The sequence below is a fragment of the Lacimicrobium sp. SS2-24 genome, from assembly GCF_002201535.1.
Classification (GTDB): Bacteria; Pseudomonadota; Gammaproteobacteria; order Enterobacterales; family Alteromonadaceae; genus Lacimicrobium.
Genome location: NZ_NIWW01000008.1, coordinates 1 through 115,343 on the forward strand (window position 1 = coordinate 1; position 115,343 = coordinate 115,343).

Consider the following 115,343-nt stretch of genomic DNA (forward strand, 5'->3'; position numbering starts at 1 on the left):
ATGATGGCCACCATTCTCCTCGCTCCTTACCCGTCACACCTATCTGATACCCTCTGGCCTGATTGTTGCTACACCCCTGCAGTTGTCAAATTTTCGTTGTCTGAGAATGGAACTAAGCACCTACCTAAACCGATTCGACAAAAACCGGGTCAAACAGCTGACTACCGGGCTTGGCGCACCAACCATACTGCTTGCCATTATGGCGATGGTGATTCTGCCACTGCCTCCCTTTTTACTGGATATTCTGTTCAGTTTTAACATTGCCCTGTCGCTGGTTGTCATTTTGGTGGCGGTATTTACGCAAAAACCAGTGGAATTCGGGGCCTTTCCCCTGGTGCTGCTGATTGCCACTGTTCTGAGGCTGGCTCTGAATGTCGCCAGTACCAGGGTGGTGTTGCTGCACGGCCATGAAGGCGGAGATGCTGCCGGTAAAGTAATTGAAGCCTTCGGTGAAGTGGTTATCGGGGGCAACTATGCGGTCGGTATTGTGGTGTTTGCCATTCTGGTCATCATCAATTTTAAGGTGGTCACCGCGGGTGCCGGACGTATCTCTGAAGTAAGCGCTCGCTTTACATTGGATGCTATGCCAGGCAAGCAAATGGCCATTGATGCCGATTTGAATGCAGGCTATATCGATCAGGATCAGGCCAGAGCCAGACGTCAGGAAATCACCTCTGAGGCCGACTTTTACGGCTCCATGGACGGTGCGTCAAAATTTGTTAAAGGTGACGCTGTTGCCGGTCTGATTATCATGATCATCAATATCGTTGGTGGTTTGTTTATCGGCATCATTCAGTACGATCTGACCTTTGGCGAAGCGGTCCAAATCTACACGCTGCTGACCATTGGTGACGGCCTGGTTGCGCAGATTCCTTCTTTGCTGCTGTCTGTTGCAACCGCCATTATTGTGACACGGGAAAATGAAGATCAGGAAATTGGCGCCGAGCTGACTACTCAGCTGGGTAATCGCCGGGCACTGTTTATTGCTACCGGCGTACTGTTTGTGATGGGGATTGTCCCTGGTATGCCTCACATTGCCTTCCTCGGCCTGGCCGCCATAGTGGGGGGGTATGCCTACTATGGCATGTGGAAGGAGAGTCGCGAGCAAACCCAGACGCAGCTTACGGATGTGAAACAGGAGCATGCCGCTCAGACTACCGAAATCAAAGAGCTTGGCTGGGACGATGTACAACATGTGGACACCATCGGACTGGAAGTGGGGTATCGGCTTATTCCGCTGGTGGATAAAAGTCAGGGGGGAGAGCTGCTGGCGCGTATTAAAGGGGTGCGTAAGAAGCTGTCTCAGGAATTAGGTTTTCTGGTTCCACCAGTGCATATTCGAGACAATTTGGATCTCAGCCCTAATACCTACACCATCGCCATGCTGGGCGTCACCATAGGCGAGGCCGATATTAGTCATGACAGCGAACTGGCGATTAATCCGGGCCAGGTATTTGGCAAACTCGATGGCAAGGCGACCAAGGATCCGGCCTTCGGACTGGACGCTGTATGGATCAAACCGGAACAGCGCGAGCATGCACAGACCCTGGGGTATACGGTCGTTGATGCGGCAACGGTAGTGGCCACCCATTTAAGTCAGCTTTTGACAACCAATGCCTACCAGTTGCTTGGTTATGAGGAAGTGCAGCAACTGCTGGATATGCTGGGTAAAAGCAATCCTAAACTGGTGGAAGGACTGGTGCCTGACATTCTGCCGATGAGCACCGTCGTCAAAGTGTTGCAGACCTTACTCTATGAAGGTGTTCCTATCCGAGACCTGCGCACCATCATCCAGACATTGTGTGAATACGGGCCTAAGAGTCAAGATCCCGACGTACTGGTCTCTGCGGTGAGAATCGCGCTGAAGCGCCTGATTGTGCAGGAAGTCAATGGTGGCGGTCATGAGATCCCGGTTATCACGCTTGCGCCAGAACTGGAACAGATGTTGCATCAGTCCCTTCAGGCAGGCGGCGGTGAGGGTGCCGGTATCGAGCCGGGGCTGGCTGAGAAGTTACAGCAGTCACTCAGTGATGCCTCTCAGCAACAGGAGTTGGCCGGTGAACCATCGGTGTTGCTGACGTCAGGTATGCTAAGGCCGGTGTTATCGCGATTCCTGAAGCATGCCATCAGCGGATTACACGTTCTGTCTTATCAGGAAATTCCTGATGACAAACAAATCAAAATTGTCAGCGCTGTAGGCCAATAGGTCCAGTCACAGGCTAAACCAGTTAGTTTCTATTGCCGCTGGCAAGGGGGTGAGAAGTGAAAATCAGACGTTTTTATGGAAAGGACATGCGTGATGCCCTGAACCAGGTTAAAGAAGAACTGGGTGGCGATGCGGTAATCATGTCGAATAAAAAGGTGGCTGAGGGGATAGAGATTGTCGCGGCCTATGATAAAGAGCCGGTAAAAACGGCGGGTCAACGCCAGTCGGCTCAGACCAAGGCGAGTGTCAATGTGGCGCCGCTGCACAGCCGCTCATCCTCCTCTGCCAGCGGTAAACCGGCTAGAACCCAGGGTACGCCGAGCCTGAGTGAGATCATCGGTGATTCAGGTCCTGACAGCTTACGCGCCTTACTGGAAAAACAGAATAAGCAGGAAGCCTCCGCAGCGGCGCAGCCATCCCGGGCAGCACAGCCGGTTTCCGCAGCCCAGACATCAGTCCCACAGAGCTCCCCATCCAGACAGCAGGATGACAAAGCCATGGATGATATCCGCCATGAACTGCAGTCATTGCGTAATGTGCTGGAATTTCAGGTCTCTGGGTTGTTAAAGCAGGAGCGACAGCAGAGCCGCCCCTTGCACAGCTATCTGATTGATCAACTCCAGCGCCTTGGTATTACGCCATCACTGGCCGAGCAGGTGGTGTCCTATGCGCCACCGAATTGTGAACAGCGGGATGCCTGGAAATTTTTGCTTAAATTGCTGATGAACAGAGTACACACCAGCAATAACGAGATTTTGACACATGGTGGTGTGGTTGCGCTGGTAGGACCCACCGGAACCGGTAAGACCACCACCATTGCTAAGCTGGCGGCGCAATATGCCCGTAAATACGGTCACCAGCAGGTGGCACTGATTACCACAGACAGTTACCGCATTGCCGCCTACGAGCAGCTCGCAACCTACGGTAAAATCATTGGCTGTAATGTAAAAAAGGCCAGTACCGCAGAGGAACTGTCGGACCTGTTGTATCAGTTTCGCAACAAGGGCCTGGTGCTCATCGATACAGCCGGTTTTGGACAAAGAGACGCCCGATTAATCAAACAGTTAGATACCTTGCGCGAATCATCTTGTGCTAATATCAAACATTATCTGGTTTTGGCAGCTAATGCGCAGCATCAGGTAATGGAGCATACATTGAAAACATACCGACAGATTTCTTTGCAGGGCTGTATTTTCACTAAACTGGATGAGTGTTACAGTCTCGGTGAGGCGATTAGCCTGGCCGTTGAGCATAAACTGCCGGTGGGGTATCTGACCGATGGCCAGAAAGTACCCGAAGATATTAAAGTGGCTGATGGAAAATATCTGATTTCATGTGCAGCCAGGCTCTATAAGCAGTATGCTTCATTACCCACGAGAACTCAGCAGGTTGCAAACTCAGCAGTATCATTATGATTGAGGATCAAGCGAGTAGCTTAAGACGAATGAACCAACCCAATTTAATTAAAGTTATCGCTGTAACAGGCGGCAAAGGCGGGGTCGGTAAAACCAATATCACCCTCAACACCGCGATTGCCATGGCGAAGCAGGGCAAGCGAGTCATGGTACTCGATGCTGACCTTGGCCTGGCAAACATTGACGTGATGCTGGGATTACGGGTAGAGAAAAATCTTTCCCATGTGCTGTCGGGCGAATGTCTGCTTGAAGAGGTGCTGGTGGAGGGGCCTGCGGGAATTAAGATCGCCCCGGCCACATCTGGCACTCAGTCCATGACCGAACTCACTCCCACCGAACATGCCGGCCTTATTCGCGCCTTCAGTGAACTACAGAGCAAGATTGACGTACTGATTGTGGATACCGCAGCGGGCATCTCCGATATGGTGCTGAGTTTTTCGCGGGCGGCACAGGATATTATGGTGGTGGTCTGTGATGAACCCACATCTCTTACTGATGCCTATGCGTTGATTAAAATCCTGAACCGCGATCACGGTGTATTTCGATTCAAAGTGGTCGCCAATATGGTGCGTAATTTACGCGAAGGGCAAGAGCTATTCGCCAAGCTTTCCAAAGTGACTAACCGGTTTTTGGATGTGGCACTGGAGCTAGTGGCCACTGTGCCATTTGATGAGAACATCCGCAAAGCCGTACGCAAACAAAAGGCCATTGTGGAAGTCTTTCCCAGTTCACCGGCAGCGATTGCAATAACGAATCTGGCCAAACAGGCACTCAAATGGCCTGTTCCGGCACAACCAGGAGGACATCTGGAGTTCTTCCTGGAGCAATTAGTGGATCAAGGGACTGAGGTGCAGAGAGATAAAGTGTGAATAATAAAGCCGCTGCCTATCAGCAACTGGATGATAAACGAAAGCTGGTGGAGCAACATGCTTCGCTGGTCAAGCGCATTGCGCACCACCTGATGGCAAGACTCCCTGCAAGTGTTTTAGTTGACGATTTGATTCAGGCTGGCATGATTGGCTTGCTGGAAGCGTCAAAAAATTTCGACGGCTCCAAAGGCGCCAGTTTTGAGACTTTCGCCGGTATCCGGATCCGCGGTGCGATGCTCGATGAAATTCGTAAAGGGGACTGGACGCCCAGATCGGTGCATAAAAATAGCCGCGCGATTGCCGAGGCGATTTCGCAGGTGGAGAAAGAAACCGGGCGGGATGCCAGAGACCATGAGGTGGCCGAAAAGCTTCAGGTAGGTATGGATGAATATCATCAGATGCTCAACGAAGTGAACGCCGGGCGCATGGTTGGCATCGAGGATTTGGGTGTCACAGAAGATGTAATTACCACTGAGCAGAGCCGGGGAACCGACGCACCTTTTGACGATTTGTTACAGGGATCGTTTCAAAAAGCGCTTGCCCATGCTATTACTACTTTGCCGGAGCGCGAAGCCATTGTATTGTCATTATATTATGATGAAGAGTTGAACCTCAGGGAAATTGGTGAAGTACTGGAAGTGAGTGAGTCGAGGATCAGTCAGATACACTCACAGGCAATGCTCAGGTTGAAAACCAGGATGCAGTCCTGGCGCGTTACATAATTTTCAATAAGAATAACAGTTAGTTGAATCCTCACTGGAGGCAGTTTTGGATAAAAATATGAAAATTCTCGTTGTCGACGACTTTTCGACAATGAGACGTATAATCAAGAACTTACTTAAGGATCTTGGCTTCACAAATGTGCAGGAGGCCGATGACGGCAATACCGCCCTGCCGATGTTGCAGCAAGGGGATTTCGACTTTGTCATTACCGACTGGAATATGCCGGGAATGCAGGGCATTGATTTGCTCAGGGCTATTCGCTCTGACGACAGCCTCAAACATCTGCCTGTGCTGATGGTGACTGCCGAAGCCAAGAAAGAGCAAATCGTTGCGGCAGCCCAGGCCGGTGTCAACGGCTATGTGGTTAAACCCTTTACGGCGGCAACGCTGAAGGAAAAACTCGACAAGATTTTTGAGCGCCTAGGGTAATCCTGGTGGGTCCTGAACAAAGAGGAAACACCTGAATGACTGATAAAGCGCCTATTTCACTCGAAGACGCCCGTCGACTGGTTGAATTACTTGAGGCCGGTGACAATGCAGCGGCCAGTGAACTGTTCGACAGCGTATCAGAACATGACTCGGTAGAATTGTTTGCCGAGGTCGGCAAGCTGACCCGTCAGTTGCATGACTCACTGAACAACTTTCAACTGGATGCCCGCATTGCCAACCTTGCCAATGAAGACATCCCGGACGCACAGACGCGTCTTAACTATGTAATAGAAACCACCGAAGATGCTGCCAACCGCACCATGGACGCGGTGGAAACCAGCATGCCTATCGCTGAACAACTCAATGCCAAGATTACCGGCATTCTTCCTGAGTGGAAGAAACTCATGACCCGGCAGATTGAACTGGGTGAGTTTAAGGCATTGTGTCATGACCTTGACAAAATACTTGAAGAAGCCAGCGTTGATTCGGCTAAGCTTAACGAGTTACTCACTGAAGTGTTGATGGCTCAGGGGTACCAGGATCTCACCGGGCAGGTTATTCGCAGAGTCATCGAGTTGGTGAAAGAGGTTGAAGACAACCTGGTACACATGCTGACTGTCTTTGGTGAGCCGGAAGTTGATGAAAATGCTAATAAATCTGACAACAAGTCCGATAAGGAAATGGCCGAAGGACCAATAATTGATGCTGACAGTCGAGATGATGTGGTATCGGGTCAGGATGACGTAGATGATCTACTTTCAAGCTTAGGGTTTTAAGGAGCTGACGCATGTCGTTTGACGTTGACGAGGATATCCTACAAGACTTTCTGGTGGAAGCCGGAGAGATCCTGGAGCAACTTCAGGAACAGCTTGTCGATCTGGAGAATAATCCCGAAGACGCCGACCTGCTGAATGCCATTTTCCGTGGATTCCATACTGTGAAAGGTGGTGCAGGGTTCTTATCATTAACCCCTTTGGTTGATGCCTGCCACGGTGCTGAGAATGTTTTTGATACCCTGCGTAACGGTCAGCGTGAAGTTACATCGGAATTGATGGATGTGATCCTGCAGTCGCTGGATTGCATCAACGACATGTTTGCCAGTGTTAAGGCCCGGGAAGAACTTACCCCGGCCACGCCAGAATTACTTGATGCCTTGCATAAACTGAGTAAGCCCCAGTCTGAGGACGAAGCACCAATAGAAGTTCCCGGTGCACCCGCTGCCGAAGCGCCTCCAGCACCCGCTCCAGCACCTGAACCTGAACCGGAAGCGCCAGCCCCCGCAGCCAGCGAATCGTCAGGGGGGGATATCGATGAAATTAGCGAAGACGAATTTGACAAGCTTCTGGATGAATTACACGGTCCGGGTGGCGGTCCTTCAAAGCAGGGCGGAGAAAAACCTGCTGAAACTCCGTCTGCTCAGGCTAAATCTGGCGCCAGTGATGATGAAGATATTACCGATGATGAATTTGAGGCACTTTTAGATCAGCTTCACGGAGAGGGCAAATTCAAAGCCCCTGACGAGGATAATGTCGCCAAAGCAGAAGACAAAAGTGCTCAGGCTGATGATGAAATCACCGATGACGAATTTGAAGCCCTGCTAGACCAGTTACACGGTTCGGGTAAAGGCCCCAGTGCTGCGGAAGAAGCGGCGGCTAAAGCTGCTGCGGAAAAAGCCGCCGCACCTGCACCAGCGCCATCACCCGCTCCGGCACCAACTCCAGCGCCTGCAGCAAAATCGCCGGCACCAGCGTCTAAAGCGCCTGCTGCGAAAAAAGAAGAGAAAAAACCGCCTCCGCCACCGGCTGAAACCACCGTACGTGTGGATACCAAGCGTCTTGATGAAATCATGAACATGGTTGGTGAACTGGTACTGGTGCGCAACAGATTACTGAGCCTGGGCATTAATATTGCTGATGAAAGCATGTCAAAGGCTATCGCCAATCTGGATGTGGTCACAGGGGATCTGCAAGGGGCGGTAATGAAAACCCGCATGCAGCCAATCAAAAAGGTGTTTGGTCGCTTCCCGCGTGTTGTCAGAGATTTGGCCCGTAGTCTTAAAAAAGAAATTAATCTCAATCTGGTCGGTGAAGATACCGACCTGGATAAAAACCTCGTTGAGGCCCTCGCCGATCCTTTGGTTCACCTGGTGCGCAACTCCGTCGACCACGGGATTGAAATGCCCGATGAGCGTGAAGCCTCCGGAAAAGCGCGAACTGGCTCTGTGACCTTGTCTGCATCGCAGGAAGGGGATCATATTCTGCTCACCATCGAAGATGATGGTAAAGGCATGGATCCGAACAAACTCAAAGAAATTGCGATCAATCGTGGTGTGCTGGATGCAGATGCTGCGGCACGAATGTCAGATGTGGAAGCCTTTAACCTGATTTTTGCCCCGGGTTTCTCCACCAAAACCGAGATATCCGACATCTCAGGCCGCGGTGTGGGCATGGATGTGGTGAAAACCAAGATTAATCAGCTAAACGGTACCGTACACATTGATTCGCAGCTGGGCGTTGGCACCAAACTGGAGATTAAGGTTCCGCTGACGCTGGCTATTCTGCCGACCTTAATGGTGGTGGTGGGCGAGCAAACCTTCGCGCTGCCATTAGCCGCGGTAAGCGAGATCATCAATGTGGATTTAGAACGCACCAACACGGTGGATGGTCACCTGACCATGATTGTGCGCAACAAGGCTATCCCACTGTTCTATCTTAAAGAATGGTTGCACCGTGGAGAAGGGCGTCCGCAGGTTGATCGTGGTAAAGGTCATGTGGTGGTTGTGCAAATCGGTACCCAGCAGTTTGGCTTTGTGGTCGACTCACTGATTGGTCAGGAAGAAGTGGTGATTAAACCGCTGGATGCGCTGCTGCAGGGCACGCCGGGCATGGCCGGTGCAACCATCACCAGCGATGGTGGTATCGCCCTGATTCTGGATATCCCGAGTTTGCTCAAACGTTACGCCCGTAAAGGTATTAAAGAACTTAGAAAAGCAGTGAACTGATGCAGTATAAAGTGCTGGTGGTTGATGATTCGACCTTCTTTCGTAAACGGGTAGCGGATTTTCTGGAACAAGACCCCGGGTTAACGGTTGTCGGGCAGGCGCGTAATGGCCAGGAGGCCATAGACATGGCCGCCAGTCTTAACCCTGATGTGATTACCATGGATGTGGAAATGCCGGTAATGGACGGCATTACCGCGGTGAAAAAGATCATGGCGCAAAAGCCCGTGCCAATTCTGATGTTTTCCTCCCTTACCCACGACGGCGCCGAGGCTACCTTAAACGCACTGGATGCCGGCGCACTGGATTTCTTACCCAAGAAATTTGAAGACATTGCCCGCGAACGGGCAGAAGCCATTTCATTGTTGCAGCAACGCGTTAAAGCACTTGCCAGGCGCCGTGGTTTTTCCCGACCTGTGGCCCCAAGACCCGCAGCCAGAAGCAGTGTCAGTACCGCACCAGCACCCAAAGCGCCGACGCCTGCACCGGCAGCACCAGCGCCGCTGAAAAGTGGTTCGGGCAAGCGTTATGCCGTACTGGCAATCGGTGCATCAACAGGGGGGCCGGTGGCCTTACAAACGGTATTGACGGCGTTGCCAGCCAGTTTCCCTTATCCGATTTTTCTGATTCAGCATATGCCGGGCACCTTTACCAGCGCCTTTGCCTCTCGAATGAACAATTTGTGCAAGATTAACGTCAAGGAAGCCGAAAACGGTGAAACAGCAAGACCGGGATGGGCCTATCTGGCACCGGGTGGCAAGCAAATGCTGTTTGAAGGAACTAGTCGCGCGCCGCGTATTCGTATCGTTGAAGATAAAGATCAGAGTAATATCACCTACAAACCCAGTGTGGATTTGAGCTTTGCGTCCCTGGCGCGTATTTATGGTGGGGATGTTCTGGCCGTCATTCTTACCGGCATGGGCGCAGATGGCCGCGAGGGCGCACGTTCGCTGAAGTCCCGTGGGGCGACTATCTGGGCTCAGGATGAAAAAACCTGCGTGGTGTATGGTATGCCTCAGGCCGTTGCCGCCGCCGGGATTTCTTCTCAGTCGATGGCTTTGGGCGATATTGCCGCGAATATTAAAACGGAAATGTCAGTGAGTGGCTGATATCGGGCCAATCATCTCAGTCTGTGAAGCCCGTGCCTTAGGTTTGTGCGAAAAGATCGGCATTACCGGCCGGGGCATAGAGCATTAACACGGCAAAAGAGCATAAAAGGTGAGTCATTGATCGTCTGGACCGTTGCCAATCAGAAAGGTGGAGTTGGTAAGACCACCACCACCGTGACACTTGGGGCACTGTTGGCGCTGCAGGGCAAGCGGGTGGTGTTGGTGGACACGGACCCCCATGCCTCCATGAGCTATTATTTTGGCGTTGATTCAGAGGAACTCTCTACCAGCGTCTATGATGTGTTTATGGCGGGAAAATCGCTGAATCAGGATCTTGTTTTAGATTGTCTTTGTCCAACCAAGCTTGATTCGCTGTTTCTGCTGCCCGCTACCATGGCACTGGCGACACTGGACAGAAGTATGGGGCATCAGGGTGGCATGGGGCTGATTCTGCAAAAGGCCTTGCAAGCCATTGACGGTGAATTCGATTATGCGCTGATTGATTGCCCACCTGTTTTAGGGGTGCTGATGGTCAATGCACTGGCGGCCTGTGAGCGCATATTGGTGCCGGTACAAACAGAATTCCTGGCCTTGAAAGGCCTGGACAGAATGATGCATACGCTGGAGATTATGCGTAAATCCCGAAACAATGATTATCAGTATACCATCGTGCCTACTATGTTTGATAAGCGCACCAATGCCGCCATGGAGTCTTACCAGGCCTTGCGCGGAACCTATGGTGACAGCGTGTGGAGTGGTGTGATCCCGGTTGATACCCGCTTTCGTGATGCCAGTCAGGCACAGAGCCCGCCTCCCGTATTTTGTCCCAAAAGCCGTGGCGTGTATGCCTATGCCAGTTTGCTCAAACACCTGCAGTCCACAAGGGGGCAGGCATGAGTAAGGGTCAATTTGCCAATGAAGGGGTGATGGAAGCCTATCTGGATGCCTTGCTCACGGATGATCCGGTGATCGAGGATGTGCAGAAACAATCTGTGGCGCGATTACTCGAGCAGGCTCAGCATCAGGTGGAAGAAAACCTGAACGTGCCAGAAAAGCCGGTTGTGGTGCCTCCTGTGGCCCCTCCGGAGCCGGTTGTGGTTCCTGAGACACCGTCGCAACAGGACATTGTCGAAAAAGTTCAACAGAAATCCGCAGACTTGCCGACAAAAGAAGAGCAGGCCGAGTATCGTCAGGGCAGTTTTCAGGCGCTGTTTTTTAAAGTGGCGGGTCTGACGCTGGCGGTACCGCTGACTGAACTCGGCGGGATCCACAAGATGGAGAAGACCAGCGCGCTGATTGGTAAACCCGATTGGTTTACCGGCGTCATGTTACACCGAGACGAAAAACTCAATGTTGTGGACACTGCACAATGGGTAATGCCAGAAAAATACGACGAAACACTGGCAGAATCCTTAAATTATCAATATCTTATTATGTTAGGTGACAGTGGTTGGGGATTATCCTGCGAATCACTGGTGAATACGGTCAAGCTGGAACAGGATGACGTTAGATGGCGTGAACATCACGGTAAGCGTCCCTGGCTGGCTGGCTTGGTGAAAGAAAAAATGTGTGCCCTTATCAATGCTTCTCAATTGGTGAACATGCTGGAGCAGGGGCTGAACAGTAATGATGAAGACGATGCCCGGGAGCCAGTCTTATGAGTGACGACAGAACCAGCAGCAATGTTGCAACAGACGCAGACGAAGTCCTGCAGTGGGTGACCTTCAAGCTCGGCGAAGAAACCTACGGTATAAATGTAATGCAGGTTCAGGAAGTACTGCGCTATTCCGAGATCGCCCCGGTGCCAGGTGCCCCGGATTATGTGCTAGGGATTATTAACCTGCGCGGTAATGTGGTGACCGTGATTGATACCCGCTCTCGTTTTGGTCTGGAAACCAACGAAGTCACGGATAACTCGCGTATTGTGATCATTGAGTCTGAGCAGCAGGTGGTCGGTATTCTGGTCGACAGCGTTGCTGAAGTGGTCTATCTGAAATCCTCCGAGATCGACAGCGCACCTAATGTGGGCACAGAAGAGAGCGCCAAGTTCATCCAGGGTGTCTGTAACCGGGAGGGACAGCTGTTGATTCTGGTGGATCTGAACAAGCTACTGACCGATGAAGAATGGGATGAAATCACCAGTTTGTAAGCTGTATGATTCGATGGTGCCCGGGGTACCGGGCATCGCGCTGCTTCTGGCAGATGATTGGCCAGTCGAGTTGACCCTTAGTAACGATCACAAAGCCTCTTTCCTTTTCTCCACTGAGACCTTTTTCGCGGAACCTCTATGACCCTGATTGAAGCCTTGTTGTTTGGTTTTTTGATCGTGTTAGCTGCTGGGGTGGTGCGGTTATTTCGCCAACAACAGACCCAGCAAGGCAATGTCGTTCAGTGCACAGAACAGCTTTCAGAGCTAAACCGACAGCTGACCTTACTTACAGAGTCCATGCATGAACTGCGCAGCGGCAGTATTGGTGTCGGCAAAAAGGTTAAGGGGCTGGAAGCACAACTTCGCCAGCTACAGGAAAAGCAGCAGCAACTGGAAGAGATGGAGCCTGAGAGCAAACTCTACTCCGGGGCAGTGAAACTGCTTCAGCAAGGCGCCAGCGTCGAAGAGGTCATGCAGGAGTGCGAATTACCGCGCGCCGAAGCGGAGTTGTTGTTTAGTCTTCACGGAAAGGGATAGCACGCCGTTATCAGCTTTCAGCGGTCAGTTACCAGAGGTTAGTCTTCCCATTCTCCGCGGTAAATTTACTATCATCAAAGAGCGCTGGATGCCCGACAACCACGTTCGGGCATGACCAAGGTAGGAGTTTTTTTAAATCCAGACACACCGTCATTCCCCCGTAGGCGGGAATCCAGTGCCTTTTGGTAAGGCTTGACTGTCAGCTTAAGGTCACTGGATGCCCGACAACCACGTTCGGGCATGACCAAGGTAGGTGCTTTTTTAAATCCAGACACACCGTCATTCCCGCGCAGGCGGGAATCCAGTGCCTTTTAGCACTAGAGCCCAACAGGCGCTGGATGCCCGATAACCGCATTCGGGCATGACGGTTGATTGCGATTGTTTTCTCTTTTATGTCATTCCCGCGCAGGCGGGAATCCAGTGCCTTTTAGCACTAGAGCCCAACAGGCGATGGATGCCCGATAACTACACTCGGGCGTGATAGAACGTCTTCCTGCCCCTTGGATGCGGCGAAGCAGAATCCGGGGAAAATGTGGGGGTGTAAGATCCTAAACGCGCAATCTGCAGTGCTCTTTGAAGGCTACCTACTCCTCACTACAATCACAAATGCACACATAAACGGGATTGTTAGTCTTGGGCATCTTCCTATAGAATAGCGCGGTTAACATACCAAATGGTATAAAGCCCATTAACCGAAGTTGGACTGACGAGAGAATGAGAGCTATACGGACAGCAAGCCTGATTTTATTTTCCCTGTTACTGATGTCTTTTTTTACCAGTGCACAGACGCTGACTCAGGCACAGATGAATCAACTGAAAAATATGTCAGCGCAGGAGCGGCAGCGACTCGCCCAACAGATGGGGATCGATGTATCCTCCCTGCAGGGTATGGGCCTTGGGCAAAGTCAATCTGGTGTTGGTAACATGAAGCCGGACGCTCAAAGCAGAATCTATCCTCGTGGTACCCAATTTGATGAGTTCGGTAACCCTCTGGACCCGCATGAGAGGGAGCAGCAGGAGATGCTCGAAGACGAGGAAGATGATGAACTCAAACTGTATGGCTCCCAACTGTTTGCCAATGCGCCTTCGACATTCTCGCCTGTAGCCGATACTCCGGTTCCCGCCAATTATATTATTGGACCAAGTGACGAACTGGTGCTGCAGCTCTATGGCAAAGAGAACCAGGAATACCGACTGGCGGTGACCCGCGAAGGCACCATCGTGATTCCGAAACTAGGACCGGTAACTTTAGCCGGTAAAAGCTTCTCGGAAGCCAAGTCTTATCTGGCTGAACTGATTAAACGGCAGATTATCGGCGTTGAAGTCAGCGTGTCCATGGGTGAGCTGCGTACGATGCGGGTATTTGTTATGGGTGAAGCCCACAAACCCGGGGCTTACAATGTCAGTTCACTATCCACCATGACCCATGCGTTGTTTGTCAGTGGTGGCGTGACCGAGATTGCCTCCCTTCGGAATATCCAGTTAAAACGCGGCGGCAAGCTGGTGCAAACCCTGGACCTTTATGACCTGCTCAATGCAGGCGATGCATCAAAAGATGCCTTGTTGCAATCCGGTGATGTGGTCTTTATTCCAGCTGTAGAAAAAACCGTTATTGTTGATGGGCAGGTACGACGCCCGGCTATTTACGAGCTTAAGCATGAAGAGACCCTCAGTGAGGTCATCAAACTTGCCGGAGGTAAGTTGCCGGAGGGCTATGACCGTGGCATTGGCGTTAAGCGATTCACTGACGGTGTGCAGATGCAGCTGACGGTCGATCTTACCCGGGAAGATATTAGAGTACAGAACGGCGATGAGGTGCGTATTGCCAGGGTCGCACCTCAGGTTACGAATGCCGTGACCCTGATTGGTGCCGTTGCACGACCGGGTAATTACCAGTGGCATGAAGATCTGCGTATTTCAGACCTGTTAGGAAACCGTAAAGAAAGTCTGCTGGAAACTGCTGATACCAGTTATGTTCTGATCCTCAGAGATCAGGATCAGTCAGGTGAACTTGATGTGTTGCAAACGGATTTAGCAGAGCTCAGTCTGCCGGAAAGAGACTTGCTATTGGCGCCGAATGATAAGGTGCTGGTGTTTTCGCGTATAGAAAGTGAAAGTATGGGGGATATCAAGCTTGAAGACTTAGCTTTTACCGACACCGAGCTGGATGAAAAAGAGAAAGAAAAATGGCAACAACGCATTGAAGAGAAGTTGTTCTGGCAACAGATTGGTTTGCGCGAAGGCGATGAAGAGCAAGGATCCTTTGATAATGAAATGGATTTACTCTCACAGCAGTCTTTGATCGAACTGACCGAGGCAGAACGGGAAAATATTCTTGAGTATAAGGATGCAACCTATTTTTCCCGTAAACGTATGCTGACTCCCGTAATTGCCAAACTGCGTGAGCAGGCAAGGCTAGGCCAACCCCTAAAATTGGTGGAAATTGTTGGCGAAGTCAAAGTGCCGGGAGTGTATCCCCTTGCTGAAGATGCCAAAGTACTGGATTTGATTAAAGCGGCTGGTGGCCTGACTGAATCCTCATACGGCTATAACTCAGAAATTACCCGAACGGTGATTAACGACAAAGGCGTGGCTGAAATTACCCACGTAAACTTCAGCCCTAAGTCACTGATAGAAGGGGATTCTACCACCAATGTATCACTGGAAAGTAAAGACAGAGTCAACATTTTCACTATCCCTTCCTGGCAGGAAGATCTTCGTGTAACCATTCAGGGCGAAGTGGAGTTTCCCGGCGAATACACTATCCGCCGGGGCGAAAACTTATCAGATTTGTTAAGGCGAGCGGGGGGACTGACCGAATATGGCGATCCCCAGGCGGCTGTGTTTACGCGTGAAGACTTAAAGGAACAAGAACGTAAAAATCTGGTCAGACTAGCGGAAGAGTTGCGTAAACAAATTGCATCCCAGAGCTTGCGTAAACAAAGCGGTGCGGGATCTATTGTCAGCTACAGTGAGGCGAAAGAGCTTCTCAGAGATTTGACCAGAGTACAGCCAGTGGGACGTTTGGTTATCGATCTTGCTGCGATCGCAGAAGGCCGTTCTCAGCGAGATGTTGAGCTGGAAGATGGTGACGTACTGTACATTCCGGGACGCAGCCAGTCTGTCAATGTTATTGGCGAGGTGTATGTGCCTACTTCTCACTTATACACTGCAGATGCGAGCTTCGAGGATTATATTACCCGCAGTGGAGGGTATAAGAGTCTCGCTGATGAGGACCGAGCTTATATCATCCGTGCGGATGGCTCGGTGAGTGTGCCCAATCGTGACGGTGGATTCTGGTTTAGCTCAGATGCTTCGAACGAGGGTATAAGACCCGGTGATACTATAGTGGTGCCGTTTGATTCAGAACATGTCGATAACACAACGCTGTGGACTAATGCCACGCAGATTATCTATCAACTGGCAGTAGCTGTTGCAGCCATTGGTAGCTTGTAAGTCAATGGTCTCTGAAAGGTTTGGCTTTAGCACGATATTAATTGGAACGGAATAAAGCAGAGGTATTTAAATGCAAAAGAGAAGGGTTTCAGGTTTCACGCTCGTTGAACTGTTGATTGTGATTGTCATCATAGGGTTGCTCGGATCTTTAGTTGCTCCCGAAATGTTCTCGAAAGTGGGTTCTTCTAAACAAAGTACGGCAAAAGCACAAATGCAGATGTTTGAAACATCCCTGGATACCTATTATCTGGATGTGGGAACTTACCCACAGTCGCTCAACGAGTTATGGCGCTCAGATAAAGACGGATGGGATGGTCCTTATGTTCGTAAAGAACTGCCAAATGATCCCTGGGGTAACGCATACCAATTAGAGGTGCCAGGGCCCAATGGTATGCAGTATCGTATTCGCTCACTGGGTAGAGATGGACAACCTGGTGGCGAGGGTGAAGATGCAGATATAGAAGTAGGTCGATGAGCATAGAATCGCTATTGAATACCGAATTCAGTGTATCGCAGGTAGATATAGATAAAGCGAAAGCTTACCAAAAGAAGTTTGGTGGTCGCCTCGAGAAGTTGTTAGTAAACATAGGCAGCTTGGCGGAGGAGCAATTAGTTGATGTTTATGCCAGCCTACTGTCTTTGCCTAAGTTATCTCAGGATGAACTGGAACAGGTTGAATTTGATTTTGAAAGTGAGAATATCGACCTTGAGCTGTTAATGAGAGCTAACTGGGTCCCCATTGGCGAAAAAGGAAATACCTGGCACTTTGTTACTGACGATCCTCTAGCCTGGGAACCAAATCAACAGTTGGTTCGCAAAAGCATCAACTTTGAGCTTAGTCTAGCGAGCAAAGCCGATATTGATAGATTGCTGAGTGAGTTCAGGGCCTCTGCTCAAACCCGGGAACAACAAGAGTCAGTACTATCAGAGTTCGAAGAAGACAAGTTACGAGAATTAGCGACAGAAGCACCCACTGTTAATTTATTGAACAGCTTAATAGCAAAGGCTGTCCGTGTTGGAGCTTCTGATATGCATTTAGAGCCCGTAGAAGGCCGTTATCAAGTTCGTTACCGTGTTGATGGTGTGTTAAAAAAAGAAGAACACCTGCCAGTGTCTTTGCAGTTGGCTGTAATATCGCGCATTAAAATTTTATCAAACATGGATATTGCTGAGAAGCGACGCCCCCAGGATGGTAAAATAGAAACCCGAATCTCAAATACAGAGCTCGATATTCGAGTGTCATGCTTGCCTTTAGCTAAAGGCGAAAGTGTAGTCATGCGTTTTTTGCGCAAAGACGCTATTCGATACGACATAGATACCTTAGGTATTGCACCTGATATCAGAAAACACATAGAAAAAGACTTGCGCACAACTGCGGGAGTTATTCTGCTAACGGGGCCAACTGGTAGCGGTAAAACTACGAGTTTGTATACGTTTCTTAATGAACTAAATAATGATGCTGTAAAAATCATCACTCTCGAAGATCCTGTTGAGTATCAATTAGAGGGCGTCAATCAGGTCCAGGTTAAGCCGGAAATTGGCTTTGATTTTGCAGCAGGTCTGCGCAGCATCGTAAGACAAGACCCCGATATTATTATGTTGGGTGAGATTCGTGATAAGGAAACGGCTCAGATAGCTATGCAGTCTGCACTGACTGGGCACCTTGTCTTTAGTACTGTGCATACCAATGACGCACCTAGTGCCTATACTCGATTGATTGATTTGGGGGTGGAGGAGTTTTTGCTTAACGCTGCAATCGTTTCTGTTATAGCTCAACGTCTTGTTCGAAAGTTATGTACTGAATGTTCTGAGCCTGTGGTAGATGCTGAAGCAACTATAAGGCGTTACCAGCTAGATAAACTGGCAAGCACTCTAGAGCAAAAGCCTCAATTAAAAGAAGCCCAAGGATGCAGTGCCTGCGGCCACACTGGCTATAAAGGGCGCTTAGCCATACTCGAATATTTGCGCTGCGATGATGATATTCGGGCTTTGCATAAGAATGAGTATTTTATTCCTGAAGCCAGAAAACTCAACCGAGAGAAAGGTGGGCGTGTATTGCTTGAAGATGGCATGTTAAAAGCTCTCAAGGGAGAAACTACTATTGCGGAAGTGCTGAGGGTTTGTGCTTGATGAGCCAATTTCGCTTTACTGCCTATGATAGCGCTGGTATAAAACTCTCAGATACCATTGAGGCAGAGTCTCTCGATGTTGCCAAAAATACGCTGAAAAAAAAGGGATTATTGGTATCTGATATTAAACCACTGAACAGTGGTTGGAAGGATATTCGTATTATTCAGGAAAAAGTTACCCTGGATGATTTAGAGTTTCTCACCTCAGAACTATCCATACTCCTTGCCAGCGGTGTCAAAATTGATAAAGCACTGACAATTATCTCAAAAAACAAAGCAAGCGGCGCGATGAGCCGGCTTATTAGCGATATCTTAAGCGAGATCAAAAAGGGCCGGCCCTTGGCTGAAGCTTTCGAGGTCGGAAAGTCCATCTTTGACCCACTTTATTTTAACTTGATCAGAATTGGAGAAGCGACCGGTCGTTTACCTCAAGTATTTGAGGGGCTTGCCAATGATCTTAAGTTTAGAAAAGAGCTCAAAGCCAAAATCATTCAGGCGGTAACCTATCCAGCCGTAATTTTATTTGTATGTGTGCTCTGTATCCTTTTTGTATTCAATTACATCGTACCGCAGATGGGTAGCATATTTGCTGGGTCCGATGATATTCCTGTTTACACCGCCTTTTTATTGGGGGCCAGTGATTGGATGATACGGTATCAGTGGTTTCTCTTTGGCGGGCTCGCGTTAGGCATCGGGGTACTTTATAGCTCAAGGAAGAACCCCGATGTCGCCGCTCGTCTTGCTGACTTTGCGGTCAGTGCACCACTGATTTCGTCTGTTGTTATACAAACCGAGAGAATCCGTTTTAATTCTGCGATGTCCCTAATGCTTGAAGCTGGAGTGAATGTTGATAATGCAATTGGGTATGCTGCGAATAGTATCAAGAACCCAAGAATCAGAAAAAGTTTAACAGTAGCTAAGGAACGTATAAAAAAAGGTGCGGGTATTACTTCCTCTTTGTCGGCCACTCCCATTTTCACCTCTTTTTACTTGTCTTTATTAGAAGTCGGAGAGGAGAGTGGTCGAATGCAATCGGTATTCGATGAAATTTCAAGACGCTCAAAAACGGAGTTTGAAAACTGGACGACGCGCATTACCAGCATGTTAGAGCCAGTGTTGATTCTGGTTATGGGAGGAATCGTGGGAAGCGTTGTAGTAACTATGCTCCTTAGCGTTGTATCGGTCAATGATGTCGGTATCTAGAAACGGCTTTACTTTGATTGAGTTGTTGGTGGTAATCACCATTATGATGACAGTAATGGGGCTTGTGGGCGGTTTAACCGTAGATATGTTGGATAAGTACAAGGTTAAATCTGAACAGAAGCAAGTTTTTGCCATTTTAAATGCCTTATCTCAACGAGCTTTTGTGTTGGAGAGAACCTATCGTGTGCAATTTGCTGATTCAATGCTGATTGGCTTGGATGAACAGAGTAATCAGCCGGTTATTGAACAGTCTTTTGAAAGTATTCGTTTCCCGAAGCAAAGCATTAGCCTAAATCGACAGGGGTTACCTTCTCAGGAAAGCCTCTTCATAAGGGTAGAGGGGGAGTCGAAAAGGCTTTCGCTTGACGGGGTTTTACGTGCAACGCCCTAAAGGTTTTACGCTGCTGGAAGTGCTTGTCGCGGGAGTTATCCTTTTTATGGCAATAAGCTCAGCCGCAATAGTTTACTCCAGTGCTCTAAAAAGTAGTGAGAGTGCTACCAGAGCGGTCATCAGCGCAAGCCAGTTATCCATGCTGATGACTCACATTCAGTCTCAACTTCGCCGAGTTGATAGCCTTGTTGACAAAAAAGGTCAGGGATACTTATTAGGTAACTCATATCACTGGGTTGCAAGAGTGCAAGAGAGGGCTAAGCCGACACCTGTGTATTCGGGGCCTGAAGAAGGATTCTCAATACCACCTAAGGACATTATACTTTGGTCGGTGTCATTGAATGTTGAAGCAGAAAGCAACAGCAGAGACTTTCAGTTCTTTGTGACAGGTTGGACATCATGACACGCCACAGAGATTACGGTTTTTCACTAATTGAGTTGTTGGTTGCATTAACGTTGCTCACCCTAATTATTTTTATTGGGAGCTATGGATATCAGACGTTCTCCAGATATTGGGGCGATGAGCTGGGAGATTTTGGTGCTTCATACGGTAAATCCAGAGGGCTGACGATTGTTGTTGAGGCTATAAAGGGAATTAAACCCTATCTTGTCGTAGAGAACCAGCAGCCCTATTTTTATTTTGAAGGTGGGGAGAGTGTTTTTCGAGCTGTACGGGCAAAAGGGGTGACCACTGACGGTCCAGCTATATTCGAAATTAGGGCGTACAGAGAACAAGGAGTTGATAGCCTATCTCTTCAGTATTCAGAGCTGCCGCTCAGTCGAGAAAACTTTCAGCAACCGGATAAATGGCGTCAGTTTAGTTATCAAATTACCATTCTTGATGGGCTGGAAGAGTTTAATCTTCAGTATTTTGGGTGGGCTCACTTCAATGACTTTGCCGAAGAAGATGGTGAAGGCGAAGGATCAGTTCGCTCGCCTGAGTGGTACGGTTTTTACAGCGGGAAAGATACCTGGATTACACCAATGAAAATGAAGATGGCTATTCGCTTTGAGGAACATGTCAACGAATTAGAGGTGCCAATCAAAACAATTCGTGAAGATCTGATTGCTTATCATTTGGTGGGTGACGAATGAAAGTTATGTTAAGGCAAACTGGCGTTGCTCTGATACAGGTTTTATTAATTACAGGGCTGATTTTATTGCTGGTTATTCAGATCAGTAAAGATGCCAGGCATCAAGTGACGACCGCACAACTCTGGCAAGATCGGGTTAAGGCAGAGTTGGCACTGAATAACGCTCAGGAACGGTTATTGTTTGGATTATTGACGCAAGAGCGACTGCAAACGACTGACACTGAGCTTACACGGTTGTGGAATTTCCATGGCGCCCCTTTTGAACCACTCTCTGCAGATAATGCCAAATTGCAAGTTACTGTCCAGGATATGGCTGGGTTAGCATCTCTGACCTATTCAACCGACTTAGTGTCTAAACTGATGCTGGCCGAGGGGTACAGTTTATCTGAGGCCCAGGAAGCCATAGACCTGTTAGAAGACTGGCAGGGTTTGCAAGCAAAGCGAAACTCACGAGGACCAATTCAATTTAGGCAAGAGTTAGACTTTATCAAGGCAGGGCTTTCCGATGTTCTTTCTGAGGAACTAACGACATATCATCCTGTCAGCTACTTTAACCCTGGAACAGCCCCAAATCCTTTGTTGGCACTTATGCTCACCGATGATAGTCTTGACAGCGTTCTGGAGAGGCGTCAGAAGGGCACTATAACAGCGCGGGAACTCATGGTGAATCTTACCCCCTCTATTGATGATGAAGTAAGCGATTATCCAAGTGAAATGCTCCGGCTGACACTTTCCAGTCAGGTCGGAGAGACACAGTTGGAGCGGTCTTTTATGGTCCGCTTACAACCAGAAAAGTCAGATCCGATAATATTTTTGAGCGAGTAATAATGCAACTTAAATGGATTAAAACGTTATTTTCAAATAACTGTTTTTTTTATTGCGAAGAAGTCTACAAGCTCTCTAAAGAGGGATTTGAGCTAACCGAAGAAGGTGCTCTGGATAATAGCCATTTTCCTTGCTTAATCATTGGTCGTGAACATTACACGGAGCAGGTACAGCAGTTCCCGGTTAAAGACAAAAAAGAACTTGAACGGCTAATTTCCCACAGTATGGAAGGCCCATACCTGTATGCAATAGAAGAACGGGGTGATGCCAGTACCAAGGTAGTGATTTGGTCTGTTGACAAAAGTTTTTTTGAACGCTTTGGCAATAAGTTGATGATATGGATCCCGGAGAGCTTTTTCTTTAATGGTGTTATCGAGTCACAGCTAATCAGAGCACAACGTCCTCATCGGGAATTATTTATAGCTACAGGAAGTAGCATGAGGACTGTCCCGTCTGAAGGGTTGTACAAAAATCCGGATTACTTTCTATTGTCTATAGGGATTGCCGAAGAGGGCATTCAGCACGTTAACATGGCCCAGCCAGAATACGCCCAATTTATTAGACGTAAGCTTGGTGATTTCGGTATTGTTGAATGGCTTCAGATTCTATCCAGGCAGGGTTACTCAGAAAAGCTCTGGAGTTTGGCCTCTTGGCGCAGTGTCTTTGCAGGAGCTGTGTTAGCATTTGTTTTACTCAACGGTATCAATTTTTTCTTCCTCAAATATCAAAACACATCAATTGATAATGCGATCGAAGAGTTAGATGTCAGACATGCTATCGAGCTGAGAAATGCAGTATCGAAAAAAAATCAGTTACTTGCCTCATTGAGTCAGGTGGCAAGTTCAGCAGCAAGTGAGGAGACGTTATGGCATATGTTACTGACTTGTATGGATGCTGGTGCAGATGTCCAATTTGTCAGGTCTACGCCTGAAGAACTGGAAGTCAGATTTGAAGCAGATAAAGCCACAGATATATTGTCTTTGTTAAGACAGCATTCTGGTGTTGAAAATGCTGAATTTTCAACACCAGTCCGTGAAAGTGTTGGTCGCGAGCGGTTCACTATTTCAATGACGCTTAGCGCGGTGGGACCGAGTCAGGGAGACGCAACATGAGCAGGCAGATTACTTTAACCGCTGTTGTTGCTGCCTTAGTGATGGTTAAGTTTGTTTATCTTCCTTTTCAGGAGGAGTTAGCATCTCTGCGCAATGAACTGACACAAAAACACGAGCGATTAAGTAAGAAAGAGGCTATTGCTGAGGCGCTCCCTTTATGGCAAGAGCAAGATGAGAAACTAAATCACGAATTAAGCAAGCTGGAAGATGTTTTTCCCAATTATCCTGATGCGGGAATGGCTAAACTGCAGTTTCAACTTACGTTACAAAAACTGGCACGTGAGCAGGATATGCGTCTAGACAGTGTCGAGTGGCTCGCTATTAGTCCAGGGCAGCCAGAGAGTGCCGTGGTTAGTGTGAGTTTTGAAGGTAAGTTTACTGATTTGGCAAGGTTTCACTTAGCATTAGCCGAAGTCGGGCCTTGGTTAGCTGTAGATAATTTAGACTTCAGGGTTAGGGAGCAAAAAATGAAGTGGAAGCGCCCAGGCACAGCTCGGGGAGAGATTTTGCTCAAAATCTATTACATCGTGGGAGGCGGAGTGTGATCAAGCTGGGTTCAGGCTGGAACATCCGCCACCTTTTGTATGGAGTCGCAGTCGTAACAGGGGGGTGGAGTATCGCCCAATTGACCACTTTCAGATCATTCGAGGCTTCGCAAGAGGAACATTCTGTTGAAGTGGTGGAGTTGGAAGTCAGTCAACTTCAGCACAAAAAAGATTTTAATGCTGTATTGTCACGGTTAGAGAGCCTGGATCCTCGTGAAGATAATGAACAAGTGAAACAGAACGAAGAGCAAGGCCAGGCTGCCTCCTCAGATAATGAGGTCGTGACCGTTGATAAAACGCTGAAACCACGTTTTCAGCAAATTGACGATAATTATCAGGTGGGACTGACAGGACTTTTTGATGACAGCAGACCCTTTGCTGTGCTTGAACGCATTAATTTTGTGTCGAAGCAATCAGAATACGTCAGATTGAATATCGGTGAACGCATTGGTAAATATGAATTGCTGAGTATTACTGAGACAAGCGCCACGCTTGTATCTGAAAATGACAGAATTACGCTGCGGCTATTTAAGCGGGAGCAATGAATAAATAATGAAGGACTGTGCAGTGAAACATGTTTGTATCTTTCTCGGTTTGGTATTGGCGTTAAGCGGTTGTGCAACCACAAAGGAATCCTCTCAGCAGGGTAAAGATGAGCGTTTTACATATAAGATCAAACGCTCGTACCTTGAAGGTTCAACTGACAAGACTTTACCCGAAGATATTGAGAACAGCGAAATAGAAGGTCGCCCACCTTATGAGCCTTTGCAGCCTATAGCGCAGAATGCCCAAAAGGAACGTAAAGCAAATACGCTCGCTCGTGAGTTTAGTGACTCCGAAAAGGTTACTATTGCAGCAGATAAAATGCCGCTGACCGAATTTTTGCATTATGCTTTTGGCGAAATCCTGGCAAAGAACTATGTGTTGGCACCTGATCTCAAAGGGAACAAAACCCCGGTGACCCTTAATGTCTCTAACGCCATCAGTAAAAGAGAACTGTTTCGATTAGTCGCTAATGTGTTAGATAATCAGCAGGTTTCAATAGACTATAGTGGTGATGTTTTCTTTTTTCAGGCTGCGGCGTTAGGAAAAGCAAAGGCGACTATAGGGATAGGTCGAACCATAGAAAGTGTTCCATCCGTTGCGGGACAAATCCTGCAAGTCATCCCTCTTAAATATGGCATTCGGATCAGTATGGAGCGCACCATCAGAGAGCTTATCGAGGCTGATATCCGCTCTGATTACGAGCAAAGTACCTTATTTGTAATGGGAGATCGTAACAACATTCTAAGGGCTATTGAACTCGTACAAATGTTGGATGTTCCTGCTAATCGAGGTAAACATATAGGGCTAATCTCTCTGACTTATATACCACTTGAGGAGTTTGTAACTCAGACTCAAACGTTGATGAAGAATGAAGGGCTCGATGTGGGTATTGCGGATGGGCAAAACAAGAATATAGCCTTGGTTACTCTTAACCATATTGGAGCCGCAGCTGTGTTTGCGACCTCAGAGGAATTGTTGAATCGTGTGCGATACTGGGCCTCGGTTCTTGACAAGCCAACTCGTGGAGACAATGAACAGTATTTTGTCTATCACCCGCGTTTCGCACGGGCAACAGACTTGGGTGATAGTGTGGGAAGGTTGATTTCTCTGAGTGGGGGACGCTCTCAAGAGCGTGTTCAGCGAAACAATCAATCCACCGGCGAAAATGCCGACCAGCTGGCAAACGAATCAGTTCGTTCCAATAGAGTGATTTCCGCCAGTAATATTTCTTTTGTTGTGGATGAGCGCAGTAACTCCCTGATTTTTAAAACATCAGGCTCTCAATACCAGGCATTGATGCCACTATTGGAGCGACTGGACGTGTTACCTAAGCAAGTACTGCTGGAGGTGCTCATCGCTGAGGTGACAATGAGTGATGACTTTAAGTTCGGCGTTGAATTTGCACTGAGAAATAGCAGTCGCTTTGCTTTGACTACCAAAGGGGCGTTCAGCGCAGGTGAAACCGGAGGACTGAATTTGAGTTTTCTGGATGGCGGAACTGAGGCAGTTGCGTCTTTCTTTAAAGAAAATAAGTTCATAAATGTGCTGTCTAACCCCTCCATGCTCGTGAGAGATGGTGTGTCCGCAAATATTAGCGTGGGTACAGATATTCCTGTTGTAGGGGGCACTGTGTCTCAGGATGGTGGCAATGTGACGACCAATATTGTTTACCGTAAGACCGGGGTGGATGTGGCGGTAACGCCCACTATTAATGCACAGGGGGTTGTTATCATGAATATAAAGCAGCAGATCAGTAACACCGTTGACACCACTGCTGGAAGTGGAGGCTCGCCTTCAATCTTTGAGCGCTCTTTGGACACTGAAGTGGTCGTGGAAAGTGGCCGTACCGTATTATTAGGTGGACTTATCAGCGAAGATGTCTCAAATGGTGAGATCAAAGTGCCGGGATTTGGGGATCTTCCTTTTATCGGTAACTTATTTAAAGAGCGCAATGACTCTAAGACAAAAACTGAGCTGGTGATGTTGGTTACGCCAAGAGTTATTGAGCGTAACGACGATTGGGAAAAGCTGATGATGGATTTTCAGAACGGACTTGAAAATATACGTATACCCTTAAACTGATAATTATTTGATAGGGATTTTTAGTTTAAACGTATATAATATAAGCAATAGGCAGGCGTAAGTAGGCTTTTTATTTTTCTAAGTGTTGACAGATACTTATGCTTCATTAAGAATTAGCTTTGGTAAGAGGCCCTCCATAGATGGAGAGCTTCTACTTTAAACCTAGCTAGTAAAGGAACTAGGAACGGAATATAACGATATCGTTATATTCCCAATTTCATGAAATTGGAGAATAAGAAATGAAATCTATTCTTAAGAAGACTCTTATCGCCGCTGCAGTGGCGAGTGCGGCTTCTGCGAATGCTGCGAACATTACCGGAACCACGTCTGGCGTAGATACTGATGTTGATTGGCAACTCGTTTCAGCCGAAGGTCTGGCGATCGCAGAAACTATTACCCTGGGTAGTGGAGCAGGTGAGATTGGAGTGAACTTCGAGACTGAGAAGTCTTACAACGAGAACGATGTGTTGCTGCTAACCTTTGCAGGCGCAGAGATCGACTCAGTTGACGAAGCTGCTCTGGAAGCGGTGCTGACTGACGGTATTGGTTCGTTCGATGTGCTGGAAGTGGGTACTAACAGTATCACTTTGCGTCCTGTGGATGACAACGGCGTAACTGCAACTGATTTCGGTATTCTTGAAGGGATTACCCTGAAAGCGTTCGACGGTGCAGTAACACTGGCGTCTGTTGGTCAGACTCTGCAAGGCTTTGATATCGATTCTGGTACAGCTACACCAATCGCTCAGGCAGTTTCTGAGTTTGATGTGAGTGTTGCTACAGCTCTTGATGCCACCATTGACGTTGAAGAAGAGCGTAAGCAGTTCCTGAGCGGAACTACTGATGCGTTCTCAATCACAGTAACACAGGAGGCCGACCTGCTGGGTGTAACGGGTAGTAGTGTCGCTCTGGATGTTACTGCTGCTAGCACCATGGACTTCCTGTTGGATGGTGACGGTGAGCTGAGCAGTGACTACTACACTGTAACGGGTGTAACTGAAACAGCTGACAGTGCGCTCAGTGGTACGACTTTGTCAGTTGAGTCTTCAGACTTCGCTGGTACGTTCGGTATCACGTTCGATTCTCTGGGTTCTGCTGATGAAGATGCAAACCAATTGGTTGCTCAGAGCTTCTCTGGTGATCTGACAGTAAATTATGCGCTGGGCGGTACTACCGGTTCTGTTGATGCGTCTGGTCTGAGCCTCGGTGCCTGGGATCTGAGCGGTGCAACCGTAAATATTCCTTACATGCCTTATGGCTCAGGTATCAGCCAAATCATCTACGTATCTAACGACGGATCCGTAACTGGTGACATCGAGCTGACTGCATTTGATGACGCTGGAAATGAATACGGTCCAGTAATGTTGGATACTGCTGCTGAAGCGAACAAAATCACTGCGTTGAGCAGTTCAATTCGTCTCGCTCTGGAAGCAGAAGGGTACGATGGCAGCTCTAAGAAGATGGATATTACCCTGGTAATTAATTCTCCATCTGGTCAGATTGAAGTATTCAGCGCGTACAATGTACGTGGTGATCGTCTGTACACACCTGTTCAGTAATTTTTACTGACTGAATAGAAAAGCGAGCCTCTGGCTCGCTTTTTTTTTGCACTGCAGTGAGAACATAGAAGTTCTTCATCACTATCAGGTGGTTATATCGTAAAAAGTGCTTGCCTCTGAGGCGGCTTTCGAAATAGCATTTTCCCGTTTTTCTGACATTTACTTATGGAGGTAAGCTTGAACGCTCGTGCTGTTCATTGGTTATTTGTTTTTATGGTGTCAACGCTTTTTGCGTGCGCGTATTATCCGGCTTTAAGCGTGCCTTTTTATCTTGATGACTTTGAGTCAATTGTTAATAACCCCATCATTAATACACTTGATTGGAACTTGCTTCACCGCTACTTTCCCATGCGTGAGCTTGGCTATTTTAGTTTTGCACTCAATCAAGCTATATGGGGAGAATCTATTATTGCTTTTCATGCCGTGAACCTGGTTCTCCACGCGCTTGTAGGCGTCGCCCTGGGGTTCTTGAGCCGCGACTTGATGCTGTGCGCAGGAAAGAGCAGACAAGACGCGCTGCGCGTAGGTTTAATTGCTGCAGGTATTTTTCTGCTATTGCCCCTGAATACTCAGGCTGTAACGTATGTGGTTCAGCGGCTGGCAGTGATGGCTGCATTGTTCTATTTGCTGGGTCTTTGGGCTTATTTAAGAGCCAGGCAAGCCTCAACCCTACAGGGTATAGTTGGTTATGGTTTACTTGTTATAGCGGCTTTTGTTGCGGGAATGCTGACAAAACAGAATATAATTACGTTGCCGGCTGCGGTTCTGTTGCTTGAGGTAGCGTTGCTAAACTCCCGCCTTAAGGTAGTCGTAAAACCACTTTTGGTTCTTGCACTTGTAACGTTGATTTTTTTGGTCATTGTGCCCTCTGAGGGGCGGCTGGAGACGCTGGACAGCGCTCTTAGGTTGGACTCTGAACTACCGAGAGTGGATTATTTCGGCCATCAATTGGTCGTTATGTGGCTTTATATTTATAAGTTTTTTGTACCTCACCCCTTATTGTTGGAATATTCAGTTTCCCCCTATAGCTGGGGAGACTATCAGGTGTGGTTGGCGGCATTGGGTCATATGTCTGTTTTGGCCATTGTTTGGCAAATGCTCAATCGCGCTCCTTTAGTTGCCTGTTTAATATTGCTTTATTACCTGGCACACAGCGTTGAGTCAATGTTGGTTGTCTTACCGGATTTGGCTTTTGAACATCGTAGTTACTTACCCAATGCATTTTTAGTGACGTTGCTATCTGTGGGTTTAATGAAGCTGTTCCAATTGAAGGCGAGAGTGGCAGTCATATTAATTCTGCTTATTTTTACCTCGGCGAGCTATTTTACTTATGCTCGCAACGTACTGTGGACAAAGCCAGTAGCGTTCTATCGTCATGAGTTAACCTACACAGCTGATAATTCGAGAACTTACGGAGCGCTTGGCGCATTATATGCGCGCCGGGACAATATGGCGCAAGCTCAAAAATGGCTGCGAATTGCAATAAAAGTGGGAGCTGATACTGGGCATCTGCAGGCAGCGACTATTATTTCATACATGAACGCATTGTATGAAAACGGGAATGCAGAGCGCGCTAAGCACGTGGGTGTGATGGCGCTGAAGGCGGTGACCAGAAATAAGGACAAAGCAGCGATATTGGCCAATATCGCGAGAATCTATATAAATGACGGGCGCTGCGACTTTGCGATGGGAATGTTAGAGCGTGCCCAGCGGTTAGATAAAACTAATGCGCTGACAATATCACTAAAGGAAGGGTGTTCTGATGGCCACATTAATACAGGCTCTGTCAACTCACAGTAAGGCTTGCCGTGTTTAGCGTATTGCACGTAGGGAAATATTTCCCCCCCAGACATGGGGGGATTGAAACCTTTATGGCGCAGTGGTAGGCCTGAGATTTCCAAACACTTTTTATGGTAAAAATGTAACTTAAACCATATGAGGTAAATCATGGGCTCAGGTATCCGTTAATCGAATGAATTTAAACAAGAAGTAGTAAATCAGGTTGTCCACCATGGCTACCGTAATCTGCATTTAGATCTTCTGGAAGCGAATATCCCGTGCGGTCGTAATGGATTTATACGCTCGCAATATTGTTGGCTGGTAGATGAGTGACAGAATGACAGAAGAGCTGGTGATGGATGCTATAACCGCTGCTTATTGGCGCAGAAAACCACCAGATGCGGTTTACCTGCATTCTGACTAAGGCTCTCAATATAGCAGTGGTAGCTTCAGAAAGTTACTTAATACACTGGATGTTCCGCCCAGTAGGAGTCTGCGAGGTAACTGTTGGGATAACGCATTAGCGGAGAGTTTCTTCAGCAATCTCAAGAAGGAGAAAATCAGGCGCATCAAATACAAAACCAGAGATGATGTACGATAAGCAATGTTCCATTACATTGAGATGTTTTACAATCCAAAGCGCCGGCACACAAACAACGGGCGACTGTCACCGACTGAGTATGATCGGCAGTAATTCAAGGATATGGAAAGTGTCTAGAAAACTCAGGCGTTACCAGTTTAAAAATGTTTAGTAAATACATTTCAAATAGCTCTTAAGTTTGCGGTTTATCAACGTTACAATGCGCGCCGAACCATTACATTGCTCATAATTTTGGTAGAGACATCATGGATAAAACGTTTTTAATTACCGGGGGAGCCGGCTTTATTGGTTCAGCTGTGGTCAGGGAACTGATAAATAACACAACTCACCAAGTAATTAACGTAGATAAATTGACCTATGCAGGTAACCTGGAATCATTGGCCTCCATTGAGAGTAATCCAAGGTATACCTTTGAGCAAATTGATATTTGCGATGCCATTGGCATAAAGTCGGTTTTGGATACTCATCAACCGGATGTGATCATGCATCTGGCAGCCGAGAGCCATGTGGACCGCTCTATTGATGGTCCTGCGGCGTTTATCGAAACCAACATACTAGGGACGTACATTTTATTGGAGGAGGCCAGGAAGTATTGGCTGGCGCTGAAAGAGAGCCGGACCGATAAGGCTGAAGAGTTTCGCTTTCATCATATTTCTACCGATGAAGTCTATGGCGATCTGGAAGGTACGGATGACCTGTTTACCGAACATACTGCCTATGCTCCAAGCTCACCCTATTCCGCCAGTAAAGCCAGCTCTGACCATCTGGTGCGGGCGTGGCAACGTACTTATGGTCTGCCGACACTAGTGAGTAATTGCTCCAACAACTATGGGCCCTACCACTTCCCCGAGAAGCTAATCCCACTAATGATCCTAAATGCGTTGGATGGCAAACCTTTACCTATTTATGGGGATGGGGCGCAAATTCGCGATTGGCTGTACGTGGAAGATCACGCCCGGGCTCTTATTAAAGTTGCCTCTCAGGGGCAAGTAGGGCAGACGTATAACATTGGCGGCCATAACGAAAAGCAGAATATTGAAGTGGTTCAGACGCTTTGTGAACTTCTCGAGGAGCTGCTGCCCGAAAAACCGAAAGGTTTGGCGAAGTACAGAGACCTAATCACCTATGTGGCAGACCGGCCTGGCCACGATGTGCGTTATGCCATTGATGCTGGTAAAATTGAGCGGGAGCTCGGTTGGACTCCTGAAGAAACATTTGAGACGGGCATGCGAAAGACCGTGCAATGGTACTTGGAAAACAAAGAATGGTGGAAGTGTGTACGCTCTCGTGAGTATCAGGGGCAACGATTAGGGAAATTGGATTAAATATGGAGCCGCTTAAGATACTTATTACCGGGAGTACCGGACAGGTGGGTTACGAGTTAGTACGGGACCTGGCTGTATTTGGAGAGATTTTGGCACCAACCAGAGCTCAGCTAGATCTAGCTGACGAAAAGGCGGTAGATGCATATTTAGAGGAGCACAAGCCTAGCCTTATTGTTAATCCGGCTGCCTGGACATCGGTTGATAATGCAGAGCAAGAAGTACAAGCAGCTAAAAGGTTGAATGCCGAGTTACCAAAACAATTGGCTCGTTATGCTAGTGAAAACGATGCTTGGCTGATTCATTATTCTACAGATTATGTATACCCAGGTGATGGTGATACTCCTTGGGTTGAAAACGATACTCCTGGACCACTTAGTGTTTATGGTGAAACAAAATTGAAAGGAGATGTCGCAGTGCAACAGCATTGTGATAAGCATCTTATATTCCGAACTAGTTGGGTTTACTCCTACCGGGGGAATAACTTCTTGAAAACAATGTTGAGGTTAGGTCAAGAGCGTAAAGAGCTGAAAATTGTTGATGACCAAGTAGGAGTACCAACACCAGCAATTCTTATCTCGCATGTAACGATGTTGTTCATTTACAGACTCATTAATAGTCTGAATTTTGAGCCTGGCATTTACCACCTTTCACCGCGCGGAGAAACTACTTGGTATAGTTTTGCGAAAGAGATATTTTCGGAAGCAAAATTACAGGGCTTTGAGCTGATGATTCAAGATGTCAGGGGGATATCTACCTCACAATACCCTACAGAAGCAACCAGACCATTGAATTCACGGTTATCTACTAAAAAACTGGAGAGAACCATGGGTTTTATGATTCCTGATTGGCAAACGTTTCTTCCTCTGACCATAAAAAACATAAAGCAATAGGTTCCATTTTGAAGCTTTCTCAATATATAGCTCTAATTGACACACAAGCTCGTCTCAATCTTAAAGCCAACGCAGCCCAGACTTATTTAAGTTACTTATGGTGGCTGCTGGAGCCTCTGATTTATGTAGCGATGTTTTACTTGGTTATTGAAGTTCTTTTACTTAGAGGACAACCAGGATTTTTCTTTTTCTTAATTATGGGACAAATTCCCTTCCTATGGTTTGCCAAGAGCTTAACTGGAGGAGCATGCTGCTTAGCAGGGAAAAGGGGACTGATGGCACAAACTAAAATCCCAATATCAATATTTCCGTTTACTAATATTTTTGAGTCACTATATAAACAGTTGGTGGTTTTTGTAGTATTATTTTTATTCATGTTAGTATTAGGTGGAAGCATTATAGATTGGTCTTGGCTCTGGTTAATACCTTTGATAGCGGTGAACCTGTTTTTTATAATTGCTCTTACTCTTCCTTTTACTTGGATCGTTGCAATGATCCCTGACGTTCAACACACCATACCAATAGTTACTTTGTTTTTTATGTTTTCTTCTGGAATATTTTTCGATGTAAACGACATTGAAAGTCAGTTCTATAAAGACATTTTAATTACATACCAACCCTTAGCCTTCATTATCGATGGATATCGAAAAATAGTGATTCATAATCAGGTTCCAGATATCAAACACTTAATTATTTTAGGTGGAGTATTTTTATCTATTATTGCTTTTTGGATGTGGGTTTTTCATAAAACTCAATATATTATAACATCCAAGGTTATTCACTCATGAAAACAAGTAAAAATATTCTTCTTGAGGTTAAAAATGTATCGCTAACTTATTCATCGTTAGGCTTTTTTAGTAGATTCAAACATCATGCATTAACCGATGTAAGTTTCTCGGTGTATAAAGGTGAAACCTTCGGAATAATGGGTAGAAATGGCTGCGGTAAAAGCACTTTACTTCAAATTCTAGCGGATGTCATTGCACCAACTACAGGATATATTGAAACCTCTCAAAAAATAACTAGAGCATTACTCTCAGTAGGGTTGGGTTTTAATTTGCATTTGTCAGGAAGAGATAATGCTTTGATCAGTGCGATGCTACAAGGAGCAACCAAAAAGCAAGCTAAACAGGTACTAGAGTCCATTAAGGAGTTTTCTGAATTAGGGGATTTTTTTGAACAACCGGTTAAGACATATTCTTCTGGTATGAGATCTAGGCTTGGCTTTGCGACTGCACTTAAGACTGAAGTTGATTTGTTATTGCTAGATGAGACCTTAAGTGTGGGGGATGCCAGCTTTAATAAAAAAGCGGAGCAAGCAATGATTGATAAGTTTGATAGTGAGCAAACAGTGATTTTCGTCAGTCATAATGGAGAACAGGTGAAACGTCTTTGCGATAGAGCTATATGGATTGAAAAAGGCAAAGTAATTCGAGAAGGTGATGTCGAAGACGTTGCTGATGTCTACCAAGTTTTCATGAAGAAGTTGAAGGACAAAAAAGCAGAGGAGAGGCGTTTTGGCTAAGAGAAAAGGTATTATTCTTGCCGGCGGCTCAGGTAAACGCCTCTACCCTCTGACAAAAGGTATTAGCAAACAGTTAATGCCTATTTATGATAAACCTATGATTTATTATCCCTTAACGACTCTTATGTTAGCGGGCATTCGCGATATTCTTATCATCACCACCCCTCATGATCAGGAAGGCTTTGTTCGCTTGTTAGGGGATGGTAGTGATTGGGGCATCAATATTCAGTATGTGGTGCAACCGAGTCCTGATGGTCTGGCACAAGCTTTTATCCTAGGTGAAAAGTTTTTAAATGGTGCGCCAGCCACACTCGTTCTGGGGGACAATATATTTTACGGCCATGGTTTTTTAAAACTGTTACATAGAGCCAACGAGCGCGATGGTGCGACAGTATTCGGTTACCACGTAGATAATCCCAAAGCTTATGGCGTGGCAGAGTTTGATCAAAACGGTAAAGTCATCAGCTTGGAAGAAAAGCCTCAGGACCCCAAGTCGAACTATGCCGTAACAGGACTTTATTTCTATGATAACGATGTGTGTGACTTGGCTAAAGAAGTAAAACCTTCCGCTCGAGGCGAGTTGGAGATCACTGACCTAAACATGCTGTATCTTAAGCACAACAAGCTCAATGTTGAAATTATGGGCCGTGGCTATACCTGGCTGGATACAGGGACTCATGGAAATTTACTGAGTGCAGCCCAATATGTACAAACCATTGAGGAGCGGCAGGGACTCAAAATGAGTTGCCCTGAAGAGGTTGCATACAGGATGGGCTTTATTGGTGATGAAAAGTTTGAAGCGTTAGCTGATTCATTAGAAAAGAGTGGTTATGGCGGTTACTTAAAGAAAGTGCTAAATGATCCTTCTCGCCCATCTGGAGAGCTTCTCAAGAGGTTTAGAAAGTAATATGAAGGTTATCGATACAGAAATCCCTGATGTGAAAATACTCGAGCCAAAAGTGTTCGGTGATGAACGTGGTTTTTTTATGGAGACTTTTCGTGACAACTGGTTTCGTGAACATGTTGCTGATGTAATGTTTGTGCAAGAAAACCACTCATGTTCCAATTACAACACCCTACGAGGATTACACTATCAGAAAAGAAATACTCAAGGTAAATTGGTCAGAGTAGTTAAAGGAGAGGTCTATGATGTTGCGGTTGATGTCAGGCATGGCTCTCCGACCTTTGGCAAATGGGTAGGTGAACTTCTTAGTGACAAGAACATGCGTCAACTTTGGGTGCCTGAGGGCTTTGCTCATGGTTTTTATGTAACATCAGAAAAAGCAGAGTTTACGTATAAATGTACAAATTACTACGACCCAAGTTCGGAAATATCAATTCATTACAACGACGAGGAAATAAAAATTATATGGCCTCTAAAAACTTCAGCTCAGCCTATCCTATCAATGAAAGATAAAAATGCTATACGTCTGTCTGAATTTTGAAATATATCTGTTGTGATAAGCTACATCCTATGTTCGTTTAAAGAATTTATAGTAAAGAGATATCCTTTCTTAAATCAAAATAACAAAGATATGAAGTTTGGCTTCTTTCGATATTTATAATAAATTATCCGGTGATTTTATATGAAGAACATTATACTGATTGTTGGTTGTCACCGTAGCGGAACATCATTCTTATCCAGATCGTTATCTGTAGTCGGTGGTGAGCTGCCAAAATCAACACAGGAAGGAGCTGAAGATAATCCAGATGGGCATTTTGAATCATTGAAAATTGTGAAATTGCATGACGAAATACTTAATAAGTTAGGTCTATCTTGGTCTTCTATACAAAATGTTCCTAATTCATGGTTTAATTCAGATGAATGTCTACTTTACTCTTCTCTGCTAGCTGAAATAATTCAAAGCGATTATCAAAAAAAATCTTTAATAATTGTCAAAGATCCGAGGGCATCTAGATTTATACCTCTTTGGAAGATTTTATCAGAAAGAGAAGGGTATAAGTTGAATATAGTATGGGCGTTGAGGAATCCCCTTGATGTGGCACGGTCATTGGAAAGAAGAAATGGATTGCCTGAGGCTTATGGAATATGGCTCTGGACTAGTTATACGTGTGCTATCATAAAGTCTGATTGTTTGGATAATGCTATGCTTTTTAATTATCCAAGTTGGACTGATGATGTTTTTTCAAAGCTAGAAGAAATGGAAAATATTTTTGAACTTGTATTTCCAAATAAAACGACTGAAAATGTTGATGAAATAAAACAAAATTTCAAAGATGAATATGTTCACAGCAGAGAAACTGGAAAAGATAACGAGCTATATCCATTGGCGTATAGACTTTATGATCTATTAGTGACTGAAGGCTCAAAATCTGAAATTGAACATTGTAAGGATAGCTTTGAAGCTTCCATGGTTCATTATAATCGAGCTTTGATGACATCAGGAATTAGACTCGAACGCTTTACAGGTTACTTTGAAGAAAATAATGCGAAAAAATTTAGTGGGCTAAAAGAAGCTATACAAGAAATTGTTGAGTTAGAAGTAAGTAACAGGCAATTAAGCCGAGATATTAAAAACGAAGTTTTGTTAAGAAATAAGATTGAAATGGAAGGCAGAAAAGAGCTAAAGGATATGAAAAAGCAGATGTCGAACCTAGAGGCCATCTTAAGTAAACGAGAGACTAGATTGCAAGAAAGCGAAGATCTTTTAGAAGATCTAAATTATAAGGTCGCCTCTTTAGAGAGAGAACTAGAGGGCTATAAGGAGAAAGAAGCATCTTTGTTTTTGCACCTAAAGAAAGGAGATTCAGCTTTGTTTATATCAGTATACAGGAGATTATACTCTCTAGGTGGATTAATTCTGAGAAGACTTTTACCTGATGCGTGGGTTGACTCCATAGGAAGAAAGCTTCCATGGCCTCAGCACCCTTTAGAGCGCGTCATATCAAATAACAATTCCTCCCAGTTCCAAAATATCTCATTAGATGGCTTTAAATTAGATTCCTCGAAAAAAGTAATATTTATTTTTGCCATTATTGGGTGGGACTTTAGAACTCAACGTCCTCAGCATTTGGCTAGAGAACTATCTGAGGATGGTTGGAGTGTTTTTTACGTAGAGATGGAGCAAGAGGAAAGCTTTGAATTAATAGAAATTAAAGATAATTTGTACAGAGTTAGGCTTGGAAGGGCGGCGATTGGTCATATCCAGCCATATACAGGTACTGCATCTAATAAAGTAAAACGTCGATGGTTAGGTGAGTTTCTATCTTTCGCAAGTCGACTAGGTGCAGGGCAAAAAGAAGTGGTTGTCCAACATCCGTATTGGTGGCAGTTTGCTGAGCTTCTTTCCCCTGAGTTTAGAATCACTTTCGACTGTATGGATGATATAGCTGGTTTCGATAATACAACTTCTCAATTAATTGAGTGGGAAAATCAACTGTTATTAAAATGTGAAAACTTGGTTGTAAGCTCACAATACCTTTTTGATAAATATAAGGGGCGGAAAACTCCAGTTTTAATTAGAAATGCAGGTCAAATCGAACATTTTGAAAGAGATGGTGTAGGGTATGTAGAGCCCACTCTCTTGAAAGAGAAGAAAAGTAAAGTTTCTGCAAAATTTCATGTTGGATATGTTGGAGCTATTTCAAATTGGTTTGATTGGAAGTTGATTCAAGAGGTGGCAAAAGAAAGATCAGATGTTTTTTTCCATATTGCTGGAGCTGTAACTAACGAAGATGTTTTTAAGTTAAACAACCTAGATAATGTTCATCTGTATGGTGAAATTCCTTACGCTACTGTCCCTGACTTTGTTGCGTCGATGGACGTTGTATGTATTCCTTTTAAGATTATACCGATAATTGAGGCATGCGATCCGGTTAAGTTCTATGAATACTGCGGAGTTGGAAAACCCTGTGTGTCAACGCCCCTGCCTGAGTTAGCACGGGTTAAGGATATAGTCTATTTTGCTTCAAACCCCCAAGAGTTTTCAAAGCAACTGGATACGGCCATACAAGATGGCAAAAACTTTAATAAAGTAGAAAAGCTAAGAGAATTTGCACAGTCGAATACATGGAATTCTAGGGCCCACAGCTTCGCTAATGTGGTTGGCGGGGGGTATCCAAAAGTTTCAGTAGTGGTTCTATCATATGGCGACTCAGAAATAACACTAGCAACGTTAGACTCTTTGATAGGTAAGAAAACATATCCAAACATGGAACTCATAGTTGTAGACAATGGTTCTGGCGAGAGTGTACAAGATGCTATTGATGAATACTTGAAACGTTATGAAGATTCATTTGATTGCCTATTTATTAAAAACACCGAAAACCTCGGTTTTGCTGAAGGCAACAATGTTGGTATCCGCTCAGCTTCAGGTGAATACGTATTGCTTTTAAATAACGATACGTATGTTGCCCCCGGAGCCATTTTTGCAATGGTAATGCACCTGCAGAATGATGTTCAAATTGGTGCAGTAGGCCCGCTTACTAATAATATAGGAAACGAAGCTAAGGTGTTTGTCGAGTATGCATCAATGGACGAAATGTATGACGTTTCTAGAAAGGTAGTGTCAGGATACAGGGGAATAAACACTGAAATAGATACATTGGCATACTTCGCAGTTATGTTCAGAAGGAGAGACCTTTCTGATTTTGGTTATTTAGATACATCATATGGAAGAGGGATGTTTGAAGATGATGACCACTGTATGGTAATTAAGAGTAAAGGATATAGGCTAGCGCTAGCGGAAGATGCATTTGTTCATCATCACTTGTCGGCAACATTTAGTAAATTAGGAGCAGAAAGAGAAGCTCTATTAGAGCGTAATAGAAAGATATATGAAGAAAAATGGGGTAAATGGACACCTCATAAATATAGAAGCAATAGACCGAATTCAAGATTAGGTGACAGCTAATGAGGACTGTAATTTGTCATTATCACATATATAAAAATAGTGGTACTACGTTTGATTCTATTCTAAAGGATAATTTTGGTGATGGTCATATATCTTTTGATGGGCCATTTCCTTACTTTTCTATCAATCAAGAAGAACTTACAAAAATTATTGAAAGGCATCCTTCTGCAAGTGCATTTTCATCTCATCAAACCTATTTACCCTCTCCAAAAGGACTAGATTTCCGCGTTGTTTCAGTTGTTTTTGTTAGGCATCCACTACTGAGAATAAAGTCTATTTATAATTTCAAAAAAAAGCACTTTGACGGGACTAAAGCCAGCTCACTCGCGCGCGAGTTCAATTTTAGAAATTGGATTGAGAATCTCATAGAAGATAGGGTGGAAATTAATCACATAAACAATGCGCAGGCAAGAATACTCAGTAGGGATTCTAGATCTTCAGTTCCAAGACAAACAAAGAAAGGAAAGTGTAAGAGTTTTAATTTAAATCAAGCTCTTAGTAATTTGAATGATGTGGAGCTTTTGGCAAGAACTGAATACTTTTCTTCTGATGTTTCAAAATTTTCTCCAATATTAAAGTCTTTTGGTATAGATTTTAAAGTTTCTGATTTTTCACCGAAAAATGTAACAGAACATAATCTTCTTCCTGTAAGTCAAAGATTAGAGTTGTTAGAAGAACAACTCACCGAAAAATTATATAAACAGCTGATTGAGCTGAATTGGCAGGATTTAGAAATTTATGATTATGTTTCAAAAAGATTATCCCAAGAAAGGTGAGACATGCTTGTACCATATGAAAGACGAAGCGATAAGCCAGGTGGGTATGATAACTTTATAGCGGTAGATTTAGTATCATTCACAAACATAAAAGAAAGTACCGATAAACATGAATTGATTAGATACAACCTTAATTATTATGATCGGGTCTCCTATTTAGGAGAAGATGTAGATGAACGCTCTCAAAGATTTTCATTAGAAGTGACAGCTGAATGCTCTTCCTCTATAGTTAACTTGGAAAATGTAGAAATAGTGCTTCCCTGTGGTTCTCTGTATAGCATTGAAGAAAATTTCTTAGTAGAAGAGACAGTTTTCCAGTCAAAATTGTTTTTTCATCCAAATTTTGCTTGTGACAGAAATACGCGATGGAAGTGGTTGAAAAAAAGAACGGAGTCAATTGATACTACAATAAACTTTAATTTTTCTTGGTGTTTTCATAGGAATTATTTTCAGTATTTTCACTGGTTTATGGATGTTCTACCAAGGGTTGTGGCGTCCGTTGAGTTCTTGCCTAACCTACCTATTTATGTTTGTGAAAAATCAAACTTAAAGGAGTTTATGTCTACCTCCCTGAAATTATTGGGAGTTTCCACTGATGACTTGGTGGAGTTTGGAGATCACCATAGTATATTAGCTACTCAGGTGTCAGTTCCTCTTCATCGTTTTAAAGAAAGTCGAGGAATGCGCCCTTCATTTCAAGATGGAATACATTATAAGGGTGGGTGGGACCCTCTCTACTTAAAATATATTAATAGCGTTTTCGTTCGAGCTGCAAAAGCTAAATATGGTGAAAGTAGTAGGTTTAAAAGGATATATATTAGCAGAGAAGACGCTAAGCATCGCTCTGTTGTCAATGAAAACGAATTATTGCAGATATTGAATCACTATGGGTTCGAGATAGTAGTCCCTGGATATTATTCATTGTTAGAACAAGTTTTTATATTTTCTCAAGCGGAAATTGTTGTGGGAGCACATGGTGCAGGGTTGACTAATATTATCTTTTCAGACTTGTACAACGATCCGTTGGTAATAGAATTTATGGTCGCAGGACTGGGTGATCCCGGATACAGAATGATAACTTCGGCGCTGTCAATTAACTACAAGGCTATCGCTGCTTACCCCATGCATAATAGTGGAAGGGGGCTGGCATTCGATGATCTCAAGGTTGATCTGGAGTTGTTATCTTCTATACTCGAAGAAGAGATAATTTAAATACTCACGCATATTTAAAAGAGAACTTATAAACTAGATGATCCTGAATCAAACTATTTGGATATTTATAGGAATAAAGTTTTAGCAGATGGTTTTTAAAAATGAGGTACTACGTCGCTCCATATTTTCTTGAGAATTTATGGAGAGAGGAAAGTAAGTTTATTTTGTGTAAAAAATGGCCTCAATCTCAGTGCACTACAGTAAGCCTTCTAGTAATCGGCTCTTGATTCGGCCGAGACAGCTGTAGATAAGTTATAGGCATATTTATATGCATTGGGAAGGCGGTCGAAAAAGATTTCTTACTGATAACCGCACATGAGAATTATTCCTTTTTTAAAAAACGATGGAATAGTTTGTGTGGAAGTGGGGATGTTAGAAGACATCTAGATCTTTGTCAGAAAAAACCATAATTTTTTCTGTTTAAAAGAAAGGTATTTTTAATTTTAAGCTTTATTTTTATTTTGGTTTCATATGAAGAATTTGTAGTTAAATGAGTAAATTTCTTATATTAATGGCTACCTATAATGGAGAAAAATACCTGCGTGAGCAGATTGATAGTCTGAGGCAGCAAACACTTACAGATTGGAAACTATTGGTAAGAGATGATAACTCCGATGATAGCACTACTGAAATAGTAAAGGAGTATCAAGAATTAGACCCTAGGATCATTTTGTTAGAGGACTCATATGGAGGAACGGGTTCACCTCATTTGAACTTTGAAAAATTACTTATAGCTTCATTGCGTTACCAAGCAGAGATATATATGTTTGCAGATCAAGATGATGTTTGGATATGTAAAAAACTAGAAAGAATAAGTAAAAGCGTAGGTATTATGTCTAAGGAATGGGCTACTGTGCCAACTATAATTTATTCAGATCTGATGGTGGTAGATGAAAAGTTAAATGAACTTTCTAAATCGTTTATGTCTTTTCAAGGTTTACATCATGAGCTAGTTAATCCAGCAAGTACCCTCTCAGTACAAAACTTTGTTACGGGATGTAGTTCAGCTTTTAATAGATGTTTGATTGAACTAAGTGTGCCGTTTGACACTGCAGTAGTGATGCATGACTGGTGGCTTGCACTATTGGCGTCATTTAATGGTAAAGTTGACTACATTGATGCTCCTTTAGTGAAGTATCGACAACATTCTCATAATCAGGTTGGTGCTAAAGGTAAAGATTTATGGAGAAATCCCTTTAAACCATATTTATATAAGAATGTGATAGCGGCTCCATTGAGTTTAAAGTATACAATTATGCAAGCCATAGCTGCTGCCAAGCGGTCGAATGAGCGTGGATATAGCAACTTTCTTATTGACAGTGTTTCACGGCTAGAAAACGCGGGATTAGTAGATAGGTTCAAGGTTTTTTTTGCTAACAGGCTGACTAAACAGCATTGGACATTAAGTATATATATGTATTTTTTGTTGTTTTTCGTTAACTTTAAAAGCTATAGAGAGTAAAACACTTTTAAATGAATTGCATTTCTGAAGGACCCGGTAGCTATTTGTTTTATTTTTGTGAAAACATAAAGCTTGTTGTGCTCTATATCTAATTTGAAATTTAGGGGATAAACGACTGTTTTCCATATGCATTCCACATTATGGCTCTGAAAGCTTTCTTTTGGAGGCAGTAGCTAGTGTTGTTCAGCAGCATGGCTCTTATAATGAATTAATAATATCCTTGGGTTCTGCAGTATCCGTAAACACAATGTCTAAAATACGAGAACTAGAACCTAAAGTTATCATAACAAAACCGTGCAGAGAAGGTATCGCTCAAAACTGGAATCATTGTATAGACCTAGCAACTCAAGAATATACTATTTTATTACATTCAGATGATCGACTTCTACTAAACTACCTCACCGTGATGCAAAAGTTAGTTCAAAAATATTCCAACTCAGATGCATGGTTTTGTCGAGTTCGGCTGATAAATGAAAAAGGTATAAAGACAAGTACTATTGCTGATAGTATTAAGAGGTTCATTGAGCCGAGCAACAACGAGTATACTATTAAGGGTGATAAAGGATTATCTCAACTACTCAAGGGGTGCTTTATATATTGTCCGACAATGTGTTATCGAACAAAAGTAATTAAAAAACTATCCTTTTCTAAGGAATGGGAGATGGTCTTAGACTTAGAACTATACTCTCGTCTTTTAATGGCAGGTGGAGAAATAGTAGGGAGCAAAGAGGTAGGATTCGAATATCGGCGCCATCATCAAAGCACTACGGCTAAATTAACTTCTGAACTTACTCGATTTAAAGAGGAATGGCGTTTGTATCATTTGATTGGTCTCCAGGCGAAAGAAAAAATGTGGGTAGGTACATATCGTCAAGCCAAGTGGAAGTGGATGTTACGTATCCATAGTACATTTTGCTCCTTTAAGTCATTATTGAGGCTGCGCTTTAGTGATTTTCTGCGCTATTTGAAATTGGTATTTAAAAGGTAGGGTTTATGAGGTTTAGGTATCCTGTAAATACTTAGTCCACAACTCAAGTGAACGGGTGAAGCAGCGTTATTCGTCGCGTTCTTCGATTAGCTAACGATATAGATGATATATTTTCTATAACTAATGCGCTTGATGTCGCATATTACATACGACATGACTTGCTACAAAATCTTCATAACTTTCATGGTTAGCAAATTAAACTTCAACTTGTTCTTCTGGCAAATAGGACGTGCCCTCTTTGCTTGCATTCGTACCCATGATTAACCAACACTTTAATAATTTCATTGGCAGGAGACTCATTGTTCCTCTCTGGACTTACATCAATAGCTAGTTTCTTGGGGCGAAGTTCGCCTAAGCCGGTTATGATTTCTGGCTCGAAGCCTTCGGCTTCCAGTTTTAGGAAGTCTACTCTATCGATACCAATAGACTTAATTAACGCGTCAACTCTTGATATCGCTACTGTCTCTGTATATAAGATATCACCATCATCTGGCTCTAACAGTGAATGTTCAACGGCGGATGTAGAGCAATTGAGCTGAACAACTCCACACTCATTACCCAGCGCAAAGCGCAAAGCCAACGCGTTTTCGTATGGCTTAAGGTTGTTGTCTAAGCAGAAATAGTTAAGTGAAGATGGCTCAATCGCAATGATTAATTTTGCTATATTGGCACAAGCAACGGAAAAGCCACCAACAAATGCCCCGCAATCAATTATAATATCGCCGTCCTCGACCTCTACAAATCCTTGTAAATGATATTTATTGAACAACCAATTTGCATATCCACACGCAATATGCTCAAGCTTTATCCTGGGTAAAGGTAATGGGAAGTGCATAGCATTCCCATATTGTAAAATATTGACATGTTTTTCGTGAATTTCGAAATCAAAGTCTCTAAGCTCCTCAAATAACGAACAAAGCGCAGAGAATTTATCTAATGCCAAGTGATCTGGATCACTATCTATAGAAAACCTGATTTCCCTTAGGAAGCGAAGTATTGTAGCGTCGTGAGTTGGGAATCTCATGTTTTTCAACTCACTGTTATATTAAATTTGATTTGTTGAAGTTGGGCTTCGCTATAACTAAGGAAAGCCTTTTTAGTGACATTTTGCTTGTGATGACTACCACGCTCTATGTTTTGATTTAGCTCTCCTTCTATCCATTTGAAAAGGTCTTCCCTGTCTTTACTTTCAGTAAGATCTACGGCGATAAAGTTGGGGTCTTCTTTAAAAAAGCTACGGACTTCATCATTGTGAGCCATGTACCTTTCAATGAAAGCTTGTTCATTTAGGAAGGGAGATGATTTACCGTAGAGGAAAAAATTGCACACTTTTAAGCGTTTTGTTGGCGCTCTAAGGGCCAGTGTCTTTTGTCTTTTTATCCAAGTTTCCGGGTCTGAAACATAGGTATGAACTACTTTTAAGTCCTGATTGGTACTTTTAATTTCTCGGTATAAAAGGTTGAATGGAAAATCATCAGCGGAGTCAATATTAGATGCTATCTCTAGTAGTCTCCCTATATTCCCATCTATTAATAAGCCAAAGAGCTCTTCAGTGAAGCTCTCATGCTTGCTGCCTAATTTTTTTAACAGGCTACCAACGCTTGTTGTTCCCGTTCGATTCCAACCAGTACATAGATAGTTCATCTAATTTAAATCCATAGTAATTTTTAAATGCATCTAATTATCAATATGTTTTAACGCTTTATTAACGATAGCTCGGCTAGCCTCACTGATCATTCTATTCTCTTTAAGGTAAATTAATCTGTCCCTATAAATCGTGAGGTTATCACGATAAGTTTGCTTTGAGACGTATGACTTCAAAAAATCGTTAAAGCTAGAGCTAGGTTGTGAGTACTTTTCAGTCATCGTGTTTTCATTGTGCAGGCTATGTTTTAGTGAAGAGTTCTTAACTACTTCATTGAATAGATAAAACAACCAAAAATAAGGGACCGTTCCACGGCTCTCCTGTATATTTAGGTACTGGAATCCTGTTCCTTCTCTCGAGACCAGCTCAGGAAAGTTGTCTGCATCGGCTGTAGTGATTGGACCTATTGCTATATTTTGTTCTCTCTCCTTAAAGATATAGGAATAAGCTTCTGACAACAGTTGCTCTACTACAGGGTTTTTAGGCGGAGCAGCTAAAAACCACGAGACTAGCTGTCGGTCAGGGCTACTTGGTGGTTGTGCGAAGGAAAAAAATAAGTTTTTAGACTGCGGAGTGAGCCATTGACTTAGTGGCTTAAGGCAAAACGTGGTGGCGTCTACCCAAACCCCACCCCAATGATAGAGCAGGTATAAACGTAATAAATCTGTCTTACCTGCCATACCCAATTGGGCCGATGCAGGGTTAAAAAAACTTTCTATGTTAAGTCCTATTTGCTGTTCAATATTATCACGAGTCAATAAAATTAAGTGACGGTCTGGATTCATGGTTTTCCAGTTGTCATAGCTGATCTTTATAAGATCGGGAGCATTTTGAAGTCCTTCGTCCCAAAAGAACCATATCGTATTATCACTAAAGTCTACGGTTTGGTCTTTCAGCACATCGGGCAAGATCCATTTTGACACTGCGTTCACTCCTCTTCTGGACACCGACCATATTAATGGGTGGACATACAATTGCTGATCTTTGTTGAGTATGGCTGTCTCTAGCATTTTCTGTATTACAGCACACATATAGTTCAGTTTTAACATTGAATGCGGTCTTTCGAACAAAGATTACCTTAAAGAATATCTGAAGGTTTGAACGCTCTACCATTCTGGCTGTTTAGCCCTTATAATCCCGCTCTGAACTGAGGAGCGTGATCATTTTATTCGTTGTTATCCCCGCAAAAAACGAGGCTTTAACCATTGGCGCAGTGGTGACAAGTGTTAGGCAGAGTGTGCCGTGCACTGTTATTGTGGTGGATGATGGGAGCAGTGACAGTACTGTAGCCAAAGCCGAAGAAGCCGGCGGACTAGTGCTGCCGATGGTGCAATCCATTGGTGCATGGTTGGCCACCCAGGCGGGGTTACGTTACGCAGCCAGATTAGGTGCACAACAGGTTATTACCATGGATGCAGATGGCCAACATCGCGCTGAGGATATACCTGCACTGCTGGAAGCCCAAGAAGAGAATGAAGTGGATGTTATCATTGGTGCTTGCGTTTCTCGTGGCTCTCTCTCTCGTCGGATTGCATGGAGTCTGTTTAAGCGTCTTACAGGCGTTAATATTGCCGATTTAACCTCTGGTTTTCGTTTATACAACAAGAATGCACTTTTAGTTTTGACCAGTCGTCAGGCTTCCTTACTTGAATTTCAGGATATGGGGGTTTTGTTGATGCTGCGCTCTGCAGGTTTGAAAATGCATGAAGTAACGGTCAGCATGTGCAGGCGTACAAATGGTATTTCCCGGGTTTTTTCGTCTTGGGGGAAGGTTACGTATTACATGATGGTCACACTATTTCTATGCTTAGTAAAGGCTTTGCCTGAGCGTTCTACTCGCTATATTCGTCGTTTGAAACAGGGAAGCTAATGAGTACACCTCAAATTATATCCTCCATTATTGCGGCCATAATCAGTATTACCATTATCTGGATGGTGCGGCGAGATCACCTAATCACTCGGGATGGTCTTAAATGGATTCTTATTTCCATTGCTATCTTACTCTACGGATTTTTTCCGCAAATTAACGATATTATCGGTTCAAGTCTGGGTATCAGTTATCCACCTATCATACCGGTCCTTTTGGGAATGGGGTTGATTCTTATTAAGCTACTGATTGCAGATATTGAACGAGCTCGAATGCAAGTGACCATTAACCGTCTGGTTCAGCGAATGGCGATGCTTGAGGCTGACTTGCATGATAAGAGCAAGTAGAGGTTGTAATTAACTTACTGATATTCGATAGTACAACGACTTGTACATGTTGAATGTTACGGAACTAGGAATGAAATCCTGCTTAACAGGGAATATCTATTCACTTCATATTGAGTCATAAAGCTTATGGCTTGGCTCAGGTTTTACTGTTGTTTTACAACCATTCTGCTTGTCTCTGCCTGTGGTGGAGGAAGTTCCGGTAGCTCGCAGCCCACTTCTTATGAAAGTGATGTAGTCGCTGATCCAACGGCTGAGAGCACCAATACCCATCCGTTATTGCGCAATAGCTCGGGCGACTGTTTAAACTCTGTCAGCTGTGCTTCATCCGAGTCTGTTGTCACCAAGTACAGTGAATCTCCCGGTTTTATCGGGCATGTCTTTGGGCTGGGCTCAACAAGGGAATATAGTTTCACTTTAGATCCCCAGGTCGGGACTAGCGTAACGCTATCTCATTACAGCGGACCGGTAGCAACTTATTCAGCCAAGCATTATCCGACAGCTGTGGCCTCTGAGCGATATACCTATTTTGTTTTCACCGGCCCTGTGATAACCGATGATGGTAAGCAGGTTCTGCATTCTTCCGGGGGCGGAGATAGAGTTTCAAGCCCTTTGTTTCAACGGGAAGATGGACGCACGAACGCAGTAGGAACTTTTCTTGCCAGGTACAACCATGCGTCTAAAAAAGTGTCAAAACCTTTACTTTTACATGCCAAGCATACAGACGACCCCCATGATAACGCCGTACTCAACTTTGATAATGATGGCAATCTTTATGTATTGATTGCAGGCAGGGAAGTCCGTAGAAGCAGCCTGATGTTTTTTATTGAATCACCAGATCAGCATTCTCGTTTTGCTGCTGACGAATTGATTATCAGAGATATCAGTCCTGATAACCTCGACTATAGAGGCTATGCTCCTAGTGGATTGATTGCGCCTCCTTTTACACCCGTGAGCTACCCACATTTATTAAACACAACAGAAGGGCTTAGACTGGTATTTACGCTGTATTGTAATGGGAACCACAAGAATCAATGTGCTAAAACAACTCGACAAATCTGGAGTGCCAAAATTGCTTTTGATCCAAATGGAGATGACAAAGCAACGATCATTGACCCGGTGCCATTGGCAGCCTATCAAGGGCATTATTTTATGGCCAGAGTTGGTGAAAATCGGCGCGATATTGGCTTGGTGTTCAACTACCACCCCGAAGGGGAGGTTAGTCAGCGAACTAACTTGTACTATTTGTTTTCAAATGATGCTGGAGAAAGCTGGCAATACTTCCACCCTGACACTGGCGAGCCTCTCTCTGCTCAGGAACTCTTACCCCTAACTTCACCGAGCGAGTTAAAGCTTGTAGCCGCTTTGGAATATGATTTTAAGGATAAGGTTAAACAACGTATATATTTAAAAGATCTGCACCTCACCGGAGAGGGCAGTGCAATGAATCCTGCGGCTCTCTTCACACTAACTAGCGGAGCTGCCCAGCATGAGCCTACCTTAAGCGAAGGCCATCGATTAATGCTGAGTTACCGCTCACAAAGAGAGTGGCAACACCAAACCGTTACTGATCATGTTGACCATAATTACTCAACAGGGTTTTTATTCAGGAGCGATTTGCAAGAGTATCAGGTTTTTTTCCCGGGAACGCGTCCGGGAAATGGCAACGCGATGGCGGGTGGCGTGCCTGCGAGCGTAAAGGTTAGCGCCGGCGCCTCGGAGGTAGAGTATTATGGTGCCGGTCAGAGTGTAGTGGGTGAAAACCACTACCTTACTTCATTATGCGAAATGAATTATGCCAGAAGCATTAAAGAGGCTCCTGCTGACGGAATGATAGGTATCGCTGCAGCAGCCAACCCTTATCAATTCATTCCCGTGTCTTTTAACTCTAACATGCCCTCAGCCCCACTAATGATGGTTGATGGTTCTGGCACCTGGTATAGGCTTCCCCTGACCATAAGAGATGCAGATCAACAGGGTGAGGTGGCCCTTACAAAGATATCACGAGGGGAGAAATTGAACTGTGATGATGATATTTAAACCTTTATCCCTGATCATTGCTGTAGCCTTTTTACTCACCATTCAGGCGTGTGGAGGGGGAGGTGAAGCTAAGCTATCGTTGGCAACTCACTTTACAGAAGCTTCTGGCCCCCAGTCACCTAGCATAAGTCGTGAGGAGCTACTGGATATTGCTGTGGAAAAATACACAAGGGCGGCGGTGAGCGAGCCAGAAGAAGGATTTTTTCGCAGTATAGATAATCAAGGGGTGTGGCAGCCAGACTCTATGAGTTGGACAAGTGGATTTTTTACCGGAAGCTTATGGCAACTCGCGCACCACAGCCAAAATGAAGAATTAATTAACTTGGCACAAAAATGGACAAGCCCGCTGGCAAGAGCCGCGAGCTGGCCCTCTCATGATATTGGCTTTTTAGTTGATTCGAGCTTTGGCAAAGCATTAAGAATGACACAGTCTCTTGAGTATGAGCCTGTATTGCGGCGTGCAGCAGAAAACCTCCAGAGAAGGTACTCTCCAAAAGTAGGCGCCATTCGCTCCTGGGATAGTGGTAATAACTATACCGTAATCATCGACAACATGATGAACCTTGCCTTGTTATTCAAAGCAGCTGAACGTTTTTCTAACGATGCTTTCTACCAAGCGGCCTATGAACATATGTTGACTACTCAACGACACTTTATTCGAGAAGATGGTGGCACCTATCATGTGGTCGAGTTCGATTCAGAAACCGGGGCTGTAATTAAAAAACGTACTCATCAGGGATATAGTGATAATTCAGTGTGGTCTCGGGGGCAGGCATGGGCCATTTATGGTTTTGCGATGGCAGCACGCTACACCGGTAGCCCATCAGCACTAGAAACAGCCAGGGATGCTGCCGACTTTTTCATCTCTCATTTGCCAGCGGATGGCGTACCATGGTGGGATTTTCACACACCAGCGGAGCAGGCATATAAAGATTCTTCAGCTTCAGTGATTGCAGCTGTTGGACTGTGGCTGCTCGCAGAGCAAATTGGAGAGGGTGGCAACTCATACCGGAATCAGTCGTTATCCCTGGTCGACAACTTATTAAACGACGAATATACTTCCGCGGATCCCGCTCAACATAACCTGCTAAGACGGGCCAGTGGTAGTGTTCCCCATGGTTTAGAGATTGAAACGGGGTTGGTGTATGCCGACTACTACCTTATAGAAGCGATTTTGTTACAAACAGAGGCTATCACGGAGCCTCTTTAACCTGAGTTAACACACCTAGAGGCTGATAAAGTTTGTTAAAGCCTAATCTCAGAAGTAATAACGGACAAGTTTATAGATGAATATTGAAGTTAGGGGCATTGGCTTTCCCAATAAGGGCGCTGAGCTCATGCTAATAGCATTGATCCAGGCCTTGAATAGCAGGCTGGGTGGGGTTCGAGTGGTATTACCGCCAAGCACGCCCTATAACGAAAGAGCCAAGTATGGTACCTGGCAACTGGGTTTATGGCATCGCTTTGGCGTCAACTGGCTGTCAATATTGTATTTAATGCCTAAGAAAATCCGACAGCACCTCGGTCTGATTATGCCATCTGAGATTGATATCATTATTGACGCGTCTGGGTTTGCATATGGTGATCAGTGGGGAGCTGAAAAACTACGTAAACGCTTGGCTGATAATATTGCCGATTTTAAAAGACGTCGTAAGAATCGTAAGGTCATTTTACTTCCCCAGGCACTTGGACCTTTTACCCAGCCTGAAATGCAATTGGCGATGGCTAAGGTTATTGATACAGCAGATATTATTTTTGCCAGGGATCAGGAATCTCTAGACCATGTTAAAGCGATTCAAGATGCCAATAACGTGTATCTTGCCCCGGACTTCACTAATTTATTTCAAGCAGCTTATGCGGGAGACTTTGATAAAGATAAACAGCAAATTTGCTTCATACCCAATGCCAAGATGGTTCAAATGAAGGAACATGGTGCCGGTAACCCATATCAGGATTTTATGGCGGCGATGCTGAAAAGCGCCGTAGCCAATGATCTAAAGCCCTTTTTGCTGATCCACGAAGGTGAAAAAGACCGCCAGTTAGGGCATAGAATCATGCAGCAAGCAGGTGTAAGCGTACCTGTTATTCATCCAGATAATGCGGCCGATGTTAAAGCTATTATTGGATTGACAAGGCTGGTGGTCAGCTCCCGCTTCCATGGTTTGGTTAGCGCGTTGTCTCAAGGGGTTCCCGTTTTGGCAACAGGATGGAGTCATAAGTATAAAATGTTATTGTCTGACTATCAGATGCAGCACTACCTCTTTGACGAGACTACTGATACTCAAAAGGCCATCGACGCAATGCTGGCCTTGTCCACTGATTCTGATTTATATAGTCAGGTTTGTCAGATCGTGTCTGAGCATGCTAGTCAGGAAAAGTCACGTACTCAAAAAATGTGGGATCAAGTGCAAGGCATTTTGAGTTCATGAAAGACGTCGTAATCATCATTCCGACTCATAATGATAGTGAGCGTTTACGTAAATGCTTGCGCGCGATTTCTGCTCAAACCTATCCGCTGGAAGCTATTCGCGTGATAGTTGTAGATAATAATTCGAGCGAGAATATTGAGTCGGTTGTGCGGGACTTTGAGTTTTGTGAGTATCAATTTGAATCTAAGCCTGGCTCTTATTCCGCTCGCAACAAAGCTTTACGTGAAATCAGAGATAAATCCTGCTTCGTTGGCTTCACCGATTCTGATTGTATACCTGATGTGAACTGGGTTTCAGCAGCTGTAGCTCTGCTCGAGAAACAACCGTTACTTACGCTAGGTGGTAGGGTTGACGTTTTTCCGTTGCAACCGGAAAGGCCAAATATAGCTGAACTCTATGAGCAGCTTAGAGGATTTCCACAACAAGAGTATGTTGAGAAAAGCCACTTTGCTGTCACGGCAAATGTTTTCACCACCACTGAAGTAATAGAAAAAAATGGTAGGTTTAATGATGAGCTCTTCTCAGGAGGGGATCTGGAGTGGGGAAATCGCTTGAGCCAAAGGGGCTTGAAACTGCTTTATGCTGATGATGTGATTGTCAGACACCCCGCCAGAAGCTCGATAAGTCAGCTCTTAAAGAAAATACGAAGAACTGTTGGTGGAGCCTATCGTCAGAAAAATCGGCTACATCAATGTGAAAAGCTCTTTACGCTTCAAGGGATCCTCCGTGGATGTCTGCCACCGCTTAGAGCCATTCCCGCAATGAAACGTTTTGGATCTCAAGTCAGCGTGTTGATGAAAATCAACCTGTTTCTATTAATGACATTTCTTAAATATTACCAAACAACTTATCGCTTGTTGTACAAGTTAAGGCTGATTACAACGGACGAAAGGTTTTGAAAACCATAATTAATAAGCTGAAAGGTTCAGGAGATGTAAGCAAGGCGTTTTCAAACAGCTCCTGGCTGATGCTGGAAAAAGCCCTGACGATGCCATTGGGGCTGGTGCTCAGTATCTTACTTGCCCGCCACCTCGGCGTTGAACAACTAGGTAAGTACAGTTATCTGTTGTCTCTCGTCGCTTTGATAGGCCCAATTGGTGCAATGGGATTAAGCTCTCTGATAACCCGGGAGCTGATAAATCATCCCGAGAAAGAGCATCGGCTTCTGGGTGCCTCTTTTATTGCTCGCATGTTAGGCGGTGTAATCGGGTTGTTATGCCTGTGCGTTTATGCGCAATGGCAGGACGGTGATGAAGTGGTCTGGCTATCACTATTGGCTGTTTCGCAGCTTTTCAATGCCTTCTCTGTAATCGATTTCTGGTTCCAGTCTCGCGTTGAAGTGAAATATTCGGTTTTTTCTCGTCTTGCGGCCATTGTAACTTTATTTGGCCTCCGTGTAGGTGCAGTTCTGCTGGATGCAAGCCTGGGGCTCTTCATATGGCTTTATGCTATGGAACAGGTGCTTGTAGGGCTTATGTATGTGCTTACTTATTCAATCAAAGGACAAAAGCTACTTGATTGGCAGATTGATTTTAATACAGCAGGTAGTTTGCTGAAACGTTCTTATTGGCTAATCTTTTCTGGCTTCGCTGCCATTATATACTTGCGCATTGACATGGTAATGCTAAATCAGCTGATTGGTGACCAGGCCACGGGCTTATACGCAGTAGCAAGCAGGGTTTCTGAAATTTGGTATTTTATACCTGCCGCATTGGTTTCCTCGTTTTTCCCCCTGCTATTGAAAGTTCGGTTGAGCAGTTACCAGCAATATCAAAATAAGCTACAAAAGCTATGCGATGGCTTATTCGTATTGTCATTATCCATCATTTTACCGGTGGTTTTGTTGGCAGAGTTCTTTATTGTGTTGTTGTTTGGCGAAGACTTTACTGAATCTGCCCAAATTCTAGAAGTACATATTTTTGCAGGCTTGTTTATTTTCATGCGAGCCCTGCTGAGTAAATGGTTAATTGCTGAAGAGTTATTTAAATTTTCATTGGTCAGCCAGGGGATGGGAGCTGTTGTTAATGTTGCATTGAACTTGTGGTTAATTCCCCAATATGGTGCTATTGGTGCGGCTTGGGCCACCTTACTCTCCTATGCTTCGGCATCTTACGGGGCCTTGTTTTTCTCATCGCAAACCCGGCCCTTCGCTTATATAATGACACGTTCTTTTTTACTGCCATTGCGGCTTGTTAAATTGGGGCGTTAGCCAACCTAGGTTTTTAGTATGCTAAAGGGTCTTTTACGTAAAATAGTGCCAGTTAGAGTAAAGCGTTGGCTTAGAGCTGCTCAGGCATCCTTGTCCTTAGCCTTTCTGCGTTTTTTCTGTCTGACACCGCTTCTCAGCACCTGCTATTACGCTCTATTTTCCTCTCAGTTCAGGCGTGAGCAGTTCTCAGTTTTGAAAGGAAGGGTGAAATACGAAGAGCAGCACCGCAAACAGTTATATACCGCAAAGAGCAGCGCTTTACTCAGGCGTAACACGCATCGGCTGGAAAAAGGCCTGATTATGCAGCCTCGTAAACCAGTCTTTGCCGAGCAATATATTCAGGAAACGGTACAAGCTTTCGCTGAAATTGCCTGTTCAGAGCAGGTTTGTAAAGACGAATTAAAATGGGCGACTGATGTCCTCGGGGCGTACTTTTCAACAGTCACCTTAACACCCAAAATAGAGCAGGCTGAAGTTGTTTTTCGAAATACAGGCAAGGTAGCCCAAAACAATTTTGTGCCCTATAAAGATGCGCATCGAATGCGCTCCGAAATAAGTACAGATGATTTGAAAGCACTGTTTATGCAGCGTCGTTCGACGCGTTGGTTTAAACCCCAGCCAGTAGAAAATGAAAAGCTTGATACGGCGATCGAAATGGCGTCTCTTGCACCCAGCGCCTGTAATAGGCAGCCATTTAGCTTTTTTATTGCTAATGACCCTGAAAAGGCAAGGGAAGTCGCTGGGTTTGCTGTGGGTACCGGCGGATTCGCCCACAATATCCCCTGCATTGTTGCTGTAGTCGGTGACTTAAGTGCATATCCTTATGAGAAAGATCGTCATCTTATTTATATTGATGGTGCACTGGCGTCAATGCAGTTTATGTTAGCGCTGGAAACAATGGGGTTAGCATCCTGCCCTTTGAATTGGCCAGACATTGAAATGCGTGAACAGCTTATTAGCAAGCGTCTTAACTTAGTTTTTGAGCAGCGGGTCGTGATGCTGATTGCCGTCGGTTATGCCCAAGAAGAGGGAATGATCCCGTTTTCGCAAAAAAAGAACACCAGCTCCCTGCGTCAGGATATTGATTGAGATGAGTAATACAGCACCTCTAATTACAGTGTACATGCCAACCCATAATCGTCTTGCTTTATTGCAGCGGGCAGTGGCGTCTATTCAGTCTCAGACCTTTACCGATTTTGAAGCAATCATTGTTGATGACGGCTCCAGCGATAAAACCGCAGATTACCTTCAAGCATTAAGTGAGAAGGATAAGCGGTTTCGTTTTTTTCGACACGAGAACCCACGCGGAGCTTGCGCAGCCCGCAATCTGGCAATAGAGGCCGCCCGGGGGCAATACATAACTGGAATTGATGATGATGACGAATTCTTACCTACCCGGTTAGAGTATTTTGTCGAGAACATTAATGACGATTATGCCTTTTTATTTGCACCGATAATCTGGGACTTTGGCGTGCGAAAAAAAGTCATGAGGTCCCCTGTACGTGAAATCGATTTAAATACTTTGCTCAGTGCTAACTATGTAGGAAATCAGGTTTTTGTTAAAACCGAGAGACTCCGAGACATCGATGGGTTTGATGAGTGTATGCCCGCTTGTCAGGATTGGGATACGTGGATAAGATTAAGTGAAAGATTTGGTGTTGGTTTTTGCCTTGAAGCAGCTACTTATCTTGTGCATTCAGGTCACGAGATGGAACGCATTTCCACGTCCCCAAGTAAAATAGCTGGCCATGCAAAAATTATTCAAAAATTCGCCAAAATATCGTCTAAAGAAAATCAACTGTGTCAAACATTGGCATTGAAGAAAGCAGAAGGGAAGCCGTTACCTACAAGTATACTTTTACGGTCTTTTAAAACCGACCATCATAAATTGTTCTTTAGGTATTGGGTTGCTTCACGTTATAAGTGGATTTATAGACTCTATCAGTTGAAATGGACGTAGAAAGCTTGTGCGACTGATTATTTTGTTCTTCTACTATGCGTTTGCACAATTTTTGCCGGCAAATGAGTTGCCTGTTGTTGGAAAACTGGGGCGTTTTTTAAGGTTCACTTGTATTAAGCGGTTAGCAGGTGAGTGTGGCAGCCATGTGAACATTAATAGAAGAGCACATATTGGAAATCCGCGTTCACTTCGCATTGGTGACTTCTCTGGTATTGGTACCAACTGTCGTGTAGCAAACGACACTATCATTGGTCGCTACGTCATGATGGGGCCCGATGTGGTGATCTTTTCTAAAGGGCATTATTACAGTGATACGACAAAGCCTATGATGTTCCAAGGGACAACGGAAGCATGCCCGGTAGTGATAGACGATGATGTTTGGATTGGCCAGCGTGTAATGATTATGCCGGGAGTGAAGGTTGGTCAAGGCGCGATTTTGGCCGCAGGTGCGATTGTCACCAAAGATGTCCCTGAATACGCAATCATGGCAGGAAACCCGGCAAAACAGGTAAAATCTAGGCAAAATGATTAAACCGTATAAAAGTGCGGCTTCTGCGACGGTCTAAAGCGTAGATTGCACATTTGGAGATAACTTAAAAGCTATAAGTGCATAAATTATCTTCTTTGAAAATGAATATAAAAATGCTTTGAGAAAGGGACGTTGAGTTGATTGAATCACACCAAATACAAGAAAGATTTCAAGACCCTCTGACATTAGCAGGCTTATTAAAGGCGGCGTGGTGCGGTAAATGGTTAATCATTGCTGCCACTTTTTGTGCAGGGCTCGGAAGTATTTATGCTGCTCTACAGATGCCAAACATGTACACTTCTGAAGCTATCCTTGCGCCCAAAGAGGAGAAAGGCATCTCTGGGGTGTCGGGCCAGCTCGGTGGTTTAGCGTCATTGGCTGGCATTGATATTGGTGGTGGTAATGGAAATAAAACAGATATCGCCCTGGAAGTGTTGAAGTCACGTAAGTTTTTGAGCGACTTCGTTAATCGGCACGAAATAGCGCCGGCTCTGGTGGCTGCAAATGGCTGGTTGCATGAATCAGATAGGTTGACTTTTGATGAAGAAATTTATAATCCCTTATCAGATCAGTTTGTCCGTACAGTAGAGTTTCCTTATACACAAGAACCTTCTGATTGGGAGCTGTATGAACGATTTAAAAATATTATGTCACTGTCCCGGGATCCCTCCAATGGCATGATTACTGTTGGTATTGAGTTCTACTCGCCTTATCTAGCGCAACAGTGGACTTCAAAATTAGTGGAGGACTTAAACCTCGAGATGCGTCAGCGTGATCGTGAGCAGGCTAAAAGAAGCATTGAATATCTTCAAAATGAACTGGCGAATGAATCTATTGATAACATCCGAGATCTGTTTTTTGGATTGATAGAGGAGCAACTGAAAACTAAGATGCTAGCGGAAGTAACTCCCGAATATGCTTTCACGGTAGTAAACCCTCCTCAGGTCACCCTCCTCAAGTCAGCTCCTAAACGCAGTCTTATCGTGATTGTTGTCACCTTTCTTGCTGGCTTTATTAGTACCTTACTTGTTGTAATGTATAACACATCTGGGCGTGCAGCCCGAACCAAGGGCTAAGCTCTTAACCTATGTCGCAGCACGAAAAATCGGGGTGGCTAAACTGGCGAGCCGATGCTTGCCAGTTGTTGTGGCTCATGATCGCCAGTTATCTGATGGTGGATACGGTCAATGGCTACTTAATGCAGCAATTGTCTCTCAACTTGCGCCTATCGCAAGTGTTTAAGCTGGCCATTATTGCGTTGGGTTTATATAACCTGCTCCGTTGGCGAAGTCTTTACATCAGCTGGATTTTGGCCGGATTAATATTGTTGCTCGTGGGACCCATAATGCGACTGCTTAACGCTCCCACTGAGGGGGTTATGCAATATGATCTGGCCTTTGCTATTCGGATTATCATGTTTTTCGTGGTAATAGCCTTTTGTCTGGAATGCATAAAGCAAGAACCACTTCTTTATAGACGCTGGGTTGTGAGAAGTTTGAAGTGGGGTTTTATAGTGGTTTCGGCGAATGTGCTAGCGGGTTTTTTAGGTCTAGGGTTTCCGACTTATCCCAATACAGGCGTTGGCTTTAAAGGTTTTTTTTATGCCGGAAATGAGGTTAGCGCGGTCTTTGTGTTGCTGTCAGCAATAGTGTGTCATTTGGTTTGGAACAAGTCTGGTATCCTTCGCTATGGGATTTTTTCTTGTTTTATATTGGCTTTAGGAGTTGGGATTGCTACCAAGGCAGGAATCCTATTCGCAATTCTGGTTATTATCCTGACTCCAATGGTTAATTTCCGTGGGGCACTCTTTTCACCGAGGTCACTGCTATTATTTAGTGTACTGACATTGGTGATATCTTTAACAGCTCTACAACTAGCCTCTTTCATAGAGGGCTTACCTGCATTTCAACAACTGCAAGCTAATTTCAGTCAAAAAGGGATTTGGCAATTTATCCTTTCTGGACGAGACGTATTTCTGGCGCTTTTCTGGCAATCATTAATTGACACTGGAAACGTTGCTCGGATTTTGATTGGCGATGGTGGAGCCTATATGTTGGCTCATGCCAACAAGGAAGCGGCTGAAATCGATCCCATTGATATTTTCATGTACTTTGGATTTCCTGCCATGGTGATTCTGATCGCCTTTTCAATCGCCAGCATAGTTTTGCCGCTGCGTCGTCTTAACACTCACTATTTTGCTCCTGCCATTTTACTCGCAAATATTGCTTTATTTGGTTTTGCGGTTATTGCCGGTCACGTCTGGACCTCAGGTATGTTGAGCATCGCCTGGGCAGTGGCAAATAGCCTTCTGTTTGTGTCCGATAGCTTTAAAGAGAAGAAGCCGGATTTATGATCTATTCAATTGGTACCAAGGTCCAAAGCGGTAAAGGAGGCATCAGTACCGCGATTGTAGGTTTTGCAACAGCAAAACCGTTACTCGACAAAGGAGTGAAATTTATTTCCTCCCATGACGAAGAGGGGGGTAAGGTCATCCCTTTTTTTAAGGCCTTTAAGACCGTGTTATGTGAAGTTAAGAAAGATGATGTGGTCTGGCTTCATTGTGGGCGCTGGCTGTCAATGCTGCGAAAGCTGCTTTTGGCTGGAGTTGCTAAAATGAAAGGCGCCAAGGTCGTGTTTCACTTTCATGCTGATGTAACAGCTGACTATTTGGACTTTTATTTTGGCAGGTGCCTGATTGCTTCTCAATGTCGCCTGGCGGATGGCATTGTGGTTCTCTCCCCATGGTGGAAACGTCTATTGGTACAGCGTTTTTCGAAGTTCGCAAAGAAGATAGAGGTCATAGCTAATCCACTTGACGCCGAACTGCTTTCCCTGGTTCAGAGTGCTGTAGTAAAACGACAAGAAAACACAGAGATTAAGTTGTTGGCGATGTCCAGGCTTGTTAAGGGCAAGGGCTTTGAGGAAACGATAAGAGCCATGCGAGTGCTTCCAGACTGTTACTCTCTGAGTATTGCTGGGACGGGGATCATGGAGTACGAACTGAAACAGTTGGTTGAGAATCTCGGTATAGCCCAGCGGGTGAGGTTTTTGGGCTGGGTGAACTATCAGGAGAAAGCCAAAGTGTTTCAGGAGCATGACATATTTGTGCTCCCATCGCAGAATGATTCCTTCGGTATGGTGTATTTAGAGGCTATGGCGATTGGATTACCCGTGGTGGCGGCGAAATATAGAGCAATCCCAGATGTCGTTCCCGATGGTAGTGCGGGAGTGCTTATTCAGAATGTCGAGCCGCATTCGCTGGCGCAAGCGGTGATTAAATGCTCTGAGAACCAAACAGGATTTGGAAACTTTGGTAAATGCTACGCTCAAACAGCTTTCAACAAAGACCAACTTGCAGCAAAGCTACTCACTTTCTTTGAAACCTTATAATGAAAAATATGATAGTTGATATTGGCAATTTCCCTATTCGTCTTTATAAAGATAAGCCCTCCCTTTTAAAGTATCTTTTTGATGAGATTGAGAGTGACCAATGGCCATTTTTAGTCTCAATTAATCCGGAAAAAATCATCACCCAGAAACACACAGGCCAGCTTGTTCATGAGTTGAAGCCTCATGACATTTGTTATGCCGATGGAATAGGTGTGGTGAAAGCGGTGGAGCGTAAGAGTGGTATCAAGATCGCTCGTATTCCCGGCTGCGAGCTGTGGGAGTCTTTGATGCAGGAAGCCGGCAAACGTGGTTTAGGGGTGTTTCTGGTGGGAGCGAAACCTGACGTTCTGGAAGAAACCAGAGTAAAGCTGGGGCGTGAGTATCACACCAAGATTGTGGATGCCCAACATGGTTATTTTGACGATGAGCAAGACCTGATACAGCGCATAAAACAAAGTGGCGCCCAAATTGTAACGGTGGCGCTGGGCTCACCTAAACAGGAAAGCTTTATTTTCAAGTGTCGCGAAGCCGGTATCAAGGCAATTTTTATGGGAGTGGGCGGCACCTACGATGTTTACACGGGCCATGTGACCCGCGCGCCGGCCTTGTTTTGTAACCTAGGGCTGGAGTGGCTGTACCGATTATTGTCGCAGCCCACACGCTGGCGCAGACAGTTAAGGTTAATTCACTTTACCTGGCTGATGCTGACCAGACAGCTCTAGTCTTTGGGCTTCAGCCTGAATGGCCTGCTTTTCAGGTGATTCATCATTTTAGTGTCCTGACGCATCATCACACCGTTATAGATGACGAATAGCACGACAAAGACCAACAGCCGTTTGCTTTCAGATATGCCATATATCTGGCCTAATAGCCCTGCAATACTGAACAAAACAGCGAGAGTGGCAATGTATAATGTCGTTTTTTGGGATGAGCAGCCATTGAACAATAATATATGATGCAGATGATCCCGACTGGCTTGCAGTGGTGACAGGCCCGCCAGAATTCTGCGTAACATCACTGAGACCATATCCATAATCGGAATGGCGATGACCCACAATGCTGTGACCGGTTGGATAAATGCTTCGCTACCCTGAGAGCTATAGGCTAACAGCCAAATCATGGTGAGCCCAATCAGCATACTGCCGGCATCTCCCATAAAGACTTTATATTTTCCCCCTCTGAACTGGCCAAGGTTGAAAAACATAAACGCGAAGATGGCACCAAAAAACATCGCCGGCACTTCTGTAAATAATACACCGCCGGAGAGCAGGGCTAACACGCCGATCGCGACAAAAGCGGTAATGCTCAATGATCCAACGAGGCCGTCCACGCCATCGGTCATGTTAAAGGCATTTATGGATGCTACCACGGCTAGCAGTGTGAATAGGGGCCCAAAAGGTCCCAATTCTACAGTACCCATTCCAAATAAGTTGCCCAGATCGCTGATATACAGCTCGGCACCAAATACCATCAAGGCACCAATCAGGAACTGCGCAATGAGACGCAAGCCTGCGTCCAGGTCATGAAAATCGTCCAGAGCACCGATGAGCACCATAAAGGCAGTGGAAATGAGGTAAAGTTTGTAGTTAGTGTCAAATTGAACAAAAAGAAAGCTGGACAGGCAAACAGCCGTATATATTGCCAGGCCGCCCACCAATGGCACATTGCCTGTGTGCTGTTTTCTGGAACACGGCCGGTCTACCAGACCCAAGCCAATGGCCATGGGACGAAAGGTGACAACCGCAAGAAATGACGCCGTAAAAGCAACAACAACGATTAATAAGGTCGTTAACACAATAAAACTCTGAAAAATTAAAAAATGAGTCGAAAAAATTCGGTATCGGACTGCTTATGCGTCATCTGCCTGATCTCTCGGTCGGCCGCGCAATTTTATGGGATGCATTGCGGTTAATCAACCGTGCTCGCATAGTCTTCTCCGATAGTATTGAATTTGCAGAGACTGAGTGCCTTCCTTACCCAGACGCTGGAACAGGTAACATTATGGCTTACTGGGAAGGATTTTAGTGCAACTTTCTCGATAATTTTTGTTATTAAGTGCAATTATAGTTTTGATATTGTATACCTTATGCCCGCCGTATGGTGAGGTACCAGCGTTATATCTCAGCCCTGTGGCTACCTGCACCAGAAGTCGTCAGGGTGGGGCATGAGCAGCCACTTCAGCGCTCACATCAACTTTTCTCAGCTGCTTACTTATCGTGACACCCCCTTTGATATCAGAAACACCGCTGAGGCTATGATGACCATAGACTTTCTGCTAGATTCCGCTTTTTCGGGTATCGGTTGATCCGCTATGTCGTTGGATAAAGTAAAAGGAATTAAGGAGTCTTTATGCTGAACAATATTAAATTTACCGGGCTGATACTGCTGACTGCAGTGGGTCTGTCGGCCTGCGGTGGTGGAGGCCAGAGTAATTTTAACCCGCCCACGTCGGGCTCATCCGGTGGCACCGGCCCTCAGTGGCAGGCCGGCGTTTATGCGCCCGAGTCGGAGCTGAAAGACTTTTGTGCTGCTCCTCGTAGCGGCATTGACCCCTACAGTGGCCGTGCATACCCGGATAAAGCCGGTAGTGCTACCTATGAGAAGCTGTGGCTGCGCTCCTGGAGCAACAATACCTACCTTTGGTATGACGAGCTGGATGACATTAATCCTGCAGGTTACGGCGTGCAGGAGTATTTTGACCTGCTGAAAACCGATGCCAGAACCCCATCCGGTGCCTTCAAGGATAATTTTCATTTTTACCAGGATACCGCGGAATACAAACAGCGCACCCAGTCCGGTGTCGAGTCGGGATATGGCATAGAGTGGAAGTTCAGCGCCTTGTCCCCCCCTCGTAAACTGGAGATCGCTTTTATTGAGCCTGGTTCGCCCGCAGATTTAGCTGGCCTGGTGCGCGGTGATGAGGTGGTCGAAGTGGATGGCGTGGATTTTATCAATGGCGGTACTCAAAATGACGTGAACACCATTAATAATGGCCTGTTCCCCTCAATTGCCGGTGAAAGCCATGACTTTGTGTTTGAAACGGTGGCAGGGGAGCGCATTGACGTAACCATGGCATCGGCGGATGTGCAGATTACACCGGTTCAGAATGCCTCCGTTATCGAAACCGATTTGGGCCGGGTAGGGTATGTGCAGTTCAATAGCCATATTGCATTGGCACAGGATCAGTTAATTGATGCCTTTGAGCTGTTCGTCAACGAGAATGCCACAGAGCTGGTGGTGGACTTACGTTATAACGGTGGCGGCCTTCTGGTGCTGGCGTCTCAGCTGGGCTATATGGTTGCCGGTGATGCCAACACCGCCGGGCGCACCTTCGAGCAGATGCAATTCAATGACAAACACCCGAGTCGCGACCCGGTTACCGGTGATCCACTGGTGCCATTGGAATTTGTAGATAAGCGTATTGATTACGATCGTTTTGTGGAAACCAGCGAAAGCCTGCCAACCCTGGCCTTGAACCGTGTGTTTGTGCTGGCAACAGACGGTACCTGCTCTGCCAGCGAGGCGTTTATTAATGGCTTGCGTGGTATTGATGTGGAAGTGATTCTGATTGGCGATCAAACCTGTGGTAAGCCTTATGGTTTCTATCCCACTGATAACTGCGGTACCACCTACTTTACGATTCAGTTTACCGGCGTAAACGACAAAGGTTTCGGTGAATATTCAGATGGCTTTTTGCCCACGCCCTCACCGCAGTTCCCCGCCGAGGTTCTGGGTTGCATGGTGGAAGATGATCTGAGTCTGCCGTTGGGCAATCCACAGGAAGGGCAGCTGCGCGCCGCGCTGGATTACATGAGCAGTGGCAGCTGCCCGCAAAGCAGCGGCATAGAGCGATTCAGTCAAAAAACCGCACCTGAAGGTAAAGGTTTGCAGATCAAACGGCCGGATCCGCGTTATCGAGCCACGATACTGGAAAATAAGCTGTATCAACAGTTTGGTCGCAACCCGGAATCACAGCCATGAAAAAGCAGCTGGTAATAGCCGCGTCACTATTGGCTGGTGGCTGTCAGCTTACCCAGGCCAATGAGCCCGTTGCGGCGGTACTGACGAATCCCGGCGCGCAGACCAAAGCGGAGTTACAGCGGGTTATACAACAGGCCATTGGCGGTACGCCGGTGAGATTAGCCGATGATGCCCTGACCGACACCGATACCCTGTACATTGAGCAGAACCCGGGCAGGGATGCCCGGGGTAACCCCATTATGGGGCGGCATAATAATAAGCCAGAGGTGTTTCACTTGCGGCTTCAGGGCGAGCAGTGCCAATTGATACACGGCACAACCGGTGAGGTGTATCTCCTGCAAGAGGTTAGCTGCAGGGCGCTGGATGCCCGATAACAACATTCGGGCATGACGGTTTAGGGTTGGCTTTTGCTTGCTCTTGGTTGTCATTCCCGCGCAGGCGGGAATCCAGAGCCCTTAAGAATGACAGTTCCAAAAGGCGCTGGATGCCCGATAACACCACTCGGGCATGACGGTTTACGGCTCTTGCTTGTTCTTGTTTGCGCTTGTTGGCTTTTGCTTGCTCTTGCTTGTCATTCCCGCGCAGGCGGGAATCCAGTGTCCTTAAGCGCCGGAGCCCTTAAGCATGACAGCCCAAAAGGCGCTGGATGCCCGATAACAACATTCGAGCATGACGGTTTACTGTTTTTTTGCTCTTGTTAGCTTTTGCTTGCTCTTGTTGGCATGTGTTTGCTTTGTTTGTCATTCCCGCGCAGGCGGGAATCCAGAGCTCTTCAGTGCCAGAGCCCTTCAGCATGACAGCCCCAAAGGCGCTGGATGCCCGATAACGGCATTCGGGCATGACGGTTTACTGTTTTTTTGGTCTTGTTGGCTTTTGCTTGCTCTTGTTTGTCATTCCCGCGCAGGCGGGAATCCAGAGCCCTTCAGCGCTAGTGCCCTTCAGCATGACAGCCCAAAAGGCGATGCATTCCCGATAACAATATTCGGGCATGAATAAATGCATCGTCGGGTTAAAACCCGACTTACAAGTTAATCCCAGCCCAGCTCCGGTGCCCGGTAGTACTGAATACCCATGCTATCCAGATGTGCCCGAAGTGCCGACAAGCGCTGAGTAAAGGCGCCATAGTCGCGCTGCTGTGCAGGCGTCCAGGAAACTTCTGCAATGGCGGCGAGCCGGGGCCAGTTACGGTTGTCAGCCGTGGCATCACTGGCGACTTTTTCTGACCACATGGGGGCTTCAACCCCGACCACCTGCTGGTAGTTTTCCGGCATCAGGCTGTATACGCGCTCCAGTGGTATGCCTTCTTTTGCACACCAGGTATAGGTGTCTGGCTGGCCATTGTAGTTACCATGGTCCAGGTAGGTGTAGCTGCATGGAGACAGCACCAGATGAATACCTTTTTCCAGTGCCGGTGCGATATCATAGTCATCGTTCCAGAATTGCAGCAATGCGTCTGAACGAATATCGCCCACAGAGGCCTCCTCCCAGGCGAGCAGCTTGCGATCCAGTGACGCCACAATCTGATCCACGCGGCTGATAAACTCCGGGAAGGCATCCGCTTCTTCGTTTAGCACTTCATCACCACCAATATGCAGGTAGGGAGAAGGGAAGAGTGCCGCCACTTCAGTCAGCACGTCTTCTACAAAACGGTAAACCAAATCCGGTTTCTGACTGGCACATAGGGCGCTGAAGCCGACGCAGGTGCCTTCATAAGGAGCCAGTCTGGCATCGCCGACCACATCCTCACACTGATTCTGTGGTGGGCTGGTAATGACATCATCACAGGCCAACTCATTGTAGGCGGCGATGGCGGCCTGAGTGTGGCCGGGAAGATCAATTTCAGGAATGATTTCCACCTGATGCTGCTGTGCAAAGGTAATGATGTCACGCATTTGTGCCTGCGTGTAGAAGCCACCATTGCTGCCACTGACACTGGTGCTGCCACCAATTTCAGTTAACTTTGGCCAGCTCTTTATCTGCAGTCGCCAGCCCTGATCATCGGTCAGGTGCAGATGCAGCTTATTGAGTTTAAAGCTTGCCATGCGCTCAATATGTGCTTTGAGATAATCGACACCGATAAAATTACGGGCCACGTCCAGCATACTGCCTCGCCACGGATACTGAGGCTGGTCTTCAATCATTACCTTAGGCAGAGTGTACTGTGACCTGGCCTCAGCCGGTAACAGTTGCCTGAGTGTTTGCACCGCGTAGAAAAGCCCGGCATCGGTGGCGGCCTTGAGTGTCACAGCCTCGTCAATGCTGAGGGTATAACCTTCTTCTGAGAGCGCCAGAGAGGGGTCTAGCACCAGAGAGATGACAGCGTTGTCATTTTGGTTATATTGAATGGCCAGCTGGTCAAGCAAAGACGTCAGTGCCGCAGTGCTATGGAGGGCATTGGCGGGAGTCTGAATGCTGATGGTCTTACCCAGTGTCAGTGTGCCCGGGATCTGTTCAACAGCCAGTGGCAATGGCACCAGATTGAGGGTCGATGCGGTGGTCGTTTCAGTGGCACGGTCGCCGCTTTGCTCCACATTGCCACACGCGCTCAGGGCCAGCGGCAGGATTACATAGAGAAGTTTCTTTATCATAGTCAGTCTACCTTGACGGTTATAAAGCCGTCGGCGTATGTGATTGCGCCTTCAGCGGCTGTTAGTAAATCACCAGCGATCTATATCGCTGGTGAAAATAACATACAGCAGCGCGGTGGTGAGTCAAGTTTTTGTTAACCCTTTGTTGCCGCGGGGGGGAGTGACTGATGCTGGTCGCTGACCCGTTGGTAGGCTCTGAGGCCAAAAATGGGCAGCATCGCCAGGAAGTGATCAAACAGATCCGATTGAATCCCCTCATAGGCAACCCAGTTCGTATCGGCACTGAAACAATAGACTTCCATCGGCACACCCAGTTCGGTTGGAGCCAGTTGTCTGACCATCAAGGTCATGTCCTTGCGCAGTTTGGGGTGATGTTCCAGGTAGCGCAGCATGTAGGCCCGGAGAGTACCGATGTTCGTCAGTCGCCTGGCGTTGAGGAGATCCTGCTCGGTAATGTCATTGTCCTTGTTGTATTTAGCCAGTTCCTGTTTTTTATCGTTGATATAGCTTTTTATAAAGCGGATCTTTTCCCAGTTATCCAGCATGGTCTGATCACAAAATCTGACCGTGTGGATATCCAGGTAGATGGCGCGCTTGATGCGACGCCCTCCGGATTCCTGCATGCCCCGCCAGTTTTTAACGGAATCGCCAATCAGAGCGTAAGTGGGCACAGTGGAAATGGTTTTGTCCCAGTTGCGTACTTTTACCGTGGTCAGTCCCAACTCTAAGACTTCACCATCGGCGCCGTATTTGGGCAATTCAATCCAGTCACCGGTGTTAACCATGCGGTTGGCGGCAATCTGCACCCCGGCAACAAAGCCTAGAATGGCATCTTTGAAAACCAGCAGAACAATGGCCGTCACTGCACCGAGACCCGACATGATCAACACCGGTGATTTGCCAAGCAGACTCGACACAATCAGGATGATCGCGATGATGGCCAGGATCAGCTTAGCCACCTGAATAAAGCCCGTAATAGGCATTCTTTTGGCCAGACTGGAAGCGTTGTAGGCATCCTCAATGGTATTGAGAATGGCACTGAACATCAGCAAAGAGGTGACCAGAATATAAATAAATGAAAACTTCTGTAGTGTCTCCAACAGCAGCGGTGTATGGGCAAATAGCAGTGGCGCCAGCAGATAAATAAGCACACCCGGCACCAGGTGTGCAGAACGCTTGAAGAAATTGTGTGACTGTAGCTGGTCGTCCCAGGTGGCTTTGCTGTGCAATACCAGTCGGGTCAGTTTGGTACTGAGCAGATAGCGTGACACTTTGAACCCAATCCAGCACATCGCTGCCAGCGCAAGCAGAGCAAACAATGCAAACAATCCTGAATTCGCAGAGGTCTGGATACCCCAGTAATTGAGGGTGTCGCTGATCAATTTAGCCAAGTCGGTGACATGTTCCATAGGTCTCTTTACTGCCTGTTATCTGACAATTGTTGGATGCGCTGGTCTTTTTGCTGCCAATATTGATTGATCCATTGCTGAAAAGACTGGCGGAATTCGGCATCGTTTTGATAGTCGCCAATCAACTCTGCACTGACTGGCAAGGTTTCAACCGAAACGATTACTCGTTTTAATCTGCCACAAAGTAAATCCATCATCACATGACCATGATTATCCGGATACACTAAGGTGACATCCACAATCTGACTGAGCAAGTTATTCATGGCCGAGAGCGTAAAGGCCACTCCGCCCGCCTTGGGTGGGAGCAGGCGCTCATAAGGGCTGTCTTTTTGGCGATGTTTATGGGGCGTAAACCGCGTTCCTTCCACAAAATTCACAACTGTGGTGGGGATTTGCTGAAACTTTTCGCAGGACTTGCGGGTGGCTTCAATGTCTTTGCCTTTAAGGTGGGGGTATCTGGCCACAAACTGCTGGCTATACCGGCGCATAAAGGGCATGTCCAGCGCCCACGCCCCGAGCCCGATAAAAGGCACCCACAGCAGTTCCTGTTTGATAAAAAACTTGGTTGCCGGTATACGTCCCGTTGCAAAGTGCATTAACACCACGATATCCAGCCAGCTAAGATGATTGGCCATCATCAGATACCAGCCGTGCGGGTTAAACTGTCCCTGGGCACGAATATCCCATTCTACCTTATTGAACAGATTAATAAGACTGACGCTACCCAGTGCAAAGCCCGCCATGCACAAGTTCAGAAGACGATTCAGGACCCGGGTCAGTGGCCGGATTGGTAACAGCAGTTTAATCAGTCCCAGCAAGATCACCAGGGTTCCCCAGAATGCCAGGTTCAGGGATTGCAGCAGAAAATGAATCGGCAGCAATATCACGCCGGGGAGGAAACTTAACATGCACTTACCGCTCTTGTTGTAATTGTTCTATGCGTTGATCTTTTTGTTGCCAGCGTTCATTCAGCCATCCCTGAAAGCGTATCCGTTCAGCGGGGTCATTGAAATAGTCTGACGGCGCAATATTATCCAGCGGAGTTACATCCACCCTGACCTGAACACGTTTGACACTACCACAAATAAAATCCCAGAAACTGGGCGCGCCCTGAGGATAGTGAATGGTTACATCCACCAGTTTGTGCAGCTTATCACCCATGGCCGAAAGCACAAATGCAATCCCGCCGGCCTTGGGTTTTAGCAGATGACGAAAGGGGCTTTTCTGGCGCTGATGCTTGTCAGCCGTAAAACGGGTGCCTTCAACAAAATTCATCACGCTGACGGGCTTATACTTGAACTTCTCGCACGCTTTGCGGGTGGTCTCCAGATCTTTACCTTTAAGATGAGGATATTTCGCCAGATAGGATTTCTTAAAGCGCTGCATAAAAGGAAAGTCCAGTGCCCACCAGGCCAGCCCCAGCACGGGTACCCAAATGAGTTCCTTTTTAAGGAAAAACTTCAGAAAGGGAATGCGACCGCTGAATATACGCTGTAATACCAGAATATCGACCCAGGATTGATGGTTGGCAATTACCAGATACCATTCTCGTCTTTTCAGCCCATCAAGCCCCTGCACATCCCAGTCAATGGATGCCGTCAGATTCTGGTTGAGGTTGTTCACTTTTACCCACTGTTTGGCACACCAATCCAGAACCCTTCCGATACGGGCCCGCCAGCTCGAGGCGGGGATGAGCTTGAGCAGCGAAAATGTGAAAATAGGAATACACCAGAACAGGGTGTTAAACAGGTATCCCAGGAAAGAAACAGAGCCGGTGATGATCCTACGCATTTTTTACAGCCTTCAACTCAATTTTTGTTGCTTTAAACTGAACAAGCGACGTATTTTATGCGCACCCCAGTGGTTTCTCAAAATCAGATTTCAGGATGCAGCAACAAGGCGCTCATAACCATATCAGCTTTTTCTGGCAACGGGCAGTGATCAAAGTCGGCAGTGCGCTGATTTCACCGGGCGGAGACGGCTGTAAAACCGCTTCGCTGTTAGCGCTCGCCCAATTTGTCAATGACAGTCGGGCCGCTGGTAAAGAGGTTATTCTGGTCTCTTCAGGGGCGGTTGCCGCAGGTAAAAATGCCTTTACCCTCCAGCGAGAGCCCTCCCTTTCAGAAAAACAGGCCATGGCGGCGGTCGGGCAGACACGTATGATGGCGAACTGGGCGCGTCTTTTCGACCAGCCTACGGCACAAATCCTCCTTACCCATGGTGATATTCGCAGCCGCGATCATTACCTGAATATCAAAGGTACCATCAGGGAACTGCTTGCACACGGCATGTTACCTGTGGTCAACGAAAATGACTCGGTCGCCACCGATGAACTCAAGTTTGGTGATAACGACAACCTGGCGGCACTGGTGGCGCTGGTGGCGGAAGCCGACACCCTGCTGATTTGCACCGATGTGGATGGATTGTATGATGCGGATCCCCGTAGCGTACCGACCGCCCGCCTGCTTAAACGGGTAGAGAAGATTGATGCTCAGGTGATGGCACTGGGGGGCGGTGCCGTCAGTGGTGTGGGAACCGGTGGCATGCAAACCAAATTGCAGGCGGCCAGAAAGGCCGCTCACAACGGTATTCAGACCATCATTGCCAATGGCTTTAAATCACAGACCTTTATGCAGCTGGCGCAGGGAGACGTCCCGGGAACGCTTTTTGTGCCTCCTTTATCCCGAACCAGCGCCAAAAAGAACTGGCTGATGCATAGTCTGCGTGCGAAGGGGCGCATTATTATTGATCAGGGCGCTGCCGAAGCGCTGGCCCATAAAGGTGCATCGCTGCTACCTGTGGGAGTGGTCAAGGTGGAAGGGGCTTTTGATGCCGGAGAGGCGGTGGAAATTGTGCAGGGTGATAACATACTGGCGACGGGACTGTGTCAGTATAATGCACACACTCTGGCGCAAATTAGTGGTTTAAATAGCCAGCAAGTTGAGCAGAAACTGGGATACAGCAGTTATGCGGTTGCCGTACATCGCGACGATCTGGTGTTGTTTTAAACCCCGACTCACAGAAGTCAGTTATCCAGGGCGCCCTGTCATGCAGGGCGCTGCATCACACACTCTTTTCTATGTGATGGCATGAACGCTGAACGTAAACTCAGTCTGTAACCTTACACCAGCGACCACAGCTTATAGCCGCTCAGTCCCAGCAGCAGCAATATGATGGCCCCGCCCAACAGGTTGGATAACAACTTGTTGCGGTGTGCTCCCAATACCGTTTTCTGATTCATCAGCCATAGCAGGTAAATGGCGATAATTGGCAGCAAAATACCGTTTGCGGCCTGGGCAAATACGATCAATGCGACAGGACTCACCTTGAGGGCCGCCCCTATGGCGCCGCAGAGCAGTATAACCCCCCACACGGTTTTAAATCGCTTGCTGGTCAGTTCTGTTGACCATCCGAGCATGCCACACACTGCAAACGCGCCGGCCAGCGGTGCGGTAATGGCGCTGGTCAGCCCGGCCGCAAACAGGCCTATGGCAAAAAAGTAGTGGGCCAGATGGCCCAAAAGTGGCTCCAGCTGACGGGCCATGCTGGCCGCATCAATGTTGGTAATGGCCTGGCCGAAGAACGCCGCACTGGCCGTTGAGACAATAGCAAGGGTGATCAGGCCGCCCAGACCGATGGAAAGTCCGGTATCCCAGCGACTCTGGCCAATAATCTCGCTCATATCTGTGGCACGTTGGTGTTGTCTTGCCATCACACTGGAATGCAAAAACAAATTGTAAGGCACGATGGTGGTGCCAATCAGAGCCAGCACGGTGGTGACCGAACCAGCGGGAAAGGAGGGTACCAATAACCCCTTAAACAGGGCGACAAAATCCGGCCTGGCAATCACCATGGTGGTAATAAACACCAGTGACATTACTAACACCAAGCCAATCAGACTCTTCTCCAGCATCTGATAGTGACCGCTAAACAACAGCAGACCGGCGAGCAGGGTTAACAATGTACTCCAAGTGCTGATAGGCTGGCCCAATAGTGCCTGAATTCCCATTGCTGCACCGGTCAGGTTGCCCGCTTCATAGGCGGCACTGCCAATGCCAATGGCACTGATAACCAATGCCATACACAGGTATTTGCGCCAGCCTGTATCAAGTGTGTTTCTCAGCGATTCTGCCAGGCCATGGCCTGTGGCCAGTCCCAGTCGTGCAGCCATGCCTTGTAACACGACCGTGGCAATCACGGAAAACAGCAGTGTCCATAGCAACGCAAACCCAAAATTCGCGCCAGCCATACTTGCTGTGGTGATCGTCCCTGGCCCGATAAATGCGGCTGTTACCAGAAGTCCTGGACCTAATCGCATGAAAACATCCCCTCAAGCTGTTAGAGGCAGTCAGCATAACATCGGTTGCTGAGATTAGGGAAAGCAGACAATAAAAAGCCCCTTGCGGGGCCAATATTGACAACGAGTGAGTCTGACAGTGCAGAAATTCTCTGCCTCAGTACAACGATTCACCGGTTCTTAGTGGTTTTTTACGCAACGCAGACGGGCGCTTGGCCAGCTCGCGCTTATTGCGAAAGTAGGGCGTGTTTTTACCTTTGTCCTGGGCGAGAGAATAGACGAGCAGAACAAGGATGGCTGCGAAGAGTAGTGATAGCAATATCATGTTTAAATCCTTTCTAAACTGAATGCTGTATGGTTATATTCAGCGGCTGTCATACTAACAGGTGCTGTGTTTTTCGAGTGTGACAGTATAGTGAAATTTTTGCGAAGGTGATAGCCAGAGTCAAAAAGAGATGTGAGTCGTGGGGTAAATCTGACGTTGCGGCCAGGCGCTCAAATCCTAAATGGCGGTGGAAAAATAAAACACCAGAATATATCGTACGCCTTTGCCCAGCCCCACGAGCAATAAAAAAGGCAGTAATCGCACTTTCATCATACCGGCTATAAAAGTGAGGGCGTCTCCTCCCACCGGTAGCCAGGAAAATGCCAGGCTCCAGATGCCATAGCGTTGGAACCACTGTTGCACTCGCTGAAGTTGCGCGGGTTTAAAATAAAACCAGCGACGATCCTGAAAATGCAGCAAATATTTGCCTAATATCCAGTTCACCACTGCGCCTAGTGTATTGCCCAGCGTTGCGGTCGCGATCAGCAGTACCGCAGGCTCCCCCTGGCGGGCGAGGGTAAAGAGCACGGCTTCGGAATAAAAAGGTAAGAACGTCGCGGCCAGGAAAGCCGATGAGAACAGAACCAGATAAGCCATCGCAGATCGTCAGCCTTGCCTGGCATCGGCTTGTTTAACCAGCCACTTGAATAACTTGGCCTGATTAATCATATAGGGCAGGTACTCCGGGTGCCATTGCACACCTAAGAGGTGAGGGTGGGCCGGGCTCTCGATGGCCTGAGTGAACCCGTCAGCATCGGTGCCGCTGATCAGAAAGCCCGGCGCCACCTCGCGAATCGCCTGATGATGCAAACTGTTGATACGCAAGCGCTCATGTTCGGTAATTCGGTGCAACAGACTGTCGGGCCTGACAAAAAGAAACTTGCCAGGGTGAATCAGGCTGCGGTTAGAGGTTAACTTGCGCTGCCTGGTAATATCCGTAAACAGTGCACCGCCCAGTTTGACATTGAGTAACTGGCAGCAGCGACAAATCGCCAGCAGCGGTAACTGCTGCTGCATCACATAGTCGATCACATCACTTTCTAAGGCATCTCTGCTTTTGTCATAGGCGTAGGTCGGATCAGGTTCTTCCCCATACAGTTGCGGGCAGATATCGGTACCGCCACTCATGACCACACCATCGAGCTGTGCCAGATCAACCGGATGGCGAGGACTGATCCTGACCGCTTTACCTCCCGCGCGGCGAATAGCAAAGGCGATAGCCCACCAGGGCGGACACCAGTGGCCTGCATGAGTGGTAACACCGATAAGCGGCGTGCTGCTGATACTGGTCATGAAGGCGTATCTCCATTATCTGTTTGTGTGGTGGTTGCACTGACACGGGTGGTCATAATCTGACTAATCTGATGCCAGCCAAGGGTATCGGCCACCACGTAGATCACGGTTAACAGAGGAACACCGAGAATGGCACCGATTGGGCCCCATAACCAGCCCCAGAAAATGACTGCCACAAAGACCACAATCGGATTGATTTGCAGGCGTATACCATGTACCACCGGATCGACAATAAAGCCAAAGACGGTGGATAACACTAAAAAGCCAGCCGGTGCAATCAGGATCTGCCATAACTGCTGATCGGCCTGGGTCACGGATATCATTAGTAATAAGACACTGACAATGCTCATTCCCACGTAAGGAATCAGTCTTAAGATGGCCACTAACGCTATCCAGATCCAGGGCATGGGAAAATCTATCAGCCACAGCAACACGCTGGTGATAATCCCCAGTGTCAGATTGATCAGCATCACCGCACCCAGATAATAACCGGTTTCGGTGCGCAGGCGGCTGAATAACCTGATGATACTGCGCCGTTGCTGCCGCTCCTTGCAGAGCTTTACCATGTTGAGAACTAAATCACCGCCATTGGTCAGTAAGAAAAGTGTTAACACCAGCACTAACAGGGTACTGCCTGCACCTTCCTGAATTGTGGTCAGCAGGGTATCGGGCCAGGTTCGCTGCTCCACCATCACCGGTGACTGTTCTTTTGTATCAATAACCTCTTCGACCGCTTCGGAGACTTTTTCAGAGGTTTTCTCAACGGAGTCTTTGACCTGTTGCAGGGTGCTGACCACGTCCTGATCAAGGTGCATCAGGCTCTCTATTTTCTGCGGTGCCGTGGTCAGCCAACCGCCAATAGCAGGCAACATCAGCCAGATTGCGCCAAGTAACAACGAACAACTGAGTATTAACATCACCAGACTGGAAAGGACTTTAGGCACACCCAGCTTCATTAGCCGGCTCACTGGCGGGGACAGGGTCAGGGCGAGTAACACAGATACCGTGACCGGTAATAAAAAGCCTCTGGCCAGGTAGAGCGTGGCGACCAGCACCACCAGCAGAATAAAAGGATGGCCACTGAGTGAGGGCATAGCACGTTGCTGACTGATAATGTTTCCTCCCTGGTTGTGTGGAGACGTATTATCCACATAAATCGTTGCCCGCAGCAGAGCATAAGTGACAGTTTACAGGCATTCACCGGCACTTGCATCGCTGACTCCGCAACATGGCACTGGATCTGGGCAGGGAATGTCTCTATTCTGTCGCCCTTTTTTTACCGCCACAGGAAAGCACAATGATTGGGGAAATCGCAGCACTGAGTACGGCCTGTTGTTGGGCGGTAGCCGCCAGGCTATTTCGTCAGCTTGGCGCCAGTTTTTCGCCCCTGGCGCTGAACTTCTGGAAAGGATTGGTGGCGATCCTGATCCTGCTGCCGTTGACACTGGCCATGCCCATGCAGGTAGAGCTGTCACAAACAGATATTATGTGGTTGTTAATCAGTGGCGTCATTGGCATTGGCCTGGGGGATACCTGCTTTTTCCAGTCGCTGAACAAAATTGGTGATAGCCAGTCCCTGTTGATTGCAGAAACCCTGGCGCCCATTTTCACCGCGCTGCTAGCCATGGCCTGGATTGCAGAGTGGCTGAACTGGCAACAGTGGCTGGGGATTGCGTTGGTGATCCTGTCGGTGGATATGGTGATTAAGCTCAACCGCAGAGATACCCAGCAGGTTTTTGAACTAACCGGCTATGTCTATGCCGCGCTGGCCGCCTTGTGTCAGGCTGTCGGGGCCGTCATCAGCCGGGATATCCTGACCTCTACTGGCGTCGATGCAGCCAACGCCAGCCAGATTCGCCTGCTCGGGGGAATGGCGATCATCATCGTTTTAATGTTAGGAATGCGCCAGCGCTGGTTACCCAAAACTGACAATGCCAGGCGCACCTGGCTGGTGTTTGCTGCGGCCACATTGATTGGTACCTTCGCGGCGTTGTATCTGCAAATGGTAGCCTTTACCTATACCAAAGCCGCTGTTGTACAAACGCTGTTTGCGACCAGCGTAATCTTGTCGCTGGGAATCGCCTGGGTGCTGAGAGAGCGCATTCATCGCCAGGCGTTATTATGGTCGTTGTTGGCTCTGATTGGCGTGGCGATTCTGGTGGGCGCAGAGTCATTTTAAACCGCCACTGTGTGCAGCGACATTATTGCTTGAATCGGGTGTCCGCTTTATATACAATGCGCGCCCTTGACTCAGCCATACAACATCGTTCCTTGCCTTACGCAGACCGGCTGAGCTGCAAAAGGCTATAACCGTAAGGAGCTTTTAATGCGTCATTACGAAATCGTATTTATGGTTCATCCGGACCAGAGTGAACAGGTTCCAGGTATGATCGAGCGTTATACCGGAATCATTACTAACGCCGGTGGCCAAATCCATCGTCTGGAAGATTGGGGCCGTCGTCAACTGGCTTACCCTATCGAAAAGCTGCATAAAGCACACTACGTGCTGATCAATGCTGAAGCTAGCGCTGAAGCCATTGAAGAGCTGGAAACTGCTTTCCGCTTCAATGATATTGTTCTGCGTAATCTGATTATGCGTACTAAAACGGCAGATACCGAACCTTCCCCTATGGCCAAAGAAGAGCGCCGTGAAACGGGTGGTCGTGATGAGCGCCGTGATTCAGGTGAAAGAGAAGATCGTCGCGAAAGCCGCGAAGAGAGTTCTTCTTCTGAAGCTGCTGCAGAATAACAGATTAGGAGACTTAACATGGCTCGTTTTTTCAGACGTCGTAAATACTGCCGCTTCACCGCGGAAGGCATCAAGCAGATCGATTACAAAGACACTGCTTTGTTGAAAAACTACATCACTGAGAGTGGCAAGATCGTACCTAGCCGTATCACTGGTACCAGTGCCAAGTATCAGCGTCAGTTGTCAACTGCCATCAAGCGCGCGCGCTTCCTGGCTTTGTTGCCTTACACTGATTCTCACAAGTAATCGTTGGCGTATTATTAAGAGGTAGCAAAGATGGAAATCATTCTACTAGACAAAATCGCCAACCTGGGCGGTTTGGGTGACCAGGTCACTGTAAAATCAGGTTATGCCCGTAACTTCTTGTTCCCTCAGCAAAAAGCAGTTCCTGCTACGAAGGCGAACATCGAGAAGTTTGAACAGCGTCGTGCTGAGCTTGAAGCGAAAATCGCTGAAGAGCTGGCAGCGGCAGAAGCCCGTGCAGAAAAACTGACTCAGCTGGCCGAAGTGACTATCGCTGCGCCTGCTGGTGAAGAAGGTAAATTGTTCGGCTCTGTTGGTACCAAAGACATTGCCGATGCACTGACCGCTGCAGGTGTTGAAGTGGCCAAAGCAGAAGTTAAACTGCCACTGGGCACACTGCGTGAAACCGGTGAGTTCGAAATTGATCTGCAACTGCACTCTGACGTGCACGCACAGGTGAAAGTAAAAATCATCGCTGAAGCCTAATCGCTTCAAGTGATTTTTGCCGGGGAATGCTTCCTGCAACCCCGGCATACCGTCCATCCATGGACATAAAAAACCGCCTTCAGGCGGTTTTTTTGTGTCCGGCATCCTTGGTGTTCCTGTGGTCTTGTTTTTGTTGGGCTGAAGTCAAACCTACAGCACGATCCCCCAGGCCCAGGCTTTAGCCCGATAAAGACACGTTCTAAGGGCGCTGGATGCCCGATAAAAGCGCTCGGGCATGACTGAATGTTGTTCCCGCGTGCTGTTGGCGGGGAACCCAGCGACCTTCCTCTGCCACAAACTACACGAAAAGCACGAGAAAGACATGTTCACCACAAAAAGCGTAATCCGTTATCAGTCTTTCGTCATCAGAAAATACTGATTGCTGACGACTGACAGTTAACGAGCACGCACAGGTGAAAGTAAAAATCATCGCTGAAGCCTGATCGCTTCAAGTGAATTTTGCCGGGGAATGCTTCCTGCAAACCCGGCATACCGTCCATCCATGGACATAAAAAACCGCCGGAAGGCGGTTTTTTTGTTTTCAAGGTAAGAAAAATGAGCCCACAAGCCCATTCAGAAAAGGGGCAGTAGGCAGTGGACAAGGTTATGCGCTATTCCTTCAGCGCGAAAAAACAGAAATCTGAGTGCAGTCTTTACTCAATGACATCCTCAAACGAACCTATCTGACATTCCCCCAGGTGATATACCTTCGCTCTGCGTGCATAGATTTAATAGAACTCGCAGCAGAATTGACGAATATCAAAACAGAGAGTGAAAACCAGAACTATATTTATCCGGAATGCATAAGCATTCATAGGGAAAAGGAAACCAATGATGAACTTTGAAACTAAACAACTGCAAGAAACCATAGAAGATCTTAAGCGCCACCGTGATGAAATCAATGTGCAGATGCATCTGGCCCGGGCGGAAATGCGAGATGAATGGAATGGTCTGGAAAAAAAGTGGGATGCACTTCAATCCAGGTTTTCGGCGATCAAAAAAGATACCGGAGAATCCAGCAAGGAAGTCAGGGCGGCTCTGTCTTTGCTTACCGAAGAAGTCGGCGAGGCCTATAAGAGGTTTAAAAAACGCCTGAAAAGCTGAGTATCTTTAGGGCTGGGAATAAGCAAAGGCAGGGCCTCCATGCCCTGTGTCGTCTCGCCTTATTTACTGATCTTTTTATATTTTAATCTATGCGGCTCGACGACGTCCTTACCGAAGTTGTCTTTCAGCCAGGCTTCGTAGTCGGTGTAGTTGCCTTCGTAGAAGTTCACTTTACCTTCATCGCGGTAATCGAGAATGTGCGTGGCTACCCGATCCAGGAACCAGCGGTCGTGCGAGATGACCATGGCGCAACCAGGAAATTCCAGCAAGGCTTCTTCCAGTGCCCGCAGGGTTTCCACATCGAGGTCATTGGTCGGTTCATCGAGCAGTAGCACGTTGCCGCCGGCTTTTAGCAGCTCAGCCAAATGCACTCGGTTACGCTCACCACCGGACAGGTCTTTGATGTACTTTTGCTGGTCATTGCCCTTGAAGTTGAAGCGACTGACGTAAGCGCGACTATTGACTTCAAAACTGCCGATGCGAATCACATCCTGGCCGTCAGAAATCTGCTGCCATACGGTTTTGTCACCGTCGAGGTGATCGCGAAACTGGTCCACACTGGCTAGCTTCACGGTATCGCCCAGCTCGATGCTACCGCTGTCTGGCTGCTCCTCACCGCTGAGCATTCTGAACAGGGTCGACTTACCCGCACCGTTAGGGCCAATGATGCCGACAATAGCACCTTTTGGCACACTAAAGCTGAGGTCGTCAATCAGCACGCGGTCACCGTAGGACTTGGTCAGGTGTTCCACATCAATGACTTTATCACCCAGGCGTTCGCCCGGCGGAATAAACAGCTCATTGGTTTCATTCCGTTTCTGATAATCATTGCTGGACAGTTCTTCAAAGCGCGCCATACGCGCTTTGCTTTTCGCATGACGGCCTTTGGGGTTAGTACGTACCCACTCCAGTTCCTGCTTAATGGAGCGCTGGCGAGCCTGCTCGGTGCGCTCTTCCTGCTGCAGACGCTGATCCTTTTGCTCCAGCCAGGAAGAGTAATTTCCTTCCCAGGGGATACCATGACCACGGTCAAGTTCGAGGATCCAGCCCGCTACGTTATCCAGGAAGTAACGATCGTGGGTAATGGCAACCACGGTACCTTCGTAGTCGTGAAGGAAGCGCTCCAACCAGGCCACGGATTCAGCATCAAGGTGGTTGGTGGGTTCATCCAGCAACAACATGTCGGGCTTTTCCAGCAATAACCGGCACAGGGCAACACGACGACGCTCCCCCCCGGAAAGTTTGCTGACTTCGGCATCCCATGGCGGCAGACGCAGGGCATCGGCGGCACGTTCCAGGGCATTGTCGAGATTGTGGCCATCTTTGGACTGAATGATGGCTTCCAGCTCACCCTGCTCTTTTGCCAGGGCGTCGAAATCTGCATCTTCCTCGGCATAGGCAGCATACACTTCATCCAGCCTTTTAAGCGCCTGAACGACATCGGCGAAGGCCTCTTCCACATTGCCCCGTACGTCTTTGCTTTCGTTTAACTGAGGCTCCTGCGGCAGGTAGCCAATATTGATCCCCGGCTGAGGTCTGGCCTCACCTTCAATTTCTGTATCCAGGCCGGCCATAATACGTAACAGCGTGGATTTACCGGCCCCGTTTAGGCCCAGTACACCAATTTTGGCGCCGGGGAAAAAGCTCAGGGAAATATCTTTAAGAATCTGACGTTTGGGCGGAACAATCTTACCCACCCTGTGCATGGTATAGACGTATTGAGACATAGCTTCTCTTATATCAGTTTAGGAGGTGTTATGGCCGGGTATTCTAAACCAGTTGTCCCCCCGGTTGAAAGACAAGTCTGAGCCTGATGCGGCTGATCTGATTGTCGCTATAGGCTGTACTTTAACTGGAAAATGGCTAGAATATGGCCTCTTTTTTCCAGTAGTTTACTAGCCGCACAACCCCCGAGGAGAGACGATGCTTTCACGCGATATGAATATTGCCGATTTTGACCCTGAATTATGGCAAGCCATAGAAAAAGAGACGCAACGTCAGGAACATCACATTGAGCTGATCGCATCAGAGAACTATTGCAGCCCCAGAGTATTGGAAGCGCAAGGTTCTCAACTGACCAATAAGTACGCTGAGGGCTATCCTCATAAGCGCTACTATGGTGGTTGTGAATATGTTGATATTGCTGAAGACCTGGCTATCGAGCGCGCCAAGCAGTTATTTGGTGCTGAATACGCGAATGTGCAGCCTCACTCAGGCTCTCAGGCAAACTCTGCCGTTTTCATGGCATTGCTCAATGCCAATGACACCGTGCTGGGAATGAGTCTGGCCCATGGTGGCCATTTAACTCATGGCGCGAAGGTGAGTTTTTCCGGTAAAACCTATAACGCTGTACAGTACGGTCTGAATCAGGAAACGGGTGAAGTGGATTATGCCGAAGTGGAAGCGCTGGCGCTGGAACACAAGCCCAAAATGATCATTGCGGGTTTTTCTGCCTATTCGGGTGTGATGGATTGGTCCAAGTTCCGGGCCATTGCCGATAAGGTGGGTGCCTATTTGCTGGTGGACATGGCCCATGTTGCCGGTCTGGTGGCGGCAGGTGTTTATCCTAATCCTCTGCCTCATGCCCATGTGGTCACCACCACAACCCATAAAACACTGGCCGGCCCCCGTGGCGGTCTGATCCTCTCTTCCTGTGGTGATGAGGACCTGTACAAGAAGTTCAACAGCTCCGTCTTCCCGGGCAACCAGGGTGGCCCGTTGTGCCATGTGATCGCAGCAAAAGCCGTTGCCTTTAAAGAGGCCTTGGAGCCGGAATTCAAGACGTATCAGCAGCAGGTGGTAAAAAACGCCAAAGCCATGGTCTCGGTATTACAGGAGCGCGGCTACAAGATCGTTTCTGGTGGCACCGAAAACCATTTGTTCCTGCTTGATCTGATTGATAAAGACATTACGGGTAAGGATGCTGATGCAGCCTTAGGGCGGGCCAATATTACGGTAAACAAAAACTCAGTACCCAATGATCCCCGCTCGCCGTTTGTTACCAGTGGATTGCGTATTGGTTCACCGGCGATTACACGTCGTGGCTTTAAAGAAGACGAGGCACGTCAGGTTGCAGCATGGATTTGTGACGTACTGGATAACCTCGGTGATGAAACCGTTGAGAATCGGGTGCGCGCTGAAGTGGTTGCTCTGTGTGAGTCTTTCCCGGTTTACGCCTGATAAGGCCGCCAGCTTTTAACTTGCTCTAAGACGCAGCTTCAGGCTGCGTCTTTTTGTTTGCCCCGAAGCAAACCGGGCGTTCGCGTTCTGTGACACGGGTGAATCAGTCTTTTGCCCGTGACGGGTGCTTGCTGAGGGGGCTGCTGATATAATCCGCACATTATAAAGACATAAGCCTTTGTTGGAGACATCATGTTTTGCCCTTTTTGCTCCGAGCAGGAAACCAAGGTCATAGACTCTCGGCTGGTGGCCGATGGCCATCAAATCCGTCGTCGTCGGGAGTGTCTTAAGTGTCATGAACGCTTCACGACCTTTGAGGCGGCTGAACTGGTGATGCCGAAAGTGGTAAAGCGGGACGGGTCCCGTGAGCCCTTCAATGAAGAAAAGCTCCGAGCCGGTTTGCAAAGAGCGCTGGAAAAACGCCCCATCAGTACCGAGCAGGTGGAAAAGAGTATCAACCGGATCAAATCCGAGTTACGAGCCACTGGTGAGCGCGAACTGGGCAGTCAGTTTATCGGCAATGTGATCATGGACGCCCTGAAGGAACTGGATAAAGTGGCCTATGTGCGCTTTGCCTCGGTTTATCGTTCCTTTGAAGACATTCGTGAGTTTGGTGAAGAAATTGCCCGTCTGGGAAGCCAGAGCGACCAAGCCGATACCCCAACGCCGGAAAAAAATGACTGAATTTACCCGCCTTGACCATCAAATGATGGCGCTGGCGCTCAAACTCGCCGGTCGTGGCCGCTTTACCGTGTCGCCTAATCCTATGGTCGGTTGCGTGATTGTCGCCGCTGATGGAAAGATCGTCGGGCGTGGCTGGCATCAGCGCGCCGGAGAGCCTCATGCGGAGGTCTATGCTCTGCGTGAGGCCGGGCCGCTGGCGCGTGGCGCAACCGCCTATGTGACGCTGGAACCCTGCAGTCACCATGGGCGCACGCCCCCTTGTGCACAGGCTCTGATCGAGGCGGGTGTAGCAAAAGTGGTGGCAGCGATACAGGATCCCAATCCTCAGGTTTCTGGTCAGGGACTGGCGATGCTCGAGAGCGTGGGGATTGAGACAGCTGTGGGGCTTATGCACCAACAGGCCAAAGCGCTTAACCGCGGTTTTTTCAGCCGTATTCAGCGCCAACGCCCCTTTGTCACCCTTAAGCTGGCAGCCAGTCTGGATGGTAAAACGGCGATGGCCAATGGCCATAGTCAATGGATAACCGGTGAGGCGGCAAGGCTTGACGTGCAGCGCCACCGGGCGCAAAGCTGTGCACTGTTGACTGGCTCAGGTACGGTCTTGATCGACGACCCGAGTCTGAATATGCGACTCTCATCCCAAGAGCTGGGCATTGAGGGCGCTCCCCGACAACCAATGCGGGTTATCGTAGACAGTAAAAATCAGCTCACACCTTCACACCGACTTTTTTCGTTACCCGGTGATATTTTACTTGCGAACAAACGTAGTAGCCCCCATCAGTACCCGCGGCACGTATTTCAGTGGCAGTGCCATGAAAAGAGCGCCAGGGTATCCCTGCCGGCATTGATGCAGCATCTGGCTGAGCGCGGGGTCAATACCCTGTGGGTAGAGGCCGGTGCCGCACTGGCCGGCGCCATGCTGGAGCATCAGCTTATTGATGAACTGATCCTGTATCAGGCGCCTAAGCTGATGGGAGATAAGGCCAAAGGCATGGCGCTGATGCCCAGCCTCAGTCATATGGATCAGGCGACGCATCTGAGCTGGAAGGATGTCAGAATGGTGGACGAGGATCTTAAACTCACAGCCCGGGTCAGTTATCCGGCAAAGGCAACACAGAAGAGGTGAGCAGTGTTTACAGGCATCATTGAAGCGACAGGAAAAATTGAGGCAATTCGTCCTACCGGTGGCGATGTGCGCCTGACCCTGAGCACCGGTAAACTGGATATGTCTGATGTGGCACTGGGTGACAGTATTGCCACTAATGGCGTCTGTCTGACCGTTGTGGAGTTCACAGGACAGCGTTTTGTTGCGGATCTGTCTACGGAAACCCTTTCCCGCTCCACTTTTGCTAACGCCAGAGTTGGACAGGTGGTGAATCTGGAGAAGGCCATGCTGGCCTCCACCCGCTTCGGCGGGCATATTGTCAGCGGCCATGTAGATGGAATTGGTGAAGTGCTCAGTGTCAGTGAAAACGCACGGGCGTGGGAGGTCTGGATAAAGGCCCCCGACGGACTGGCCAGATATATGGCCGAAAAAGGCTCCATAACCGTAGACGGTGTGAGCCTGACCCTCAATCGTGTGGATGGAGCGCGCTTTATGTTGACGCTGGTGCCACACACGATGCAGGAAACCAATATCGGAACCTATCAGCCAGGGACTCAGGTGAATCTTGAAGTGGATGTGATTGCCCGCTATCTGGAGAGACTGATGCTGGGTGACAACGCAGCACACAGCGGCCAGTCCATTGATATGGCGTTTTTAACCAAACACGGTTATGCCAAATAACAACATAATTCGAAACACAGGTCCTTAAGGACTGACGTTATGCACCTTCTCCCACCGCTGACGGAGAGAAGGTCGCGCTACCCTACAAATCAGAGTGAGATCTATGCCGATAAACAGTACACAGGAGATCATCGACGACATTCGCCAGGGAAAAATGGTGATTCTGATGGACGATGAAGACAGAGAAAACGAAGGGGACCTGATCATGGCGGCAGAGCATGTCACCCCCGAAGCCATCAATTTTATGGTGACCCACGCGCGCGGGCTGGTATGCCTGCCGATGACTGAAGAGCGCTGTCAGCGCCTCAATCTTCCCCTTATGGTGGATAACAACCGGGCACAGTTTTCCACTAACTTCACCCTATCCATTGAAGCCGCAACAGGCGTGACAACCGGTATTTCCGCAGCGGATCGTGCTACCACCATCAAAGCGGCCGTGGCGAAAGAGGCGAAAGCCACTGATATCGTTCAGCCGGGACATATTTTCCCCCTGATTGCCAAGCCGGGTGGCGTGCTAAATCGTGCCGGTCATACCGAAGCCGGCGTGGATCTGGCGAGACTGGCAGGGGCTGAGCCTGCGGCGGTGATTGTGGAAATTCTCAATGATGACGGCACCATGGCCCGTCGTCCGCAACTGGAAGAGTTTGCACAGCGGCACAATATCAAGATCGGTACCATAGCGGACCTTATCGAATACCGTAACCTCAATGAGACCACCATTGAAAAAGTGGCTGAGTGTCGCCTGCCAACAGAGTTTGGTGAATTCGATCTGATCACCTTCAGAGATGAGATTGATGATGAAGTGCACTTTGCGCTGCGCAAAGGTGAGGTCAAGCCAGAGCATCCGACCCTGGTGAGGGTGCACCTGCATGATACCTTCGGTGATCTGCTCACCTCACAGCGGGCGCTGGACAGAAGTATGGGGCTGCATCAGGCCATGCAGCGTATTGCCGAAGAGGGCGGTGTGCTATTAATTCTGGGTAAGCAGGAATCGAATCAGGATCTGATTGCCAAAGTCCGTCAGTTTGAGGCAGAAGATAAAGGCCAGCAGCCCCCGGCACAAGGTTGGCAGGGAACCTCGAGAACCGTGGGGGTAGGCTGTCAAATCCTCTCATCGCTGGGGGTCAGCAAAATGCGCCTGCTGAGCAAACCAAAAAAATACCATGCGCTTTCCGGGTTTGGTTTAGAAGTGGTGGAATACGTCAGCTGACGGGCGTGGCCGGGCAAGACACGGGGTCTTCCTCAAGGGCAGTCTGCAAGGGCCGATGGGCGCCCGGGCAGATTGATTTAGAGCAGTCCCGACTATAGTTATAGGGCTGAGCTGTGCTATCATATGCGGCTATTTAGCACCGAATTTTTGAGCAGGAAAGTAGCATGAAAGTGATCGAAGGTAACATGCGCGCCACTGGCAAGAAGTTTGCCCTGGTTGTGTCACGGTTTAACAGCTTTGTGGTGGAGAGTCTGGTAGACGGCGCCCTCGACGTGCTGGAGCGGGTCGGCGAAGTGAACGAGCAAGACATTACCCTGGTGCGGGTACCCGGAGCCTATGAGCTTCCTGTCGTGGCGAAAAAGCTTGCTGAACAGGGCGGCTATGACGCCATTATTGCTCTTGGCGCGGTGATTCGTGGTGGTACGCCTCATTTTGACTTTGTTGCCGGTGAGTGTAACAAGGGGCTGGCTCAGGTATCACTGGAATTTGGTTTGCCGCTGGCCTTTGGTGTTATTACCACGGACAGCATCGAACAGGCTATCGAACGTTCCGGTACGAAAGCCGGTAATAAAGGGGCTGAAGCGGCCATGAGTGCGCTGGAAATGGTCAATGTCCTTGACCAGATACAAGGAGCCTGATCTGTGAAGCCCTCCGCTCGTCATAAGGCAAGAGAACTGGCCGTACAGGGGATTTATTCCTGGCAGATGACAAAAAACTCTGCCCAGCAGATTGAATTACATCTGGCGACCACGTCGGATATGACCCGGGTTGATATGGCCTACTTTCAGGAGTTGCTCAGAGCCGTCGTCAATGACTATGACAACCTTGATACCCGTATTCGTCCCTACCTGGGCCGTCTCCCAGAGGAGCTCGATCCGGTTGAGAAAGCCGTTCTCAGGCTGGCAACTTATGAACTTCTGGAGCGTCCTGAAATTCCTGCAAAAGTGGTGATCAATGAAGCCATCGAACTGGCTAAATCATTTGGTGCTGAAGAAAGCCACAAATTCGTCAATGGCGTGCTGGATAAAGCCATCCGCACTCTGCGTAAACACGAAAAAATCTAGTGCTGGCCCTAAGCGGTCTGATGGTCGATGCAGCGGTTCAGATAGCTGCAGTGAGACTATCAGCACTGCATTGGCCCCGTCGTGCTAAATGGGCGGGCTAACGCCCCGCTCCAGAGCATGGCACACAGCGTTTTCGGATGGATACCGGTATAGTGAAAGAATTTGATTTAATAGAGACCTTTTTTAAGCACAAAGGCTATCAACGTCGTGATGTTCAGATTGGCATCGGCGATGATGCCGCGGTGCTCAGTGTGCCCGCCGGGCAATCGTTGGTGGTGACCACCGATACGCTGCTAAGCGGGGTGCATTTTCCTGTTAACACACCCGGACGGGCGGTGGCCAACAAAGCGGTGTCGGTCAATTTAAGTGATCTTGCGGCGATGGGCGCAGAACCAGCCTGGTTAAGCCTGTCCTTATCAATGCCAGAGATCGATAAAGAGTGGCTGAATGGCTTTTCTCTGGGGCTACAGGAACTCACTGAATACTATTCAGTGCAGCTGATAGGCGGTGATACGGTAAAAGGTCCCTTAAGCGTGACCATTACGGCACAAGGTTTTGTGCCGGAGAATCAGGCTCTGACCCGAGGTGGCGCAAAACCCGGCGACTGGATATACGTTACCGGCAATCTTGGTGATGGCGGACTGGCTCTGGATATGTTGCAAGGGCGCATGGATGTGGCGCCCCGACATAAGAACTATCTTAGTAACCGGCTCAACTGCCCAACGCCCAGAGTGCTGGCCGGGACCATGCTGCGCCGTGTGGCAAGCGCCTGTATCGATATCTCTGATGGTCTGGTCCAGGATCTGCGCCATATTCTCAATGCTTCCCAGGTCAGCGCCACCATACAGGTGGACCAACTGCCTTTGTCACAGGCGATGCAGGAGTCAGTGGTGAACGATCAGGCAATTCGTTATGCCCTCACCGCGGGTGATGATTATGAACTGCTGTTTACCGTCTCTGAGGAGCAAAAGAGTCATTTGCAACATGTTCTTTCCACTACCAGTGAGGGGTTTACCTGTATTGGCCAGATCATTGGCGGGCAAGGGAAGCTCGAATTGCGCCGGGGCAAGGAAAAAGTGCATTATGATGTGCTCGGCTTCCAGCACTTCCGTGACTGAGCATCTAGACATCTGATTATGAACCGGGATCCTCTGCAAAATCTCAGTCTTCGTCATCCCGCGCACTTTCTGGCGCTGGGGTTCGGTTCGGGATTGTCTCCAGTAGCACCGGGAACCATGGGGACACTCGTCACCCTGCCGTTGGTCTGTTTATTGGCGTTGACGGGCCTCATCAGCTATGTGTTGGTCACCCTGGTGGCTTGCGTGATTGGGATCTGGATATGTGGCCGCACCGCCCGTGATATGGGAGTGCATGACCATGGTGCCATCGTTTGGGATGAAGTGGCCGGTATGCTGCTGACCATGATAGCAGTGCCCGTGACAGGCGTGACGCTGCTGGTGGGGTTTGTGATATTCCGGGTGCTGGATATTTTAAAGCCCTGGCCCATCAGTTATCTGGATAAACACGTTCACGGTGGCGCCGGTATCATGGCCGATGACATTCTGGCAGGGGTGATGGCCTGTTTACTAATGCATTTGCTTATGTACCTGGGGTGGTTGCCGCTTCCAGTCGCTTAATTCGCTGCCACATGGCGCTATGACAGGCCATGGAAAGGCCTGCACGCTGGCCCTGTGTCACCAGATAACCATTAATATAATCGACTTCTGTGCGCCGCTTATGGCGGATATCCTGATGCATCGAAGAATAATTCTCCGCGGTCGCCTGAATAACGTCATCCACCCGAGCGGGTATCTGTTCCCAGCCCGGAATCTGTTTTAATTGCATCAGCGCCTGCGTTTCAGCATTAAGTTGAGCAATCTGCTCGCGGTATTGAGGGCCCATCAAGGCACCGTTTCTGACATTTTCAAGGGCTGTTAGGGGGTTGATCACGGCATTAATGGCGAGTTTTTGCCACAGTGCCGGTTGCAGCTCCTGATGCCACTGCGCCGGCTCCAGCAACAGATTCAGGCGTGCCTCAACATCCCTGCTGATGTCACCGGGAAGGGCAGGGGAAACCCACCCTAAATCCGTTATCCCTTTGCCGGTTTCAACAATGTTGTTGTTATTGCGATAGACCGCCTTCTTACTGATAGCCGCGATAAGAGGGCTATCCGGTAACTGGCGCCTGACGTCTTCAATGACCCCCATGCCGTTATTGAGCAGCACTAAGGGTTGCTGGCCCAGCCAGGGCGAAAGGGCGATGGCTGCCTCTTTCATATGAAACGCCTTGAGGGGTAAAATCAGCAGTTCATCTCCTCTGAGCTGTGAAGCTAAGAGCTGCGGGGGTGTCCACTCAAAAGACTGACCATCCAATCGGGTCAGTTTTCGTGACTGGCAAGGTCCGGCTTTAGGTATCACGGCATAGTCCCATTGGGCTTGCTGACAGACTCCGGCCAACAGGCTGCCGATGGCACCCTGGCCGAGGATAACGATTTTCATCACGCCTTTGTCCGCCATAACCTGCGTAGTCGTGGGATCAGCGTTAACATGACACCGATACCAATGCCAATCAGGTTCGCCTGCAAGTCTTCCCAACTGCTATGCCGGTAAGGGATCCAGTGCTGAGAGAGCTCTGTGAGCATCGCGAACAACATTACCAGACACAGTAACCAGGCAAGATTAAGGTTCAGGCTCAGTTTGCCAAGCAGCGTGACGCTGGCGAAAAAGATCACGTGATAGTATTTATCCAGGCTCATATCCAGAAAAACGTAAGCCGGAGGGATCCACAGCATTACGCAAAATATCAGCAAGGTGGTTAGCGTGGTGTAAAACAGCCAGGGCCTTTTAATCAGTGTGTTAAAGCGCATTGCCGGTGACACTCGCAGTTGTGGCGCTTTTGGGCAACGTCGGCCAGTTGAGTTGCCAGGGCGGGGTATAAGCACTGATGGCCTGTTCACAGGCCTGGTTTAAAAATGCGCTTCCGCGCTCAGGAGGCAGAACAAACTGATAGTCCTTTGCGTCACTGCTAAAGCGCAGGGCAAACGCATGTAAGTAGGTGCGATCGGCCGCAGTACCCTTGTACAGTGCGTCTCCCAGAATCGGGCTGCCCAGACTTTTTAGCATGACCCTGAGCTGGTGCGTTTTGCCGGTATGGGGTTTTAGCAGAATCAGGCGTTGGCCTGCGGATGCCGCGCAACTGAAAAACTGGGTCACAGCGGGTGAGCGCCGCGTTTTCGTTAACATCCATGCCCCCCCTCTGGCTTTTTGCATGTCACCGTATACACAGCCTTGCTTTTTGGCCGGACGGCTGTCGGTGATGGCCAGATAATACTTGTCTATCTCTCGCCGGGCAAAGTGTTGTGATAGCCGCTGAGCACTTTGACGATGCTTGGCCAGCATCAGCAGACCTGATGTCACTTTATCCAGCCGATGCACCAGATAGGGGGCGTTTTTTTGCTGATGCGCCAATAGCGTGACGATGCCGGGTGTGTCACCCTCCTGATGCATCCCAACACCGGGTGGTTTGTGGATCACCAACATGTCTTCGTCTTCATAGATGACCGGGATCGGGTGTTGAGAAAGGGGGGACGTCATTATGTCGATCTTCAGGAGTCAGTTCGTTGCCACGCAAGATACCCGAATTGTTAGTGAAAAAGTGATGACATACAACAATTGGACGCAAGTTTCTGGTATAAACAGCCTGAATATCCCCAGGTACCCTGAGCAAGCAGGTGAAATGTTCCCTGCTGACACAGATAGATGGCCGTGTCGCGGTCTGCTCGAACAGAAGGGAACCATGGAAACGTCAATTCACCGCATATCCAGAGGATCTGATAATGCCGTTACGAAGTGTGTTGCTCCTGAGTCTGCTGACGCTTGTTGCCTGTGTTCAATCGCCCCCCCAGAACCCATTGTCAGAGGGCATTACGTTGCTGGAACAGCATGTGCCGGAAGCGGGGCAAACAGGTATTCCATACAACAAGTATCAACTGGACAATGGTTTAACGGTGATCCTGCATCAGGATAAGTCCGATCCGCTGGTGCACGTGGATGTGACCTACCATGTGGGCTCAGCACGGGAAGAGCCCGGCAAATCGGGCTTTGCTCATTTTTTTGAGCACATGATGTTTCAGGGCTCCATGCACGTGGAGGATGAGCAGCACTTTAAAATGATTACCGAAGCTGGTGGCAACCTCAATGGCACCACCAATGCCGATCGTACTAATTATTATCAGACCGTACCGGCCAATCAGTTACAAAAGGTACTGTGGCTGGAAGCGGACAGAATGGGTTTCCTATTGCCGGCGGTCACGCAACAGAAATTTGAGGTTCAGCGTGAGACCGTGAAAAACGAGCGGGCACAACGGGTGGATAATCAGCCCTACGGTCTGCGTGGTGAACGCACGGATGAGGCCTTGTATCCGCAAGGCCATCCCTATTCCTGGCCCGTGATTGGGTATACCGAAGATCTGGACCGGGTCAGTGTTGAGGACCTTAAGGCCTTTTTCTTTCGCTGGTACGGGCCGAATAACGCCGTGCTGACCATTGGCGGTGATCTTGATGAAGCACAGACGCTGGCGTGGGTGAAGCAGTACTTTGGCAGCATTCCAGCTGGCCCTGAAGTGAAAAAGATGGAAAAGCGTCCTGTGACACTGGAAAACGATCGTTATGTCACGCTAGAGGACAATGTGCATTTGCCACTGCTGCAACTTACTCTGCCCACAGTCCATGTGCGTCATGAGGATGAAGCGCCTCTGGATGTGTTGTCGAATATCCTTGGTGGGGGTAAAAATTCCCTGTTTTATAAGAATTTAGTCAAAGACGGCTATGCCGTGAATGCCGTGGTGGGCCACCCGTGTCAGGAACTGGCCTGTAAGTTTCAGCTCATAGCCCTGGCACATCCCCAACGCACCGCCAATCTTAGTGAACTCAAACAACGCATTGATGCAACACTGCTGGAATTCGAGCAGCGAGGCGTGGAGCCCGATGATCTGAAACGGGTCAAGGCATCGATATTGTCCTCGACCATTTTTGGTTTACAAAGCGTTGCCGGAAAAGTGGCGACACTGGCCAGCAATGAAACCTTTGATAATCAGCCTGATCGGGTTGCTTACGACCTTGCCCGTTACCGCAACGTCACCGCCGAGGATGTAATGCGCGTGTATCAGCATTACATCAAAGACAAAGCCGCTGTGGTATTGAGTATTGTGCCACAGGGACAGGCGGCGCTGGCAGCTGCAGAGCAGGACTTTGCATTCTCCCGTGCGGAATTTGATATCGAGCATGTCCCCGCCCCTGACTGGCAGCCTCCTGTGGATGAGTTTGATCGCAGTAAGGAGCCGGATGCCGGCCCGGCGCCGCTGGTCAGCTTGCCGGATTACTGGCAGAGGGAGTTTGACAATGGCATGGTGCTGGTCGGTCATAGCAACGATGAGACACCTACGGTCACCATGAACTTGTCCCTGGAAGGGGGGCCTTTGCTGGAGTCTGCCGAGAAAGCGGGACTGGCTGCTATGACGGCGATGATGATGAATGAATCAACAGAGCGTTTCAGTACCGAGGAAATGGCGAATGAACTGGCCAAGCTGGGCAGTACCATCAGCTTTGGTGCCGGTGGCCGCTATACCGAGATCAACCTCTCCAGTCTCACGGAAAACCTGGACCAAACCCTCGAACTGTTGCAGGAAAAACTGTTCAGGCCTGCCTTTTTAGAAGAAGATTTTCAGCGCATCAAGCAACAGCTGCTGCAGTCGCTGCAACAGCAGGTAAAAAGACCGGAGGCACTGGCATCACGTGCGGTACGCTGGCTGCTGTTAGGGTCGAAATCCCGACTGGGCTTACCTGACACAGGCACACTGGAAACCATTGAAGCCCTTGAGCTGAATGATCTTAAAGCCTTTTATGCTCGTTACTACTCGCCAGCGCTGAGTAAACTGGTGTTGGTGGGGGATATCGGTGAACAAGAGATGGTGCAAAAGCTCGACTTTCTCAGAACCTGGCAACCGCAGCCCTATTCCTTGCCTGCCAGAACGGCATTTGCGGCTGACCTGGCACCGGCCCTTTATCTGGTTGACCATCCTGGTGCCGTGCAGTCGGTGATCCGTATGGTTAAACCGGACCAGCCTTATGATGCGGTGGGCGAACAGTTCCGTAGCAAATTAATGAACTTCCCCCTGGGTGGGATGTTTAATAGTCGTATCAACCTCAATCTGCGGGAGGACAAAGGCTATACCTATGGGGCGTCCAGCAGCTTTGTGGGGGGCAAGACCTTAGGGTGGTTTCAGGCTGGTGCCAGTGTTAAGCAGGAAAACACCGGTGATGCCTTGTCGGAGTTATTGAAGGAGATCTCGCACTATCAGCAACAGGGTATGCAGGATGATGAGCTCAAGACCCTGCGACTGGCTTATTTACAGGGGGAGGCGCTGGATTACGAGACACCCGGGCAAAAAGCCGGTTTTTTACGTCATTTGCTGACCTTCAATCTGCCTGCGGATTACGTCAGGGAGCAGCAGCAGATTATCCGTAACATTGGTCTGGAAGAGCTGAACCGGCTTGCTCATAAGAAGCTGGATCCTAAGCAGATGTCCATCATCGTCGTAGGTGACAAGCAGGCGTTGTTACCACAGCTGGAGACACTGGGGCGTGACATTCAGGATCTTGTCCTGCCCTTGTAACGGGTTTAGCGGGCTCAATACTGAGTTGAGCCCGCTTTGCATTGCTTGAATTTAAGATTATGCTCCCCACTAATGGGGAATGTATGCACACTAGGATTGATTTTGCAGCAAACAACCACTTCCTACTCTGAGCGCCTGACATTATTGGCCAAACCTGAGGTGGCAGAGAGCCTCAAAGGTATCTTGCACGGTATTGAGCGCGAGGCACTGCGGATTAACGCCGATGGCAGTCTGGCCCAGACGCCCCATCCCACAGCGCTGGGTTCGGCATTGTGTCACGAGCACATCACCACAGATTTCTCTGAAGCGCTGTTAGAGTTTATAACACAGCCCCATGAAGATCCCCGCCAGGCAATGGCACAGCTAAGAGATATTCATAAGTTTGTGTATGACAATATCGGCGATGAGCGCCTATGGCCTTTGAGTATGCCATGCTACATCGATGATGAAGACAGTATTCCTATTGCCAATTTTGGTCCCTCCAATGTAGGAAAAATGAAATCCCTTTATCGGATCGGATTGAAGAACCGTTATGGCAGTATGATGCAGGCCATTGCCGGGGTGCACTATAACTTTTCTCTGCCTAAAGCATTCTGGCAGACCTGGTTTGGTGCACAGGGTCACGGCGACGCTACTCAGGATAAGATCTCGGAAGCTTACTTCGACCTGATTCGCAATTACCGGCGCTTCTGTTGGCTGATTCCCTATCTATATGGTGCCTCGCCGGCCTTGTGTGGTTCTTTTATTCGGGATCCGAAGATCAAACAGGCGATGCAGAAGCTGGGCAAGGGGACCTACTACCTGCCTTATGCCACTTCACTGCGAATGAGTGACCTGGGTTATACCAATAAAGCCCAGTCGGGTCTGAATATCTGTTATAACCGGGTGGATAAATATATCCATTCTCTGCGCGAGGCTATCCGTACGCCTTCTGCGGACTTTTCCCGCTTTTCCGGTAAAAAAGAGGGACAGTATCAGCAGCTCAACGCCAACGTACTGCAAATTGAGAATGAGCTGTATTCACCGATTCGTCCCAAACAGCCCACACGTAAACTGGAAAAACCCACTGATGCCCTGGCCAGCCGCGGCGTCAGTTATATTGAAGTGCGCGCGTTGGATGTGAACCCCTTTTGTGAAGTGGGGATCTGCCTGAATCAGTTCTACTTCCTGGATGTGCTGTTGACCTATTGTGCGATTTGTCCGAGTGACGATTTATCGCCGCAGGCCTTTGCCGAGACCGATGCCAATCTGACCCGGGTGGTAAAAGAAGGGCGCAAACCGGGTCTGCAATTACAGCGAAATGGTCAGGCTATCGCGATGCAGGACTGGGGCAATCAGTTGTTTGCCGATTTAATGCCGGTGGCCCAGATTCTGGACCAGGTGCATGGCACCGATGTTTATACTAAAGCGGTAAAGACTGAACATGAGAAACTGATGCATCCGGAGTTGACCCCCTCTGCCCGTATGCTCGACCATTTACTCAGTACGGGACAGGACAACGGGGAGTATGCACTGGAGATGGCGGTTCAGTACAGAGAACGCCTGGCCCAACATGAATACAGTTTTCACAATGAGCAAGAACTGCGGCAAATGGCCGCGGCGTCACTGGCGCAGCAGAAAGAGGAAGACAGCGCGCAAGAGCAGAGTTTTGATGACTTTCTGCAAGGCTATTTTGCCTACGATGCAAAAAGTTGCGCATAAAAAAATGCCTGGCATTTGCCAGGCATTAAAGGTTATCAGGGACACACATAACCAAACACACAATCATTATGAGTGGCGTTACGGGGAATAGTTCAGCGTGGTGTTAAAAAAAATTCTACCGAGTCTCATTATGATGCTAATCCTGTTGTCTGGCTGTGCCAGCAGCCCTCCCCAGGACAGCAGTAATATCTGTGAAATCTTTTATGAAAAGCGGGATTGGTATGATGCGGCCTCCGATATGAATGAAAAATGGGGGGTGCCGATTCATGTGCCGATGGCGATGATGTATCAGGAAAGCTCCTTCCGACACGACGCCCTGCCGCCCAGAGACTATATTCTGTTTGGCCTTATCCCCTGGGGACGGGTAAGTTCTGCCTATGGCTATTCCCAGGCAAAAACCATGACCTGGAAAGACTACGTGCGCGAGACCGGTAACAGTTGGTCTTCTCGAACCAATTTTCATGACGCGATGGACTTTATGGGCTGGTTTATCAGCAAGTCCCATCAGATCAATGGAGTGTCTAAGTGGGATGCCTATGCACAGTATCTTAACTACCACGAGGGGTGGGGAGGCTATCGACGTAAGAGTTACAACGATAAACCCTGGCTGAAAAGAGTGGCGGGCAGAGTCAAAGATCGATCCTATCGCTATGCGACTCAGCTTAAAACCTGCAAAGAAGATCTCGACCGCAGCTGGCTGTGGCGGTTATTTTTTGGGTAGGTTGACCACACACCACGCTAAAGCCACAAAAAGCGTTTTTTTAACCACAGAGGCACACAGAACGCAGAGGAAGGAAGAACCAACAGGTTATTTCTCTGTGAACCCTGCGGCTGTGCTGATTGGCATTACGAAAAGGTTAATGGTTGCCCGATAACGGCGCTCGGGCATAACTGACGGTCGTCCCGCATGCTGTTGGCGCGAACCCGGCGTCCTTTTTCTCCATTACCAACCACACAAAAAGTTTCAGTCGTAGCCTGGATGTAAGGAAGCGGATTCCGGGAATCAGTCTGAATGACGTTCTTCTATTTCAATCAAACGGATAACTATCTTTTCAAGGCTTTGAGTTTATATAAGGTTTCCAGTGCCTGCCGGGGACTGAGTTCATCCGGGTTCAGCTGGTCGACCGCTTTGTGCAGGGCATCGTCCATCTGCGCAAAGTTAAGCTGCGCGGGTGCGGCCACTTCCGATGCCACTACCTGTTTGTCATGATTGAGCTGCTCCAGCTCCTGTAACTTAATTCGCGCCGCATCAATGACGGCTCTGGGCACTCCAGCCAGTTGTGCCACTTGCAGGCCGTAGCTGCGATCGGCGGCGCCTTCCTGAACGGCATGCATAAAACTGATCCCCTCATCATATTCCACCGCGTCCAGATGCACATTACTCAGTGCCTCCAGTTGGGACGCCAATTGCGTTAGCTCAAAATAATGGGTGGCAAACAGGGTAAAGGCGCTGATGCGCTCTGCCAGATAGCAGGCGGTGGCCCAGGCCAGCGACAGACCGTCATAGGTGCTGGTGCCGCGGCCTATTTCATCCATCAGCACCAGACTGTTGGTGGTGGCATTATTCAGAATATTGGCGGTTTCGGTCATTTCCACCATAAAGGTGGAACGTCCTGATGCCAGATCATCAGAGGCGCCGATGCGCGTGAAAATACGATCGATGGGACCGATACAGGCGTTTTCTGCAGGCACAAAGCTGCCGATACAGGCCATGAGTACAATCAGCGCAGTCTGGCGCATATAGGTGGACTTACCGCCCATGTTGGGCCCGGTAATAATCAGCATGCGTCGCGTCGCGCTCATTGCCAGTGGATTGGCAATAAAGGGCGAACTCATCACCTGTTCCACTACCGGATGACGTCCCCGATCGTAGCGCATGCCGCGCTCTTCAGTGAATGTCGGGCAATGATAATCCAGCGTAGCCGCCCGCTCTGCAAGGTTAGCCAGAACATCCAGCTCTGACAGGGCCGCTGCCGCACGTTGTAGCGCAGAAAGGTGCGGTAAAAAGTGCCCAAACAGCTCGTCATACAAGCGCTTTTCCAATGCCAGCGCACGACTCTGACTGGTGAGCACTTTATCTTCATATTCCTTGAGCTCAGGAATAATGTAGCGTTCATTGTTCTTCAGCGTCTGACGACGGACGTACTCAGGGGGCACCTGCCCGGCATAGCCCCGGCTGATTTCGATGTAATAGCCATGTACGCGATTAAAGCCAACCTTGAGCGTGGGGATCTCGGTACGTGCCTTTTCCCGTTCCTCGAGCTCAGCCAGGTAGTCGGTCGCTCCTTTGGATAATGCGCGCAAGGCATCCAGTTCCTCATGGTAACCCGGGGCGATAACACCCCCGTCACGCATTAATACGGGCGGATTCTCTACCAAAGCCCGGTTCAGTAATTCAAGCAGCTTGGGCACGGGCGGCATGTCACTGGCGAGTTGATGTAAGGGGGGGCAATCGAGGTGATGGATAAACTCGTGCAGCTCAGGCAGTTGGGTAAAGGCCTGGCGCAGACGTGCAAAGTCCCGCGGCCTTGCACTGCGCAGGGCAAGGCGTCCCAGTACCCGTTCAATATCGCCGACCAGTTTAAGGTGGCCACGCAGTGTTTCCAGATCCGATCCCATCAGCGCGTGAATCATCGACTGACGCTGTGCCAGCACACCGGTATCGGTCAGTGGTCTGTGCAGCCAGCGCTGCAGCAGGCGACTGCCCATCGCCGTGCTGGTCTTATCTAATACCGCAAACAGCGTATTGTCCGTGCCGCCGCTGAGGTTGCGGGTGAGCTCAAGATTGCGACGGGTTGCGGCATCCATTTGTACGGTATCGCTGTTGCTTTCCAGGCTGATGGCGCGAATATGAGGCAGTGCCGCACGTTGGGTATCTTTGACGTATTGCAGCACACATCCTGCGGCGCACAGGCCTGCGTGGGCCTGAGATACCCCAAAACCTGTCAGTTCTTTGGTGCCAAATTGCTGATTGAGCTGCGTCGTCGCGGTTTCTAAATCAAACTCCCAGTCTGGTCTGCGTCGTAATCCTTTATACTGCTCAATCAGATGAAAGGCGGCAAAGCCTTCTGGATAAAGCAGCTCTGCGGGTTGACTGCGTTGCAGCTCCGCCTGCAGATCCTGCTCATCAGCCAGCTCACACAGACTAAACCGGCCACTGGCCAGCTCCAGTGTGGCATATCCGAAAATGTACTGGCCCTGAGTTTGCTTTTGTTGAAATACTGCTGCCAGCAAATTGTCTCGTTTTTCTTCCAGCAGCGCCTCATCGGTTATGGTACCGGGCGTCACAATACGGGTAACTTTGCGTTCAACCGGACCTTTGCTGGTGGCGGGATCGCCAACCTGTTCGCAAATGGCCACCGACTGCCCCATTTTCACCAGTCGTGCCAGATACCCCTCTACCGCGTGGTAGGGCACCCCGGCCATAGGAATCGGATCGCCCCCTGACTTGCCCCGTGCGGTAAGGGAGATATCCAGTAACTCTGCGGCGCGACGGGCATCCTCATAAAACAACTCATAAAAATCCCCCATACGATAAAACAGCAGAATGTGCGGGTGCTCCGCCTTGATGCGTAAATACTGTTGCATCATGGGGGTATGCTGCGAGATAGTTTGCTCTTTGAAGAGTCCGGCTTGCGTGACAAAATTATCAGAAGGCATCATAAACTGTTATAAGGAATGAAAAACATTGAATGAATCAACCCTGCAATTGGCCAGTAACCTTGGCCAGCGACTCAAAGACAATGGCTGGAAACTGACATGTGCAGAGTCCTGCACTGGTGGAGGCATAGGATACGCGATCACAAGCGTGTCTGGAAGTTCTGCCTGGTTTGAACGTGGGTTTATTACCTATTCTGATGAGGCCAAACAGCAAGTGCTGGGGGTGGATAACAGCATGTTGATCGTCGAAGGTGCGGTATCTGCCAAGGTGGTGGAGCAAATGGCCTCGGGCGCGTTAAAGGCTGCCGATGCCGATCTGGCGATCGCAGTCAGCGGTATTGCCGGCCCCGATGGCGGCAGCCCGGAAAAACCGGTGGGTACGGTCTGGTTTGGGTTTGCCACCGCAGACAGGGTTGAAAGCCTGCATCAGCGCTTTATGGGTGATCGGCATCAAATTCGCAGCCAGAGCATCGAAGTGGCGCTGCAAAAAGCCCTGCAATTGGTCAGTTAGACGCCTGTTCCCCTGTCGCCGCCGCGGGCGGCGAGGTGGCAGAGAAAAACTTTTCTTATTCCGCTTGTAACTGTATAGCTATACAGTATAATTCAATGTATCACCAATAGGGTCCCCGTTTAGGAGCAGAACAATGGATAGCAATAAAGAAAAAGCCCTCTCGGCCGCACTAGGTCAGATTGAAAAACAATTTGGTAAAGGTGCGATTATGCGCCTTGGCGATAACCAGGCACTGGATATCGACGCGGTGTCAACCGGCTCACTGAGTGTGGATGTGGCCCTGGGTATAGGCGGTTTGCCCTTTGGCCGGGTGGTGGAGATCTATGGTCCGGAATCTTCCGGTAAGACCACCTTAACCTTACAGGCCATTGCAGAAGCACAGCGAATGGGTAAGACCTGTGCGTTTGTCGATGCTGAGCACGCTCTCGATCCGCTGTATGCAGAAAAAATTGGTGTAAACGTAGACGAACTGCTGGTGTCTCAGCCTGACACGGGTGAACAGGCGCTGGAAATCTGTGACATGCTGGTACGCTCCGGTGCCGTCGATGTTGTGGTTGTGGACTCGGTGGCGGCGTTGACGCCTAAGGCTGAAATTGAAGGTGAGATGGGCGACTCTCACGTAGGGCTGCAGGCGCGACTGATGTCACAGGCTCTGCGTAAGCTGACCGCTAACATCAAGCGTTCCAACACGCTGTGTATCTTCATCAACCAGATCCGGATGAAAATCGGTGTCATGTTTGGCAACCCGGAAACGACAACCGGCGGGAATGCGCTGAAGTTTTATGCCTCTGTGCGTCTGGATATTCGCCGTATTGGTGCCATCAAAGAGGGTGATGAAGTCGTGGGTAACGAGACCCGCGTAAAAGTGGTCAAGAATAAGGTTGCCCCTCCCTTTAAGCAGGCGGAGTTCCAGATTCTCTACGGTCACGGTATCAGTAAAGAAGCCGAACTGATTGATCTGGGCGTGGCCAACAAGTTGGTGGAAAAAGCCGGTGCCTGGTATAGCTATAAAGGCGATCGTATCGGGCAGGGTAAAGCGAATTGTGTGCGTTACCTGAAAGAGAAGCCTGAAATTGCCAATGAACTGGACAAGCTTCTGCGCGATAAATTATTGCTGAAAAAGACCGTCAAAGATGATGCGGCAGCATTAGAGGCGGAACCCAAGGGCGAAGCCAAAGATCTGCTGTAGGCGGATACAACAAAGCCGCAACAGGCTTGAATAAGGGACAAAAAAGCCAGTCAGGGTGATCGACTGGCTTTTTTTATGCGTTTAAGACCACATCAACGTACGGCCGGAGGCATCTCTGCGACGTTATCGTCAGCGTGCACTCTGTGCATGGGGATGCTGACTATACCGGGGGGTACCCTGAGGCTGAAAAAAGCATAAGCCACCAAGGGCAGTTGCTACTGTAAAAAATTCAGCCGTGGCGGATATTTGCCTGAGATTGCGGGGTTGTCAGCGGGCAACATGGCCCGCTGGCTTGTTTAGGCTAATGTGATGAGAATTACTCAGCACCCCTTAACAGGGCATTGATGCCGACTTTTGCCCGTGTCTTGGCATCCACTTTTTTGACGATAATCGCCGCATACAGATTACACTTACCGTCTTTGGAGGGCAGGGTGCCTGATACCACCACGGCGCCAGCAGGAACTCGACCATAGTGAATCTCACCGGTCTCTCTGTCATAAATGCGGGTACTCTGGCTGATGTACACGCCCATGGAAATGACCGCGCCTTCCTCGACGATGACGCCTTCGACGATTTCCGAGCGAGCCCCGATAAAGCAGTTGTCTTCTATGATGGTGGGGTTTGCCTGCAGCGGCTCCAGGACACCGCCAATACCAACGCCGCCTGAAAGATGCACATTTTTACCAATTTGGGCGCAGGAGCCCACGGTGGCCCAGGTGTCGACCATAGTGCCTTCATCGATATAGGCACCGATATTGGTGTAAGAGGGCATTAATACGACATTTTTACCCACATAACAGCCAGTACGGACTGTTGCCGGAGGCACCACCCGGACTCCTTCCTGTGCAAACTGTTGCTCGTTGTACTCGGCATATTTAAGCGGCACTTTGTCAAAAAAGCGGCTCTGTGCACCCTCTATCAACTGATTATCGTGCAGGCGAAAATACAAAAGCACGGCCTTTTTCAACCACTGATGCACCACCCACTCTCCGGCGACCTTTTCAGCCACCCGGGCCTTTCCGGTGTTTAAAAGGTCAATGGCCTGAGAGACAGCCTGGCGAAGCTGGAGATCGCTGCTGTCCAGCTCGTTACGGTTTTCGAAGGCCTGTTCAATGATGGATTTCAGTTCTGACATGTTTCACTCTGTGTTTGTTGATTCAAGATGGACATAAGTTGTTTCTTCAATGTGACCTGTTGCTCATTGGTGAGGGCTTCACCCTGATTATTGGTGAGGATAAAAAGATCTTCCGCACGCTCGCCAATGGTGGTGATTTTTGCCATATGCAAGGACAAATCACAGATAACAAATTGCTGAGAAATGGTGGCCAGTAGTCCTGGCGCATCCAGTGCTTCAAGCTCTAATAAGGTCATGTTGGCCTGATTGGTGAAAAAGCGCATTTTCACCGGGACATTGAGCTGCTTCATGCGCCGCGGCATTTTGCGATTATTCTGGTGGGCACTGCCGGGGCGTTCGAGCTGTTCGAGAACGGCTTCTTTGAGACTCTGGCGACGGGAAGAAGAGGTAATACGATCGCCATTGTCTTCCAGGATAATAAAACTATCGAAGACGTAACCGTCCTGGGTGCTCATGATTTGTGCGTCGTGTATTGAACAGTTACGGCTGTCCAGCACTGAGGCTATCTGAGCAAAAAGACTGGCACGGTCACGGCCATAGAGTATCAGTTCTGTACCGGCTTTGGAGGTGTCATCGCTGACTTCCACTAACACCTGATTGTCCTGCAGACTTTCATTGCCCAGAATCATACTGGCATGCCAGACCAGCTGACTGGGTTTGAAACGCACAAAATAGTCCCAGTCCAGTCTGTCCCAGAATTGTTGTACCTGTGCGGCATCTTTACCCATTGAGGTGAGAAGGCTGAGCGCTTCCTCCTGATGTTCTTCAACTTTGGCTTTAAGATCGATCTGACATTCCAGGCCACTTTCCAGCGCTTTTTTGGTCATCAGGTACAATTCCCTGAGCAATGATGCTTTCCAGTCATTCCACAGATTGTCGTTAGTGGCCCGAATATCCGCCAACGTCAGCGCATAGAGATGTTCAAGGTAATCCACATTGCGAATTTTACCGGCAAATTCATTGATCACATCCGGGTCGTAGATATCCCGGCGCTGGGCTGTCACTGACATCAGCAGATGGTTTTCAACCAGCCACACCACCAACTCTTTGTCTTTACGGCCAATGCCGTGGGTGTCACAGAAGTCAGCCAGATCTTGTGCGCCGAGTTTAGAGTGATCACCGCCGCGACCCTTGCCAATGTCATGGAAGATAGCGGCGATATATAACAGCTCGGGTTTATCAAGATTCTGAAAAATACGATGACAGCGGGGAAAGTCTTTGGCGCCCTCACTCTGACTGTAATGGTAAATATGTTTAATCAGTCTGTGGGTATGTTCATCCACGGTATAGGCATGAAACAAATCAAACTGCATCATGCCTACAATCTGATTCCACTGTGGCAGATAGGCCTGCATGATGCCGTGCTTGTGGGCGACTTCCCAGGAAAAGGCGAAAAAGTTTGGGTGCTTAAGCAACCGCATAAACAGTTCCCGACAGCCAGCGCGTTCACACAGGAACGCCGAGCGGAAATTGCGCCGGGCATTACGCAGTAATCTCAATGTGGCGGAGTGCAGCCCTTGTGCCTGGGGCGTATCGGAGAGCAGCAGTAAAAAGCTGAGGAGTTTTTCTGGTGTATCAAAGACCTGATCATGACGGGCCTGCAGCAACCCGTCAGCCAGGGCAAAATCCTGATTGATGGGCTCAAAACGACGTACTTTCGTGGCCAGAATATCCTGGCGGAAATGCTGTAACAGCATGTCATTGAGTTCGGTTATCCGGCGCACGGTGCGGAAAAAGGCCTTCATCATGGTTTCTACGGACGCTTTTCCCTCATCGCCATAGCCAAGCCGTTTTGCCACCTCAGGCTGAAAATCAAACAGCAGCCGGTTCTCACTGCGTCCGGCCACCAGATGCAGGGCGAAGCGAATCCGCCATAAATGATTGCGACATTCAATCAGTTCATCAAATTCACGGGCGGTGAAATAATTATGTTCGACTAATTCTTTGCCTTTGAGCACCTTAAAGTGTTTCTTGGCAACCCAGCCGATGGTCTGAATATCCCTTAAGCACCCGGGATTTTCTTTCACATTGGGTTCGAGGTTGTAGGCGGTGCCATTAAATTTGGCATGCCGTTGGCGTTGTTCATCAAGTTTTGCCAGGAAAAAGTCTTTGCTGCTCCAGAATCCATTGCTCTGCACTTTTTGTTGTAACCGGGCAAAGGTCTCTTTACTGCCACTGAGCAGCCGCGCCTCGATGAGGTTGGTGGCAATAGTGACATCCTCTTTGGCTAACTTAATGGTTTCTGAGAGTGTGCGTACGGATTGACCGATATCCAGACCAATGTCCCAGAGCAGAGTAACAAAACGCCCGAGCTTTTCATTAATCTCATCATCCGGCTTTTTATGATTTAACAACAGTAAATCGATATCGGAATAGGGTTGCAGTTGTCCGCGGCCGTAACCACCTACCGCAACCAGCGCCAGATCCGGGTAGGTGTGCAGATCGAAAAGTTGCCAGATATGTCGCAGGAGGGCATCAACAAAGGTGGCCCGTCCTCTCACCAGGTTATCCACTTCTGTCAGGGAGGCATTGTCTTCCAGCCATTGATGGTGGTTCTCAACACAGGCCTTGAACGCAACAATATTATCGACTGTGCTAATCCGTTTTATCTGGCCAAGCAGACTCTGCAGCGACAAGGGCGTCTCCTTAATGGTTGATGATGCGATCTATGTTTTCGTCACTGCGCAAGGTAAGAATCTCACAGCCGTTGGCAGTGACCAGTAAGGTATGCTCCCACTGAGCACTGAGACTGCGATCCTTGGTCACCACTGTCCAGTCATCTTTGAGCAATTTTGAATGACGTTTTCCGGCATTGATCATGGGCTCTATGGTCAGGCACATACCTTCTTGCAATACCTCACCGGCACCGGGCTTACCGTAATGCAGAACCTGAGGGTCTTCATGGAATTCCGCGCCAATGCCATGACCACAGTACTCCCGCACAACAGAGTAGTGATGATGTTCAGCGTGCTGCTGAATGGCATGGCCAATATCGCCTAAGTGCACACCGGGACGAACTAGCTGGATGCCTTTGTACATGCATTCCTGAGTCACCCGAATCAGACGCTCTGCCAGGATGCTGGGTTGGCCCACCACAAACATCTTCGAGGTGTCACCGTGATACCCGTCTTTTATCACCGTGACATCGATATTGATGATGTCACCGTCTTTCAGTTTCTTGTCTGACGGGATACCGTGACAAATCACGTGGTTGACGGAGGTGCAGATGGATTTAGGAAAACCATGGTAATTGAGCGGAGCGGGAATTGCGCCTTGTTCATTGACAATATAATCGTGGCAGCGCTGATTCAGTTCATCGGTGGTCACCCCTTTTTGTACATAGGGGCCAATCATCTCCAGTACTTCAGCCGCAAGCTTGCCAGCAATGCGCATTTTTTCTATTTCGTCTTGTGTCTTGATAGTTGCAGTCAAGGTTCATCCACTTTTGTATTGCAATATTCTGCGCGCATTCTAGCCTCTGAGGCGCCCTGTGTATAGGCACAGCCGCTCTCATCAGAGCACAGCAGACAGAACAATAAGTTGTATCTTATAGCCTGACTGTGGTATAAAGCCGCCCGCAAATTGAGCGCGTCGAATCGTCGGGTTCAATTTGCCCTAACTTATTTATTAATGACACACATATATCGACACGGTTTTCGGGGTGTCTGAGTGCCACATGGGCGAATTGCCCGGGGCGCTAAATCAGATCGAAAGCTGGGATATATGGAGGCCTAACCCCATAAGGAAAAATTATGGCAAACGTATCTATGCGCGACATGCTGCAAGCCGGCGTGCACTTCGGTCACCAGACCCGTTACTGGAACCCGAAAATGAAACCTTACATTTTTGGCGCCCGTAACAAAGTTCATATCATCAACCTTGAAAAGACCGTTCCGCTGTTTAACTCAGCCCTGAACTATCTGTCTGGCGTCTCTGCCAAAAAAGGTAAAGTATTATTCGTTGGCACCAAGCGTGCGGCCAGCGATGCAGTGAAAGAAGCTGCAAACCGTTGCGACCAGTTTTACGTCAACAAGCGCTGGTTGGGCGGTATGCTGACCAACTGGAAAACGGTTCGTCAGTCTATCAAGCGTCTGAAAGATCTGGAGCAGCAGGCTCAGGACGGTACGTTCGAAAAGCTGACTAAAAAAGAAGCGCTGATGCTGACTCGTGAAATGAACAAACTTGAGTCAAGCCTCGGTGGAATCAAAGACATGGGCGGTCTGCCTGATTGCTTGTTCGTAATTGACGCGGTACATGAGCACATTGCCATTACCGAAGCTAGAAACCTGGGTATTCCTGTTGTTTCCGTGGTTGATACCAACTCGGATCCTGATGGTGTGGATTATGTTATTCCTGGTAATGATGACGCCATCCGTGCGGTACAGCTTTACCTGAATGCTGCCGCTGATGCCATCAGTGAAGGTCGTGAGCAAAACCTCGAAGCTCAGGCTGAACACGACGACTTCGTCGAAACAGAATAAGCGTCATGCAGTTGCAACAGCGACCCGCCATAGTGGTCGCTGTTAATCACTGTATCTCACAAGGACTCCCTTGTGATTCTACGAACAACTCTACTGAGGAATGAGAAATGGCAGTAACTGCAGCTCTAGTAAAAGAACTTCGTGAACGTACCGGTGCCGGTATGCTGGATTGTAAAAAGGCGCTGGAAGAAACCAATGGTGATGTTGAACAAGCCATTGAGAACATGCGCAAGTCAGGTCAGGCAAAAGCCGCTAAGAAGGCAGGTCGTATCGCCGCTGAAGGTGTTATCCTGACTAAAGTTGACGGTAACAATGCGGTAATGGTTGAACTGAACTGTGAAACCGACTTCGTTGCCCGTGATGACAGCTTCCTGGCCTTTGGTGACAAGATTGTTGACCTAGCGCTAAAAAACAAACTGAATGACGTTGAAGCGTTAAACGCTCTGGATCTTGACGGCATCACCGTATCAGAAGCCCGTGAGAACCTGGTTGCCAAAATTGGCGAGAACATTACTGTTCGTCGTGTTGTCAGCATTGAAGGTGATAACCTGGGTGCCTATGTGCACGGTGGCCGTATTGGTGTGCTGACCATTCTTGAAGGCGGTGACAACGAGCTGGCCAAAGATGTGGCGATGCACGTAGCCGCGTCTAACCCGCAGTTTGTGAAGCCTGAACAGGTACCTGCGGACGTGGTAGAAAAAGAAAAAGCCATTCAGATTGATATCGCCATGCAAAGCGGCAAGCCTGCCGAAATTGCTGAGAAGATGGTTGCTGGTCGCATGAGCAAGTTTACCGGCGAAATCAGCCTGACAGGTCAGCCTTTCGTTAAAGATCCCTCACAGAGCGTGGGTGCATTGTTAAAAGCAAGCAATGCAGATGTGGTCAACTTCGTACGTTTTGAAGTGGGCGAAGGCATCGAGAAGAAATCTGAAGATTTTGCCGCTGAAGTACAGGCGCAAATGGCCGCTGCCAAGAAATAAATTGGCACGCGACTTTTGCCCGGTGGCAATGTCATATAAACTACGAGCACCTCTTTAAGGGGTGCTTTTTTATATACAGGATGTATGGGCAGGTCATGACTCATGCATAACCTGCACGTCCGCCTGGTTTTGGCGGTCGACTGCCGCAGACGAAACGGATATCTGTGTGCGGCAACATCTGTTCTGGCGACATCCGGCGTTAACCGCTGGCAGCACTGGACTGAGACCCATCAGCCTGAGCCGAGTCAGCCAGTCTGATAATGACATTGGTGCACCGCAACTTACACAGGAACAACTGATCAATGAGTATCAATCCCAAATCCGCCTACAGACGCATATTACTCAAACTCAGTGGTGAAGCCCTGATGGGGCAGGAAGGCTTCGGCATCGACCCGAAAGTGTTAGACCGTATGGCACAAGAGATCAAAGAACTGGTCGAGCTTGGCGTGCAGGTCGGTTTGGTCATAGGTGGCGGCAACCTGTTTCGTGGTGAAGGGCTGGCGAAAGCAGGTATGAACCGGGTAGTGGGCGACCACATGGGCATGCTGGCAACCGTGATGAATGGTCTGGCGATGCGGGATGCCTTACACCGCGCCTTTGTGAATGCCCGTCTTATGTCTGCCATTCCGTTAAATGGTGTGTGTGACGCCTACAACTGGGCAGAAGCCATCAGTTTATTGAAATCCGGCCGGGTTGTGATTTTTGCAGCAGGTACCGGAAATCCCTTTTTTACCACCGACTCAGCAGCGTGCCTGCGCGGCATCGAGATTGAAGCGGATGCGGTACTCAAAGCCACGAAAGTAGACGGTGTTTTCGATTCCGACCCGGCAAAAAATCCGGACGCGGTCATGTATCAGCAACTCAGCTATCAGGAAGTGCTGGAGAAAGAACTTAAAGTTATGGATCTGGCCGCCTTTACCCTGGCTCGGGACCATAATTTACCGATCAGAGTGTTTAATATGAACAAACCCGGATGCCTGAAAGATGTGGTAATGGGCGAGGAAGAAGGCACACTGATCGATCATCAGAAGAATCTGGCTTAAAAGTAAAACAGGATTACGACAATGCTTAATGAAATTAACAAAGACGCCCAAGAGCGTATGAACAAATGTATCAGTGCGCTGAAAAGTCAGCTGGGCAAGATCCGCACCGGCCGTGCTCACCCCAGTCTGCTTGATTCCATTATGGTGTCTTACTACGGTGCCGACACGCCCTTAAACCAGGTGGCAAACGTGGTGGCAGAAGATGCCCGCACCCTTGCCCTGACGGTATTTGATAAAAGTGCGACACAGGCAGTAGAAAAGGCCATTATGCAGTCTGATCTGGGACTCAACCCGATGAGTGCCGGTACTGTGATTCGCATTCCTATGCCGCCCCTGACCGAAGAACGTCGTAAAGACTTTATTAAAGTGGTGCGTGCGGAAGCGGAACAGAGCCGCGTCGCCATTCGCAATATTCGTCGTGATGCCAACAGTGATATCAAAGACCTGGTGAAAGAAAAAGAGATTGGTGAAGACGAAGGACGTAGCGCCGAAGAAGGCATCCAGAAACTGACTGACGAGTACGTAGGTAAGATCGATCAGTTGCTGGCCGACAAGGAAAAAGAGCTGATGGAAATCTGAACGTTCTGCGTTTCAGGAGATTTTCATGACAGCCAACACTTCAATGCCCAGACACGTTGCCATTATTATGGATGGCAACGGTCGCTGGGCCAAACAACGTGGCAAGATCAGAACATTCGGTCATAAGGCCGGGGTAGAGTCTGTGCGCAATGCAGTCGCTTTTGCCCGCAAGCAAGGGATAGAAGTGCTGACGTTGTTTGCCTTTAGCAGCGAGAATTGGAATCGCCCTGCCGAAGAGGTCGGGGTGTTGATGGAGTTGTTCAATCTGGTTCTCAAAAGCGAAGTCAAAAAGCTGCACAAAAATGATGTTCAGCTCAGGGTGGTGGGTGACACCAGCCGCTTTGATAAGAAACTCAATGAGCGGATTACGGCCGCAGAAACACTGACCGCGGATAACCAGTCTCTGGTGCTCAATATTGCCGCCAATTACGGTGGCCGCTGGGATATTATTCAGGCTGCACGTCATTGTGCAGAACAGGTTCGTGACGGAAAACTGAACAGTGCCGACATCGACGAAGAGATTTTTTCACAACATATTTGTTTGTCTGGGTTACCGGAACTGGATTTGCTCATCCGAACTGGTGGTGAGAGTCGGGTCAGCAACTTTCTGCTGTGGCAACTGGCCTATTCAGAATTATATTTTACGCCCACATTGTGGCCGGATTTTAATGAGCAGGAATTCAGTCAGGCGGTGTCTGACTATGCTGCCCGCCAGCGTCGCTTTGGCATGATCTCAGAGCAGGTGCAAGAATGAGGAGGCCAAAGGCATGTTGAAGCAACGGGTGATTACAGCCCTGGTGCTGGCGCCACTGGCACTGATCGGTATTTTATTTCTGCCTTTACGCGGCTTTGAGATTTGTATAGGTCTTATCGTCGCCTTAGGGGCATGGGAATGGGCCAACCTGATGGGGCTGAAAACCCGCCCCGGTAAAGCGGTTTACACATCGCTGGTGTCCCTGATTTGCCTGGTGCTGGCGTATCTCGTGCCCGTGAAACAAATCTGGGTTCAGGGGCAGTTAACGGATCTCTATTTAACCATTCTGGCCATTGCCGCCCTATGGTGGCTGGTGGTGTTACTGATGATTCTGGCCTACCCCAAGTATACGGCCATGTGGCGCAACAGCCGGTTGCTGCGCGGATTGTTTGGTATTCTCACCCTGGTGCCAACCTGGGTGGCTATTGTGACGTTGCGCACGCAACTTTACGATGTGGATACCTTATACGGGGCGTCACTGATTTTTTATGTACTGGGTATTGTTTGGGCGGCGGATATTGGCGCCTTTTTCATTGGCGTTAAGTTTGGCCGCCATAAACTCCGTCCCAACGTGTCGCCGGGTAAGACGCTGGAAGGCTTGCTCGGTGGTATCGCTGCGTCTTTCGCGATCATCGGTTTTGCCGCACTGCACTATCAGGTGAATGCGACCATGATTTGGAGCCACCTGATTATTGGTGGCTTGACGGTGGCGGTATCTGCACTGGGCGATCTGAATGAAAGTATGTTTAAACGCTGCGCTGGCTGCAAAGACAGTGGCACATTACTGCCAGGACACGGTGGCATCCTCGACCGTATCGACAGCCTGACGGCAGCCTTTCCGATCTTTGCACTGTGTTATGTGTTGTGGATGACCTGATGCAACGACTGACTTTGCTTGGTTCAACCGGCTCAATCGGCGAGAGTACGCTGGATGTGGTGCGCCTGCACCCACAGCGCTATAACGTCTTTGCGCTGACCGCCCATACCCGTCTGGATAAGCTGATGGAACAGGCGCGAGAATTCAGCCCTCAGTATTTGGTCGTAGCCGATGAGGCCGACTACACCCGAGCCACACAGTTGGCCGAAGCCAAGGGAATCAACAGTGAAATTATTGCCGGGTCACAAGCACTGGAATTTGTTAGTGCCCATGAGGATGTGGATACGGTAATGGCTGCGATTGTCGGCGCTGCTGGTTTGCTGCCAACGATGGCAGCGGCGCGCGCCGGGAAGAAGCTGCTACTGGCCAATAAAGAGGCACTGGTGATGTCCGGGCAGCTGTTTATGGATGCACTGGAAAGCGGTCAGGCACAGTTGCTACCCATTGACAGTGAGCATAATGCGATTTTTCAATGCCTGCCCCAGGATTATGTCTACGGAGCCCCTGAGCGTAAGGGAATTGCCAAAATTTTGCTGACCGGATCCGGTGGACCATTCCTGCACACCCCCTGCCACGAACTGGCTACAGTGACACCGGCCCAGGCCTGCGCGCACCCGAACTGGAGCATGGGACGGAAGATTTCTGTAGACTCCGCCACCATGATGAATAAGGGGCTGGAGTTTATCGAAGCGTGCTGGCTATTTGGACTCAGGGCAGAACAGATTGAAGTGGTAATACACCCGCAAAGTGTGATTCATTCTATGGTGCAATACACCGATGGCTCCGTTCTTGCCCAATTGGGTAATCCGGATATGCGCACGCCCATAGCCCACGCGCTGGCGTTTCCTGAGCGCATCGCCTCAGGTGTTGCGCCACTGGATTTTTCAACAATGACCGACTTTACATTCCAGGCCCCGGAGTTCGACAGATATCCGAATCTGGCACTGGCCATAGAGGCCTGCCAGGCAGGGCAATATGCTACCACGGCGCTGAATGCGGCTAATGAGATAGCGGTAGAGGCGTTTTTACAGGGGCGGCTGTCCTTTACCGGTATTGCCGATCTTAATCGCAAGGTGCTGGATGCTCTGGATTCCTGTGAACTAAACAGCATTGATGACATCATAGGCTGGGATAATGAGGTAAGGGTACTGGCCAGACAAGCCGTGACCCAGCCTTCACAGTCGATGCTGGGGACATAAATGCTGAGTTTTTTGTGGAGTTTATTGTTTTTTATTCTGGCCCTGGGTGTGCTGGTTGCGGTACATGAATGGGGACATTTCTTTGTCGCCAGACGATGCGGTGTTAAAGTACTGCGTTTTTCCATTGGCTTCGGCAAGCCATTGTGGCGAAAAGTCGATAAAACCGGTACTGAGTTTGTGATTGCAGCTATCCCCTTAGGGGGATATGTGAAAATGCTGGATGAACGGGTCGAGCCCGTGCGCGATGAGGATTTGCCTAAGGCCTTTAATCAGAAGAGTGTGGGGCGGCGTATCGCCATTGTTGCGGCCGGTCCGGTGGTGAATTTTATTTTTGCCGTTTTTGCGCTGATGTGTATGTACCTGATCGGTGTGGATACGGTTAAGCCGGTGATTGGTGAGGTGCCCGCGCAAAGTATTGCCGCTCAGGCAGGCCTGAAAAGCGGGATGCAGATTGAAGAAGTGGGTGGCAGGGAGACTCTGGACTGGGAAGCGGTCAATCTGGAGCTGGTCTCTCACATTGGACAGGACAGTCTGTCAATGCGGGTCAGTGACAGTGGGCAAGCCACTACCAGGGTGACACTGGATATACGCCAATGGCAGTTTGATCCGGATAAGGAGTCGGCACTGGTTAGCTTGGGGGTGATTCCGTTCAGGCCTGAGGCGACCACAGAACTGGCATTTGTTGCAGAAGACTCTCCGGCGGCACAGGGCGGATTGCAGCCAGGCGATAAAATACTGCGACTGGATGGAACTCCTGTGCAGAATTGGGAACAAATAGTGGACTTTATCAGTGCCCGGCCTGACCAGCGCTTTACCCTGGCGGTTGAGCGGGATGGCAGTCTGCGGGACATTGAGGTGCAGGCCGGTAGCCGCGAGGTTAACGATGCAGTGCAGGGTTATCTGGGTATCGTGCCCACTGCCGAACCCTGGCCTGAGAGTTATCGGATTACCCGGCAATACGGGCCTGTAGGAGCGCTCATAGAGGGCGCCGATAAGACCTGGCGCCTGATGGTGCTCAGTGTGGAAATGATAGGGAAACTGATAAGCGGAGATGTGTCGGTCAAGAATTTGAGTGGGCCCATCTCCATCGCGCAGGGAGCAGGTGTCAGTGCCGGGTATGGTTTGGTGTATTTTTTGAGCTTTCTGGCTTTAATCAGCGTCAACCTCGGTATTATCAATCTTTTACCTTTACCGGTACTTGATGGTGGACACCTACTTTATTATTTTATTGAGCTTTTGACGGGCCGGCCTGTACCAGAAGGGGTGCAGGAAATCGGGTTTCGTATAGGTGGCGCACTATTACTGCTGTTAATGACAGTGGCAATATTTAATGATATCGCTCGCTTGTAGACTAATAACAATATGGGCTTTTCGCGAACCCCAGCAGTTTGGATGAATATTTTTTGATGAAGTTGAAACAGTTAGTTGTAGCCGGATTGATGTTATCCGGGTCCTTCTTTGCATCGGCTGAAAAAGCCAGTGAATTCGTCGTGGAAGACATCAAGATTGAGGGCTTGCAGCGCGTGGCGCTGGGGGCCGCCCTGACCTATCTGCCGGTTAATGTGGGCGATAAACTCAATGCTTTTCGCATCTCCCAGTTGATTCGCTCACTCTATGGTTCGACCCATTTTGAGAGCATCAAAGTGCTCAGAGACGGTGGCACCCTGGTGATTCAGGTGCGTGAGCGGGCCACCATCAGCCGAATTAACTTCGAAGGCAATAAAGACATCAAGGATGAGCAGCTCCAGCAAAGCCTTGATGACAGTAATATCCGGGTGGGCGAGCCACTGGATAAAACTGTACTGACCTCTATTGAAAATGGCCTTAAAGACTTTTATTACAGCATCGGTAAATATAACGCCGACGTCAGTGCCATCATCACCCCCTTGCCGCGTAACCGCGTTGACCTCAAGCTTCTGTTTGAAGAGGGCGATGCGGCGGATATCAAGCAAATTAATATTGTTGGTAACGAGGTGTTCAGTGACGCTGAACTGCTGGACCAGATTGAGCTGCGGTTTGATACGCCGTGGTGGGACTTTCTCTCTGAAACCCGCTATCAGAAACAAAAGCTGACCGGTGATATGGAGACACTGGAGAGCTACTACAAAGATCGCGGTTACTTGCGCTATAGCCTGGATTCGACGCAGGTCTCCATGACGCCGGATAAAGCGGGAATCTACATTACTCTTAACGTTGAAGAAGGAGAGCAATACACGATTTCTGACGTTGAACTGATTGGCGATTTGCTGGGCCAGGAAGACACCATCAGGCGTATTCTTCCTCTGTCGGCCGGTAAGATGTATAACCTTGCGGAAGTGACCTATACCGAAGAGTTTATCAGTAAGTATTTAGGCCGCTTCGGTTATGCGTTCCCTGAAGTGACCACCATTCCTGAAATCAATGATGAAGACAAAACCGTAAAGCTGACCCTGTCGGTGGATCCGGGTAAACGGATTTATGTACGCCGGATTAATTTTGCCGGTAACAATGTGACGGCAGATGAAGTGCTGCGTCGTGAAGTCAGACAAATGGAAGGGGCCTGGTTGTCAAATACGGCACTGGAGTCTTCTAAAGCGCGTATGTCGCGACTGACCTACATGGAAGAAGTGAATTTTGAAACGGTACGCCTGCCCGGCGAAGAGGACAAGGTGGACGTCAACTTCAACGTCAAGGAACAGCCGTCCGGTTCCTTTAATGCCGGTATTGGTTATGGCGACCGCACCAAACTAAGTCTGCAGGCGGGAATTCAGCAGGATAACTTCCTGGGCACGGGTAAACGTCTTGGTCTGAACCTGAATACTGTGTCCTATCAGCAAAGTGCGACGGTTTCCTATACGGATCCCTACTTCACCATTGACGGTATCAGTCTCGGTGGCACCTTATTTTACTCCGAGTTTGACGCCGGCAGCGCGAACCTGGTGCAGTACAATAATAAATCCTGGGGACTGGGGGCGAACTTTGGCTATCCGGTTGACGAATATAACCGTCTGAATTTCGGTCTTACCTACCGGTATAACAAGATTTCGCAGTTACAAACCTACGATCAAATCCGTACCTTTTATGACATGTTTGCGGATCCTAACGATCCGGATGCGGGTATTGAGTTTAATTCCTACGAGCTGAGTGCTGGCTGGAGTCGCAGTACCCTGAACCGCGGGGTATTTCCTACGGCGGGTTCCATGCAGCGGGCTTCGGCGAAAGTCACCGCGCCTTTTTCCGACGTGGATTATTTCAAGCTGAGCTTTGATACCAAGTTCTACTTCCCGCTGTCACGCGATCAGCGCTGGTCTTTCCTGGCCAGACTGGAAATGGGATATGGCAATGGTTATGGCGACCTCGATGGCAACGACCAAATTCTGCCCTTCTGGGATAACTTCAGGGCGGGGGGCAGCGATTCACTGCGTGGTTTTGAAAACAACACGGTGGGTCCGCGTCCAATTTATCGTCGTCCCAGTACCATCACCGCGCCTGATGGCAGTCAGATCCCGTTAGGACCGAATGCCGATACTGTCACCGACACCACGCAGTTACGTGCTATTGGCGGTAATGCCATGGTGCTCGGTGGCGTAGAGTTAATTGTTCCGACCCCGTTCATCGACGAGGAACTGGACAACTCCGTACGTACCAGTCTGTTTGTGGACGTGGGCAATGTATGGGACACTGAGTTCAGAGTGGAAAATTATGATGGCCTGGCCGAATCAGAGCGCAACAAGATTGCCGACTACGCTGATATAGGCCGTTTCCGGGCCTCTGCTGGCCTGTCAGTACAGTGGCTTTCTCCCATGGGGCCGATGATTTTCAGCTTTTCCCGTATTCTTAAAGAAGAAGATGGCGATGAGAGTCGTTTCTTCTCCTTTAATATCGGGCAAACATTCTAATAATATCAGCCGGATAGGCTTTAGATAATTTTGAGGAGAGTATTTTGAAAAAATTCAACAAAGGTGTTGTCGCCGCTGCCATTCTTGGTACGTCTATGCTCAGTTCTGCAGCCATGGCTGCACAGAAGATTGGCGTGGTCAATGTACAGGGTATCTTCCAGTCCTTGCCTCAGGCTGCGGTTATTCAGGAAAACATCCGTAACGAATTTAAGGATCAGATCGAAGAAATCGGTCGCATGGAAAAAGACATCAAATACTACATGGAAAAGCGTGAGCGAGACGCCGCTACTATGAGCGATGCTGAGCGCAAAGAGCTGGAAGATAAGCTGATTTCACTGCGTGATGAATATGCAGGTAAGACTCAGCCGTTACAACAGCAAATTCAGGCCCGTCAGGGTGAAGAGCGTGACAAGCTGCTGGGCCTGATTAAGCAAGCCATTGATGGCATCGCTGAAAAAGAGAACTATGATCTGGTACTGAACTCCAATGCCGTGGCGTACATGGCGGAAGCGAACAACCTGTCTCAGAAAGTGGTCGATCAGGTCAGCAAAATCAAATAACAGGGCTTCACGGTCGATGAAAACCTATAGCCTCAATGAATTGGCAGCGCATCTGGATGCCGAGGTTCAGGGAGACGGTAATGTACAAATACATGCCGTCTCTACGCTGGCCAGAGCAGGCAAAGGTCAGATTTCCTTTTTGTCCAATAGCAAGTATCGTAGCCAACTCAAAGACACGAAAGCCGATGCGGTGATCCTTCAGGCAGCTGATCTGGAGTTTTGTCCGGTCAGCGCTCTGGTTATGAAGAATCCCTACGTGGGGTTTGCCCGTTTAGCGCAGTTGATGGATACCACACCGGCCGCGGCCGACTCAATCTCACCTCATGCGACCATCGCAGAGGACGTGACATTGGGGAATAACGTGGTCGTAGGTGCCAATGCCGTGATCGAGTCCGGCGTTAAGCTGGGTGACAATGTGCAGATAGGGCCCGGCTGCGTGATTGGTAAAGATGTCACCATCGGTGAAGGCACTAAGCTGTGGGCGAATGTCACCCTATATCATGA

106 protein-coding genes (1 of these 106 running past the window's edge) are annotated in these 115,343 nt (G+C 48.2%); 85 read left to right on the top strand and 21 right to left on the bottom strand.

What is annotated here, in order from left to right:
- The first annotated feature begins 106 nt into the window (after positions 1-106).
- The 37 genes from flhA (at position 107) to CCY32_RS13445 (ending at position 42,806) form a co-directional block, all read left to right on the top strand.
- Positions 107-2,206, top strand: coding sequence for a flagellar biosynthesis protein FlhA (flhA, locus tag CCY32_RS13265; RefSeq protein WP_088331496.1), 2,100 nt, complete (start codon positions 107-109; stop codon positions 2,204-2,206).
- A 56-nt stretch (positions 2,207-2,262) separates the two neighbouring features.
- Positions 2,263-3,621, top strand: coding sequence for a flagellar biosynthesis protein FlhF (flhF, locus tag CCY32_RS13270; protein WP_088331498.1), 1,359 nt, complete (start codon positions 2,263-2,265; stop codon positions 3,619-3,621).
- A complete protein-coding gene (locus CCY32_RS13275; RefSeq protein WP_088331500.1) occupies positions 3,618-4,490 on the top strand; it encodes a MinD/ParA family protein in 873 nt (290 codons plus the stop codon). Before flhF ends, CCY32_RS13275 begins: the two co-directional genes overlap by 4 nt.
- On the top strand, positions 4,487-5,212 hold the full coding sequence (locus CCY32_RS13280; RefSeq protein ID WP_088331502.1) for an RNA polymerase sigma factor FliA: 726 nt from the start codon (positions 4,487-4,489) through the stop codon (positions 5,210-5,212). The genes CCY32_RS13275 and CCY32_RS13280 overlap by 4 nt, the downstream gene beginning before the upstream one ends.
- A 46-nt stretch (positions 5,213-5,258) precedes the next feature.
- Entirely contained in the window at positions 5,259-5,642 is a 384-nt protein-coding gene (gene cheY, locus CCY32_RS13285; RefSeq protein WP_062481364.1) for a chemotaxis response regulator CheY, read from the top strand.
- Positions 5,643-5,677: 35 nt separating this feature from the next.
- Positions 5,678-6,418 (top strand): protein phosphatase CheZ, encoded by a 741-nt coding sequence (locus tag CCY32_RS13290; protein WP_088331504.1) that lies wholly within the window; start codon positions 5,678-5,680, stop codon positions 6,416-6,418.
- 11 nt (positions 6,419-6,429) lie between these two features.
- Positions 6,430-8,643, top strand: a complete 2,214-nt coding sequence (locus tag CCY32_RS13295) for a chemotaxis protein CheA (RefSeq protein ID WP_088331506.1) — start codon at positions 6,430-6,432, stop codon at positions 8,641-8,643.
- Positions 8,643-9,749 carry a chemotaxis response regulator protein-glutamate methylesterase gene (locus CCY32_RS13300; protein ID WP_088331507.1) on the top strand — a complete coding sequence of 369 codons (1,107 nt, stop codon included), beginning with the start codon at positions 8,643-8,645 and terminating at the stop codon, positions 9,747-9,749. Before CCY32_RS13295 ends, CCY32_RS13300 begins: the two co-directional genes overlap by 1 nt.
- A 117-nt stretch (positions 9,750-9,866) precedes the next feature.
- The gene (locus tag CCY32_RS13305) at positions 9,867-10,646 is read left to right on the top strand and encodes a ParA family protein (RefSeq protein WP_088331509.1); all 780 of its coding nucleotides are present in this window, start codon (positions 9,867-9,869) and stop codon (positions 10,644-10,646) included.
- Complete coding sequence (locus CCY32_RS13310) at positions 10,643-11,410, top strand: chemotaxis protein CheW (protein WP_088331511.1); 768 nt, start codon at positions 10,643-10,645, stop codon at positions 11,408-11,410. Before CCY32_RS13305 ends, CCY32_RS13310 begins: the two co-directional genes overlap by 4 nt.
- Positions 11,407-11,898, top strand: a complete 492-nt coding sequence (locus CCY32_RS13315) for a chemotaxis protein CheW (RefSeq protein WP_088331513.1) — start codon at positions 11,407-11,409, stop codon at positions 11,896-11,898. Before CCY32_RS13310 ends, CCY32_RS13315 begins: the two co-directional genes overlap by 4 nt.
- A 138-nt stretch (positions 11,899-12,036) precedes the next feature.
- Positions 12,037-12,435 carry a DUF2802 domain-containing protein gene (locus tag CCY32_RS13320; protein WP_088331515.1) on the top strand — a complete coding sequence of 133 codons (399 nt, stop codon included), beginning with the start codon at positions 12,037-12,039 and terminating at the stop codon, positions 12,433-12,435.
- Between the two features lie 714 nt (positions 12,436-13,149).
- Entirely contained in the window at positions 13,150-15,891 is a 2,742-nt protein-coding gene (locus CCY32_RS13325; RefSeq protein ID WP_088331517.1) for an SLBB domain-containing protein, read from the top strand.
- 70 nt (positions 15,892-15,961) lie between these two features.
- Entirely contained in the window at positions 15,962-16,366 is a 405-nt protein-coding gene (gene gspG, locus CCY32_RS13330; RefSeq protein WP_088331519.1) for a type II secretion system major pseudopilin GspG, read from the top strand.
- Positions 16,363-18,021 carry a GspE/PulE family protein gene (locus CCY32_RS13335; protein ID WP_210401744.1) on the top strand — a complete coding sequence of 553 codons (1,659 nt, stop codon included), beginning with the start codon at positions 16,363-16,365 and terminating at the stop codon, positions 18,019-18,021. The genes gspG and CCY32_RS13335 overlap by 4 nt, the downstream gene beginning before the upstream one ends.
- The gene (locus CCY32_RS13340) at positions 18,021-19,223 is read left to right on the top strand and encodes a type II secretion system F family protein (protein ID WP_088331521.1); all 1,203 of its coding nucleotides are present in this window, start codon (positions 18,021-18,023) and stop codon (positions 19,221-19,223) included. The genes CCY32_RS13335 and CCY32_RS13340 overlap by 1 nt, the downstream gene beginning before the upstream one ends.
- The gene (locus CCY32_RS13345; protein ID WP_088331523.1) at positions 19,207-19,614 is read left to right on the top strand and encodes a prepilin-type N-terminal cleavage/methylation domain-containing protein; all 408 of its coding nucleotides are present in this window, start codon (positions 19,207-19,209) and stop codon (positions 19,612-19,614) included. Before CCY32_RS13340 ends, CCY32_RS13345 begins: the two co-directional genes overlap by 17 nt.
- Positions 19,601-20,017, top strand: coding sequence for a type II secretion system protein (locus tag CCY32_RS13350; RefSeq protein WP_088331525.1), 417 nt, complete (start codon positions 19,601-19,603; stop codon positions 20,015-20,017). Before CCY32_RS13345 ends, CCY32_RS13350 begins: the two co-directional genes overlap by 14 nt.
- Positions 20,014-20,709 carry a prepilin-type N-terminal cleavage/methylation domain-containing protein gene (locus CCY32_RS13355; RefSeq protein ID WP_088331527.1) on the top strand — a complete coding sequence of 232 codons (696 nt, stop codon included), beginning with the start codon at positions 20,014-20,016 and terminating at the stop codon, positions 20,707-20,709. The genes CCY32_RS13350 and CCY32_RS13355 overlap by 4 nt, the downstream gene beginning before the upstream one ends.
- Positions 20,706-21,533 (top strand): hypothetical protein, encoded by an 828-nt coding sequence (locus CCY32_RS13360; protein WP_088331529.1) that lies wholly within the window; start codon positions 20,706-20,708, stop codon positions 21,531-21,533. The genes CCY32_RS13355 and CCY32_RS13360 overlap by 4 nt, the downstream gene beginning before the upstream one ends.
- 2 nt (positions 21,534-21,535) lie before the next feature.
- The gene (locus CCY32_RS13365) at positions 21,536-22,645 is read left to right on the top strand and encodes a hypothetical protein (protein WP_088331531.1); all 1,110 of its coding nucleotides are present in this window, start codon (positions 21,536-21,538) and stop codon (positions 22,643-22,645) included.
- A complete protein-coding gene (pilO, locus tag CCY32_RS13370; protein ID WP_088331533.1) occupies positions 22,642-23,190 on the top strand; it encodes a type 4a pilus biogenesis protein PilO in 549 nt (182 codons plus the stop codon). Before CCY32_RS13365 ends, pilO begins: the two co-directional genes overlap by 4 nt.
- Entirely contained in the window at positions 23,187-23,735 is a 549-nt protein-coding gene (locus CCY32_RS13375; RefSeq protein ID WP_088331535.1) for a hypothetical protein, read from the top strand. The genes pilO and CCY32_RS13375 overlap by 4 nt, the downstream gene beginning before the upstream one ends.
- 7 nt (positions 23,736-23,742) lie before the next feature.
- Positions 23,743-25,818, top strand: a complete 2,076-nt coding sequence (locus CCY32_RS13380; RefSeq protein WP_088331537.1) for a secretin N-terminal domain-containing protein — start codon at positions 23,743-23,745, stop codon at positions 25,816-25,818.
- Between the two features lie 239 nt (positions 25,819-26,057).
- Positions 26,058-27,374, top strand: coding sequence for a hypothetical protein (locus CCY32_RS13385; RefSeq protein ID WP_088331539.1), 1,317 nt, complete (start codon positions 26,058-26,060; stop codon positions 27,372-27,374).
- Between the two features lie 177 nt (positions 27,375-27,551).
- Complete coding sequence (locus CCY32_RS13390) at positions 27,552-29,174, top strand: hypothetical protein (RefSeq protein WP_141096232.1); 1,623 nt, start codon at positions 27,552-27,554, stop codon at positions 29,172-29,174.
- 825 nt (positions 29,175-29,999) lie between these two features.
- Complete coding sequence (gene rfbB / locus CCY32_RS13395; RefSeq protein ID WP_088331543.1) at positions 30,000-31,079, top strand: dTDP-glucose 4,6-dehydratase; 1,080 nt, start codon at positions 30,000-30,002, stop codon at positions 31,077-31,079.
- Positions 31,080-31,081: 2 nt separating this feature from the next.
- On the top strand, positions 31,082-31,969 hold the full coding sequence (gene rfbD / locus CCY32_RS13400; protein WP_088331545.1) for a dTDP-4-dehydrorhamnose reductase: 888 nt from the start codon (positions 31,082-31,084) through the stop codon (positions 31,967-31,969).
- On the top strand, positions 31,924-32,757 hold the full coding sequence (locus tag CCY32_RS13405; protein WP_141096233.1) for an ABC transporter permease: 834 nt from the start codon (positions 31,924-31,926) through the stop codon (positions 32,755-32,757). Before rfbD ends, CCY32_RS13405 begins: the two co-directional genes overlap by 46 nt.
- Complete coding sequence (locus CCY32_RS13410; protein WP_088331549.1) at positions 32,754-33,494, top strand: ATP-binding cassette domain-containing protein; 741 nt, start codon at positions 32,754-32,756, stop codon at positions 33,492-33,494. Before CCY32_RS13405 ends, CCY32_RS13410 begins: the two co-directional genes overlap by 4 nt.
- Complete coding sequence (rfbA, locus tag CCY32_RS13415) at positions 33,487-34,401, top strand: glucose-1-phosphate thymidylyltransferase RfbA (RefSeq protein ID WP_088331551.1); 915 nt, start codon at positions 33,487-33,489, stop codon at positions 34,399-34,401. The genes CCY32_RS13410 and rfbA overlap by 8 nt, the downstream gene beginning before the upstream one ends.
- Before the next feature lies 1 nt (position 34,402).
- On the top strand, positions 34,403-34,939 hold the full coding sequence (gene rfbC / locus CCY32_RS13420; RefSeq protein ID WP_088331552.1) for a dTDP-4-dehydrorhamnose 3,5-epimerase: 537 nt from the start codon (positions 34,403-34,405) through the stop codon (positions 34,937-34,939).
- Between the two features lie 141 nt (positions 34,940-35,080).
- On the top strand, positions 35,081-38,368 hold the full coding sequence (locus CCY32_RS13425; protein ID WP_088331553.1) for a glycosyltransferase: 3,288 nt from the start codon (positions 35,081-35,083) through the stop codon (positions 38,366-38,368).
- Positions 38,368-39,144: a sulfotransferase family 2 domain-containing protein gene (locus CCY32_RS13430; protein WP_088331554.1), complete on the top strand. Its 777-nt coding sequence runs from the start codon at positions 38,368-38,370 to the stop codon at positions 39,142-39,144. The genes CCY32_RS13425 and CCY32_RS13430 overlap by 1 nt, the downstream gene beginning before the upstream one ends.
- A 3-nt stretch (positions 39,145-39,147) precedes the next feature.
- The gene (locus CCY32_RS13435; protein WP_088331555.1) at positions 39,148-40,356 is read left to right on the top strand and encodes a glycosyltransferase family 61 protein; all 1,209 of its coding nucleotides are present in this window, start codon (positions 39,148-39,150) and stop codon (positions 40,354-40,356) included.
- A 490-nt stretch (positions 40,357-40,846) separates the two neighbouring features.
- The gene (locus CCY32_RS13440) at positions 40,847-41,818 is read left to right on the top strand and encodes a glycosyltransferase family 2 protein (protein ID WP_088331556.1); all 972 of its coding nucleotides are present in this window, start codon (positions 40,847-40,849) and stop codon (positions 41,816-41,818) included.
- A 130-nt stretch (positions 41,819-41,948) separates the two neighbouring features.
- The gene (locus CCY32_RS13445) at positions 41,949-42,806 is read left to right on the top strand and encodes a glycosyltransferase (protein WP_281492517.1); all 858 of its coding nucleotides are present in this window, start codon (positions 41,949-41,951) and stop codon (positions 42,804-42,806) included.
- 202 nt (positions 42,807-43,008) lie between these two features.
- Here the strand turns inward: CCY32_RS13445 and CCY32_RS13450 are convergent, their stop codons facing one another.
- The 3 genes from CCY32_RS13450 to CCY32_RS13460 all read right to left on the bottom strand — a co-directional run bounded on the left by CCY32_RS13450 (position 43,009) and on the right by CCY32_RS13460 (position 45,374).
- Positions 43,009-43,749 (bottom strand): FkbM family methyltransferase, encoded by a 741-nt coding sequence (locus CCY32_RS13450; protein ID WP_168171522.1) that lies wholly within the window; start codon positions 43,747-43,749, stop codon positions 43,009-43,011.
- Positions 43,750-43,835: 86 nt separating this feature from the next.
- Positions 43,836-44,450: a sulfotransferase gene (locus CCY32_RS13455; protein WP_088331560.1), complete on the bottom strand. Its 615-nt coding sequence runs from the start codon at positions 44,448-44,450 to the stop codon at positions 43,836-43,838.
- A 33-nt stretch (positions 44,451-44,483) separates the two neighbouring features.
- A complete protein-coding gene (locus CCY32_RS13460; RefSeq protein WP_168171523.1) occupies positions 44,484-45,374 on the bottom strand; it encodes a capsular polysaccharide synthesis protein in 891 nt (296 codons plus the stop codon).
- A gap of 233 nt (positions 45,375-45,607) precedes the next feature.
- Between CCY32_RS13460 and CCY32_RS13465 the strand changes: the two genes are divergently transcribed.
- The 14 genes from CCY32_RS13465 to CCY32_RS13530 all read left to right on the top strand — a co-directional run bounded on the left by CCY32_RS13465 (position 45,608) and on the right by CCY32_RS13530 (position 59,941).
- A complete protein-coding gene (locus CCY32_RS13465) occupies positions 45,608-46,321 on the top strand; it encodes a glycosyltransferase family 2 protein (RefSeq protein WP_246840622.1) in 714 nt (237 codons plus the stop codon).
- On the top strand, positions 46,321-46,665 hold the full coding sequence (locus CCY32_RS13470) for a DUF2304 domain-containing protein (RefSeq protein ID WP_088331564.1): 345 nt from the start codon (positions 46,321-46,323) through the stop codon (positions 46,663-46,665). The genes CCY32_RS13465 and CCY32_RS13470 overlap by 1 nt, the downstream gene beginning before the upstream one ends.
- Positions 46,666-46,791: 126 nt before the next feature.
- The gene (locus CCY32_RS13475; RefSeq protein ID WP_141096234.1) at positions 46,792-48,702 is read left to right on the top strand and encodes a hypothetical protein; all 1,911 of its coding nucleotides are present in this window, start codon (positions 46,792-46,794) and stop codon (positions 48,700-48,702) included.
- The gene (locus CCY32_RS13480) at positions 48,689-49,912 is read left to right on the top strand and encodes a glycoside hydrolase family 88 protein (RefSeq protein WP_088331568.1); all 1,224 of its coding nucleotides are present in this window, start codon (positions 48,689-48,691) and stop codon (positions 49,910-49,912) included. The genes CCY32_RS13475 and CCY32_RS13480 overlap by 14 nt, the downstream gene beginning before the upstream one ends.
- Before the next feature lie 76 nt (positions 49,913-49,988).
- Complete coding sequence (locus CCY32_RS13485; RefSeq protein WP_088331570.1) at positions 49,989-51,131, top strand: polysaccharide pyruvyl transferase family protein; 1,143 nt, start codon at positions 49,989-49,991, stop codon at positions 51,129-51,131.
- Positions 51,128-52,030, top strand: coding sequence for a glycosyltransferase (locus CCY32_RS13490; protein WP_088331572.1), 903 nt, complete (start codon positions 51,128-51,130; stop codon positions 52,028-52,030). Before CCY32_RS13485 ends, CCY32_RS13490 begins: the two co-directional genes overlap by 4 nt.
- Positions 52,027-53,340, top strand: a complete 1,314-nt coding sequence (locus CCY32_RS13495) for a flippase (RefSeq protein WP_088331574.1) — start codon at positions 52,027-52,029, stop codon at positions 53,338-53,340. The genes CCY32_RS13490 and CCY32_RS13495 overlap by 4 nt, the downstream gene beginning before the upstream one ends.
- Before the next feature lie 18 nt (positions 53,341-53,358).
- Positions 53,359-54,429, top strand: a complete 1,071-nt coding sequence (locus tag CCY32_RS13500) for a nitroreductase family protein (protein WP_088331576.1) — start codon at positions 53,359-53,361, stop codon at positions 54,427-54,429.
- A gap of 1 nt (position 54,430) precedes the next feature.
- Complete coding sequence (locus CCY32_RS13505) at positions 54,431-55,300, top strand: glycosyltransferase (protein WP_088331578.1); 870 nt, start codon at positions 54,431-54,433, stop codon at positions 55,298-55,300.
- A gap of 7 nt (positions 55,301-55,307) precedes the next feature.
- On the top strand, positions 55,308-55,832 hold the full coding sequence (locus CCY32_RS13510) for an acyltransferase (protein WP_088331580.1): 525 nt from the start codon (positions 55,308-55,310) through the stop codon (positions 55,830-55,832).
- A 134-nt stretch (positions 55,833-55,966) separates the two neighbouring features.
- Positions 55,967-56,905, top strand: coding sequence for a Wzz/FepE/Etk N-terminal domain-containing protein (locus tag CCY32_RS13515; RefSeq protein WP_088331582.1), 939 nt, complete (start codon positions 55,967-55,969; stop codon positions 56,903-56,905).
- A gap of 11 nt (positions 56,906-56,916) precedes the next feature.
- Entirely contained in the window at positions 56,917-58,182 is a 1,266-nt protein-coding gene (locus CCY32_RS13520) for an O-antigen ligase family protein (RefSeq protein ID WP_088331584.1), read from the top strand.
- Positions 58,179-59,219: a glycosyltransferase family 4 protein gene (locus CCY32_RS13525; RefSeq protein ID WP_088331586.1), complete on the top strand. Its 1,041-nt coding sequence runs from the start codon at positions 58,179-58,181 to the stop codon at positions 59,217-59,219. The genes CCY32_RS13520 and CCY32_RS13525 overlap by 4 nt, the downstream gene beginning before the upstream one ends.
- On the top strand, positions 59,219-59,941 hold the full coding sequence (locus CCY32_RS13530) for a WecB/TagA/CpsF family glycosyltransferase (protein WP_088331588.1): 723 nt from the start codon (positions 59,219-59,221) through the stop codon (positions 59,939-59,941). The genes CCY32_RS13525 and CCY32_RS13530 overlap by 1 nt, the downstream gene beginning before the upstream one ends.
- Here CCY32_RS13530 and wecA read toward each other — a convergent pair.
- The gene (gene wecA, locus CCY32_RS13535; RefSeq protein WP_246840623.1) at positions 59,938-61,014 is read right to left on the bottom strand and encodes a UDP-N-acetylglucosamine--undecaprenyl-phosphate N-acetylglucosaminephosphotransferase; all 1,077 of its coding nucleotides are present in this window, start codon (positions 61,012-61,014) and stop codon (positions 59,938-59,940) included. The genes CCY32_RS13530 and wecA overlap by 4 nt on opposite strands.
- A gap of 369 nt (positions 61,015-61,383) precedes the next feature.
- Here wecA and CCY32_RS17225 point away from each other — a divergent pair, with 369 nt between their 5' ends.
- Genes CCY32_RS17225 through CCY32_RS13545 form a run of 3 tightly spaced genes read left to right on the top strand, consistent with a single transcriptional unit; the run spans position 61,384 to position 63,574 of the window.
- Positions 61,384-61,524, top strand: coding sequence for a hypothetical protein (locus tag CCY32_RS17225; protein ID WP_168171524.1), 141 nt, complete (start codon positions 61,384-61,386; stop codon positions 61,522-61,524).
- A gap of 44 nt (positions 61,525-61,568) precedes the next feature.
- Positions 61,569-63,200, top strand: a complete 1,632-nt coding sequence (locus CCY32_RS13540) for a S41 family peptidase (RefSeq protein WP_088331592.1) — start codon at positions 61,569-61,571, stop codon at positions 63,198-63,200.
- Complete coding sequence (locus CCY32_RS13545) at positions 63,197-63,574, top strand: hypothetical protein (protein WP_088331594.1); 378 nt, start codon at positions 63,197-63,199, stop codon at positions 63,572-63,574. Before CCY32_RS13540 ends, CCY32_RS13545 begins: the two co-directional genes overlap by 4 nt.
- A gap of 654 nt (positions 63,575-64,228) precedes the next feature.
- Here the strand turns inward: CCY32_RS13545 and CCY32_RS13550 are convergent.
- The 4 genes from CCY32_RS13550 to CCY32_RS13565 form a co-directional block, all read right to left on the bottom strand.
- Positions 64,229-65,788 (bottom strand): beta-N-acetylhexosaminidase, encoded by a 1,560-nt coding sequence (locus CCY32_RS13550; protein WP_088331596.1) that lies wholly within the window; start codon positions 65,786-65,788, stop codon positions 64,229-64,231.
- A 134-nt stretch (positions 65,789-65,922) separates the two neighbouring features.
- Positions 65,923-67,197: a mechanosensitive ion channel family protein gene (locus tag CCY32_RS13555; protein WP_088331597.1), complete on the bottom strand. Its 1,275-nt coding sequence runs from the start codon at positions 67,195-67,197 to the stop codon at positions 65,923-65,925.
- A gap of 8 nt (positions 67,198-67,205) precedes the next feature.
- Positions 67,206-68,105 carry an acyltransferase gene (locus CCY32_RS13560; RefSeq protein WP_088331598.1) on the bottom strand — a complete coding sequence of 300 codons (900 nt, stop codon included), beginning with the start codon at positions 68,103-68,105 and terminating at the stop codon, positions 67,206-67,208.
- 4 nt (positions 68,106-68,109) lie between these two features.
- Positions 68,110-68,988, bottom strand: a complete 879-nt coding sequence (locus CCY32_RS13565) for an acyltransferase (RefSeq protein WP_088331599.1) — start codon at positions 68,986-68,988, stop codon at positions 68,110-68,112.
- Between the two features lie 95 nt (positions 68,989-69,083).
- Between CCY32_RS13565 and proB the strand changes: the two genes are divergently transcribed.
- Complete coding sequence (gene proB, locus CCY32_RS13570) at positions 69,084-70,205, top strand: glutamate 5-kinase (RefSeq protein WP_088331600.1); 1,122 nt, start codon at positions 69,084-69,086, stop codon at positions 70,203-70,205.
- Positions 70,206-70,318: 113 nt separating this feature from the next.
- On the opposite strand, the gene CCY32_RS13575 is transcribed toward proB, so the two are convergent.
- From CCY32_RS13575 to CCY32_RS13590, 5 genes are all read right to left on the bottom strand, one after another.
- Positions 70,319-71,515, bottom strand: coding sequence for an Nramp family divalent metal transporter (locus CCY32_RS13575; RefSeq protein WP_088331601.1), 1,197 nt, complete (start codon positions 71,513-71,515; stop codon positions 70,319-70,321).
- Between the two features lie 136 nt (positions 71,516-71,651).
- On the bottom strand, positions 71,652-71,819 hold the full coding sequence (locus CCY32_RS17230; protein WP_168171525.1) for a hypothetical protein: 168 nt from the start codon (positions 71,817-71,819) through the stop codon (positions 71,652-71,654).
- Between the two features lie 177 nt (positions 71,820-71,996).
- A complete protein-coding gene (locus CCY32_RS13580) occupies positions 71,997-72,416 on the bottom strand; it encodes a YqaA family protein (protein ID WP_088331602.1) in 420 nt (139 codons plus the stop codon).
- Positions 72,417-72,425: 9 nt separating this feature from the next.
- Positions 72,426-73,112 carry a type 1 glutamine amidotransferase gene (locus tag CCY32_RS13585; protein WP_210401745.1) on the bottom strand — a complete coding sequence of 229 codons (687 nt, stop codon included), beginning with the start codon at positions 73,110-73,112 and terminating at the stop codon, positions 72,426-72,428.
- Positions 73,109-74,263: an AI-2E family transporter gene (locus CCY32_RS13590; RefSeq protein ID WP_168171526.1), complete on the bottom strand. Its 1,155-nt coding sequence runs from the start codon at positions 74,261-74,263 to the stop codon at positions 73,109-73,111. The genes CCY32_RS13585 and CCY32_RS13590 overlap by 4 nt, the downstream gene beginning before the upstream one ends.
- Before the next feature lie 146 nt (positions 74,264-74,409).
- On the opposite strand from CCY32_RS13590, the gene CCY32_RS13595 reads away from it, so the two are divergent.
- From CCY32_RS13595 to CCY32_RS13620, 5 genes are all read left to right on the top strand, one after another.
- Entirely contained in the window at positions 74,410-75,291 is an 882-nt protein-coding gene (locus tag CCY32_RS13595; RefSeq protein ID WP_348638944.1) for a DMT family transporter, read from the top strand.
- A 147-nt stretch (positions 75,292-75,438) separates the two neighbouring features.
- Positions 75,439-75,861, top strand: a complete 423-nt coding sequence (gene rpsF, locus CCY32_RS13600) for a 30S ribosomal protein S6 (RefSeq protein ID WP_088331604.1) — start codon at positions 75,439-75,441, stop codon at positions 75,859-75,861.
- Between the two features lie 18 nt (positions 75,862-75,879).
- Entirely contained in the window at positions 75,880-76,107 is a 228-nt protein-coding gene (gene rpsR, locus CCY32_RS13605; protein WP_062481250.1) for a 30S ribosomal protein S18, read from the top strand.
- A 30-nt stretch (positions 76,108-76,137) separates the two neighbouring features.
- Positions 76,138-76,590 carry a 50S ribosomal protein L9 gene (gene rplI / locus CCY32_RS13610; RefSeq protein ID WP_088331606.1) on the top strand — a complete coding sequence of 151 codons (453 nt, stop codon included), beginning with the start codon at positions 76,138-76,140 and terminating at the stop codon, positions 76,588-76,590.
- Positions 76,591-77,421: 831 nt separating this feature from the next.
- On the top strand, positions 77,422-77,694 hold the full coding sequence (locus CCY32_RS13620) for a hypothetical protein (RefSeq protein ID WP_141096235.1): 273 nt from the start codon (positions 77,422-77,424) through the stop codon (positions 77,692-77,694).
- 59 nt (positions 77,695-77,753) lie between these two features.
- Here CCY32_RS13620 and ettA read toward each other — a convergent pair whose 3' ends face one another.
- Entirely contained in the window at positions 77,754-79,421 is a 1,668-nt protein-coding gene (ettA, locus tag CCY32_RS13625) for an energy-dependent translational throttle protein EttA (RefSeq protein WP_088331612.1), read from the bottom strand.
- Between the two features lie 196 nt (positions 79,422-79,617).
- On the opposite strand from ettA, the gene glyA reads away from it, so the two are divergent.
- The 9 genes from glyA (at position 79,618) to CCY32_RS13670 (ending at position 87,255) form a co-directional block, all read left to right on the top strand.
- Entirely contained in the window at positions 79,618-80,874 is a 1,257-nt protein-coding gene (gene glyA, locus CCY32_RS13630) for a serine hydroxymethyltransferase (RefSeq protein WP_088331614.1), read from the top strand.
- A gap of 192 nt (positions 80,875-81,066) precedes the next feature.
- Positions 81,067-81,558, top strand: a complete 492-nt coding sequence (gene nrdR, locus CCY32_RS13635) for a transcriptional regulator NrdR (RefSeq protein WP_088331616.1) — start codon at positions 81,067-81,069, stop codon at positions 81,556-81,558.
- Positions 81,551-82,684 (top strand): bifunctional diaminohydroxyphosphoribosylaminopyrimidine deaminase/5-amino-6-(5-phosphoribosylamino)uracil reductase RibD, encoded by a 1,134-nt coding sequence (gene ribD, locus CCY32_RS13640; RefSeq protein WP_088331618.1) that lies wholly within the window; start codon positions 81,551-81,553, stop codon positions 82,682-82,684. The genes nrdR and ribD overlap by 8 nt, the downstream gene beginning before the upstream one ends.
- Positions 82,685-82,687: 3 nt before the next feature.
- On the top strand, positions 82,688-83,344 hold the full coding sequence (locus tag CCY32_RS13645; RefSeq protein WP_088331620.1) for a riboflavin synthase: 657 nt from the start codon (positions 82,688-82,690) through the stop codon (positions 83,342-83,344).
- A gap of 103 nt (positions 83,345-83,447) precedes the next feature.
- On the top strand, positions 83,448-84,554 hold the full coding sequence (ribBA, locus tag CCY32_RS13650; RefSeq protein WP_088331622.1) for a bifunctional 3,4-dihydroxy-2-butanone-4-phosphate synthase/GTP cyclohydrolase II: 1,107 nt from the start codon (positions 83,448-83,450) through the stop codon (positions 84,552-84,554).
- A gap of 164 nt (positions 84,555-84,718) precedes the next feature.
- Positions 84,719-85,192: a 6,7-dimethyl-8-ribityllumazine synthase gene (gene ribE, locus CCY32_RS13655; RefSeq protein ID WP_088331624.1), complete on the top strand. Its 474-nt coding sequence runs from the start codon at positions 84,719-84,721 to the stop codon at positions 85,190-85,192.
- Between the two features lie 3 nt (positions 85,193-85,195).
- The gene (gene nusB, locus CCY32_RS13660; protein ID WP_088331626.1) at positions 85,196-85,618 is read left to right on the top strand and encodes a transcription antitermination factor NusB; all 423 of its coding nucleotides are present in this window, start codon (positions 85,196-85,198) and stop codon (positions 85,616-85,618) included.
- Positions 85,619-85,770: 152 nt separating this feature from the next.
- The gene (gene thiL / locus CCY32_RS13665; protein ID WP_088331812.1) at positions 85,771-86,736 is read left to right on the top strand and encodes a thiamine-phosphate kinase; all 966 of its coding nucleotides are present in this window, start codon (positions 85,771-85,773) and stop codon (positions 86,734-86,736) included.
- An 18-nt stretch (positions 86,737-86,754) separates the two neighbouring features.
- The gene (locus tag CCY32_RS13670; protein WP_088331628.1) at positions 86,755-87,255 is read left to right on the top strand and encodes a phosphatidylglycerophosphatase A; all 501 of its coding nucleotides are present in this window, start codon (positions 86,755-86,757) and stop codon (positions 87,253-87,255) included.
- Here the strand turns inward: CCY32_RS13670 and CCY32_RS13675 are convergent.
- Genes CCY32_RS13675 through CCY32_RS13685 form a run of 3 tightly spaced genes read right to left on the bottom strand, consistent with a single transcriptional unit; the run spans position 87,218 to position 89,212 of the window.
- Positions 87,218-88,117 (bottom strand): 2-dehydropantoate 2-reductase, encoded by a 900-nt coding sequence (locus tag CCY32_RS13675; protein WP_246840628.1) that lies wholly within the window; start codon positions 88,115-88,117, stop codon positions 87,218-87,220. The genes CCY32_RS13670 and CCY32_RS13675 overlap by 38 nt on opposite strands.
- Positions 88,117-88,485, bottom strand: a complete 369-nt coding sequence (locus tag CCY32_RS13680; RefSeq protein ID WP_088331632.1) for a VanZ family protein — start codon at positions 88,483-88,485, stop codon at positions 88,117-88,119. The genes CCY32_RS13675 and CCY32_RS13680 overlap by 1 nt, the downstream gene beginning before the upstream one ends.
- Positions 88,475-89,212 carry a TIGR01621 family pseudouridine synthase gene (locus CCY32_RS13685; protein ID WP_088331634.1) on the bottom strand — a complete coding sequence of 246 codons (738 nt, stop codon included), beginning with the start codon at positions 89,210-89,212 and terminating at the stop codon, positions 88,475-88,477. Before CCY32_RS13685 ends, CCY32_RS13680 begins: the two co-directional genes overlap by 11 nt.
- A gap of 242 nt (positions 89,213-89,454) precedes the next feature.
- Here CCY32_RS13685 and CCY32_RS13690 point away from each other — a divergent pair, with 242 nt between their 5' ends.
- The 3 genes from CCY32_RS13690 (at position 89,455) to CCY32_RS13700 (ending at position 94,714) form a co-directional block, all read left to right on the top strand.
- Positions 89,455-92,292, top strand: coding sequence for a pitrilysin family protein (locus tag CCY32_RS13690; RefSeq protein WP_088331636.1), 2,838 nt, complete (start codon positions 89,455-89,457; stop codon positions 92,290-92,292).
- 102 nt (positions 92,293-92,394) lie between these two features.
- Positions 92,395-93,993 (top strand): glutamate--cysteine ligase, encoded by a 1,599-nt coding sequence (gshA, locus tag CCY32_RS13695; RefSeq protein ID WP_088331638.1) that lies wholly within the window; start codon positions 92,395-92,397, stop codon positions 93,991-93,993.
- Positions 93,994-94,123: 130 nt separating this feature from the next.
- Complete coding sequence (locus CCY32_RS13700; RefSeq protein WP_210401747.1) at positions 94,124-94,714, top strand: hypothetical protein; 591 nt, start codon at positions 94,124-94,126, stop codon at positions 94,712-94,714.
- A 323-nt stretch (positions 94,715-95,037) separates the two neighbouring features.
- Here the strand turns inward: CCY32_RS13700 and mutS are convergent, their stop codons facing one another.
- Positions 95,038-97,653: a DNA mismatch repair protein MutS gene (mutS, locus tag CCY32_RS13705; protein WP_088331816.1), complete on the bottom strand. Its 2,616-nt coding sequence runs from the start codon at positions 97,651-97,653 to the stop codon at positions 95,038-95,040.
- Between the two features lie 28 nt (positions 97,654-97,681).
- Between mutS and pncC the strand changes: the two genes are divergently transcribed.
- Both pncC and recA read left to right on the top strand, forming a co-directional pair.
- A complete protein-coding gene (pncC, locus tag CCY32_RS13710; RefSeq protein WP_088331640.1) occupies positions 97,682-98,164 on the top strand; it encodes a nicotinamide-nucleotide amidase in 483 nt (160 codons plus the stop codon).
- A gap of 133 nt (positions 98,165-98,297) precedes the next feature.
- Positions 98,298-99,353, top strand: a complete 1,056-nt coding sequence (gene recA, locus CCY32_RS13715; protein ID WP_088331642.1) for a recombinase RecA — start codon at positions 98,298-98,300, stop codon at positions 99,351-99,353.
- 316 nt (positions 99,354-99,669) lie between these two features.
- On the opposite strand, the gene dapD is transcribed toward recA, so the two are convergent.
- The 3 genes from dapD to map are packed head-to-tail and all read right to left on the bottom strand — an operon-like array spanning position 99,670 to position 103,920.
- Positions 99,670-100,488 carry a 2,3,4,5-tetrahydropyridine-2,6-dicarboxylate N-succinyltransferase gene (dapD, locus tag CCY32_RS13720; protein ID WP_088331644.1) on the bottom strand — a complete coding sequence of 273 codons (819 nt, stop codon included), beginning with the start codon at positions 100,486-100,488 and terminating at the stop codon, positions 99,670-99,672.
- A complete protein-coding gene (gene glnD / locus CCY32_RS13725) occupies positions 100,476-103,124 on the bottom strand; it encodes a [protein-PII] uridylyltransferase (protein WP_088331646.1) in 2,649 nt (882 codons plus the stop codon). Before glnD ends, dapD begins: the two co-directional genes overlap by 13 nt.
- Positions 103,125-103,134: 10 nt before the next feature.
- Complete coding sequence (gene map, locus CCY32_RS13730) at positions 103,135-103,920, bottom strand: type I methionyl aminopeptidase (RefSeq protein ID WP_088331648.1); 786 nt, start codon at positions 103,918-103,920, stop codon at positions 103,135-103,137.
- A 320-nt stretch (positions 103,921-104,240) separates the two neighbouring features.
- Here map and rpsB point away from each other — a divergent pair, with 320 nt between their 5' ends.
- From rpsB to lpxD, 11 genes are all read left to right on the top strand, one after another.
- Positions 104,241-104,969: a 30S ribosomal protein S2 gene (gene rpsB, locus CCY32_RS13735; RefSeq protein WP_088331650.1), complete on the top strand. Its 729-nt coding sequence runs from the start codon at positions 104,241-104,243 to the stop codon at positions 104,967-104,969.
- Positions 104,970-105,076: 107 nt separating this feature from the next.
- Entirely contained in the window at positions 105,077-105,949 is an 873-nt protein-coding gene (gene tsf, locus CCY32_RS13740) for a translation elongation factor Ts (RefSeq protein WP_088331652.1), read from the top strand.
- 302 nt (positions 105,950-106,251) lie between these two features.
- A complete protein-coding gene (gene pyrH / locus CCY32_RS13745) occupies positions 106,252-106,992 on the top strand; it encodes a UMP kinase (RefSeq protein WP_088331654.1) in 741 nt (246 codons plus the stop codon).
- A 21-nt stretch (positions 106,993-107,013) separates the two neighbouring features.
- Complete coding sequence (frr, locus tag CCY32_RS13750; RefSeq protein ID WP_088331656.1) at positions 107,014-107,571, top strand: ribosome recycling factor; 558 nt, start codon at positions 107,014-107,016, stop codon at positions 107,569-107,571.
- A gap of 25 nt (positions 107,572-107,596) precedes the next feature.
- Positions 107,597-108,325 (top strand): polyprenyl diphosphate synthase, encoded by a 729-nt coding sequence (gene uppS / locus CCY32_RS13755; RefSeq protein WP_088331658.1) that lies wholly within the window; start codon positions 107,597-107,599, stop codon positions 108,323-108,325.
- A gap of 13 nt (positions 108,326-108,338) precedes the next feature.
- On the top strand, positions 108,339-109,202 hold the full coding sequence (locus CCY32_RS13760; protein WP_088331660.1) for a phosphatidate cytidylyltransferase: 864 nt from the start codon (positions 108,339-108,341) through the stop codon (positions 109,200-109,202).
- Positions 109,202-110,401 carry a 1-deoxy-D-xylulose-5-phosphate reductoisomerase gene (ispC, locus tag CCY32_RS13765; RefSeq protein WP_088331662.1) on the top strand — a complete coding sequence of 400 codons (1,200 nt, stop codon included), beginning with the start codon at positions 109,202-109,204 and terminating at the stop codon, positions 110,399-110,401. The genes CCY32_RS13760 and ispC overlap by 1 nt, the downstream gene beginning before the upstream one ends.
- Positions 110,402-111,751 carry a sigma E protease regulator RseP gene (gene rseP, locus CCY32_RS13770; RefSeq protein ID WP_088331664.1) on the top strand — a complete coding sequence of 450 codons (1,350 nt, stop codon included), beginning with the start codon at positions 110,402-110,404 and terminating at the stop codon, positions 111,749-111,751.
- A gap of 56 nt (positions 111,752-111,807) precedes the next feature.
- Positions 111,808-114,279: an outer membrane protein assembly factor BamA gene (gene bamA, locus CCY32_RS13775; protein ID WP_088331666.1), complete on the top strand. Its 2,472-nt coding sequence runs from the start codon at positions 111,808-111,810 to the stop codon at positions 114,277-114,279.
- A 44-nt stretch (positions 114,280-114,323) separates the two neighbouring features.
- Positions 114,324-114,839, top strand: coding sequence for an OmpH family outer membrane protein (locus tag CCY32_RS13780; RefSeq protein WP_088331668.1), 516 nt, complete (start codon positions 114,324-114,326; stop codon positions 114,837-114,839).
- A 16-nt stretch (positions 114,840-114,855) separates the two neighbouring features.
- Positions 114,856-115,343, top strand: the 5' end (the start) of a protein-coding gene (gene lpxD / locus CCY32_RS13785; RefSeq protein ID WP_088331670.1) for a UDP-3-O-(3-hydroxymyristoyl)glucosamine N-acyltransferase. 559 nt of this gene lie beyond the right edge of the window; the window shows 488 of its 1,047 coding nt (coding positions 1-488); its start codon is at positions 114,856-114,858; its stop codon lies beyond the right edge, outside the window.

What these genes read in the sequence shown, in the direction of transcription:
- flhA (WP_088331496.1), top strand. Translation starts at nt 107, where the DNA reads ATGGAACTAAGCACCTACCTAAACCGATTCGACAAAAACCGGGTCAAA.
- CCY32_RS13275 (WP_088331500.1), top strand. Translation starts at nt 3,618, where the DNA reads ATGATTGAGGATCAAGCGAGTAGCTTAAGACGAATGAACCAACCCAAT.
- CCY32_RS13290 (WP_088331504.1), top strand. Translation starts at nt 5,678, where the DNA reads ATGACTGATAAAGCGCCTATTTCACTCGAAGACGCCCGTCGACTGGTT.
- CCY32_RS13295 (WP_088331506.1), top strand. Translation starts at nt 6,430, where the DNA reads ATGTCGTTTGACGTTGACGAGGATATCCTACAAGACTTTCTGGTGGAA.
- CCY32_RS13300 (WP_088331507.1), top strand. Translation starts at nt 8,643, where the DNA reads ATGCAGTATAAAGTGCTGGTGGTTGATGATTCGACCTTCTTTCGTAAA.
- CCY32_RS13310 (WP_088331511.1), top strand. Translation starts at nt 10,643, where the DNA reads ATGAGTAAGGGTCAATTTGCCAATGAAGGGGTGATGGAAGCCTATCTG.
- CCY32_RS13315 (WP_088331513.1), top strand. Translation starts at nt 11,407, where the DNA reads ATGAGTGACGACAGAACCAGCAGCAATGTTGCAACAGACGCAGACGAA.
- CCY32_RS13320 (WP_088331515.1), top strand. Translation starts at nt 12,037, where the DNA reads ATGACCCTGATTGAAGCCTTGTTGTTTGGTTTTTTGATCGTGTTAGCT.
- CCY32_RS13325 (WP_088331517.1), top strand. Translation starts at nt 13,150, where the DNA reads ATGAGAGCTATACGGACAGCAAGCCTGATTTTATTTTCCCTGTTACTG.
- gspG (WP_088331519.1), top strand. Translation starts at nt 15,962, where the DNA reads ATGCAAAAGAGAAGGGTTTCAGGTTTCACGCTCGTTGAACTGTTGATT.
- CCY32_RS13335 (WP_210401744.1), top strand. Translation starts at nt 16,363, where the DNA reads ATGAGCATAGAATCGCTATTGAATACCGAATTCAGTGTATCGCAGGTA.
- CCY32_RS13340 (WP_088331521.1), top strand. Translation starts at nt 18,021, where the DNA reads ATGAGCCAATTTCGCTTTACTGCCTATGATAGCGCTGGTATAAAACTC.
- CCY32_RS13345 (WP_088331523.1), top strand. Translation starts at nt 19,207, where the DNA reads ATGATGTCGGTATCTAGAAACGGCTTTACTTTGATTGAGTTGTTGGTG.
- CCY32_RS13355 (WP_088331527.1), top strand. Translation starts at nt 20,014, where the DNA reads ATGACACGCCACAGAGATTACGGTTTTTCACTAATTGAGTTGTTGGTT.
- CCY32_RS13360 (WP_088331529.1), top strand. Translation starts at nt 20,706, where the DNA reads ATGAAAGTTATGTTAAGGCAAACTGGCGTTGCTCTGATACAGGTTTTA.
- CCY32_RS13365 (WP_088331531.1), top strand. Translation starts at nt 21,536, where the DNA reads ATGCAACTTAAATGGATTAAAACGTTATTTTCAAATAACTGTTTTTTT.
- pilO (WP_088331533.1), top strand. Translation starts at nt 22,642, where the DNA reads ATGAGCAGGCAGATTACTTTAACCGCTGTTGTTGCTGCCTTAGTGATG.
- CCY32_RS13380 (WP_088331537.1), top strand. Translation starts at nt 23,743, where the DNA reads ATGAAGGACTGTGCAGTGAAACATGTTTGTATCTTTCTCGGTTTGGTA.
- CCY32_RS13385 (WP_088331539.1), top strand. Translation starts at nt 26,058, where the DNA reads ATGAAATCTATTCTTAAGAAGACTCTTATCGCCGCTGCAGTGGCGAGT.
- rfbB (WP_088331543.1), top strand. Translation starts at nt 30,000, where the DNA reads ATGGATAAAACGTTTTTAATTACCGGGGGAGCCGGCTTTATTGGTTCA.
- rfbD (WP_088331545.1), top strand. Translation starts at nt 31,082, where the DNA reads ATGGAGCCGCTTAAGATACTTATTACCGGGAGTACCGGACAGGTGGGT.
- CCY32_RS13410 (WP_088331549.1), top strand. Translation starts at nt 32,754, where the DNA reads ATGAAAACAAGTAAAAATATTCTTCTTGAGGTTAAAAATGTATCGCTA.
- rfbC (WP_088331552.1), top strand. Translation starts at nt 34,403, where the DNA reads ATGAAGGTTATCGATACAGAAATCCCTGATGTGAAAATACTCGAGCCA.
- CCY32_RS13425 (WP_088331553.1), top strand. Translation starts at nt 35,081, where the DNA reads ATGAAGAACATTATACTGATTGTTGGTTGTCACCGTAGCGGAACATCA.
- CCY32_RS13430 (WP_088331554.1), top strand. Translation starts at nt 38,368, where the DNA reads ATGAGGACTGTAATTTGTCATTATCACATATATAAAAATAGTGGTACT.
- CCY32_RS13435 (WP_088331555.1), top strand. Translation starts at nt 39,148, where the DNA reads ATGCTTGTACCATATGAAAGACGAAGCGATAAGCCAGGTGGGTATGAT.
- CCY32_RS13440 (WP_088331556.1), top strand. Translation starts at nt 40,847, where the DNA reads ATGAGTAAATTTCTTATATTAATGGCTACCTATAATGGAGAAAAATAC.
- CCY32_RS13455 (WP_088331560.1), bottom strand. Translation starts at nt 44,450, where the DNA reads ATGAACTATCTATGTACTGGTTGGAATCGAACGGGAACAACAAGCGTT.
- CCY32_RS13470 (WP_088331564.1), top strand. Translation starts at nt 46,321, where the DNA reads ATGAGTACACCTCAAATTATATCCTCCATTATTGCGGCCATAATCAGT.
- CCY32_RS13475 (WP_141096234.1), top strand. Translation starts at nt 46,792, where the DNA reads ATGGCTTGGCTCAGGTTTTACTGTTGTTTTACAACCATTCTGCTTGTC.
- CCY32_RS13480 (WP_088331568.1), top strand. Translation starts at nt 48,689, where the DNA reads ATGATGATATTTAAACCTTTATCCCTGATCATTGCTGTAGCCTTTTTA.
- CCY32_RS13485 (WP_088331570.1), top strand. Translation starts at nt 49,989, where the DNA reads ATGAATATTGAAGTTAGGGGCATTGGCTTTCCCAATAAGGGCGCTGAG.
- CCY32_RS13490 (WP_088331572.1), top strand. Translation starts at nt 51,128, where the DNA reads ATGAAAGACGTCGTAATCATCATTCCGACTCATAATGATAGTGAGCGT.
- CCY32_RS13500 (WP_088331576.1), top strand. Translation starts at nt 53,359, where the DNA reads ATGCTAAAGGGTCTTTTACGTAAAATAGTGCCAGTTAGAGTAAAGCGT.
- CCY32_RS13505 (WP_088331578.1), top strand. Translation starts at nt 54,431, where the DNA reads ATGAGTAATACAGCACCTCTAATTACAGTGTACATGCCAACCCATAAT.
- CCY32_RS13520 (WP_088331584.1), top strand. Translation starts at nt 56,917, where the DNA reads ATGTCGCAGCACGAAAAATCGGGGTGGCTAAACTGGCGAGCCGATGCT.
- CCY32_RS13525 (WP_088331586.1), top strand. Translation starts at nt 58,179, where the DNA reads ATGATCTATTCAATTGGTACCAAGGTCCAAAGCGGTAAAGGAGGCATC.
- CCY32_RS13530 (WP_088331588.1), top strand. Translation starts at nt 59,219, where the DNA reads ATGAAAAATATGATAGTTGATATTGGCAATTTCCCTATTCGTCTTTAT.
- CCY32_RS17225 (WP_168171524.1), top strand. Translation starts at nt 61,384, where the DNA reads ATGAGCAGCCACTTCAGCGCTCACATCAACTTTTCTCAGCTGCTTACT.
- CCY32_RS13540 (WP_088331592.1), top strand. Translation starts at nt 61,569, where the DNA reads ATGCTGAACAATATTAAATTTACCGGGCTGATACTGCTGACTGCAGTG.
- CCY32_RS13545 (WP_088331594.1), top strand. Translation starts at nt 63,197, where the DNA reads ATGAAAAAGCAGCTGGTAATAGCCGCGTCACTATTGGCTGGTGGCTGT.
- CCY32_RS13550 (WP_088331596.1), bottom strand. Translation starts at nt 65,788, where the DNA reads ATGATAAAGAAACTTCTCTATGTAATCCTGCCGCTGGCCCTGAGCGCG.
- CCY32_RS13555 (WP_088331597.1), bottom strand. Translation starts at nt 67,197, where the DNA reads ATGGAACATGTCACCGACTTGGCTAAATTGATCAGCGACACCCTCAAT.
- CCY32_RS13560 (WP_088331598.1), bottom strand. Translation starts at nt 68,105, where the DNA reads ATGTTAAGTTTCCTCCCCGGCGTGATATTGCTGCCGATTCATTTTCTG.
- CCY32_RS13565 (WP_088331599.1), bottom strand. Translation starts at nt 68,988, where the DNA reads ATGCGTAGGATCATCACCGGCTCTGTTTCTTTCCTGGGATACCTGTTT.
- proB (WP_088331600.1), top strand. Translation starts at nt 69,084, where the DNA reads ATGCAGCAACAAGGCGCTCATAACCATATCAGCTTTTTCTGGCAACGG.
- CCY32_RS13575 (WP_088331601.1), bottom strand. Translation starts at nt 71,515, where the DNA reads ATGCGATTAGGTCCAGGACTTCTGGTAACAGCCGCATTTATCGGGCCA.
- CCY32_RS17230 (WP_168171525.1), bottom strand. Translation starts at nt 71,819, where the DNA reads ATGATATTGCTATCACTACTCTTCGCAGCCATCCTTGTTCTGCTCGTC.
- CCY32_RS13580 (WP_088331602.1), bottom strand. Translation starts at nt 72,416, where the DNA reads ATGGCTTATCTGGTTCTGTTCTCATCGGCTTTCCTGGCCGCGACGTTC.
- CCY32_RS13585 (WP_210401745.1), bottom strand. Translation starts at nt 73,112, where the DNA reads ATGACCAGTATCAGCAGCACGCCGCTTATCGGTGTTACCACTCATGCA.
- CCY32_RS13595 (WP_348638944.1), top strand. Translation starts at nt 74,410, where the DNA reads ATGATTGGGGAAATCGCAGCACTGAGTACGGCCTGTTGTTGGGCGGTA.
- rpsF (WP_088331604.1), top strand. Translation starts at nt 75,439, where the DNA reads ATGCGTCATTACGAAATCGTATTTATGGTTCATCCGGACCAGAGTGAA.
- rpsR (WP_062481250.1), top strand. Translation starts at nt 75,880, where the DNA reads ATGGCTCGTTTTTTCAGACGTCGTAAATACTGCCGCTTCACCGCGGAA.
- rplI (WP_088331606.1), top strand. Translation starts at nt 76,138, where the DNA reads ATGGAAATCATTCTACTAGACAAAATCGCCAACCTGGGCGGTTTGGGT.
- CCY32_RS13620 (WP_141096235.1), top strand. Translation starts at nt 77,422, where the DNA reads ATGATGAACTTTGAAACTAAACAACTGCAAGAAACCATAGAAGATCTT.
- ettA (WP_088331612.1), bottom strand. Translation starts at nt 79,421, where the DNA reads ATGTCTCAATACGTCTATACCATGCACAGGGTGGGTAAGATTGTTCCG.
- glyA (WP_088331614.1), top strand. Translation starts at nt 79,618, where the DNA reads ATGCTTTCACGCGATATGAATATTGCCGATTTTGACCCTGAATTATGG.
- nrdR (WP_088331616.1), top strand. Translation starts at nt 81,067, where the DNA reads ATGTTTTGCCCTTTTTGCTCCGAGCAGGAAACCAAGGTCATAGACTCT.
- ribD (WP_088331618.1), top strand. Translation starts at nt 81,551, where the DNA reads ATGACTGAATTTACCCGCCTTGACCATCAAATGATGGCGCTGGCGCTC.
- ribBA (WP_088331622.1), top strand. Translation starts at nt 83,448, where the DNA reads ATGCCGATAAACAGTACACAGGAGATCATCGACGACATTCGCCAGGGA.
- ribE (WP_088331624.1), top strand. Translation starts at nt 84,719, where the DNA reads ATGAAAGTGATCGAAGGTAACATGCGCGCCACTGGCAAGAAGTTTGCC.
- CCY32_RS13670 (WP_088331628.1), top strand. Translation starts at nt 86,755, where the DNA reads ATGAACCGGGATCCTCTGCAAAATCTCAGTCTTCGTCATCCCGCGCAC.
- CCY32_RS13675 (WP_246840628.1), bottom strand. Translation starts at nt 88,117, where the DNA reads ATGAAAATCGTTATCCTCGGCCAGGGTGCCATCGGCAGCCTGTTGGCC.
- CCY32_RS13680 (WP_088331632.1), bottom strand. Translation starts at nt 88,485, where the DNA reads ATGCGCTTTAACACACTGATTAAAAGGCCCTGGCTGTTTTACACCACG.
- CCY32_RS13685 (WP_088331634.1), bottom strand. Translation starts at nt 89,212, where the DNA reads ATGACGTCCCCCCTTTCTCAACACCCGATCCCGGTCATCTATGAAGAC.
- CCY32_RS13690 (WP_088331636.1), top strand. Translation starts at nt 89,455, where the DNA reads ATGCCGTTACGAAGTGTGTTGCTCCTGAGTCTGCTGACGCTTGTTGCC.
- CCY32_RS13700 (WP_210401747.1), top strand. Translation starts at nt 94,124, where the DNA reads ATGATGCTAATCCTGTTGTCTGGCTGTGCCAGCAGCCCTCCCCAGGAC.
- mutS (WP_088331816.1), bottom strand. Translation starts at nt 97,653, where the DNA reads ATGCCTTCTGATAATTTTGTCACGCAAGCCGGACTCTTCAAAGAGCAA.
- recA (WP_088331642.1), top strand. Translation starts at nt 98,298, where the DNA reads ATGGATAGCAATAAAGAAAAAGCCCTCTCGGCCGCACTAGGTCAGATT.
- dapD (WP_088331644.1), bottom strand. Translation starts at nt 100,488, where the DNA reads ATGTCAGAACTGAAATCCATCATTGAACAGGCCTTCGAAAACCGTAAC.
- rpsB (WP_088331650.1), top strand. Translation starts at nt 104,241, where the DNA reads ATGGCAAACGTATCTATGCGCGACATGCTGCAAGCCGGCGTGCACTTC.
- tsf (WP_088331652.1), top strand. Translation starts at nt 105,077, where the DNA reads ATGGCAGTAACTGCAGCTCTAGTAAAAGAACTTCGTGAACGTACCGGT.
- pyrH (WP_088331654.1), top strand. Translation starts at nt 106,252, where the DNA reads ATGAGTATCAATCCCAAATCCGCCTACAGACGCATATTACTCAAACTC.
- frr (WP_088331656.1), top strand. Translation starts at nt 107,014, where the DNA reads ATGCTTAATGAAATTAACAAAGACGCCCAAGAGCGTATGAACAAATGT.
- uppS (WP_088331658.1), top strand. Translation starts at nt 107,597, where the DNA reads ATGACAGCCAACACTTCAATGCCCAGACACGTTGCCATTATTATGGAT.
- CCY32_RS13760 (WP_088331660.1), top strand. Translation starts at nt 108,339, where the DNA reads ATGTTGAAGCAACGGGTGATTACAGCCCTGGTGCTGGCGCCACTGGCA.
- ispC (WP_088331662.1), top strand. Translation starts at nt 109,202, where the DNA reads ATGCAACGACTGACTTTGCTTGGTTCAACCGGCTCAATCGGCGAGAGT.
- rseP (WP_088331664.1), top strand. Translation starts at nt 110,402, where the DNA reads ATGCTGAGTTTTTTGTGGAGTTTATTGTTTTTTATTCTGGCCCTGGGT.
- bamA (WP_088331666.1), top strand. Translation starts at nt 111,808, where the DNA reads ATGAAGTTGAAACAGTTAGTTGTAGCCGGATTGATGTTATCCGGGTCC.